Source organism: Mesorhizobium sp. B2-8-5, assembly GCF_006440675.2.
In the GTDB taxonomy this organism is placed as follows: Bacteria; Pseudomonadota; Alphaproteobacteria; order Rhizobiales; family Rhizobiaceae; genus Mesorhizobium.
The window spans coordinates 6,318,651-6,433,993 of the sequence record NZ_CP083951.1 but is presented as its reverse complement, the minus strand read 5'-3'; the positions used below and the strand labels follow the sequence as shown (position 1 = coordinate 6,433,993).

The 115,343-nt window shown below is 64.4% G+C and carries 100 protein-coding genes, 1 tRNA gene, 2 pseudogenes and 1 riboswitch (2 of these 104 cut by a window edge); of the genes and pseudogenes, 52 read left to right on the top strand and 51 right to left on the bottom strand.

Translation table 11 applies throughout. The features are described 5' to 3' along the window. Positions 1–634, top strand: partial view of a LysR family transcriptional regulator gene (locus tag FJ430_RS31420; protein ID WP_140702829.1) — the 3' portion only. 254 nt of this gene lie to the left of the window's left edge; the window shows 634 of its 888 coding nt (coding positions 255–888); the start codon falls outside the window, past its left edge; the stop codon is at positions 632–634. Positions 635–846: 212 nt separating this feature from the next. Here FJ430_RS31420 and FJ430_RS31415 read toward each other — a convergent pair whose 3' ends face one another. From FJ430_RS31415 to FJ430_RS31395, 5 genes are all read right to left on the bottom strand, one after another. Continuing rightward, positions 847–1,773, bottom strand: coding sequence for an IS110 family transposase (locus FJ430_RS31415; protein ID WP_226892266.1), 927 nt, complete (start codon positions 1,771–1,773; stop codon positions 847–849). A 255-nt stretch (positions 1,774–2,028) separates the two neighbouring features. Next, positions 2,029–3,285: an Hsp70 family protein gene (locus FJ430_RS31410; RefSeq protein ID WP_140706370.1), complete on the bottom strand. Its 1,257-nt coding sequence runs from the start codon at positions 3,283–3,285 to the stop codon at positions 2,029–2,031. 200 nt (positions 3,286–3,485) lie between these two features. Further along, positions 3,486–4,277, bottom strand: coding sequence for a TIGR02186 family protein (locus FJ430_RS31405; protein WP_140706368.1), 792 nt, complete (start codon positions 4,275–4,277; stop codon positions 3,486–3,488). Further along, positions 4,277–5,200, bottom strand: a complete 924-nt coding sequence (locus FJ430_RS31400) for a sulfite exporter TauE/SafE family protein (RefSeq protein ID WP_140659420.1) — start codon at positions 5,198–5,200, stop codon at positions 4,277–4,279. Before FJ430_RS31400 ends, FJ430_RS31405 begins: the two co-directional genes overlap by 1 nt. A 191-nt stretch (positions 5,201–5,391) precedes the next feature. After that, positions 5,392–9,468 (bottom strand): SEL1-like repeat protein, encoded by a 4,077-nt coding sequence (locus FJ430_RS31395; RefSeq protein WP_140706366.1) that lies wholly within the window; start codon positions 9,466–9,468, stop codon positions 5,392–5,394. Positions 9,469–9,920: 452 nt separating this feature from the next. Between FJ430_RS31395 and FJ430_RS31390 the strand changes: the two genes are divergently transcribed. The 9 genes and pseudogenes from FJ430_RS31390 to FJ430_RS31350 all read left to right on the top strand — a co-directional run bounded on the left by FJ430_RS31390 (position 9,921) and on the right by FJ430_RS31350 (position 19,750). Continuing rightward, entirely contained in the window at positions 9,921–10,385 is a 465-nt protein-coding gene (locus FJ430_RS31390) for a MerR family transcriptional regulator (protein ID WP_140659424.1), read from the top strand. 235 nt (positions 10,386–10,620) lie between these two features. Next, the gene (locus tag FJ430_RS31385; RefSeq protein ID WP_140706364.1) at positions 10,621–12,417 is read left to right on the top strand and encodes an acyl-CoA dehydrogenase; all 1,797 of its coding nucleotides are present in this window, start codon (positions 10,621–10,623) and stop codon (positions 12,415–12,417) included. A 52-nt stretch (positions 12,418–12,469) separates the two neighbouring features. Further along, entirely contained in the window at positions 12,470–13,642 is a 1,173-nt protein-coding gene (locus tag FJ430_RS31380; RefSeq protein WP_140706362.1) for an acyl-CoA dehydrogenase family protein, read from the top strand. A gap of 33 nt (positions 13,643–13,675) precedes the next feature. Next, positions 13,676–14,884 (top strand): acetyl-CoA C-acetyltransferase, encoded by a 1,209-nt coding sequence (locus tag FJ430_RS31375; RefSeq protein ID WP_140706360.1) that lies wholly within the window; start codon positions 13,676–13,678, stop codon positions 14,882–14,884. A 15-nt stretch (positions 14,885–14,899) separates the two neighbouring features. After that, positions 14,900–17,119 carry a 3-hydroxyacyl-CoA dehydrogenase NAD-binding domain-containing protein gene (locus FJ430_RS31370; RefSeq protein ID WP_140706358.1) on the top strand — a complete coding sequence of 740 codons (2,220 nt, stop codon included), beginning with the start codon at positions 14,900–14,902 and terminating at the stop codon, positions 17,117–17,119. Positions 17,120–17,132: 13 nt separating this feature from the next. Then, a pseudogene (locus FJ430_RS31365) lies at positions 17,133–17,664 on the top strand (thioesterase family protein). A 148-nt stretch (positions 17,665–17,812) separates the two neighbouring features. Continuing rightward, entirely contained in the window at positions 17,813–18,115 is a 303-nt protein-coding gene (locus FJ430_RS31360) for a hypothetical protein (RefSeq protein ID WP_140659413.1), read from the top strand. Between the two features lie 124 nt (positions 18,116–18,239). Continuing rightward, complete coding sequence (locus tag FJ430_RS31355; RefSeq protein ID WP_140706356.1) at positions 18,240–18,881, top strand: helix-turn-helix transcriptional regulator; 642 nt, start codon at positions 18,240–18,242, stop codon at positions 18,879–18,881. 11 nt (positions 18,882–18,892) lie between these two features. Beyond that, positions 18,893–19,750, top strand: a complete 858-nt coding sequence (locus tag FJ430_RS31350; protein ID WP_413467817.1) for a thermonuclease family protein — start codon at positions 18,893–18,895, stop codon at positions 19,748–19,750. Here FJ430_RS31350 and FJ430_RS31345 read toward each other — a convergent pair. Then, the gene (locus FJ430_RS31345; RefSeq protein ID WP_140706350.1) at positions 19,713–21,362 is read right to left on the bottom strand and encodes a lysine--tRNA ligase; all 1,650 of its coding nucleotides are present in this window, start codon (positions 21,360–21,362) and stop codon (positions 19,713–19,715) included. The two genes, FJ430_RS31350 and FJ430_RS31345, sit on opposite strands and share 38 nt — an antisense overlap. Positions 21,363–21,517: 155 nt before the next feature. On the opposite strand from FJ430_RS31345, the gene FJ430_RS31340 reads away from it, so the two are divergent. Then, complete coding sequence (locus tag FJ430_RS31340; protein WP_140645278.1) at positions 21,518–21,931, top strand: tellurite resistance TerB family protein; 414 nt, start codon at positions 21,518–21,520, stop codon at positions 21,929–21,931. 11 nt (positions 21,932–21,942) lie between these two features. Here the strand turns inward: FJ430_RS31340 and FJ430_RS31335 are convergent, their stop codons facing one another. Continuing rightward, positions 21,943–22,794, bottom strand: a complete 852-nt coding sequence (locus tag FJ430_RS31335; protein WP_413467816.1) for a transporter substrate-binding domain-containing protein — start codon at positions 22,792–22,794, stop codon at positions 21,943–21,945. Positions 22,795–23,043: 249 nt separating this feature from the next. Here FJ430_RS31335 and FJ430_RS31330 point away from each other — a divergent pair, with 249 nt between their 5' ends. From FJ430_RS31330 to FJ430_RS31320, 3 genes are all read left to right on the top strand, one after another. Continuing rightward, entirely contained in the window at positions 23,044–23,775 is a 732-nt protein-coding gene (locus tag FJ430_RS31330) for a LuxR family transcriptional regulator (protein ID WP_140706347.1), read from the top strand. A gap of 98 nt (positions 23,776–23,873) precedes the next feature. Then, entirely contained in the window at positions 23,874–24,512 is a 639-nt protein-coding gene (locus FJ430_RS31325; RefSeq protein ID WP_140706345.1) for an acyl-homoserine-lactone synthase, read from the top strand. Positions 24,513–24,523: 11 nt separating this feature from the next. Beyond that, positions 24,524–25,273: an enoyl-CoA hydratase-related protein gene (locus FJ430_RS31320; RefSeq protein ID WP_140706343.1), complete on the top strand. Its 750-nt coding sequence runs from the start codon at positions 24,524–24,526 to the stop codon at positions 25,271–25,273. A gap of 123 nt (positions 25,274–25,396) precedes the next feature. Here the strand turns inward: FJ430_RS31320 and ppk2 are convergent, their stop codons facing one another. Then, positions 25,397–26,302 carry a polyphosphate kinase 2 gene (gene ppk2 / locus FJ430_RS31315; protein WP_140706341.1) on the bottom strand — a complete coding sequence of 302 codons (906 nt, stop codon included), beginning with the start codon at positions 26,300–26,302 and terminating at the stop codon, positions 25,397–25,399. A gap of 201 nt (positions 26,303–26,503) precedes the next feature. Here ppk2 and FJ430_RS31310 point away from each other — a divergent pair, with 201 nt between their 5' ends. The 3 genes from FJ430_RS31310 (at position 26,504) to FJ430_RS31300 (ending at position 29,692) form a co-directional block, all read left to right on the top strand. After that, a complete protein-coding gene (locus FJ430_RS31310; protein WP_140706339.1) occupies positions 26,504–27,769 on the top strand; it encodes a sensor histidine kinase in 1,266 nt (421 codons plus the stop codon). 108 nt (positions 27,770–27,877) lie between these two features. Further along, complete coding sequence (phoU, locus tag FJ430_RS31305; protein ID WP_140647368.1) at positions 27,878–28,600, top strand: phosphate signaling complex protein PhoU; 723 nt, start codon at positions 27,878–27,880, stop codon at positions 28,598–28,600. Between the two features lie 87 nt (positions 28,601–28,687). Then, positions 28,688–29,692 carry a magnesium and cobalt transport protein CorA gene (locus FJ430_RS31300; protein WP_140659403.1) on the top strand — a complete coding sequence of 335 codons (1,005 nt, stop codon included), beginning with the start codon at positions 28,688–28,690 and terminating at the stop codon, positions 29,690–29,692. Between the two features lie 120 nt (positions 29,693–29,812). Here the strand turns inward: FJ430_RS31300 and FJ430_RS31295 are convergent, their stop codons facing one another. Beyond that, positions 29,813–30,331 carry a GcrA family cell cycle regulator gene (locus FJ430_RS31295; protein ID WP_140659402.1) on the bottom strand — a complete coding sequence of 173 codons (519 nt, stop codon included), beginning with the start codon at positions 30,329–30,331 and terminating at the stop codon, positions 29,813–29,815. A gap of 356 nt (positions 30,332–30,687) precedes the next feature. Here FJ430_RS31295 and FJ430_RS31290 point away from each other — a divergent pair, with 356 nt between their 5' ends. The 3 genes from FJ430_RS31290 to FJ430_RS31280 all read left to right on the top strand — a co-directional run bounded on the left by FJ430_RS31290 (position 30,688) and on the right by FJ430_RS31280 (position 33,967). After that, positions 30,688–31,887 carry an aspartate aminotransferase family protein gene (locus FJ430_RS31290; protein ID WP_140706337.1) on the top strand — a complete coding sequence of 400 codons (1,200 nt, stop codon included), beginning with the start codon at positions 30,688–30,690 and terminating at the stop codon, positions 31,885–31,887. Positions 31,888–31,903: 16 nt separating this feature from the next. After that, a complete protein-coding gene (gene argF, locus FJ430_RS31285) occupies positions 31,904–32,815 on the top strand; it encodes an ornithine carbamoyltransferase (protein WP_140647372.1) in 912 nt (303 codons plus the stop codon). A gap of 123 nt (positions 32,816–32,938) precedes the next feature. Next, positions 32,939–33,967, top strand: coding sequence for an Hsp33 family molecular chaperone (locus FJ430_RS31280; protein ID WP_140706334.1), 1,029 nt, complete (start codon positions 32,939–32,941; stop codon positions 33,965–33,967). 201 nt (positions 33,968–34,168) lie between these two features. Here the strand turns inward: FJ430_RS31280 and apaG are convergent, their stop codons facing one another. Next, a complete protein-coding gene (gene apaG, locus FJ430_RS31275) occupies positions 34,169–34,561 on the bottom strand; it encodes a Co2+/Mg2+ efflux protein ApaG (protein ID WP_140647374.1) in 393 nt (130 codons plus the stop codon). Positions 34,562–34,838: 277 nt separating this feature from the next. Here apaG and FJ430_RS31270 point away from each other — a divergent pair, with 277 nt between their 5' ends. Further along, entirely contained in the window at positions 34,839–35,981 is a 1,143-nt protein-coding gene (locus tag FJ430_RS31270) for a ceramide glucosyltransferase (protein ID WP_140706332.1), read from the top strand. Between the two features lie 137 nt (positions 35,982–36,118). On the opposite strand, the gene FJ430_RS31265 is transcribed toward FJ430_RS31270, so the two are convergent. Then, positions 36,119–37,309, bottom strand: a complete 1,191-nt coding sequence (locus FJ430_RS31265) for an O-succinylhomoserine sulfhydrylase (protein ID WP_140706330.1) — start codon at positions 37,307–37,309, stop codon at positions 36,119–36,121. 56 nt (positions 37,310–37,365) lie between these two features. Next, positions 37,366–37,443: riboswitch (SAM riboswitch) on the bottom strand. Positions 37,444–37,520: 77 nt separating this feature from the next. Here FJ430_RS31265 and FJ430_RS31260 point away from each other — a divergent pair. Beyond that, positions 37,521–38,615: a 2'-deoxycytidine 5'-triphosphate deaminase gene (locus FJ430_RS31260; protein WP_140706328.1), complete on the top strand. Its 1,095-nt coding sequence runs from the start codon at positions 37,521–37,523 to the stop codon at positions 38,613–38,615. Positions 38,616–38,656: 41 nt separating this feature from the next. Here the strand turns inward: FJ430_RS31260 and araD1 are convergent, their stop codons facing one another. From araD1 to chvE, 4 genes are all read right to left on the bottom strand, one after another. After that, on the bottom strand, positions 38,657–39,652 hold the full coding sequence (gene araD1 / locus FJ430_RS31255; protein WP_140706326.1) for an AraD1 family protein: 996 nt from the start codon (positions 39,650–39,652) through the stop codon (positions 38,657–38,659). Between the two features lie 201 nt (positions 39,653–39,853). After that, positions 39,854–41,146, bottom strand: a complete 1,293-nt coding sequence (gene mmsB / locus FJ430_RS31250) for a multiple monosaccharide ABC transporter permease (protein WP_140706323.1) — start codon at positions 41,144–41,146, stop codon at positions 39,854–39,856. Beyond that, positions 41,143–42,675, bottom strand: coding sequence for a multiple monosaccharide ABC transporter ATP-binding protein (mmsA, locus tag FJ430_RS31245; protein WP_140706321.1), 1,533 nt, complete (start codon positions 42,673–42,675; stop codon positions 41,143–41,145). Before mmsA ends, mmsB begins: the two co-directional genes overlap by 4 nt. A 197-nt stretch (positions 42,676–42,872) precedes the next feature. Then, positions 42,873–43,943 carry a multiple monosaccharide ABC transporter substrate-binding protein gene (chvE, locus tag FJ430_RS31240; RefSeq protein WP_140647381.1) on the bottom strand — a complete coding sequence of 357 codons (1,071 nt, stop codon included), beginning with the start codon at positions 43,941–43,943 and terminating at the stop codon, positions 42,873–42,875. 292 nt (positions 43,944–44,235) lie between these two features. Between chvE and FJ430_RS31235 the strand changes: the two genes are divergently transcribed. Next, the gene (locus tag FJ430_RS31235; protein ID WP_140706319.1) at positions 44,236–45,225 is read left to right on the top strand and encodes a LysR family transcriptional regulator; all 990 of its coding nucleotides are present in this window, start codon (positions 44,236–44,238) and stop codon (positions 45,223–45,225) included. A 103-nt stretch (positions 45,226–45,328) separates the two neighbouring features. Beyond that, positions 45,329–45,664 carry a protamine-2 (modular protein) gene (locus FJ430_RS31230; protein WP_140647383.1) on the top strand — a complete coding sequence of 112 codons (336 nt, stop codon included), beginning with the start codon at positions 45,329–45,331 and terminating at the stop codon, positions 45,662–45,664. 235 nt (positions 45,665–45,899) lie between these two features. Here the strand turns inward: FJ430_RS31230 and FJ430_RS31225 are convergent. Beyond that, positions 45,900–45,973, bottom strand: a tRNA-Gly gene (locus tag FJ430_RS31225). A gap of 161 nt (positions 45,974–46,134) precedes the next feature. Between FJ430_RS31225 and FJ430_RS31220 the strand changes: the two genes are divergently transcribed. After that, positions 46,135–46,404, top strand: a complete 270-nt coding sequence (locus FJ430_RS31220; protein WP_181166832.1) for a DUF6460 domain-containing protein — start codon at positions 46,135–46,137, stop codon at positions 46,402–46,404. A gap of 12 nt (positions 46,405–46,416) precedes the next feature. Here the strand turns inward: FJ430_RS31220 and FJ430_RS31215 are convergent, their stop codons facing one another. Beyond that, entirely contained in the window at positions 46,417–47,319 is a 903-nt protein-coding gene (locus FJ430_RS31215) for a histone deacetylase (protein ID WP_140706317.1), read from the bottom strand. Between the two features lie 180 nt (positions 47,320–47,499). Between FJ430_RS31215 and FJ430_RS31210 the strand changes: the two are divergent. After that, positions 47,500–48,832 (top strand): annotated as a pseudogene (locus tag FJ430_RS31210) (MATE family efflux transporter). A 37-nt stretch (positions 48,833–48,869) separates the two neighbouring features. Here FJ430_RS31210 and FJ430_RS31205 read toward each other — a convergent pair. Genes FJ430_RS31205 through FJ430_RS31195 form a run of 3 tightly spaced genes read right to left on the bottom strand, consistent with a single transcriptional unit; the run spans position 48,870 to position 51,278 of the window. Next, positions 48,870–49,832: a PLP-dependent cysteine synthase family protein gene (locus tag FJ430_RS31205; RefSeq protein ID WP_140706315.1), complete on the bottom strand. Its 963-nt coding sequence runs from the start codon at positions 49,830–49,832 to the stop codon at positions 48,870–48,872. Positions 49,833–49,860: 28 nt separating this feature from the next. Continuing rightward, complete coding sequence (locus FJ430_RS31200) at positions 49,861–50,934, bottom strand: quinone-dependent dihydroorotate dehydrogenase (protein WP_140706312.1); 1,074 nt, start codon at positions 50,932–50,934, stop codon at positions 49,861–49,863. Continuing rightward, positions 50,931–51,278 (bottom strand): DUF952 domain-containing protein, encoded by a 348-nt coding sequence (locus FJ430_RS31195; protein ID WP_140706310.1) that lies wholly within the window; start codon positions 51,276–51,278, stop codon positions 50,931–50,933. Before FJ430_RS31195 ends, FJ430_RS31200 begins: the two co-directional genes overlap by 4 nt. A 111-nt stretch (positions 51,279–51,389) precedes the next feature. On the opposite strand from FJ430_RS31195, the gene FJ430_RS31190 reads away from it, so the two are divergent. Both FJ430_RS31190 and FJ430_RS31185 read left to right on the top strand, forming a co-directional pair. After that, positions 51,390–51,824, top strand: coding sequence for a hypothetical protein (locus FJ430_RS31190; protein WP_140647389.1), 435 nt, complete (start codon positions 51,390–51,392; stop codon positions 51,822–51,824). A gap of 136 nt (positions 51,825–51,960) precedes the next feature. Continuing rightward, complete coding sequence (locus FJ430_RS31185) at positions 51,961–52,620, top strand: response regulator transcription factor (RefSeq protein WP_140647413.1); 660 nt, start codon at positions 51,961–51,963, stop codon at positions 52,618–52,620. Here the strand turns inward: FJ430_RS31185 and FJ430_RS31180 are convergent, their stop codons facing one another. Then, the gene (locus FJ430_RS31180; protein WP_181175434.1) at positions 52,621–56,106 is read right to left on the bottom strand and encodes a PAS-domain containing protein; all 3,486 of its coding nucleotides are present in this window, start codon (positions 56,104–56,106) and stop codon (positions 52,621–52,623) included. It lies immediately after the preceding gene. Between the two features lie 234 nt (positions 56,107–56,340). On the opposite strand from FJ430_RS31180, the gene mscL reads away from it, so the two are divergent. Beyond that, positions 56,341–56,763 (top strand): large conductance mechanosensitive channel protein MscL, encoded by a 423-nt coding sequence (gene mscL / locus FJ430_RS31175; protein WP_140659383.1) that lies wholly within the window; start codon positions 56,341–56,343, stop codon positions 56,761–56,763. Positions 56,764–56,874: 111 nt separating this feature from the next. Then, positions 56,875–58,041, top strand: a complete 1,167-nt coding sequence (locus FJ430_RS31170) for a pyridoxal phosphate-dependent aminotransferase (RefSeq protein WP_140706305.1) — start codon at positions 56,875–56,877, stop codon at positions 58,039–58,041. A gap of 73 nt (positions 58,042–58,114) precedes the next feature. On the opposite strand, the gene hemA is transcribed toward FJ430_RS31170, so the two are convergent. Then, a complete protein-coding gene (gene hemA, locus FJ430_RS31165) occupies positions 58,115–59,392 on the bottom strand; it encodes a 5-aminolevulinate synthase (RefSeq protein WP_140706303.1) in 1,278 nt (425 codons plus the stop codon). 331 nt (positions 59,393–59,723) lie between these two features. Between hemA and galE the strand changes: the two genes are divergently transcribed. After that, on the top strand, positions 59,724–60,719 hold the full coding sequence (gene galE / locus FJ430_RS31160) for a UDP-glucose 4-epimerase GalE (protein WP_140706301.1): 996 nt from the start codon (positions 59,724–59,726) through the stop codon (positions 60,717–60,719). Positions 60,720–60,902: 183 nt separating this feature from the next. Further along, complete coding sequence (locus FJ430_RS31155) at positions 60,903–62,159, top strand: D-amino acid dehydrogenase (protein ID WP_140706299.1); 1,257 nt, start codon at positions 60,903–60,905, stop codon at positions 62,157–62,159. A 14-nt stretch (positions 62,160–62,173) separates the two neighbouring features. On the opposite strand, the gene FJ430_RS31150 is transcribed toward FJ430_RS31155, so the two are convergent. The 7 genes from FJ430_RS31150 to FJ430_RS31120 form a co-directional block, all read right to left on the bottom strand. Further along, positions 62,174–63,523 carry an FGGY-family carbohydrate kinase gene (locus FJ430_RS31150; protein ID WP_140706297.1) on the bottom strand — a complete coding sequence of 450 codons (1,350 nt, stop codon included), beginning with the start codon at positions 63,521–63,523 and terminating at the stop codon, positions 62,174–62,176. After that, positions 63,520–63,834 carry an L-rhamnose mutarotase gene (gene rhaM / locus FJ430_RS31145; RefSeq protein ID WP_181175432.1) on the bottom strand — a complete coding sequence of 105 codons (315 nt, stop codon included), beginning with the start codon at positions 63,832–63,834 and terminating at the stop codon, positions 63,520–63,522. The genes FJ430_RS31150 and rhaM overlap by 4 nt, the downstream gene beginning before the upstream one ends. Beyond that, on the bottom strand, positions 63,834–64,835 hold the full coding sequence (locus FJ430_RS31140; protein WP_140706293.1) for an ABC transporter permease: 1,002 nt from the start codon (positions 64,833–64,835) through the stop codon (positions 63,834–63,836). Before FJ430_RS31140 ends, rhaM begins: the two co-directional genes overlap by 1 nt. Continuing rightward, complete coding sequence (locus tag FJ430_RS31135; RefSeq protein ID WP_140706291.1) at positions 64,832–65,809, bottom strand: ABC transporter permease; 978 nt, start codon at positions 65,807–65,809, stop codon at positions 64,832–64,834. The genes FJ430_RS31140 and FJ430_RS31135 overlap by 4 nt, the downstream gene beginning before the upstream one ends. Next, positions 65,806–67,365 (bottom strand): sugar ABC transporter ATP-binding protein, encoded by a 1,560-nt coding sequence (locus FJ430_RS31130; protein WP_140706289.1) that lies wholly within the window; start codon positions 67,363–67,365, stop codon positions 65,806–65,808. Before FJ430_RS31130 ends, FJ430_RS31135 begins: the two co-directional genes overlap by 4 nt. Positions 67,366–67,449: 84 nt before the next feature. Further along, entirely contained in the window at positions 67,450–68,445 is a 996-nt protein-coding gene (gene rhaS, locus FJ430_RS31125; protein WP_140706287.1) for a rhamnose ABC transporter substrate-binding protein, read from the bottom strand. Positions 68,446–68,500: 55 nt separating this feature from the next. Further along, positions 68,501–69,310, bottom strand: coding sequence for a DeoR/GlpR family DNA-binding transcription regulator (locus tag FJ430_RS31120; protein ID WP_140706285.1), 810 nt, complete (start codon positions 69,308–69,310; stop codon positions 68,501–68,503). Positions 69,311–69,498: 188 nt separating this feature from the next. Here FJ430_RS31120 and FJ430_RS31115 point away from each other — a divergent pair, with 188 nt between their 5' ends. From FJ430_RS31115 to ggt, 3 genes are all read left to right on the top strand, one after another. Next, positions 69,499–71,601, top strand: coding sequence for a bifunctional rhamnulose-1-phosphate aldolase/short-chain dehydrogenase (locus tag FJ430_RS31115; RefSeq protein WP_140706282.1), 2,103 nt, complete (start codon positions 69,499–69,501; stop codon positions 71,599–71,601). A gap of 87 nt (positions 71,602–71,688) precedes the next feature. Beyond that, the gene (rhaI, locus tag FJ430_RS31110; RefSeq protein ID WP_140706280.1) at positions 71,689–72,981 is read left to right on the top strand and encodes an L-rhamnose catabolism isomerase; all 1,293 of its coding nucleotides are present in this window, start codon (positions 71,689–71,691) and stop codon (positions 72,979–72,981) included. Between the two features lie 98 nt (positions 72,982–73,079). Then, positions 73,080–74,819, top strand: coding sequence for a gamma-glutamyltransferase (gene ggt, locus FJ430_RS31105; protein WP_140706278.1), 1,740 nt, complete (start codon positions 73,080–73,082; stop codon positions 74,817–74,819). Between the two features lie 4 nt (positions 74,820–74,823). On the opposite strand, the gene FJ430_RS31100 is transcribed toward ggt, so the two are convergent. From FJ430_RS31100 to FJ430_RS31090, 3 genes are all read right to left on the bottom strand, one after another. Continuing rightward, positions 74,824–75,171: a hypothetical protein gene (locus FJ430_RS31100; protein ID WP_224608676.1), complete on the bottom strand. Its 348-nt coding sequence runs from the start codon at positions 75,169–75,171 to the stop codon at positions 74,824–74,826. A 262-nt stretch (positions 75,172–75,433) separates the two neighbouring features. Next, on the bottom strand, positions 75,434–76,780 hold the full coding sequence (locus FJ430_RS31095) for a sigma-54-dependent transcriptional regulator (protein WP_140706276.1): 1,347 nt from the start codon (positions 76,778–76,780) through the stop codon (positions 75,434–75,436). Further along, positions 76,777–78,642 carry a sensor histidine kinase gene (locus tag FJ430_RS31090; RefSeq protein ID WP_140706273.1) on the bottom strand — a complete coding sequence of 622 codons (1,866 nt, stop codon included), beginning with the start codon at positions 78,640–78,642 and terminating at the stop codon, positions 76,777–76,779. The genes FJ430_RS31095 and FJ430_RS31090 overlap by 4 nt, the downstream gene beginning before the upstream one ends. 237 nt (positions 78,643–78,879) lie before the next feature. Here FJ430_RS31090 and FJ430_RS31085 point away from each other — a divergent pair, with 237 nt between their 5' ends. Then, on the top strand, positions 78,880–80,214 hold the full coding sequence (locus tag FJ430_RS31085) for a dicarboxylate/amino acid:cation symporter (RefSeq protein ID WP_140706271.1): 1,335 nt from the start codon (positions 78,880–78,882) through the stop codon (positions 80,212–80,214). A 125-nt stretch (positions 80,215–80,339) separates the two neighbouring features. After that, positions 80,340–80,921 (top strand): histidine phosphatase family protein, encoded by a 582-nt coding sequence (locus FJ430_RS31080; protein ID WP_140706269.1) that lies wholly within the window; start codon positions 80,340–80,342, stop codon positions 80,919–80,921. 264 nt (positions 80,922–81,185) lie between these two features. On the opposite strand, the gene FJ430_RS31075 is transcribed toward FJ430_RS31080, so the two are convergent. The 3 genes from FJ430_RS31075 to FJ430_RS31065 all read right to left on the bottom strand — a co-directional run bounded on the left by FJ430_RS31075 (position 81,186) and on the right by FJ430_RS31065 (position 84,368). Then, entirely contained in the window at positions 81,186–81,929 is a 744-nt protein-coding gene (locus tag FJ430_RS31075) for a pseudouridine synthase (protein ID WP_140706267.1), read from the bottom strand. 97 nt (positions 81,930–82,026) lie between these two features. Then, positions 82,027–82,626 carry a hypothetical protein gene (locus FJ430_RS31070; protein WP_226892022.1) on the bottom strand — a complete coding sequence of 200 codons (600 nt, stop codon included), beginning with the start codon at positions 82,624–82,626 and terminating at the stop codon, positions 82,027–82,029. A 38-nt stretch (positions 82,627–82,664) separates the two neighbouring features. Then, complete coding sequence (locus FJ430_RS31065) at positions 82,665–84,368, bottom strand: BTAD domain-containing putative transcriptional regulator (RefSeq protein WP_140647409.1); 1,704 nt, start codon at positions 84,366–84,368, stop codon at positions 82,665–82,667. A gap of 132 nt (positions 84,369–84,500) precedes the next feature. Here FJ430_RS31065 and FJ430_RS31060 point away from each other — a divergent pair, with 132 nt between their 5' ends. Next, positions 84,501–85,166 carry a peroxiredoxin gene (locus FJ430_RS31060; RefSeq protein ID WP_140647410.1) on the top strand — a complete coding sequence of 222 codons (666 nt, stop codon included), beginning with the start codon at positions 84,501–84,503 and terminating at the stop codon, positions 85,164–85,166. A gap of 132 nt (positions 85,167–85,298) precedes the next feature. Then, positions 85,299–86,441: an NAD(P)/FAD-dependent oxidoreductase gene (locus tag FJ430_RS31055; protein ID WP_140706265.1), complete on the top strand. Its 1,143-nt coding sequence runs from the start codon at positions 85,299–85,301 to the stop codon at positions 86,439–86,441. A gap of 41 nt (positions 86,442–86,482) precedes the next feature. Here FJ430_RS31055 and FJ430_RS31050 read toward each other — a convergent pair whose 3' ends face one another. Further along, complete coding sequence (locus FJ430_RS31050) at positions 86,483–86,923, bottom strand: hypothetical protein (protein ID WP_140706263.1); 441 nt, start codon at positions 86,921–86,923, stop codon at positions 86,483–86,485. A gap of 377 nt (positions 86,924–87,300) precedes the next feature. Here FJ430_RS31050 and FJ430_RS31045 point away from each other — a divergent pair, with 377 nt between their 5' ends. Together FJ430_RS31045 and FJ430_RS31040 are read left to right on the top strand one after the other, a co-directional pair. Further along, a complete protein-coding gene (locus tag FJ430_RS31045; RefSeq protein ID WP_181166829.1) occupies positions 87,301–87,453 on the top strand; it encodes a hypothetical protein in 153 nt (50 codons plus the stop codon). Positions 87,454–87,659: 206 nt separating this feature from the next. After that, positions 87,660–88,679: an NAD-dependent epimerase gene (locus FJ430_RS31040; RefSeq protein WP_181175428.1), complete on the top strand. Its 1,020-nt coding sequence runs from the start codon at positions 87,660–87,662 to the stop codon at positions 88,677–88,679. 133 nt (positions 88,680–88,812) lie between these two features. Here the strand turns inward: FJ430_RS31040 and FJ430_RS31035 are convergent, their stop codons facing one another. Further along, positions 88,813–90,126, bottom strand: coding sequence for an MFS transporter (locus FJ430_RS31035; protein WP_140643290.1), 1,314 nt, complete (start codon positions 90,124–90,126; stop codon positions 88,813–88,815). Between the two features lie 245 nt (positions 90,127–90,371). Between FJ430_RS31035 and cyoA the strand changes: the two genes are divergently transcribed. Genes cyoA through FJ430_RS31000 form a run of 7 tightly spaced genes read left to right on the top strand, consistent with a single transcriptional unit; the run spans position 90,372 to position 97,260 of the window. Next, complete coding sequence (gene cyoA, locus FJ430_RS31030; protein ID WP_140706261.1) at positions 90,372–91,553, top strand: ubiquinol oxidase subunit II; 1,182 nt, start codon at positions 90,372–90,374, stop codon at positions 91,551–91,553. A 9-nt stretch (positions 91,554–91,562) separates the two neighbouring features. Beyond that, complete coding sequence (cyoB, locus tag FJ430_RS31025; RefSeq protein ID WP_140706259.1) at positions 91,563–93,560, top strand: cytochrome o ubiquinol oxidase subunit I; 1,998 nt, start codon at positions 91,563–91,565, stop codon at positions 93,558–93,560. A gap of 9 nt (positions 93,561–93,569) precedes the next feature. Next, complete coding sequence (gene cyoC / locus FJ430_RS31020) at positions 93,570–94,196, top strand: cytochrome o ubiquinol oxidase subunit III (protein ID WP_140643283.1); 627 nt, start codon at positions 93,570–93,572, stop codon at positions 94,194–94,196. Next, positions 94,193–94,567 (top strand): cytochrome o ubiquinol oxidase subunit IV, encoded by a 375-nt coding sequence (cyoD, locus tag FJ430_RS31015; RefSeq protein ID WP_140643280.1) that lies wholly within the window; start codon positions 94,193–94,195, stop codon positions 94,565–94,567. Before cyoC ends, cyoD begins: the two co-directional genes overlap by 4 nt. Next, positions 94,564–95,388 carry an SURF1 family protein gene (locus FJ430_RS31010; RefSeq protein ID WP_413467815.1) on the top strand — a complete coding sequence of 275 codons (825 nt, stop codon included), beginning with the start codon at positions 94,564–94,566 and terminating at the stop codon, positions 95,386–95,388. The genes cyoD and FJ430_RS31010 overlap by 4 nt, the downstream gene beginning before the upstream one ends. Continuing rightward, a complete protein-coding gene (locus FJ430_RS31005) occupies positions 95,385–96,737 on the top strand; it encodes an ATP-binding protein (protein WP_140706257.1) in 1,353 nt (450 codons plus the stop codon). Before FJ430_RS31010 ends, FJ430_RS31005 begins: the two co-directional genes overlap by 4 nt. After that, a complete protein-coding gene (locus FJ430_RS31000) occupies positions 96,727–97,260 on the top strand; it encodes a response regulator transcription factor (RefSeq protein ID WP_181166827.1) in 534 nt (177 codons plus the stop codon). Before FJ430_RS31005 ends, FJ430_RS31000 begins: the two co-directional genes overlap by 11 nt. A 21-nt stretch (positions 97,261–97,281) precedes the next feature. Here the strand turns inward: FJ430_RS31000 and FJ430_RS30995 are convergent, their stop codons facing one another. From FJ430_RS30995 to FJ430_RS30980, 4 genes are all read right to left on the bottom strand, one after another. After that, the gene (locus FJ430_RS30995; RefSeq protein WP_140654656.1) at positions 97,282–98,028 is read right to left on the bottom strand and encodes an SDR family NAD(P)-dependent oxidoreductase; all 747 of its coding nucleotides are present in this window, start codon (positions 98,026–98,028) and stop codon (positions 97,282–97,284) included. Between the two features lie 95 nt (positions 98,029–98,123). Next, positions 98,124–99,635: a UxaA family hydrolase gene (locus tag FJ430_RS30990; RefSeq protein WP_140706253.1), complete on the bottom strand. Its 1,512-nt coding sequence runs from the start codon at positions 99,633–99,635 to the stop codon at positions 98,124–98,126. Between the two features lie 189 nt (positions 99,636–99,824). Continuing rightward, complete coding sequence (locus tag FJ430_RS30985) at positions 99,825–100,154, bottom strand: L-rhamnose mutarotase (RefSeq protein ID WP_140643269.1); 330 nt, start codon at positions 100,152–100,154, stop codon at positions 99,825–99,827. Between the two features lie 184 nt (positions 100,155–100,338). After that, entirely contained in the window at positions 100,339–101,013 is a 675-nt protein-coding gene (locus FJ430_RS30980; RefSeq protein ID WP_140643267.1) for a GntR family transcriptional regulator, read from the bottom strand. A 342-nt stretch (positions 101,014–101,355) separates the two neighbouring features. On the opposite strand from FJ430_RS30980, the gene FJ430_RS30975 reads away from it, so the two are divergent. Genes FJ430_RS30975 through FJ430_RS30960 form a run of 4 tightly spaced genes read left to right on the top strand, consistent with a single transcriptional unit; the run spans position 101,356 to position 105,786 of the window. Then, positions 101,356–102,828 (top strand): sugar ABC transporter ATP-binding protein, encoded by a 1,473-nt coding sequence (locus FJ430_RS30975; RefSeq protein WP_226892020.1) that lies wholly within the window; start codon positions 101,356–101,358, stop codon positions 102,826–102,828. Next, positions 102,825–103,823 (top strand): ABC transporter permease, encoded by a 999-nt coding sequence (locus FJ430_RS30970; protein ID WP_226892018.1) that lies wholly within the window; start codon positions 102,825–102,827, stop codon positions 103,821–103,823. The genes FJ430_RS30975 and FJ430_RS30970 overlap by 4 nt, the downstream gene beginning before the upstream one ends. Beyond that, positions 103,820–104,818 carry an ABC transporter permease gene (locus tag FJ430_RS30965; RefSeq protein WP_226892016.1) on the top strand — a complete coding sequence of 333 codons (999 nt, stop codon included), beginning with the start codon at positions 103,820–103,822 and terminating at the stop codon, positions 104,816–104,818. Before FJ430_RS30970 ends, FJ430_RS30965 begins: the two co-directional genes overlap by 4 nt. Positions 104,819–104,850: 32 nt before the next feature. After that, entirely contained in the window at positions 104,851–105,786 is a 936-nt protein-coding gene (locus tag FJ430_RS30960) for a sugar ABC transporter substrate-binding protein (protein ID WP_140706248.1), read from the top strand. Between the two features lie 71 nt (positions 105,787–105,857). Here FJ430_RS30960 and doeB read toward each other — a convergent pair whose 3' ends face one another. The 10 genes from doeB to FJ430_RS30910 form a co-directional block, all read right to left on the bottom strand. Further along, on the bottom strand, positions 105,858–106,862 hold the full coding sequence (doeB, locus tag FJ430_RS30955) for a N(2)-acetyl-L-2,4-diaminobutanoate deacetylase DoeB (protein ID WP_140706246.1): 1,005 nt from the start codon (positions 106,860–106,862) through the stop codon (positions 105,858–105,860). Between the two features lie 4 nt (positions 106,863–106,866). Then, positions 106,867–108,045 carry an ectoine hydrolase DoeA gene (doeA, locus tag FJ430_RS30950; RefSeq protein ID WP_140706244.1) on the bottom strand — a complete coding sequence of 393 codons (1,179 nt, stop codon included), beginning with the start codon at positions 108,043–108,045 and terminating at the stop codon, positions 106,867–106,869. A gap of 36 nt (positions 108,046–108,081) precedes the next feature. Continuing rightward, positions 108,082–109,074: a cyclodeaminase gene (locus FJ430_RS30945; protein ID WP_140706242.1), complete on the bottom strand. Its 993-nt coding sequence runs from the start codon at positions 109,072–109,074 to the stop codon at positions 108,082–108,084. Then, positions 109,071–110,057 carry a hydroxyectoine utilization dehydratase EutB gene (eutB, locus tag FJ430_RS30940; protein ID WP_181175427.1) on the bottom strand — a complete coding sequence of 329 codons (987 nt, stop codon included), beginning with the start codon at positions 110,055–110,057 and terminating at the stop codon, positions 109,071–109,073. The genes FJ430_RS30945 and eutB overlap by 4 nt, the downstream gene beginning before the upstream one ends. A 5-nt stretch (positions 110,058–110,062) precedes the next feature. Further along, a complete protein-coding gene (gene eutA / locus FJ430_RS30935; protein ID WP_140643321.1) occupies positions 110,063–110,839 on the bottom strand; it encodes an ectoine utilization protein EutA in 777 nt (258 codons plus the stop codon). Positions 110,840–110,844: 5 nt separating this feature from the next. After that, entirely contained in the window at positions 110,845–111,504 is a 660-nt protein-coding gene (gene ehuD / locus FJ430_RS30930) for an ectoine/hydroxyectoine ABC transporter permease subunit EhuD (protein ID WP_140706240.1), read from the bottom strand. Then, complete coding sequence (gene ehuC / locus FJ430_RS30925) at positions 111,504–112,163, bottom strand: ectoine/hydroxyectoine ABC transporter permease subunit EhuC (RefSeq protein ID WP_140706238.1); 660 nt, start codon at positions 112,161–112,163, stop codon at positions 111,504–111,506. Before ehuC ends, ehuD begins: the two co-directional genes overlap by 1 nt. Before the next feature lie 200 nt (positions 112,164–112,363). Next, a complete protein-coding gene (ehuB, locus tag FJ430_RS30920) occupies positions 112,364–113,164 on the bottom strand; it encodes an ectoine/hydroxyectoine ABC transporter substrate-binding protein EhuB (RefSeq protein WP_413467887.1) in 801 nt (266 codons plus the stop codon). A gap of 145 nt (positions 113,165–113,309) precedes the next feature. Next, a complete protein-coding gene (ehuA, locus tag FJ430_RS30915; protein WP_140643246.1) occupies positions 113,310–114,095 on the bottom strand; it encodes an ectoine/hydroxyectoine ABC transporter ATP-binding protein EhuA in 786 nt (261 codons plus the stop codon). A gap of 135 nt (positions 114,096–114,230) precedes the next feature. Next, on the bottom strand, positions 114,231–115,343 hold the 3' portion of the coding sequence (locus FJ430_RS30910; RefSeq protein ID WP_140643244.1) for a PLP-dependent aminotransferase family protein. 273 nt of this gene lie beyond the right edge of the window; the window shows 1,113 of its 1,386 coding nt (coding positions 274–1,386); the start codon falls outside the window, past its right edge; it ends in the stop codon at positions 114,231–114,233.

Below are 115,343 nucleotides of genomic sequence, written 5' to 3'. Positions count from 1 at the left end.
CTCGCAGACCGTCGCCGGCAGCCTGTCGATCGCGGCGAGCCAGACCATCGCCAGCTACTGGCTGCCGCGTCGCCTGGCTACCTTCCACGAAGCCTATCCGGCCGTGAAGCTGAGCGTGACGATCGGCAACACCAGGCAGGTCGAGACCAATGTGCTGGACGGCCGCGCCGATTTCGGCCTGGTTGAGGGCCGCACCGAGTCCGACATCTTGCGCCGCGCCACGGTCGATGAGGATCGCCCGATGCTGGTTGTGGCGCGCTCGCATCCCGAGATTCCGATGACCCGGGCGGGAAACCTCGACATCAGGGCGTTGCGCTGGATCATCCGGGAAGGCGGGTCGGGCACGCGCGAGGCGCTGGAGGATTTCGCGCTCAGTCAGGGGGTTCCGCCGGCGGAATTGCAGATTTTCCTCGTCCTGCCCAGCAACGAGGCCGTGCGTCAGGCCGTGGAGGCCGGCGCGGGGGCGACGATCATCTCGGAACTCGTCGTCGCGCGCTCCCTGGCGGAGGGCAGCCTCAGGGCCGTGCCGGTCGAATTGCCGAAGCGCGACTTCGCCATGATCACGCATCGCGACCGCCAGGCGAGCCTCGCCCAGATGGCGCTGAAGGCGCATCTGGGCGGAAAGGTCGGCTGAGCCCAGGCGGCACCCGGACTATGTTCTTGGGATGCTGATCATCGCGAACGTTCGCGATTGTCCGAGGCCTCCGAACGTCGTCATCCACGGGCGGAGCGACGCGAAGCGGAGCGTAGACCCGAGGATCCATTCCGTGACCTTCGACGTGGAGTGCACCGGAGCAGAATTCTGCATCGCAGCGGCGCTTATACGTCACGGAAAGGCAACTGTGTTCATGCGAATGCGGTTTTATCGCGCATGATGGCGTTGAGGACGACCAGGAGCTTCCTTGCGACGGCGATGATGGCGAGCTTCTTGGAGCCGGAGCGGGCAGCAAGTGCGCTGTAGAAGGACTTGAAGCGCTCACAGGTTCGAATGGCGGTGAGGGCTGCCATGTAGAGAGCGCGGCGCACGCGTGATCGCCCGCCCTGGATCTGGCTCCTGCGGTTGAGCTTGCCGCTCTTGTTGTCGAACGGGGCAAGGCCGACCAGTGCCGCGATCGCCTTGGGTGAGCGCTGGCCGAGCTCGGGCAGGAGCGCCAGCAGCGAGAATGCGCCGACCTTGGAGACACCGGGCACGGAGACCATCAGCGTGTAATCGCGGGCGGTGTCCTCGGCTTGACGAATGACTTCGGCAATCTGGCTCTCGATCGCCTTGATGCGCGTGTCGAGGTAGGCGATCGTTTCTTCCAGATCGGCAATGACGATCTCATTGAAGGCCTCGGCGAGGTGCTTCTTCGCCGTTGCCCGCATCTCGACCAGTTGATCGCGGTAGCGGGCAAGCGATTGAAGCCGCTCGACTTCTTCGCGCGGCGCCGGCTCGGCCTCAGGATTATAGCGACGGCCGTAGTCGCTCAGCATCCTGGCGTCGAGAGGATCGGTCTTGGCCCGCCGTCTCGTCGACTTCGCATAGTGGTGGGTATGCGCCGGGTTGTGCCGCGAGAACGGCACGCCGGCCTTGGCCAGCGCATGGCGCAGAAGCCGGTCATGGACGCCCGTCGCCTCCATGACGACGAAGTCCCGACTGGGATCAAGGCCCGCCACATACGCCGCGATCGCGTCGGCCTGGTTGTCGATGCGCCGAAGACGGCCACTTGTCTCATCAAAAAAATCGAGCCACTGCTTTGAGATGTCGCAGCCGACATAGTTCTGGGCTATCATGTCCACGCCTCTTCCTGTGGTGCGGGGTCTGGCTTGAAACAGCCCCGTGCAACTGTTCAGGTTGATGGTTCACCGGTGGGAAGGGACCGGGCCATGCCACGGCCTGTCCGAAAGGACGACCAGGATTCATTCGGTCTCCTTCCCACTTCAAACCATACACCAGAACCAACACACAGGATCCTCGGGTCTGCGCGCGTCGCTTCGCTCCTTGCTCCGCCCGTGGAAGCGACCGGCGTCTTAGTCAACCTCCAGCCCTCACGCGTATTTCCGCTGCGCATCCAGCGCGAGGCCGAGGCCGACCGAGCCGAACATGTCGCCTTCGATGACGGAGGCCTGCGGCACCAGGGAAAGAATCTGCCGCTTCGCCAGCGGGATGGCGGTCGAACCGCCGGTGAGGAACACGGCGGTGATGGCCGAGGCGGCAACGCCGGCGTCGGCGATCGTTTGTCTCACCGTCGCGGCCACGCGTTCGATGTCGCCGGCAATGGTCTCCTCGAGGTCGGCGCGCGTGATCTCGGCCGCGAAGCGCGCGCCGGGCAGCGACACCTTCACTTCGGCCGAAGACTGGTCGGTCAGCGCGATCTTCGCCCTTTCGACAAGGCCCGCCATCGCATGGCCGTAGCGATGCTCGACGACGCGGATGAAGCGGTCGACAAGGTCGGCCCGCTCGGCCTCGTAGCGGATTTGCCGCAGGTCATTCATCGCCTTGGCGGTGTAGACGAGGTTGATGCGCTGCCAGGTCGCCAGGTCGATGAAATAGGCAGCGGGCAGGTTGCGCTTGTGGTCCTTGGTCCGTGTCAGATAGCCGAGCTCGGGCATGACATGGGCGATGCTGAGCAGCCGGTCGAAATCGGTGCCGCCGATATGGACGCCGCGATTGGCCAGGATGTCCGCCTTGCGGTCGGTCGAGCGGGCGCGCTCCGGCGAGACCCGCACGATCGAAAAGTCGGATGTGCCGCCGCCCATGTCGACGATCAACGCCAGCTCCTCGCGGGCGACCTTCTGCTCGTAATCGAGCGCCGCCGCGATCGGCTCGAACTGGAAGGCGATGTGCCTGAAGCCCTGCGCGCGCGCTGCCTTCTCTAGTTCGCCCTGCGCCTTCATATCGGCGGCCGCGTCGTCATCGACGAACTGCACGGGCCTGCCCAGCACGACGTTGTCGACCGGACCGCCTGCGTCTTCTTCCAGCCGCTTCTTGAGATGATCGATAAACAGGCCGACGATGTCGATGAAGCCGATCTGGCGCGCCTTGATGCGCGTCTTCTCATTGGCGAGCGTGCTGCCGAGAACGCTCTTCAGCGAGCGCATCAGACGCCCTTCGATGCTGTCGGTGTAGTCGCTGATCGCACGGCGGCCGAAATAGGTGTGGCCGTCCTCGAAGTTGAAGAACACGGCGCTTGGCAAGGTCGGTTGCTCGCCTTCCAGTGCCACCAGTCGCGCCCGGCCGTCGCGGATCACGCCCACGGTGGAATTGGACGTGCCGAAATCGATGCCGCCGAATGCCGATCGCATCGCAGCCTCCTGTCGTTGCCTGGGGCAGGGTTGCCGACGACGCAAAGCGCGTCGTCGTCCGGAAAGCCGGACCGCTCTGCCGAAAATCGAAATGTGTGTGCTTGTCCCTAGGGCTGGGAGGCGGCGATGTATCGCAAAACCGGGAAAAGGGAAACCCTCTTTTCACGGGAAAATGGGTCTTCCCAATTTTCCCGCGGGTATCAATCCTTGCGGAAGATGAGCCGGCCCAGCCAGCCGGTCAGCATGGCGAGCGATATGGCGAACACGCCATAGAGGAAGGAATAGTCGTGCGCGACGCGGAAGATCGATTGCTCGAAACCGGACTTGCGGATTTCGAGCTGGGCCGAGCTTTCCTTGACGAACATGCCGCTCTTGAACAGGAACGCGCGGGCTTTATGGGTCCCGACCGGAACATTGGGCGCCAGCCGCACGGTGGCGCGAAACAGGTTCTGCGACAGGAACTGCACGCCGCCGACATTTTCGCTGTAGAGGCCCGTCGCCGCCTTGCGGTCGCGTAGCGCGGCCGTGAATTCCTCGATGGTTGCCGGGCTGTCGGTCTCGTCGGCGGGCTTCATGTAGAGGTTCTGCGCGCCGAGCGAGAGCTGCTTGTATTTGGCAGGCTCGGCGATGTCCTGCAGCGGGCGCGTCGTCGCGACGGAATAGGAGACCGGCACGTTCTCGAACGTCTCCGAGTCCAGGTTGACCCAGACGCCGAGCACCCGGTCCTTGCGCCGGACGACAACAGGGCGTGGCGGGCCTTCGAGCACGACGATCACGTCATAGCGCCCCTGGCGCGCGACCAGCGGATCGGGATTTTCCAGCGATCCGAAGATGGTGAGATCGGCGCCGGAGAAACCCGCCGTGATCGAAACGGCGTCGGTCGACAGGCCGATCTGGATGCTTTCGGCAGGCGGCGTTTGCGCGGTTGCCGGGGAAAGGGCAAAGAGCATCGACAACGAGGCGGCGGCTGCAAATGCTCGTCGTGCCGGCATCAGTTCAGGCCCGCGGCGGAAAGCGAATAAAGATTGGGCGGCGTCACGAAGAGATCGACGGCAAGGCGGATGGCGACGGCCAGCACCAGCATCGCCAGCAGCGCCCGCAACTGCTCGCCGCGCAGTCTCTGGCCAGCCTTGGCGCCATATTGCGCGCCGGCGACGCCGCCGGCCATCAGCAGGAAGGCCAGGATCACGTCGACCGTCTGGTTGGTCGTGGCATGCACCAGCGTCGTATAGGCCGAGGTGAAAATGATCTGGAACAGCGAGGTGCCGATGACGACATTGGTCGGCACCTTGAGCAGGTAGATCAGCGCCGGCACCATGATGAAGCCGCCGCCGACGCCCATGATCGACGAGAGGAAGCCGATCCCGGCGCCGAGCCCGAGCACCGGGATGACGCTGACGAAGAGCTTCGAGGCGCGGAAGCGCACCTTGAACGGCAGCCGGTGGATCCAGTTGTGCTGTCCGGATTTCTTGAGCACCGGCGCCGCGCCGCTGCGGCTGGCGCGCAGCGCGTTGACGCTCTCGACCAGCATCAGTCCGCCGACGGTGCCGAGCAGCACGACGTAGAGCAGCGAGATGAACAGGTCCAACTGGCCGAGGCGGCGCAACAGCGCAAAGACGAAGATGCCGGCCGTCGAGCCGACGATGCCGCCGGCCAGTAGCACGCCCCCCAGCTTGAAATCGAGCGTGCCGCGCTTGAAATGCGAAAGCGCGCCGGAGAAAGAGGAGGCGATGACCTGGTTTGCGCCGGTGGCGACGGCGATCGCCGGCGGGATGTTGTAGAAGATCAGGAGCGGGGTGATCAGGAAGCCGCCGCCGACCCCGAACATGCCCGACAGGAATCCCACCGCCGCGCCCATCGCCAGCAGCACGAAGACGTTGACGGAAATTTCCGCGATCGGGAGATAGATGCCCACCCGTCTGTCTCGATCAGTTTGTCTGTCGGCCCAAAGTGCCGTCCCCGGACAATAAAGCACCGAAAAGCCAATTTTTTCTTGCGACGGCGCGGCGGCGGGTTCAACCCCGCCGCCGCGCCGAAACAAAAACCATCTCAATCAGTTAACAGGCAAATGTGTGGCAAGGCGTCGTGTATGCGACGCGGCTGCCGTTATTTCTTCGCCAGGAGCGCCTTGACGAGCGGCGCGTCGATCTCGCCGGTCGGCTTCATCTTGTTGTCGGTCTGGAAGGCCATGATGGCGGTCTTGGTCTTGCCGCCCATCACGCCGTCGGCGCCTCCGGCGTCATAGCCGTTCTTGTTGAGGATCAGCTGGATGTTCTTCACCGCCTTCTTCATGTCGATGCTGGCGGTGGTCTGCGGCGCGCTGTCCTGCCAGGACTCCGGAACGTCGGCCGAGTTGGCGGCCGCGTTGAGCGGCTTGGCCTTCCACAATTCCGTGGCCGCGCGCGCCCGCTCGAGCTGCTCGGGCCGCAAAGCGTTGGCGATCTCGTCGCGCTTGGCGGCAGCGTCCTTGTCGCCGGTCTTGGCGACCAGGGCGAACCATTTGTAGGATTCTTCCAGGTCCTGCTTCATGCCGACGCCCTTGGCGGCCAGGATGCCGAGGTTGAACTGGCTGTCCTTGACGCCGAGGTCGGCGGCTTCCTGGAACCAGTGCGTCGCCGATTCATTGTCGGTCACGCCGTCCGCCGCCATGGCGAACAGCACCGCCAGATTGTGCATTGCGCTGGCGTTGCCCTGTTCGGCGGCGAGTTGATAGTAGGTCTTGGCCTTCTTGATGTCGCGCGCGACGCCGATGCCTTTTTCGTAGAAATTGCCGATACGGTATTCGGCCGGCGCGAAGCCGAGCTCGGCCGACTGCTCATACCATTTGGCGGCTGCCTTCATGTCTTCCTTCACGCCGCGCGATTCCGCGTAGCGCGAGCCGATCTCGAACAGCGCCTTGGCGTCGCCGCCGGCGGCCGCGTCGCGCAGCGCCACCGGACCGATTTCGGAGGGAATGTCGAATTTGGCCGCGGCCGTCTGGCTTGCCGCGGGCGGCACGGCGCCTGTCGTGTCGGCGGAGGTGGCAGCCGGCGCGCCGGCGGGGGGGCTCCCGGCTGCGGGGCTGGCCGTCTCTGGGGCCTTGGCCATCGGCTGCGTGTCGCCATCCGTGTCCGTCGCGGTGGCGGCTGCGGCAGGTTCGGACGGCGTCGCCGACGCCATCGGGGCCGGCGCCGGCGCGGCAGGCGCGGCAAGCGCCACTGGCGCGGGCGTCGGTTCGGCCGGCATGGCGGTGGCAGCTTCAGGACTTGCGGGGAAGGAAGCGGCCGGCGCCGCGTCCTTGACGGGCTCTGCCTGCCTGACGGGGCGGGCCGGGGTGCTTTCGGCCTGCGCGGTGTCCGTGTCGGCCTTCGGTGCGGCTGTGGCATCGAGCGAAGCCGTATCGACCGTCTGCGTGGAGACGATCGGGGCGGGCTGGTTGTTGGCCGTTTCGACGGGATCGGCCAAGAAGGCCTTGCCCAGCTGCAGGCCCGCCAGCGCCATCATGATCGCCGCCGCTGCCATCAGGATCGGCTTGCGCCGCGCCTTGAGCAGGTCGCCTATCCTCAGCGCCTTCACCGGGCCGGTCATGGTCGATTGCCGCTTCAGCGTGTCGGCTTCCGCGGCGGCGGCCTGGGCCGCGCGGCGGGCCGCGGCGATGAAATCGGACTTGGCGGCGTCGCCCTCGGCGCGCCGGGCCGGCTGGCCGCCACGCTCGTCGCGCACACGCTTCATGATGGCGTTGAGGTCCGGCGCGCCAGAACCTGGTTCCAAGGGCCGGTTGGCGGCCTTGGGGTCGAGCGGCTCATCGATGTCGACGCTTGGCACGTCGCCCACCGGCGCCGAGCCGGCAAGCGGCTGCGTATCCGCATCCTTCTTGCCCTTGAAGGCGCGCGCCAGGCCGCTGAACATCGATTTCCTGCGGCCGGCCGTCTCGCTCTTATCGCCGATCACGTCCGGTCCGAGCGCTGCCATGGCCGCTGCGGCCGCGGCTTCCGCGGGCGTGCGCGGCGCATCTGGCTCATCGCGCATGATCGCCGCCGCGCGGCCTTCCAGGCTGGCCATGTCTCCCGTGAGCGGCAGCGGCTGGTCGATGTCCATCGAAGGCGCGTCCTGCACCGCTATCTTGCCGCCGCGGCCGCCGCGCTTGCCGGCCGGTTGCGGATCGACCAACTCGCTGACCGCTTCGCTGGCCTCGCTCGTTTCCAGCGAGCCCAGCCGGTCGACGATCTTCAGCAGCGTGTCGTGGATCGCCTCGAATGTCCGCGAGTTGCGCTCGTCGGAGCGCCGGGTGAGCGCCTCGAGCGTCTTCAGGTCCTGGGCGAGGCCGGCAACGGCGGTCGCGTTGGTCTGGGCCGTGCTGGACGTCGAGTCGGAAAGCGATTTGACGGCGCTCTCGGCCGCCTCGCGCGCCACGCTCAGGATGGAATCGCGCGTGCCGGCCAGCGACTTCTCGATCTGGTTGAGGCGCGGGCTGATGTCTTCGAACTCGGGCAGCGGCGTGCCGGGCTTGGAAAGATGCGCAGAGAGGCCGGCGACCTGCGCTTCCAGGCTGCGGATCAGTGCCGGATCGATGCCCGCGACCTGCTGCGCGGACGATTCCAGCCGGCTGGAAATGTCCTCGAGCCGGCTTTCCAGCCCGCGGATCGCCATCTCGTTGGCGGGATCGGGCGTGCGCGTCTCGATGCGCTTGGCCAAAGCGGTGAAGCGGGCGTCGATCGCCTCCATGATGCCGGCGCTCTCGTCCCGGCGCATGCGCTGGTCAAGCCTGTCCGCGACCTCGTCCAGCCGACGCTCGAGATCGCGGAACAGCATATTGCCCTGTTCGATCGCATCGCCCTGGCGGCGCTCAAGCAATATTGACAGCGCGTCGAAGCGCTGCTCGAGGCCCTGGAAGATCTGGTCGGCATCTGGCAGGGCCGGCGCGCGGTCCATCTTGTCGGTGATCAAGGCGATCTGCTTGCCGAGCCGCTCCATGGCCTGCTCGGGCAGGTCCGCCCTGCCCGCCAGCTGATCCACACGGCTGGACAGGAGACTGAGGCGATCCAGAACTTCCGCTCCAGGCCGCGACTGTGCGACCTCTTCGATCTGAACCGCCAGGGAGGCCATGCGCTTCTCGATCCGACCGAAGCTTTCGGGATCGAAGGCATTGGCCTGCGCGGCCACCGTCGACGCGACGATGGCGCGCGAAATCTCATCCAGCCGCTCGTCGATCATGGCGAGCGTCTCGCCACCGCGCGCGGTCTGCTGGCCGGCGAAACGGTCGACCGCGCCGGCAAGCGTGCGCACCTTCTCCTCCAGCGAGCGCAGCGAAAGCGATTCCGGCAGGTTGCTGACGGCGCTGCTGATCTGTTCGAGCCGATCGGTCAGCACCGAAAGGCTCGGGCCTTCGGCGCGCTTGCGCTGGTCGGCGTCGACGCGGTCCTCGAAGGCGCTCCAGCGGCGATCGAAGTCGTCCCAACGGCGGTCGACCTTCTGCAGGCTTTCCTCGCGCGCCAGCGTGTCCAGCGCGCCCTTCACCTGTTCCAGTTCCAGCCGCAGCAGGTTGACGCTGCGGTCGTCGCTTTTTTCGGCGAGCGTCTGGATGGCTCCCGAAAGCCGCTCGAATTCGAGGCCGAGCTCGGCGCTGCTCTTGTCGGGCATGCCGCTCGACGGAGCGCCGCCCTGGCTGTTGGCCTGCATGGCGCGATCGATGTCCTGGCGGAACGCTTCGAATTCGCGCTGCAGGCCGACGGTCATCTGGTGGCGCAGTTCCTCGCGCAGGCCGCGCAGTTCGACGGCGATCTTGCCGACCATGGCGACGCTGTCTTCCTGGCCGCGCACCCGGTCGATGTCACGCGCGATCGCCTGGTAGCTCTGGCCGAAGGCGGGCGCGGCGGGCGTCGGATTTTGCGGGGCGCGATTTTGCGGCCATTGGTTCTGCGGGCCGGGATTTTGCGGTGCCGGATTCTGCTGCGGCCGGTCCAGCGGCCTTTGCGCGGAATAGGTATCCTCGTACCAGCGCGGCTGGCCGTAAGGCTGCGTGCTTGGATAACGCGGCTGCTCGACCGGCCGCCGCAGGTCGGGGCGATCGGGCATGTCGGCTCGCGTCCGGTCCAGCCGCTGCTCCAGCGTTTCGAGCGAGCGGTTCAGTTCTTCGAGCGAGGGCTGCGGCCGGCGTTGCCTGCCGGCGTTGAGTGTATCGAGATAGGACCGCTTGCTGTTCATCGATGCGCCCGTGTTCAGAATGGCCGGCCAAAGGCCGGTTTCCCAAAGTCCTGTCGGGAACGAAGCGAGCCGGGCGGTTTTGCCGCGGAGGAAGACGGGCTTCCCGGGTTTTCACCCGCGCTTCGAAAAACCGTGAAAAATTCGCTACAGGATAACCACGGGTGACCGACATGCGCACATTTCGCCCAACGTGGTAAACAAGGCGTTAACCAAGCTTAAGAAGACGCGCATAAATCATGCGCCGCCTTACGGGTGCGGCATAAAGGTCCGTTTTGACAACGCCCTTGCGTCACCCCGTGGCTGTCGATATAGAATTGACGTAAACGTAAAAGGTGCGAAGCCGTGCCTCTTGCGATTGACTTGTTGCAACCACGATTGGAAGCACGCCCCCGCTTCCATTCAGGCGACGCTTGGTCCGAGACCGCGACGCCACCAGGGGAAAGCCAGTGACCATGAAACTTGTTTCGCCCGGCGAAGCCGCGGCCAATACCAATGACATACCGCTCGAAGCCGGCGAGGAATTCGTCCGCATCGGCGAGATGGCCAAGAAATACGGTGTGACGCTGCGCACGCTGCGTTTCTATGAAGACAAGGGCCTGCTCAATCCGCATCGCGACGGCTCGACCCGTCTCTACACGCGCCGCGACAAGGCCCGCCTGAAGCTGATCCTGCTCGGCCGCAAGGTCGGGTTCTCGCTGCGCGACGTCAAGCAGATGATGGATCTCTACGATCCGACCGGCACCAACACCAAGCAGTTGCGGCTGGCCCTCGACAAGTCGGAGAAGCAACTCGCCCGCCTGCAGAAGCAGCGCGCGCTGATCGACGACGCCATCAACGAGTTGAGCACGTCGATGACGGCGGTGCGCCAGATGCTCGTCGAGCGCACAGCGGCGCCGCAGGCCAGCGCCGCTGGCTGAACGCTGGCCCTCAACAGGGAAGATCCCGGAAATGGAGAGCCGCGCGGCTGTAGCCGCGCGGCTTTTTTGTCGCCACAATGCCGAACCGCTCACATAAATTTTTGGCTGCGACGAAGTTGACGTTTACGCAAACGTCAATATTTGCTATCGGGGCATCGACATTGGCCCGGCCTCCTGTCCAGGACGTGGATAAGGAACTTGCTGGCCGGCCGGCACTATAAGGGTGGAGGAAGGCATGACGATCTACAGGGCGCCGGTCCAGGACACGCTGTTCGTTTTCAACGACGTGCTGGGCTATCAGCGCTATTCCAACCTTCCGGGCTTCTCGGATGCGACGCCCGACGTGCTCGAGGCGATCCTCGCCGAGGGCGCCAAGCTTGCCGAAAACGTCATGCATCCGTTGAACCGCGTCGGCGACATGGAAGGCTGCGTACGCCATGACGACGGCTCGGTGACGACGCCCAAGGGTTTCAAGAACGCTTACGACCAGTATCGCGAAGGCGGCTGGATGGGGCTTGCAGCGCCTGCCGAGTTCGGTGGCCAGGGCCTCCCTTACGCCGTCCACACCGCCGTCTCCGAATATATGATCTCCGCCAACATGGCGCTGATGATGTATCCCGGCCTGACGCAAGGCGCGATCGCGGCCATCGTCACCCACGGCACGGACGAGCAGAAGGCGACATGGCTGCCCAGGCTGATCGAGGGCGCCTGGACCGGCACCATGAACCTGACCGAGCCGCATTGCGGCACCGACCTCGGCCTGCTGCGCACCAAGGCCGTTCCCAATGGCGATGGCACCTACAGGATTTCCGGCCAGAAGATCTTCATCTCCGCCGGCGAGCACGACATGTCGGACAACATCGTCCATCTGGTGCTTGCCCGCGCCGAGGGCGCGCCGGAAGGCGTGAAGGGCATCTCGCTGTTCATCGTGCCGAAGCTCAAGCTCGATGCCTCGGGCAATCCCGGCCAGCGCAACACGCTCTCCTGCGGCTCGATCGAGGAGAAGATGGGCATCCACGGCAACTCGACCTGCGTCATGAATTATGACGAGGCGGAGGGCACGCTGCTCGGCGAATTGAACGGCGGCCTGAAGGCCATGTTCACGATGATGAACGAGGCCCGCCTCGGTGTCGGCCTGCAGGGGCTTTCGGTCTCCGAGATCGCCTATCAGAACGCTGTTTCCTATGCCAAGGACCGCTTGCAGGGCCGTTCGCTGTCGGGCGCCAAGGCGCCGGACAAGAAGGCCGACCCGATCATCGTCCATCCCGACATCCGCCGTTCGCTGATGACCATGAAGGCCTTCAACGAGGCCGGTCGCGCGCTGGCGTTGTGGACGGCGATCAAGTCCGACGTCGCGCATCGCTCGGGCGACGACAAGGACCGCCAGGCGGCCGACGACTACACCGGCCTGATGACGCCGGTGGTCAAGGGCGTGCTCACCGATAAGGGTTTCGATCATGCGGTGATGGCGCAGCAGGTGTTCGGCGGCCACGGCTACATCGAAGAGCACGGCATGAGCCAGTTCGTGCGCGACGCCCGCATCGCCATGATCTATGAAGGCGCCAACGGCATCCAGGCGCTCGACCTCGTCGGCCGCAAGCTGGCGCAAAATGGTGGCCGCGCGGTGCAGGCCTTCTTCAAGGAAGTCGGCGAATTCTGCGAGGAAAACCGCGCCGACGAGAAGATGGCGTCCTTCACCAAGACGCTGAAGAAGGGTCTCAACGATTTGCAGGCGGCCACCATGTGGCTGGTGCAGAACGCCGTGGCCAAACCCGACAATGCCGGTGCCGCCTCGACCGACTATATGCATCTCTTCGGCTTGGTGGCGCTGGGCTACATGTGGGCGCAGATGGCGAAATCCGCGCAGGCGAAGCTCGCGCAAGGCGCCAACGGCGCTGCGGTGTTCTACGACACCAAGCTGGTGACCGCGCGCTTCTTCATGGATCGCGTCATGCCGGAAACGGCGACGCGTCTTGCCCGCATCTCGAGTGGCGCGGACACGCTAATGGCGCTGCCGGCGGAAGCGTTCTAGGTTCGGCGGACCGGCACCGCCGGCCTACAATTGTCGGAACGCGGAGGAAATCGTGGCGACAAATCCAGCCGAAATTCTTGGCCTGCCGAAGCCCGCCTGGGCGGCGGACGAAGTCGGCATGCTCTACGACATGGCGTCCCGCTTCATGTCGGAAGAAATCGCGCCGCGCTATGACGAGTTCGAGAAGAACGAGATGTTCGACCGCGAGAGCTGGCTGAAGGCCGGGGCCGCCGGCCTGCTCTGCGCTTCCATGCCGGAGAAATACGGTGGCTCGGGCGGCACCTTCGCCCATGAGAGCGCCATCATCGAGGCGATCGGCCATGTCGGCGTCGACGGCTTCGGCATCGGCCTGCACAATTCGATCGTAGCACCCTACATCCTGCATTACGCTTCCGAGGAGCAGAAACAGAAATGGCTGCCCAAGCTCGCAACCGGCGAGCTGATCGGCGCCATCGCCATGACGGAGCCCGGCGCCGGCTCCGACCTGCAAGGCGTCAAGACCCGCGCCGAGAAGGACGGCAATCACTACAAGATCAGCGGCTCGAAGACCTTCATCACCAATGGCCAGCTCGCCAACCTGGTCATCGTCGTCACCAAGACCGACCCGGACAAAGGCGCCAAGGGCACCTCGCTGATCGTCGTCGAGACCGACGAGGTCGAGGGTTTTCAGCGCGGCCGCAATCTCGACAAGATCGGGCTGAAGTCGAACGACACCTCCGAGCTGTTCTTCAACGACGTGCGCGTGCCGACCTCGAACCTGCTTGGCCACGAGGAGGGCAAAGGCTTCGTCCAGCTGATGCAGCAATTGCCGCAGGAGCGGCTGCAGATCGGCACCGGGGCGATCGCCATGATCGAGCGGGCGCTGGCGCTGACCATCGACTACGTCAAGGAACGCAAGGCCTTCGGCAAGGCGGTCATCGAGTTCCAGAACACCCAGTTCAAGCTGGCCGAATTGAAGACCGAGGCCACGATCGGCCGCGTCTTCTACAATGACTGCGTCGCCCGCCATATCGACGGCGGCCTCGATCCGGTGACCGCCTCGATGGCCAAATACTGGCTCAGCGATCTGCAGGGCAAAGTCGTCGACGAATGCCTTCAACTGCACGGCGGCTATGGCTACATGAATGAATATCCGATCGCCCGCATGTACCGCGACGCCCGCGTCCAGCGCATCTACGGCGGCACCAACGAAATCATGAAATTGCTGATCGGGCGCTCTCTGTGAGCGCGGCGGCCGGCAAAGCCAAGGAGCACGAAAATGACTGAGGCTTACGTCTATGACGCCGTGCGCACGCCGCGTGGCAAGGGCAAGAAGGATGGCTCGCTGCACGAGGTGCCGGCGGTGCGGCTCGCCGCGAGGACGCTTGAGGCGCTGCGCGACCGCAACGGGCTCGACACCGGCAATGTCGACGACATCATCTTCGGCTGTGTCGATCCGGTCGGCGAGGCGGGCTCCGTCATTCCGCGTGCAGCCGCGTTCGAGGCCGGCTACGCGACCTCGGCGCCCGGCATGCAGATATCGCGCTTCTGCGCCTCGGGTCTCGACGCCATCAATTTCGGCGCCGCCAAGATCGCGCAAGGGGCGGACGAGATCGTCATTGCCGGCGGCGTCGAATCCATGTCGCGCGTTGGCATGGGCATGTCCGGCGGCGCCTGGTTCATGGACCCTTCCGTCGGCCTGCCCGGCTGGTTCGTGCCGCAGGGCATCTCGGCCGACCTGATCGCCACCAAATACGGGTTTTCCCGCGACGACGTCGACGCCTATGCGGTCGAGAGCCAGAAGCGAGCCGCCAAGGCCTGGGGCGAGGGCCGTTTCAAGAATTCGGTGATCCCGATCAAGGACCAGAACGGTCTCACTATCCTCGACCATGACGAGCACATACGGCCCTCGACCGACATGCAGTCGCTGGCCTCGCTCAACCCGTCCTTCGTCATGCCGGGAGAGATGGGCGGCTTCGACGCGGTCGCCCTCCAGAAGCATCCGGAAGTGGAGGAGGTCAACCACGTCCACCATGCCGGCAATTCTTCCGGCATCGTCGACGGCGCCGCCGCCGTGCTGCTCGGCTCAAAGAAAGCCGGCAAGGCGATGGGCCTCAAGCCGCGCGCGCGCATCCGCGCCTTCGCCAATATCGGCTCGGAACCGGTGCTGATGCTGACCGGTCCGGTCGATGTCACCGAGAAGCTCCTGAAGCGCGCCAAGATGAAGCAGTCGGACATCGACCTGTTCGAGCTCAACGAGGCCTTCGCTTCGGTCGTGCTGCGCTACATGCAGGCTTTCGACATCCCGCATGACCAGATCAACGTCAATGGCGGGGCGATCGCCATGGGCCATCCGCTCGGCGCCACCGGCGCCATGATCCTGGGCACGGTGCTTGACGAGCTGGAGCGTCGCGACCTCAACACCGCGCTGGTCACGCTCTGCATCGGCGCCGGCATGGGCACCGCCACCATCATCGAACGCGTCTGACGGGGAGAGAAGAAGATGACCTATACCAATTTCACCCTCGACACCGACGCCGACGGCATTGCGCTGATCACCTGGAACATGCCGGACCGCTCGATGAACGTGTTCACCGAAGAGGTGATGCGCGAGCTCAACGACATCGTCGATAAGGTGGCCGGCGATGCCGCCATCAAGGGCGCCGTCATCACCTCCGGCAAGGACAGCTTCTCCGGCGGTGCCGACATCAGCATGCTGCAGAAGATGCTCGCCACCTTCGCCGCCGACAAGGAGAAGGATCTCGACAAGGCGACCAAGGCGCTGTTCGAGAATGCCGGCTACATGACCGGCCTTTTCCGCAAGATCGAGACCTGCGGCAAGCCGTTTGTGTCGGCGATCAACGGCACCTGCATGGGTGGCGCCTTCGAGATGTCGCTCGCCTGCCACGGCCGCGTCGCCACCGATTCCGACAAGGTGAAGATGGCGCTTCCCGAGGTGAAGATCGGTATCTTCCCCGGTGCAGGCGGCACCCAGCGCGTGCCGCGGCTGACCGACCAGCAGCAGGCGCTGCAGATGCTGACCACCGGCCAGAACCTGACGCCGCAGAAGGCGAAGGCGATGGGCCTGATCCACGAGATCGCCGAGCCTTCGAAACTCGTCGAGACCGCCAAGGCGATGATCAAGAACGGGCTGAAGCCGGTGGCGCCCTGGGACGAGAAGGGTTTCAAGCTGCCCGGCGGTCCGATCTATTCGGCCGCCGGCGCCAATCTCTGGCCGCCGGCGATCGCCATCCTGCGCCGCGAAACCTACGGCAATTATCCGGCTGCGGCCGCTATCCTGAAATGCGTCTATGAAGGCCTGCTGGTGCCCTTCGACACGGCGCTCAGGATCGAGCAGCGCTATTTCACCGAGATCATGCAGTCGAAGGAAGCGGCGGCGATGATCCGCTCGCTGTTCCTGTCGCTGCAGGAATTGAACAAGGGCGCGCGCCGGCCGGCCGACGTGCCGGAGACCAAGTTCAAGAAGATCGGCATCCTCGGCGCCGGCTTCATGGGCGCCGGCATCGCCTATGTCACCGCGCGCGCCGGTATTCCGGTGGTGCTGCTCGACCGCGACCTGCCGTCGGCCGAGAAGGGCAAGGCGCATTCCGACAGCCTGATGGCCGATCAGGTCAAGAAGGGCCGCGCCAAGCCGGAAGACAAGGACAAGCTCCTGTCGCTGATCACGCCGACGGCGGATTATGCCGACCTTGCCGGCTGCGATCTCGTCGTCGAGGCGGTCTTCGAGGATTCGAGCGTCAAGAAGGAAGCCACCGAGAAGGCGGAAGCGGTGCTGAAGTCGTCGGCGATCTTCGCTTCGAACACGTCGACGATCCCAATCACCGCTCTGGCGAAGAACTCGGCGCGGCCGAAGAATTTCATCGGCATCCACTTCTTCTCGCCGGTCGACAAGATGATGCTGGTCGAGATCATCCTCGGCAAGAAGACAGGCGACAAGGCCTTGGCCGTCGCCTTCGACTTCGTGCGCGCCATCAAGAAGACGCCGATCGTCGTCAACGATACGCGCGGCTTCTACGTCAACCGCTGCGTGCTGCGCTACATGTCGGAAGCCTACAAGATGCTGATCGAAGGCGTGCCCGCGGCGATGATCGAGAACGCCGCCAAGGCTGCCGGCATGCCGGTCGGCCCGCTGGCGCTGACCGACGAGACGGCCGTCGACCTTGCCCAGAAGATCATGAAGCAGACCATCCGGGATCTCGGCGAGAAGGCCGTCGATCCCAGGCAGATGGCGTTGATCAACACCATGGTCGACATGCATGGCCGCTTCGGCCGCAAGAACGGCAAGGGTTTCTACGACTATCCGGCCAAGCCGGCGAAGAAGAAGCTGTGGCCGGGCCTCAAGGACCTCTATCCGCAGCTTAACCCCGACAAGGTCGACTATGAGGAGCTGAAGCAGCGCCTGCTGGTCGCCATCGCGCTGGAAGCGGCGCGGGTGATGGAAGAGGGCATCGTCACCGATCCGCGCGAGGCGGATGTCGGCTCGATCCTCGCCTTCGGCTTTGCGCCCTTCACCGGCGGCGCGCTGTCCTACATCGACGGCATCGGGGCCAAGCGTTTCGTCAAGATCGCCAAGGGCCTGCAGAAGAGATACGGCGCCGAGTTCAAGGCGCCGAAGCTGTTGCTCGACATGGCCGAGAAGGGCGAGACCTTCTACCAGCGCTTCGACCCCTACCAGAAGGGTGAGGTCAGAGAGGCGGCCTGACAACGAAGCCGGGATGTATGTCTGGGCGCGAATGGCCCGCACCATGGCCACGGCGTCGAGCCGTGGCCCCTACAGGGTCGGCGACGAAAGCCGGCTGGCCTTCCGCTGCCTGCCGATCGACATCGATTTCAACCTGCATCTGAACAATGCCCGCTATATGATGCTGGCCGATCTCGGTCGCATCGATATCTTCCTGCGCGTCGGCCTTATCGCGCTTGCACGCAAGAATGGCTGGGCGCCGATGATCGGCGGGCTGCAGGTGTCCTATGTACGCGAGATCAAGCTGTGGCGCCGCTTCGAGGTGGTCTCGTCGATCGAGACCTGGGAAGGCACCTCCGTCATCGGCAGGCATCGTTTCGTCCTCGACGGCGGCTCTGATCCTGACCACCGGCGGCGTCTATGACCGCGGCGGCCGCCGCTTCCTCGACATCGACGAGGTCGTCGCGGCGCTCGGCCACGCCGCCAGTCCACGCCCGCCGACCGAAGCCGAGCGGGCCTTCATGCTTTCGCACCGGAATTTGCGCGAACAGGCCAAGGCCGCCTGATCGCGCTGAAGTGGTCAGTCCGACTTGCCGGGTCAACAACGGCTTGGATCACATTTTAGAGGCGCGGGCGTCGTCGGCTTTTTGGCGAAGGATTTGGATGATATATTAGTTTTATCTAATAAAACTGTTGACCACGGGAGCGATCATCATGCGCATGATGTTGAGAATTTCCGTTCCGACCGTCGAAGGCAACAAGGCACTCAAGGACGGCAGCATGGCGAAGTTCATCGAACATACCCTGTCGGACCTTAAGCCGGAGGCCGCCTATTTCACCGCCGAAAAAGGTCAACGAACGGCTTACCTGTTCGTCGATATAAAGGACAGTTCCGACATGCCTCATTTCGGCGAGCGGTTCTTCCTGGCTTTCAATGCCGCCGTGGATTTCGTGCCGGTCATGAATGCGGAGGAACTCAAGAAGGGCCTGCCCAAGGCTTTGGCCGGGATCGGATAGGTCGCGTAAGGACGCGAAAGCCACGCAGATTTCTCGATGTCCATCGGCCACGCCGATGGACAATGGTGTGGTCGCGCGCTAGACAGGCTTGAGGCATTTTTTCCTGTTCTGAAGGAGAGCGCGCGTGCTCTCACACGACCGCGTATGGGCCGCAATCGACGCTCTCGCCGAGCGCTATTCGCTTTCGGCTTCCGGCCTTGCCCGGCGTGCGGGCCTCGATTCGACGGCCTTCAACAAGTCGAAGCGTCTGTCCTCCGACGGCCGGCCGCGCTGGCCCTCGACCGAATCGCTGGCCAAGATCATCGAGGCCACCGGCGCTTCGCTGGAGGAATTCACCGGACTGGTCGAAGGACGCGGCGGGGCTTCCGTCGCCCAACATCGCAGCGCGGTTCCGTTGCTCGGCTTCGCCCAGGCCGGCGCGGGGGGCTTCTTCGACGATGCCGGCTATCCGGCGGGGCAGGGCTGGGATCTGGTCGAGCTTCCGGCGCGGGCGACCGAGACGTCCTACGCGCTGCAGGTGCAGGGCGATTCCATGCTGCCGCTCTACCGCAACGGCGACGTGCTGATCGTCGAACCGGGCGCGCCGACGCGCAAGGGCGATCGTGTCGTGGTCAAGACCACCGCCGGCGAGGTGATGGCCAAGGTGCTCGATCGGCAAACGGTGAAATCGATCGTGCTGGTTTCGCTGAACCCCGCCCACCCGGACCGTGACATCCCGGCGCGCGATATCGAATGGGTGGCGCGCATCATTTGGGCGAGCCAGTAGGTCCCGGACCGGTGCGGCTTCTTCAAACAGCCCTGGCGGTTCTGGCGCTTCCGGTCATGGCGGCGCTCGTCGTGACCGGCGGGCGCGCAATCAAAGGCCATGAGAGCACGATCGCGGTGGATCAGATCGATCCGGACGCGCTTGCAGATCCAGGCACTGAGACGCCGCCGGACGAGCCGGCGACCTCGGCCATTCCCGCGCCTGCCACTCCGCAGCCACCGGTTCATTCGAGGGCCATCGATCCCGAAGTGGTGGCGCCGCCCGCTCTTTCGGACAACGAACTCGAACGGGTGGAACCGCGCGCGCCGCTCAGCGATCTGGCGCTGGCCGGGCCGCCCAAGCCGCCCAAAACGAAGATGCCAGGCGACTGGAACGGCACGAAATTGTTCCAGCCGGTCGCCATCGCCGCCGGGCTGATCGAGTCGAAGGGCTATGCGGTCGCAGTGTCCGGCGTGGATGTCGTCAAGGCGGACGAAACCTGCGCCGACGAGGGCAAGAGCTGGGCCTGCGGCGCGCGCGCCAGGACAGCCTTCCGCGCTTTCCTGCGTGGCCGGGCGGTCGCCTGCACCGTGCCGCCCGAGGGCGGCCGCGACACCATTTCCGCCGAATGCCATATCGGCAATCAGGACGTCGGCCAGTGGCTGGTCGAGAATGGCTGGGCACGCGCCGCGCAAGGCGGTCCCTATGTCGAGGCCGAGAACAAGGCCCGCACGGCCAGGAAGGGTATTTTCGGCTCGGTGCCTAAGCTTGACGGTCTGCCGGCGCTGCCGGCCGCGTCAGATCCGGCGCCGGTTGCGCCGGATTCGATCCTGCCGGCCGATGGCGGCGACGTTACGCCGCCAACTGACCAGCCAGCGCCCGCTCAATGAGCGCGCGTGTCTCGGCGATGCCGTAAAGCGCCGCGAACGAACCGAAGCGCGGCCCGCGCTCCTGGCCGATCAGCACCTGGTAGATCATCTGGAAGAAGGCGACCGACACGCCTGGTCCGCCCTCAGGGCTCTGCTTGGAATGGTCCTGGTAGCGGTCGATCTTGCGCGCGACGTTGAGCGCCGCGTTCTGGATCGCCTCGCCGTCGGCGCCCTGCGGCAGCGCGCCGAGCGCGTCGGAAAGCTTGGCCAGCGCCTCGCGCTCCATCTCGTCGGCGGCACGGTAGACCTTGGTCGGCTTCACGAAGTCGTCGAAATAGCGGATCGCGTAGCCGGTCAGCCGGTCGAGTTCCGGATGCGTCTTCGGCGTCACGCCCGGCGCGTGCCGCGAGATGAAGCCCCACAGCACAGCCTTGTCATGCGCGTTGGAGGCGCTCACCAGGTTGAGCAGCAGCGCGAACGGTACCGGCAGGTCGATTGCCGGCGGGTTGCCGTCATGCATGTGCCATACAGGATTGCCGAGCCGCTCCTTCCAGTCCTGGCGCGGATACGCGCCAAGGAAAGCGTAATACTCGTCCACCGCCTTCGGGATGACGTCGAAATAGAGCTTCTTCGCCTGCCGCGGCCGCTGGTACATATAGAGGCCGAGGCTCTCGGTCGGCGCGTAGGTCAGCCATTCGTCGATGGTGAGCCCATTGCCCTTCGACTTCGAGATCTTCTGGCCTTCCTCGTCGAGGAACAGCTCGTAGACGAAATGCTCCGGCGCGCGGCCCCCGAGGATGTTGCAGATGCGGTCGTAGATCCCGGCGTTGGTCTGGTGGTCCTTGCCGAACATCTCGAAGTCGACGCCGAGCGCCGCCCAGCGCATGCCGAAATCCGGCTTCCACTGCAGCTTCACATGGCCGCCGGTGACCGGCAGCGTCGTCTCCGTGCCTTCGTCGTCGAAGGTGACGGTGCCGGCCTTGGCGTCGACATTTATCATCGGCACGTAGAGCACGCGGCCGCTCTTCGGCGAGATCGGCAGGAACGGGCTGTAGGTCGCCTGGCGCTCCGGCCCGAGCGTCGGCAGCATCACGCCCATGATCTCGTCATAGCGCTCCGCGGCGCGCAGCAGCACCTCGTCGAAGCGGCCGGCCTTGTAATACTGCGTCGCGCTGGCGAATTCGTAATCGAAGCCGAAGGTATCGAGGAAACGGCACAGCATCGCGTTGTTGTGGTCGGCGAAGCTCGCATAGTCGCCGCCGAACGGATTGGGCACCGAGGTCAGCGGCATATGCAGGTAGGGTTCCAGCGCCGCGCGGTCCGGCACGTTCTCCGGGATCTTGCGCATGCCGTCCATGTCGTCGGAGAAGCATAGAAGCTTGGTCTTGACCTTGTCCTGCGTCAGCACGCGGAAGGCGTGGCGCACCATGGTCGTGCGCGCCACCTCGCCGAAGGTGCCGATATGCGGCAGGCCGGACGGGCCGTAGCCGGTCTCGAACAGCACGGTTTCGGGAAAATCCTTGCCCTTGTAGCGGGCGATGATCTTCTTGGCTTCCTCGAACGGCCAGGCCTTGCTCTCGGCCGCCGCGGCAAGCATCTCGGGATTGAGATCGATGATGTTTGATCCCGTCATGTCAAAGTTCCAGTCATGGCCGTCTGTGCGGCGGATAAGGTTTGTCGACCGGTCTCTAGGCGCGCGAGATCGGAGCGTCAACGATTTGCGGCGGTTTTCCTTGCGGCGCCACAATCGCGCTCCTACGTTCGAGCCTCACCTTCAAGGAGTTTTGAATGCCTTTGCTGACGCCGCACGAAGCCCTGATCCACCTGATGGTCATCACGTCGGCTTCCGATCGCGACATGACGGATGTCGAGCTGGCGCGGATCGGCGATGTCGTCCGCTCCTGGCCGGTCTTCGTCGATTTCAACCAGGACAGGCTAATTGCGGTGGCGCAGGCCTGCCAGAAGGCGCTGCACGACAAGGACGGGCTGGAAGGCGTGCTGGCGCGCGTCTCCGAAGCGCTACCCGAGCGGCTGCGCGACACTGCTTATGCCGCTGCCTTTGAAGTAGCCGCCGTCGATCTCGAAATGCGTATGGAGGAAGTCAGGGTGCTGCAGCTCATCCGCCTCAAGCTCGACCTCGACACGCTGACCGTCGCCGCGATCGCGCGTGCGGCGAAAGCCCGCCTGCGCACGCTCACCTGAAGGCTGCAGACCTAAAAGAAGCTGACAGGAAAATAGCGCAGGTAGAACTCGGCGAAGCTGCCTTTGATCGAGATCTCCTGCAACGCATAGTCGAAGGCGGCGGCAAGCGCGGTGTCGCTCTTGCGGGTGGCGATCGCCATGCCCGAGCCCAGATATTCCGGCGCCAGATACGGACCGCCGGCGAAGCGGCAGCAGCCGGCGGCGTCCGAACCGCCCAGCCAGAAGGCGAAGCGCATGCCGTCACCGAAGGCGGCGTCGATCTTGCCGGCCTTGAGGTCGGTATAAAGGTCTTCCGGCGTGTCGAAGGTCACCACCTGGACGGTGTTGAAGTAATCGCGCAGCATCTTCTCATGCGCCGAGCCGGCGACGACGCCGACCCGCTTGCTGCGCAATTTGTCGAGGATCGGCTCGGCGAAGGCCTTTGCCTTCGGCATGATGAAGCGGGCCGGGAACTGCATGTAGGAGCGCGAGAAGGCGTATTTCTCACGGCTCTCCGGCGTCGCGGCGATGCCGGCGATGATCGCCTCGCCTTCGCCTTTCTGGAGAGCGCCCTCCAGTTCGTTCCACGGCAAGGCCTGGACCTGGCATTTCTCGACGACGTCCAGTTCCGCGCAGATCGCCCGCGCCAGATCGATGTGGAAACCCGACAGCCGGCCAGCGCCATCGAGGAAGTTGAAGGGCGGAAAATCGGTGGTGGTGAGGAATCTGAGCCGCGGCAGCGCGGAGAGGTCGGGTTTCGGCAGCCGCTCCTTGGCGTCCCACAGCACCGGCACCTGCGGCTCCGCCGCCTGAGTCGCATCGGCGAGAGGCAACGCGCCGCCCACCAGCGACATCAGGGCCAGAAATATCCACCGCAAGATCACGATATGGCTCCGCGCCTGTCCCCGTTCCTCGGCTTTTCGTATGAAAATGGGGCAGGCACAACGGTTTTTGATTTCAGGCGGCCGAATTAAGCGTATGATTCGGCGTGTTTGCAAGTGACCTGCGTGCCGGAAGGGGGAAGCTACCGGCTTTGCTGAGGCAATTGCGACCCGAGGTTGATGGCGAAGGGGTGTTCGGGCATCTACCGTCGGCAATGAGAAAAATAGAAGCAACATGGGGTAGATGTTGCGATGGGCCTGTTTGACAGAACTCTGGAATACATAGACCAGTTGCAGCATGCTGGCACCGCGGCCGCGGTCTGCGAGAGGCTGCTCGGCGTCACCTCGAACTTCGGCCTGACCGCATTGATGGCGGGAACCGTGCCGCAGCCGGGCACGCCGCGTGGCCGGCAGAAACAGCATGTGATGCTTTGCGATTGGCCCGGCGATTGGCTGAAGCGCTATGTGGCGCGCAACTATGTCGACCACGATCCGGTCGTCAGTCACATGAAGCAGCTTCAGGCGCCGTTCCAATGGCGGGACGCTTCAAAAAACGCCCTGATCGACAAGAGCAGCGACGAAGTCATGGGCGACGCCCGCGAGTTCAAGCTGCGCGACGGCTTGGCGTTTCCGCTGGTCACGCTCGACGGCCAGATCGTCATGGTCTCGCTGGGTGGCGAATCCGTTGACTTGTCGGATGCGGAATTCGGAATGGTGTCGCTCGCATCGACCTATGCGATCGGCCGCGCCATGCAACTGCACACCAAGGCCGAGAGCGTCATCGATCACATAGAATTGACGGCGCGTGAGCGGGAATGCCTGCAATGGGCCGCAGTCGGCAAGTCTGAATGGGAGATATCTCAAATTTTAGGCATCTCGGAACACACATCCGAGAAACATCTTCTTAACGCCAAGAGCAAACTGGGCGCAGCCAACCGGGTGCAGGCAGTCGCGGAGGCGATTAGACGTGGCTATATTAGCTAGGTCGGCCGTGCCGACCTAGAAATTCTTGCCTGCGCATTCGCGCAATATTTTAAGGGACATCACGGCCGTATCTTCCTCTTAAGCCTAGGAGACGGCTAATGCTTTTTGCCCTTACCACTCAGGAATTGATGGAACGTCCCGACCTCTGGGAGGCGGTCTATCGCTTGCGCTACAAGATCTTCGTCGAGGAGATGGGATGGACCGATCTTGATCGTCCGGACCAGCTCGAGATCGACCAGTTCGATCATGACGAGGCCGAGCATCACCTCGTCATCCGCAACGGCGAGCTGGCTGGCTACCAGCGGATGCTGCCGACCACACGGCCGCATCTGCTCACGGACGTGCTGTCGGATCTCTGTGAGGGACCGTCTCCCTCGGGGCCGAATGTCTGGGAACTGACCCGCTACGCGGTGGCTCCGGGTTTTCGCGACGGCAAACGCGGCGTCTCGACGGTCGGCACCGAACTGATCGCTGGCTTCGTCGAATGGGGCCTCAAGCGCTCCGTCAATCAGGTCATCATCGAGTTCGAGCCGATGTGGGTGCTGCGAGCGCTGCAACTGCACTTCCTGGCAAAGCCGCTCGGCTACCAGCGCACCTATGGCAACCAGCAGGTCGTGGCGACGCTGCTCACCTTCACCGAGCATACGCTCGATGTCGTGCGGGCCCGCCGCAACCACCACCTGCCGGTGCTGAACCGGGGTTATCCCGGTCTGCTCGGCCTCAAGCAGGCTTCGTGATGGAGGCGGTCATGAGTTTCCATCCCGAACCGGAATTGCGCGGCCATACGCTGGTCGTCACCGTGTCCTCGCATGATGGCCGGCCGGTGCTCGACAGGCATGCCTATGCGAGCCTTGCCAGGACCTTGCACGAGGCAGCCGTCAATGACGAGGTCCGCGTCGTCATGCTGCGCGGCCTTGCCGGATGCTTCTGCCTTGGCGGCGACTTCTCGGAGTTCCTCGACGCCACCAAGCACCAAGAGCTGATCGCCGCCGTCACCGACATGTTCCGCATGTTGGCGACCTTCCCCAAGCCGGTCCTTGCCTGCGTCGACGGCGACGCCGTCGGTGTCGGCTGCACCATCCTGTTCCATTGCGACATGGTGATCGCTTCCCGGGGCAGCACCTTCAGGGTGCCGTTCGTCGATTTCGGCCTGGTGCCGGACGCGGCGACCAGCATCCTGGCACCCCAGAAGCTCGGCTATGCCGGCGCCTTCCGCTTCTTTTGCCTGGGCGACACGCTGGGCGTCGAAGACGCCAAGGCGCTCGGCCTGGTCGGCGAGATCGTGATGCAAGGCAGCGCCGAGGAAGCGACGCTGGCGAGGGCGAAACAGCTGGCCAAGAAGCCCGTGGCGGCCCTGCTGCAGACGCGCAGCCTGCTCAAGGGCGACACGGACGTCTTGTGCGACCGCATCGACCACGAGATCACGCTGTTCCAGCAGGCGCTTCAGGATGACGCCACGCTGAAGCGGCTGCAGCGGATCGCCCGCCTGGCTGCCTGAGCGCCTGGCTTAAAAACCTCAGCGCCGCGCGAGCCGAAAGGCGCGCGGCGCTGTAATTCGTCCGGAACTGCGTAAAAACAAAGAGATAGGCGTTTCGCCGTTTCCATGAAACGGGGAAAAGCACTAGTCCTTCAGGAATTCCGGTCCCTCGCCGATGATCTTCTTGTCGGGCTTGCCGATGGCATCGAGGTCGCGACCGTCATAGGGCAGGGAAAGCAGGATACGTTGCATCACCGCGAGCCGGGCGCGGCGCTTGTCGTTGGCCCGCACGGCGATCCAGGGCGAGAACTCCTTGTGCGTGCGCTCGATCATCTGGTCGCGCGCCCTGGTGTAGTCGTCCCACTTGCCGACGCCGGCGATGTCGATCGGCGAGAACTTCCAGTTCTTCAGCGGCGACCAACGGCGGTCATGGAACCGTTCGAGCTGGGTCTCGCGGCCGATGTTCAGCCAGAATTTGAAGAAATGGATGCCCTCGTTGGAGATCATCCGCTCGAAGTGCGGCGTCTCGTCGAGGAATTTCTCGTGCTGCTCCGGCGTGCAGAACCCCATGACCGGCTCGACGCCGGCGCGGTTGTACCAGGAGCGGTCGAAGGTGACGAACTCGCCCGAAGTCGGGAAATGGTCGACATAGCGCTGGTAATACCATTGCCCCGCCTCGGTCGGCGTCGGCTTGGTCAGGGCGACGTTGCGCGCCGTGCGCGGGTTCAAATATTGCCGCAGCACGAAGATCGTGCCGCCCTTGCCGGCCGCGTCGCGCCCTTCGAAAAGCGCCATCACCCGCTTGCCGGTGGCCTGCAGCCAGGCCTGGGCCTTGACCAGTTCGATCTGCAGAGTCTCGAGTTCCTTTTCGTACTCCTCGCCTTTCATCTTCTTGTCGTAAGGATAGCCGCCGGCGGTGAGCTTGTTGTCCTCGATCCAGTCCGGGAGCACCGGATTGTCGATGTCGAACTCGCGCTCCTTGCCGCCGATCTTGATCTTGATCGGTGCGGTGGCCGGCACCGCTTCAGCCGTTTCCTTGGCCTTTTTCATCCAGACGAACCTTTCCAGTTTGCGGACTCATGCTATGGAGCCTGTGCAGCGCAGCGCGCTTTCGGGCGCAAAAACGCTGTAGCATTTTGATTTTGCGCATGAACCTTCGCGAAAATCGATCCTGATTTTCAGGGTCCCATGCGTCAGGCCGATCCAGCGAGCCGCTGGCCGGTCGAACGGGATGCGGGGTGGCGCGGGCCTATGGCAGAGACGGGCGCGGGACAAAACAACAGGGGGCAAGCCTTGGCGGCGCGGCTGTCACGCAACCGCTGGCTGCTTGGCGCGGGTGTTCTCGCGGTCCTTGCCGTTTATTTTTTCGCCGGCGTCTCCGTCTATGTGCTGATGCTGGCCCTGGCCGCGCTGGCGGCCGCCGCGATGCTGCCGGCAAATACCGAACGCCAGCCAGCCGATACGGGAGCAGCGATCGAGGCAAGCGGGCTGCAGCGGCTCTCCGGCGAGTATCTGGCGGCCGCGGTCGCCGATCCGCTCATCATATTCGATCGCTCCGCCGCCATGGTTCACGCCAACGCCGCCGCCTTCGCCGCCTTCGGCGGGCTGGCTCCGGGGATGTCGCTGGCATTGAAGTTTCGCGCGCCGGAAATGCAGGCGCTGCTCGACGGCATTCTGTCGGGTCAGGTCGCCGCCGATGCGGTCGACTACACCGAGAAGCTGCCGGTGGAGCGGACATATCGGGTCAGCGCGTCCACGGTCGGCCATGCCACCGGCCTTTACGTGCTGGTGTTCAAGGATCAGAGCGAGACGCGTCGCATCGATCGCATGCGAGCCGATTTCATCGCCAATGCCAGCCATGAGCTGCGCACGCCGCTCGCCTCGATCGCCGGCTTCATCGAGACGCTGCGTGGGCCGGCCCGAAACGATCCGGCGGCGCGCGACCAGTTCCTGCAGATCATGCAGAACCAGACCGGCCGCATGGCCCGCCTGATCGACGATCTGCTCTCGCTGTCGCGGTTGGAGATGAAACCCTATCTGAGGCCGGGCACGGAGGTCGATCTTCGCCAGACGATCGATAGCGTCATCGATTCGCTCGGGCCGCTGGCCGGTGAGAACGGCGTCGTCATCAAGCGGGAGTTCGCCAACGGGCCGCTCGTCGTCCCCGGCGATCGCGACGAACTGTTCCAGGTCTTTGAGAATCTCCTAGAGAACGCCTGCAAATACGGCCAGTCAGGTGGGCACGTCACCGTATCGATCGCCGGCGGCGAGGATAGCCAACAGCCGAGCTTCGACGTCACGATAAGGGACTATGGTCCGGGCATTGCCGAAGAACACATCCCGCGCATCACCGAGCGCTTCTACCGCGTCGATGTCGAAAACAGCCGCACCCAGAAAGGCACCGGGCTTGGCCTTTCGATCGTCAAGCATATATTGACCCGTCATAACGCAAGATTGTCGATCAAGTCGGAAGTCGGCAAGGGCGCGGCGTTCACGGTTCATTTGCCGGCTCGCTGATCGTGTATCGGTTGCCAACCGGGATTTTCTTCTTTCTGTCATGCGGTTCGCGTATCAGCGACGGATTGAGGGAACGCACCAGCCGGCACAAACCGGGAAGGCATATCCATGCAGTCCGTCCATATCGCCAGTGCCTATGATGAAGAGCTGAAGTTCCTGTCGAAGCGCATCGCTGCGATGGGCGGCCATGCCGAGCGCATGGTCGAACAGGCGGTCGCGGCCCTGGTGAACGTCGACCATGGCCTCGCGCAGAAGGTCATCCAGGACGATCTCGTCCTCGACGAAGGACAGCGCGAGATCGACGACAAGGCTATCATCATCATCGCCAGGCGCCAGCCGATGGCGACGGACCTGCGCGAGATCGTCGGCGCGATCCGCATCTCGGCCGATATCGAGCGCGTCGGCGACCTGGGCAAGAACGTCGCCAAGCGCGTGGCCTCGGTCGACGGCCGCCAGCCGAATAGCCTTTTCCGCGGCCTGGAGGCCCTTGCCAATCTGGCGCTGACGCAGCTCAAGGAAGTGCTCGACGTCTATGCCTCGCGCTCGGTAGAGAGGATCGGCCTCGTGCGCGACCGGGACGACCAGATCGACGCCATGTACACCTCGCTGTTCCGCGAGCTTTTAACCTACATGATGGAAGATCCGCGCAACATCACGCCCTGCACGCATCTTCTGTTTTGCGCCAAGAACATCGAGCGCATCGGCGACCACGCGACCAACATCGCCGAGACGATCTATTACATCGTCACCGGCGACCAGATGCCGGCCGATCGGCCGAAAGGCGACAAGACCGACAAGGTCGTGCTTCCCGCCACGGTGCCGGCTAAGTGAACCGGCGCCTCTCGAACGGCTTCCTGATTTAGGGTAAGCTCCTCCAGACACAGCGATTTTGTCAGTCGCAGTCTCGGGAGGTTTGCGATGGAACAAGTTCGGAACCTGACCCCGGCCCCAACGTCGGGCATCATTGCATCCAGCGTCTATTCGGGCGGCAAGCGCGTCGCCGACATCGCCGTCGAACAAGCCGGCGAATGGGCGGCAAAACCTGGCCATGTCGTCTGGATCGGCCTGCTCGAGCCCGATCGCAACCTGCTGCTCCGGGTGCAGGCGCAATTCCACCTGCATGATTTGGCGATCGAGGATGCCGAGCATCCGCATGCACGCCCGAAGATCGAGCAATATGGCGACGCCCTCTTCATCGTCGCCCGCACCGCGCAATTGATCGACGGCCGCGTCACGTTCGGCGAGACGCATCTGTTCGTCGGCACCGGCTACATCGTCAGCGTCCGGCACGGCCCGTCGACCTCCTACGCCGCCGTGCGCCAGCACTGGGAGAGCTGCCCGCATTCGCTCGCCAAGGGCGAGGACTTCGTCCTCTACGCCATCCTCGATTTCATCGTCGACAATTACATGCCGGTGCTGGAGCAGATCGAGGACGAGGTCGAGGCGATCGAGGACAAGGTGCTTTTGAAGCCGATGACCGGTTCCGATATCGAGCGGCTTTACATGCTGCGCCGCGATCTGCTGCGCCTGCGCAATGCGGCGCTGCCGCTGGTCGAGGTCTGCCGTCGGCTGACCAGTGCCGAGCTGCCGCAGATCCATGCCGCCATGCATCCGCTGTTTCGCGACGTGACCGACCACATCCGCACCGTGCAGGAAAAGATCGACTCACTGCGCGAGGTTCTGGCCTTCGCCTTCGAAGCCAGTCTGCTGGTCGGGCAGAGCCAGGAAACCGCAATATCCAAGAAGCTCGCCTCATGGGCCGCCATTCTGGCGGTGCCCACGGCCTTCGCAGGCATCTACGGCATGAACTTCTCCGACATGCCGGAACTGAAGATGGAATACGGCTATCCAATCATCCTGCTGGTGATGGCCGCGATCTGCTCGTTCCTGTACTGGCGGTTCAAGAAGAATGGGTGGCTGTGAAATATGGGAGCAAGGGAGTAGGGCAGTAAGGGAGTAGGTAATAGGGAGCGACTGACTGCGAAACGTAGCGCATGAAGCGCTCTTTCCCCTACTCCCCTACTGCCTTACTCCCCTATTCCCCTATCTTGCCCGCCGCCGCTCCCCCGCCGGCTGGAACGCCACCCGGGAATGATACTTGCAATAGGGTCCCGTTTCGGCGGCGTCGTTGCCGCAGAAGTTGAAGTCTTCCGACAGCGGATCGCCGTTCGGCCATTTGCAGGTGCGTTCGGTCAGCTCGACGAGCTGCAGATGCCGCGAGATCGGCACGACCACGTTCTCGACCGGTCGGATATAGTGGCGCGCGACCGGCTCGGCGTCGAACTGCACCTGCAGCGCGGTGGCGCCGATGGTGGCCGTCACGTGACGCGTAGCACTTGCGGCGCGGGTCACCGATTTCTGCATCGTGGCGCCTTGCGTCGCCTTTTTCTGGCGCGCCGGGGCGGCCGTCGCCCGACCGCGGCCCGAAAGCTTCAGGCGGTGCACCTTGCCGATGACAGCGTTGCGGCTCACTCCGCCAAGCTGTGCGGCAATCTGGCTGGCGCTCAGGCCCTCCGACCACAGTTTCCTGAGAAGTTCTACCCGCTCGTCAGTCCAGTTCATGGGGCCGCGCTCCTGCTGAGGCGTGCGGTAGTCAGAATCCATTCCCGACCCGGCTCTCGCCGGGCAAACGACACCACATATACCGGGTGATTAGGTCCGCCGCACGAAATCTAGTTATTTCTCGACTACAAATACCTTATACGCTGACTCGGTGACAAGAGTCCCCAGGGCAACACGATTCGGTTTTTTCGGTTTTCCCCAACTTGCCGGTCTACTTATGAGCCGGCGTGGCGTCGGAGGTTCGCCACGCGCTTCTGCGTGACGTTTTCGTTGACTTCATGGCCGAAAAACATGATAAGCCGCAAAGGCCGCCGCATTGGCGGCTTTTTTGATTTCCGGTTCCGGAGACGCATATAATGAGCGGTTCGGCGCTTTACGAGACCTTTGCTCGCGCCCCCCTGGCTTTCGACCGCGGGGAGGGGACCTGGCTGGTCACCGACAAGGGCGAGCGATATCTCGACTTCGCGGGCGGCATCGCGGTGAATTCGTTGGGCCACAGCCACCCGCATCTGGTGGCGGCGCTCACCGAGCAGGCTGCCAAGCTGTGGCACGTCTCCAACCTCTATGAGATCCCGGAACAGCGCCGGCTGGGCGAGCGGCTGGCCGAAGCGACCTTCGCAGACAAGGTGTTCTTCACCAATTCCGGTGCCGAGGCGCTGGAATGCGCCATCAAGACGGCCAGGCGCTATCAATTCGTCAAGGGCCATCCCGAGCGTTTCCGCATCATCACGTTCGAGGGTGCCTTTCACGGCCGCACGCTGGCGACGATCGCCGCCGGCGGCCAGTACAAATATCTCGAAGGCTTCGGCCCGAAGGTCGAGGGGTTCGACCAGGTGGCTTTCGACGACATCGACGCCGCGGAAAAGGCGATTACGCCGGAGACCGCGGCGATCCTGATCGAGCCGGTGCAAGGCGAGGGCGGCATACGGCCGGTGCCGACGCAGTCCTTGAAGCGGCTGCGGCAACTCTGCGACAAGCATGGCCTGCTTTTGATCTTCGACGAGGTCCAGTGCGGCATCGGCCGCACCGGCAAGCTGTTCGCGCATGAATGGACAGGCGTCACGCCCGACCTGATGGCGATCGCCAAGGGCATAGGCGGCGGCTTTCCGATGGGCGCCTGCCTTGCCACCGACGAGGCGGCGACCGGCATGACGGCCGGCGTGCACGGCACCACCTTCGGCGGCAATCCGTTGGCGATGGCCGTCGGCAACGCCGTGCTCGACATTGTCCTGGCCGACGGCTTCCTCGAGGACGTGCAGCGCAAGGCGCTGCTTCTGAAGCAGGGCCTTGCGGCGGTGGCCGATGAATTCCCCGACGTCATCGAGGGCATCAGGGGAACCGGCCTTATGCTCGGCCTGAAATGCGCCATGCCCAACACCAAGGTGAACATGGCGCTGCGCGACCAGCACCTGCTTGCCGTGCCGGCGGGCGACAACGTCATCCGCCTCCTGCCGCCGCTCACCGTCACCGACGAGGAGATCGGCGAGGCGCTGGAGCGCATTCGCGGCGGCGCCAAGAGCCTGACCGACGCGATTGCGGCCGAAGCCGCCAAATAATTTCTGGAACCTGCCGATGAGTGTTCGCCACTTCACCGATCTATCCGCCGTTTCCGCAGGCGACCTGCGCATCATGCTGGACGACGCGGTGGCGCGAAAGACCAGGCTCAAGGCGGGCGAGCGTTCAAAACCGCTCGATGGCAAGGTGCTGGCCATGATCTTCGACAAGCCGTCGACGCGCACGCGCGTTTCCTTCGATGTCGGCATGCGCCAGCTCGGCGGCGAGACCATCATGCTGACCGGCACCGAGATGCAGCTCGGCCGGTCGGAGACGATCGCCGACACGGCAAAGGTGCTGTCGCGTTACGTCGACGCCATCATGATCCGCACCACCTCGCATGACCGGCTGCTGGAGCTCACCGAGAGCGCCACCGTTCCGGTGATCAACGGGCTGACCGACGACACGCACCCCTGCCAGCTCATGGCCGACATCATGACCTTTGAGGAACATCGCGGGCCGGTGGCCGGCAAGACCTTCGCCTGGACCGGCGACGGCAACAATGTGCTGCATTCGCTCCTGGAAGCCTCGGCTCGGTTCCGCTTCAATCTCAATGTCGCGGTGCCGGAAGGCAGCGAGCCGTTCGAGAAATATGTCGACTGGTCGAAAGCCAATGGCGGCAAGGTCCGGTTTTCCAGGTCCGCCGAGGAGGCCGTCGACAAGGCCGACTGCGTCGTCACCGACAGCTGGGTCTCGATGGGCCAAGAGCATCGCGCCCGCGGCCACAACGTCTTCCTGCCCTATCAGGTCAATGCGGCGCTGATGGCAAAGGCCAAGGCCGATGCTTTGTTCATGCACTGCCTGCCGGCGCATCGCGGCGAGGAGGTCACCGACGAGGTGATCGACGGGCCGCATTCGGTGGTCTTCGACGAGGCCGAGAACCGGTTGCACGCCCAGAAGGCGGTGCTGGCCTGGTGCCTGGGCGCTTGAGAAGGGCCGACCTGACCGCTTCCGGCCCGATCGGGCTCAACTTGATCTGGGGATATGTGATGCCTATTTGCGGGCCATCACGTAAATTGAACGCGCTTCGACGCATGCGGCTCATCGGGTTGCATGGCTGCGCCCCGGAGTTTTGTCATGTTGGAAACCCAGACCTTGGCTGAGCATAAACCCCAACTCGGTGAATTTGGCTTCGCCGGCGACGATCACGTCGTGCCTTACGAGGTCGCGCCGCTCGATGTGCGCGGCCGTACCGTGCAGCTCGGGCCGATGCTCGACGCTATTTTGAGCCGCCACAATTACCCAGAGCCGGTCGCCCGCCTGCTGGCGGAAGCCTGCGTGCTCACCGTGCTGCTCGGCACCTCGCTGAAGTTCGAAGGCAAGTTCATCCTGCAGACCCGCACCGACGGTCCGGTCGACATGCTGGTGGCCGATTTCACCACGCCGCATGCGCTGCGCGCCTATGCGCGTTTCGATGCCGACCGGCTGCAGGCGCTGACCGCCGCCGGCGAGACCTCGCAGCAGACGCTGCTCGGCAACGGCGTCCTGGCTCTAACCATCGACCAGGGCACGCATACGCAGCGCTACCAGGGCATCGTCCAGCTCGACGGCACCTCGCTGGAGGATGCCGCGCGTACCTATTTCCGGCAGTCGGAGCAGATCCCGACCGAGATCAAGATGTCGGTCGCCAAGCTGGTCACGCCCGGCCCGGCGGGCGCACGCGAGCAGTGGCGCGCCGGCGGCATCCTGGCGCAATTCCTGCCGCAATCGCCGGAGCGCATGCGCGTTCCCGATATTTCCGGTGGCGACGGCGATCCGCGTGACGTTGCGGACCACCCGGCCGACAATTCCTGGCAGGAGTTGCTGGCGCTGCTCGGCACGATCGAGCCGACCGAGTTGATCGACCCGACGGTGGGCGCCGAGCGGCTGCTTTACCGGCTGTTCCACGAACATGGCGTGCGCGTCTTCCGCGGCGTGCCGGTCGCCGACCAGTGCTCCTGCTCGCGCGACAAGATCCGCGGCATTCTCGAAGGCTTTTCGGCCCAGGAGATCAAGGACTCGACCGAGGACGGCGGCATCCACGTCGCCTGCGAGTTCTGCTCGACGCAATACGACTTCGACCCGGCCGAGTTCGCGAAGTAGCGTCTTTACCTTCTCCCCGTTCCACGGGGAGAAGGTGCCCGAAGGGCGGATGAGGGGCAACGCCTTGGTTGGTGGTGATAGCGACACGCTGGCGACGCGGTCGTCTGCCTCAAAAAATCTCAGAAATTTGGCGCTGCCCCTCATTGCCCTGCCGGGCATTTCTCCCCGTGGAACGGGGAGAAAGACGCTAATCGCCGACGCCTAATTCACCGTGCGCCTTGTCCCCGGCATATCGAGCGAGAAAGCCGGAATGGCGATATCGAACGTCTCGCCGCGGCCGTTGCGCATCGTGTAATGGCCGACCATGATGCCCGACGGCGTCGAGAGCGGGCAGCCCGAGGTGTACTGGTAGCTGTCGCCAGGATTGAGTTCCGGCTGGTCGCCGACGACGCCGGCGCCGCGCACCTCCTCGACCCGGCCTCGACCATCGGTGATGTGCCAGTAGCGCGACACAAGCTGCACGAACTCGTCGGAGCGGTTGTCGATCGTCACCTGATAGCCCCAGACATAGCGGTTCTCGGACGGATCGGAGCGGTCCTCCAGATAGAAGGGCCTGACTAGCACTTCGATGTTGCGCGTCACTGCGCGATACATGGGCCACTCCGGTTGCCGCTGCAGAACATTCGTTGCGCTTCGCTGTTGGGCGCGCAACGCCGACCATCCTGCCAGCCTTGTAGCGCACGTGCCGAAAAACAATGTCATTTAAGTGACACATGACAATGTTGGTGTGCACAAACCGTGCCGGGCGACTCGGGCGCTCTGTAACTAATGAAATGGGCGCATGCGGCCGAGAGCAATTCCAGGAAAAGTGTGAGCAGTTTTCCGTCCGGAATTGCGTGAAAACAAAGAGATAGAGAGTGACCAGATCTCGATGGAACTGACTATCGCAGCCGGCCTGGCTTCGTCAGCCCTTCTTCTGTCCAATCTCACCAGCATCCTGCTCGCCGCGTCGCGGCTGAAATGGCGGCATGTCATTGCGCCGCCCGTCGGCGCACAGCCGGTCTCGATCATCGTGCCGTCGCGCGGCGTCGAGCCGTTCACACAGGAGACCCTGCAGCGCGCCTTCTCGCTCGATTGGCCGCTCTACGAGCTGATCTTCTGCGTTGCGCATGCCGAAGACCCGGTGGTCAAGCTGATCGATGCGGCGATCGCGCGCTATCCGAAGGTGCCTGCGCGACTCCTGATCGGCGACGATCGCGTCAGCGCCAACCCCAAGCTCAACAACTGCATCAAGGGCTGGCAGGCTGCGCGGCACGATTGGGTGGTCCTCGCCGATTCCAATGTTCTGATGCCGAAGGACTATATTCAGCACCTGATGGCGGCATGGCGCCCGGATACCGGCCTCGTCTGCTCGACGCCGATCGGCTCGCGGCCGGATGGGTTTTGGGCCGAAGTCGAATGCGCCTTCCTCAACACGCTGCAGGCGCGCTGGCAGTATGCCGGCGAGGCGCTTGGGCTCGGCTTCGCCCAAGGCAAGAGCATGCTGTGGAACAAGCCGATGCTCGATGCCAATGGCGGTATCCAGGCTTTGGCCGCCGAGATCGCCGAGGACGCGGCCGCCACCAAGCTGGTCAACAGCCTGGGCCTGCGCGTCAATCTCGTCGCTTCGCCTTTCGAGCAGCCGCTCGGCCAGCGCCGGCTCGCCGAGATCTGGTCGCGCCAGGCGCGCTGGGCGCGGCTACGCCGCGTCACCTTCCCGCTGTTCTTCGCGCCGGAGATCCTGACCGGCGCTGCGGTGCCGCTGCTGCTGGCGCTGATTGCGGCGGCAAGCGCCGGCGTCAGCCTGCCCACGACGGCCTTGGGCGTGCTGGCGATCGCCTACCTGCCGGAATGCCTCCTGGCCTTTGCGAAGGGCTGGTACCTGTCGCCGCGCAGCGTCACCGCGATGCTCGTGCGCGATGCCCTGCTGCCCGCCATCTGGGCGCGCGCCTGGTTCGGCGGCGCCGTCGAATGGCGCGGCAACGCCATGACCATCCGCACCAAGGCGATGACCGAACTGGAAGAGCTTGCCTAATGCATGTCGCGCAAAAGTGTGCAGCGGTTTTGCGATAACGACATGCATGAAAACAAAGCCTTAAAGCGCGTCGCCTGAATCCGCTTCAGCGCGACGCGCTTTAAAGTCCTGTGTAGTGACGGTCGCCGCTACAGGTCTTATTTGGCCGCCTTCAGCGCCTGCTCGATGTCCTCCAGCAGGTCGTCGGCGTCCTCCAGGCCGACGGAGAGCCTGAGCGTGCCCGGCCCGATGCCGAGCTCGGCCCGCGCGTCGTCGCTCAGATTCTTGTGCGTGGTCGTCGCCGGATGGGTGATCAGGCTCTTGGCGTCGCCGAGATTGTTCGAGATCAGCACGATGTCGAGCGCGTTCTGAAAGGCGAAGGCCGCCTGCTTGCCGCCCTTGACGTCGAGGCAGATCAGCGTCGAGCCACCCGACATCTGCTTCTTGACGACATCCGCCTGCGGATGATCGGCCCGGCCCGGATAGATGACGCGGGCTATCTCCGATCGGCCGGCGAGGAAATCCGCGATCTTGCCGGCGCTCTCGGTCTGCTGGCGCACGCGCAGCGGCAGCGTCTCCAGGCCTTTCAACAGCGTCCAGGCGTTGAACGGCGACAGGCTGGGACCGGTGTGGCGGAAGTAGTCGTGCAGGTTTTCGTCGATCCATTTCTTGTCGGACAGGATGACGCCGCCGAGGCAGCGGCCCTGGCCGTCTATGTGCTTGGTCGCCGAATAGACGACAATATGGGCGCCGAGCTGCAGCGGCTTCTGCTGCAGCGGCGTGGCGAAGACATTGTCGACGATCACGCGCGCGCCGATGGAATTGGCGAGCTTGGCAACCGCGGCGATGTCGACCACTTCCAGCGTCGGATTGGTTGGGCTTTCGAGGAAGAACAGCTTGGTGTTCGGCCTTATCGCCTTTTCCCAATTGGCGATGTCGGTGCCGTCGACCAGCGTCGCCTGGATGCCGTAGCGCGGCGCCAGCGTCTCGACCACCCAGCGACAGGAGCCGAACAGGGCGCGCGCCGCAACGATATGGTCGCCGGCCTTGGCGCTGCAGAGCAACGCGGCCGAGACGGCCGCCATGCCGGAAGCGGTGGCGCGGGCATCCTCGGCGCCTTCGAGCGCGCACATGCGCTTTTCGAACATGTCGACCGTCGGGTTGGCGTAGCGCGAATAGATGAAACCGGGCTCCTCGCCCTTGAAGCGGGCTTCCGCGGCTTGCGCGGTCTCATAGACATAGCCCTGGGTGAGGTACATCGCCTCGGATGTCTCGCCGAAGCCGGAACGCAGCGTTCCGCCATGCACGAGTGCCGTCTGAGGTTTCCAGTTGCGCTTCTTGGTGCTCATAGCCCTGCTTCCAGACACAAAAAAACCGGCCGCGAAGTCGCAACCGGTCCATATAGCCTTGCGGCTCGACGGTCCTTTAGCGACTTGTTTAACGTGGCTGCAAGCCGACCGGCCAAATCACCACGGGATAACGACGCTTTAAACCCGCGCCGCGCTTGCGTCAATTGCCGGCTTCATTAAGAGGTTTGTACCAGCAGAGCGGAGTAAGACTTTGCGGCAGACAGGCATTCTTCCCGACCAGGATATTTCCGCGCTGTTCCAGTCCAGTGCGCTGAAGTCGCCGCGCGCGCTGGACACCAACCAGATCCAGCCGGCCAGCCTTGACCTGAGGCTCGGCGACACGGCCTTCCGCGTGCGAGCCTCCTTCCTGCCCGGCCCCGATCATCGGGTAGCCGACAAGCTCGAGCGGCTGAAGTTGCATGAATTCAGCCTCGCCGAGGGCGCCGTGCTGGAGACGGGTTGCGTCTACATCGTGCCGCTGCTCGAAAGCCTGGCGCTGCCCTCGAATGTGTCCGCTTCCGCCAATCCCAAGAGCTCGACCGGGCGGCTCGACATCTTCACCCGGGTGATGACCGATCGCGGCCACGAGTTCGACAAGATCGCCGCCGGCTATCACGGGCCGCTCTATCTCGAAGTCAGCCCGCGCACCTTCCCGATCGTCGTGCGGGCCGGCTCGCGGCTGTCGCAGATCCGTTTCCGCACCGGCAACGCGGTGCTTTCGGAGAGCGAGTTGCGCGACCTTCACCGCGCCGAGATGCTGGTCGCCACCGAGCCGCCCAATATTTCAGGCGGCGGCATCGCGCTCTCCATCGACCTCGACGGCGACAAGGACGGCCTTGTCGGCTATCGCGGCAAGCACCACACCGGCCTGGTCGATGTCGACAAGCGCGCCGCGCAGGATGTCGTCGATTTCTGGGAGCCGATCTACAAGAGCGGCGCCGGCGAACTCGTGCTCGACCCCGACGAATTCTACATCCTGGTCTCGCGCGAAGCGGTGCACGTGCCGCCGCTCTACGCCGCCGAGATGACGCCTTTCGATCCGTTGGTCGGCGAGTTCCGCGTCCACTATGCCGGCTTCTTCGACCCAGGCTTCGGCCACTCCGCCGCCGGCGGCAGCGGCAGCCGCGCTGTGCTCGAAGTGCGCAGCCACGAGGTGCCGTTCATCCTCGACCACGGCCAGATCGTCGGCCGTCTCGTCTACGAGCACATGCTGCAGCGCCCGCAGGCTCTTTACGGCACCGACCTGGGATCGAACTACCAGGCGCAGGGCCTGAAGCTCTCCAAGCATTTTCGCGCCGCGCGCTAAGGTCTGAGCTGCTGATCTCCCCCTTGGGGGAGATCACGCTCTCACAGCGCCTTCACCGCCACCTTGACCGGCTTTTCGATCTCCAGCGGGTTGCGCAGCGGCAGGCCGAAATCCTGCGCTTCGATCTCGAACGTGTCGCCGGCCTCGGTCCTGATGCCATCGGCGAAGGACAGCGTCGCGGTGCCGAACATGTGCACATGCACGTCGCCCGGCTGGCGGAAGGCCGAATATTTGAAATGATGGTGCTCGAGATTGGCGATGGTGTGCGACATGTTCGCTTCGCCGGACAGGAACGGCTTTTCCCACAAAAGCTTGCCGTGGCGCCAGATGCGCGATCCGCCGCGGATGTCGGCCGGCAGGTCGCCGATCAGGATCTCCGGACCGAACGAAGCGTTGCGCAGCTTGGAGTGGGCGAGGAACAGATAGTTCACCCGCTCCGTCACGTGGTCGGAGAATTCGTTCGATAGCGTGAAGCCGACGCGGAACGGCGCGCCGTCATCGCCGATGACATAGATGCCGGCGATCTCCGGCTCCTCGCCGCCGTCCTGCGCAAAGGCCGGCGACATCAGGGGCGCGCCGGGGGCCACCGCCATCGTGCCGTTGCCTTTGTAGAACCATTCCGGCTGCACGCCGACCTGTCCCTTGGCGGGCTTGCCGCCTTCCAGCCCCATGCGGAACATCTTCATGGAATCGGTGAGCTCCTCCTCGCCGCCCTCGCTGAGCTTCTTGTGCATGGAATCGCGCGTCGCCGCGGAGCCGAGATGCGTCAGGCCGGTGCCGGTGAGATGCAGATGCGCGGGATCGGGGTGGTTGATCGGCGACACCAGCCTGCCCCTCTTGTAGGCGGCATCGAGATCGACTGTCTCGCCATAGCCCTTGCGCTCGATCAGCGCTTCGAGCCCGGTGCCGGTGCGCGCGGCCTCCATCGCCAGCGAATAGACGCTGCGCGCGCCGTTGATGATCCTTGTCTTGCCGCCGCCGTTGCGGGCGACGACGCGGATCGTCTCGGCGTCGTCGAGGATCTGGGAGATCAGCATGTTGAAATCCTCTCTCATTTTGCCGGCCGCCCGCGGGCAAGCCTTGACTGGCGCGGCGCGGAGCAATCCCCGCCACGGTTGAAACGCTTCGTCCGGATTGCGTTCGCGAGCCTGGGTCCTTGCTGGACTCTCGGCGCCGACGGGTTGCCGGCAGCTTCGCGATCTGAAACCCGTATGCCTCCTTAAATCCGCTTCCGGCCTTCAGGCCTTGTTCTTGTTGTAGACGTCGAAGATCACGGCGCCGAGCAGCACCAGGCCCTTGACCACCTGTTGCCAGTCGACATTGACGCCCATGATCGACATGCCGTTGTTCATCACGCCCATGATGAAGCCGCCGACCACGGCGCCGATCACCTGTCCGACGCCGCCCATCGCCGAGGCGCCGCCGATGAAGACGGCCGCGATGACGTCGAGCTCGCTGCCGAGACCCGCTGCCGGCACCGCTTGGCCGAGGCGCGCCGCGATGATCAGGCCGCCCAGCGCCGAAAGCACGCCCATGTTGATGAAGACCAGCAGCGTCAGCCTCTCGGTATTGATGCCCGAGAGCTGCGCGGCCTTGGCGTTGCCGCCCATGGCGTAGATGCGGCGGCCAATGGTCATGCGCTTGGTGACGAAGACGAACAGCGAGATCAGCACGCCCATCACCAGGAGCACGACCGGCAGGCCCCTGTAGCTCGCGAACTGGAAGACCAGGAACAGCGCCAGCGCGCTGCCGACCAGCGTCTTGACGACGAACAGCGGGAAGGGCTCCGCCTCATAGCCATGCCGCTCGCGCTTGCGCCGCGTCCTGAAGCCGAAATAGGCATAGGCGAGCACCGCGACCAGACCCAGCACGATCGTCGTCATATGCAGCGTCAAGCCGCTGCCGACGATGGTCTTGCCGGCGGCATTCACCGTCGGCGGGATCAGCATCAGCGGGCCGATTACGTCCGGGATGAAGCCGGAGCTCAGCGCCTTGAAGTCGGGCGGAAGCGGGCCGACCGAAGAGCCGCCGCCGAGCAGCGCCTGGCAGATGCCGCGGAAGATCAGCATGCCCGCCAGCGTCACGATGAAGCTCGGTATCTTGTGATAGGCGATCCAGTAGCCTTGCGCGGCGCCGATGAGGCCGCCGACGATCAAGCAGATGATCGAAACCACCAGCGGATTCGAGAATATCCCGAGCGGCCAGATCACCATCATCATCGCGGCGAGCGCGCCGATGAAACCGGCGACCGATCCCACGCTGAGATCGATATAGCCGGAGACGATGACCAGCAGCATGCCCAGCGCCATCACGATGATGAACGAGTTCTGCTGCACCAGATTGCTCAGGTTGACCGGTTTGAACAGCGTTCCCGACGTCGTGTACTGGAAGAACAGCATGATGACGATCAGCGCGATGATCAGGCCGTATTCGCGCAGATTCGTCGTCAGCGCCGAGACGGCGACGCGCTGTCCCTGCTTGACGTCCTCGGCGACGCCGCTTTGCGGCGCGGGAGCGCTGTCTGTGCTCATGATGCTTTTCCTTCTCCGCGAACGATGGCGCGCATGATTTTTTCCTGGCTTGCGTCGCTTGCCGCCATTTCGCCGACGATACGCCCTTCATTCATGACATAGATGCGGTCGGAGATACCGAGCAGTTCAGGCATTTCCGACGAGATGACGATGATCGCTTTGCCCTCGGCGGCGAGGCGCGCGATGATCGTATAGATTTCGTACTTCGCGCCGACGTCAATGCCGCGGGTCGGCTCGTCCATGATCAAAACCTCCGGATCGGCGAACAGCCATTTGGACAGCACGACCTTCTGCTGGTTGCCGCCCGAGAGGTTGCCGGTGAGCTGGTAGACGCTGGAGGCGCGGATATTGGTCTTCTTGCGATAGTCGTTGGCGACGCTCATCTCGCGCATGTCGTCGATGACGCCGCGGCTCGAAACGCCGCCCAGATTGGCCAAAGTCACATTGTGCTTGATGTGGTCGATGAGGTTGAGGCCGTAGGTCTTGCGGTCCTCGGTGACATAGGCGATGCGGTTCTCCACCGCCTTGCTCACTGTCGAAAGATCGAGCGGCTTGCCCCTGAGCAGCACCTCGCCGCTGATGCGCCGACCGTAGGTGCGGCCGAACAGGCTCATAGCGAATTCGGTACGGCCGGCGCCCATCAGCCCGGCGATGCCGACAACCTCGCCCTTGCGCACATTGATATTGATGTTCTTGATCACCTGCCGCTCGGCATGGATCGGGTGGTAGACCGACCAGTCCTTGACCTCGAAGATGACCTCGCCGATCTTCGGCTCGCGCGGCGGGTAGCGGTCGTCGAGCGAGCGGCCGACCATCGAGGTGATGATGCGGTCTTCCGAGATGTCCTTCCTCGGCAGGGTCTCGATGGTGCGCCCGTCGCGGATCACCGTCACCTTGTCGGCGACGCGGTTCACCTCGTTGAGCTTGTGCGAGATCAGGATCGAGGTCATGCCCTGGCGCTTGAACTCGAGCAGGAGGTCGAGCAGCGCCTGGCTGTCCTTTTCGCTGAGCGACGCCGTCGGCTCGTCGAGGATCAGAAGCTTCACTTCCTTGCTCAGCGCCTTGGCGATCTCGACCAGCTGCTGCTTGCCGACGCCGATGTCGGTGATCAGCGTCTTGGGGTCTTCCTTGAGGCCGACCTTTTTGAGCAGGGCGCTGGTGCGCGTCTCGTTGGCGTCCCAGTCGATGACGCCGTAGCTGGCGTGCTCGTTGCCGAGGAAGATGTTTTCTGCGATCGACAGCATCGGCACCAGGGCAAGCTCCTGGTGGATGATGACGATGCCGATATGCTCGCTGTCGTGAATGCCTTTGAAATTGCATTCCTGGCCGCGGAAGATGATCTGGCCGTCATAGGTGCCGGACGGATAGACGCCCGACAGCACCTTCATCAGCGTCGACTTGCCGGCGCCGTTCTCGCCGACGATGGCATGGATCTCACCTTCCTCGACGCTGAGATTGACGTTCGACAACGCCTTCACGCCGGGAAACGTCTTGGTGATGTCGCGCATCTCCAAAATCGTCGAGGCCATCAGGATCTGCTCCCTGGCGCACGGCTCCCAATCGGCATCGATCGTGGAAAGGCCTGTGCGCAAAATCAACATGCTGCGGCGGCTTCGCGTTGCGGATCGGCGCGTGACGCTGCGGAAGCCGGCAAAAACAATACCGGGGTCGGCTCTGAACGAAAAGGGGCCCTGCGTTGCGCAGGACCCCTCCCTTCGAGGCTGGATTACTTCAGCTCGTCGGCCTTGATGTAGCCGGAGTCGACGACCTGCGCCTGATAGTTCGACTTGTCGACCTCATGCGGCGTCAACAGGATCGAGGGAACGACCTTGACGTCGTTGTTGTAGGTCTTTTCGTCGAGGCCGTCCGGCTTGCCGCCGGAGAGCACCTTGTCGACCAGCTGCACGGTGGCCTTGGCCAGTTCGCGGGTGTCCTTGAACACGGTCGAATACTGCTCGCCCGAGATGATCAGCTTGACCGAGGCGGTTTCGGCGTCCTGGCCGGTCACGATCGGCCAGGGCTGCGCTTCGGTGCCGTAGCCGACGGCGCGCAGCGAGGCGGTGATGCCGCGCGACAGGCCGTCATACGGCGACAGAACGCCATCGACGCGGCTGCCGTCCGAATAGTTGGCCGAAAGCAGGTTGTCCATGCGCGCCTGGGCGGTGGCGGCGAGCCAGCGCAGCGTGCCGACCTTGTCCATGCCCGTCTGGCCGGATTTGATCTTGATCGAGCCGTCATCGATCAGCGGCTGCAGGACCGACATGGCGCCGTTGTAGAAGAAGAAGGCGTTGTTGTCGTCCGGCGAGCCGCCGAACAGCTCGACGTTCCACGGCTTGGTGTTCGGGAAACGCTCCTTGAGGCCCTTGACCAGCGAGTTCGCCTGGATGACGCCGACGCCGAAATTGTCGAAGGTGGTGTAGTAGTCGACATTGCCCGTCTTCTTGATCAGGCGGTCGTAGGCGACGACGACGACGCCTGCGTCATTGGCCTTCTGCAGCGCGTCGGCCATGGTGGTGCCGTCGATCGAAGCGATGATCAGCGCCTTCGGGCCCTTGGTGATTTCGTTTTCCAGCTGGCTGAGCTGGTTCGGGATATCGTCCTGCGCATACTGCAGGTCGACGGTGTAGCCGAGCGCTTCGAGCTGGGACTTGACGGCGTCGCCGTCGTTGATCCAGCGCTGCGAGGTCTTGGTCGGCATCAGCACGCCGACGAGACCCTTGTCGGCGGCATGCGCCGAATAGGTCATGGCGGCGATGCCAAGGGCCGCGACGGCGGCCAGCGTCTTGATGATCTTCACGATTACTCTCCCTGGTTGATGGACGCGACACCTCGGGGCTTCGCGGGCCGCGCAACCGAACAGGTGCGCTGGCGCGCCACTGTCGGCTTTATCGATCTCCGGTATCCTCCCAATCGGCCCCGCGGCGCAGTTTAAATCGATACGAATTTGCTCGTTGCCGACCGTTGCGCCTCGGAACGCGCGAAGGGTGGGTCCCTTTGACATAACTGTCAAATGCGATCTTTGCTGGTTGCTATATCGAAACTGATATAGCTTAAGGAGCTGATAGAACCCGGACAAGAGACCGAAAACCATGGCGGCATTGCGCGATCCCGATGCGATTTCAGGGAGTTACGAGAAGTTGCCGGGAGATGGCGAGACGCTGCTGCGCAGCGGCCTCAGTCTTCGCCATATGCGCATGATCACCGCCCTGGACGATCACGGACGGGTGAGCGCCGCCGCCCAGGTCATGAACATCTCCCAGCCGGCCGCCTCGCGCATGATCGCCGAGATGGAGGCGGTGCTCGACGTGAAGTTGTGCGAACGGCTGCCGCGCGGCGTGACGCTGACCCCTTTTGGCCAGGCGCTCGCCCGCCGTGCCCGCTCCATTTTGCTCGAGATGCGGGAGGCCGACCGAGAGATTTCCGAGCTCAAGGCCGGCAAGGGCGGCTCGGTCTTCCTCGGCGCGGTGACGGCGCCGGCGATCGAATTGGCCGTGCCGGCGATCCGTGAGATCCGCCGCATCTATCCGCGCATCGAGATCACCATGCAGGTCGAGACCTCGAACGTGCTTGCCCGCGAGCTGATCGCGTCGCGTCACGACTTCATCATCGCCCGCATCCCCGACGACCTCAATCCGCGGCTCTTCGAATCGCGCGTCATCGGCGTCGAGAAGGCCTGCCTCATCGTGCGCCGCGGCCACCCCTTGGCGAGCGGCCGGTTGGTGCGGCTGGAGGAGACGGCGGGCTATGACTGGGTGTTCCAGTCCGGCGGCTCGCCGCTTCGCCAGGCCATGGAAAGCAACTTCTTGAACCGCGACATTCCGCTGCCCGACCGCATCCTCAACACCTCTTCGCTGTTGCTCACCTTGGTGATGGTGGCGCAGTCCGACGCCATCGCGCCGGTCTCGATCCAGGTCGCCAAGTTCATCCAGGGCGGCGACGGGCTGGCCGGCGCCATCGATGTCGTGCAGACCGAGTTCGACATCGAGGTCCGGCCCTACAGCCTGATCACGGTCAAGAATCGCGTGCTCTCGCCCGCCGCCAAAATGCTGCACGACTTCATCCTGCGCGAAGTGGGGTAATGGAACGAGAATGCTACTTGTGCGTTCAAACCGATCGGCCGCTCGCTGGAGCCCGTTGCGGGTGAGGGAAGGCTGCCGATGCTCAACAGCTCGGGAGGTTTCGATGGAACGTCGGTTGTTTCTGACTGGAATGCTTGGGGTTGCGGGGGCGGCAGCGCTTGCAAGCCTGGCCGGACCAGCCAAGGCGGTTGCCGGCATCCCCAAAGGCAACGGGATTCTCGATGAATTGGACAAGCCGGATCCGGCCATCTACGAGGAGGATGACCAGGCCGATCTGCTGCAGCCAGCTCAGTATTACCGCCGGCGGTATTACCGTGACCGGTACTACCGCCGCCGCCGTCGGCGCGTTTGGAGACGAGTCTGCCGCCGCTACTGGCGCTATGGCCGGCGTCATGTCCGCTGCTGGCGCCGCCGCGTCTGGATCGGCTTCCGGCTCTAGGCCGATAGCAACTACCTGCCCCGGGGCCTACCGGGTGAATCGCTGACTGGGTCTTGCATGGGTGTGCAAGGCCCAAACGTTCGCTTACAAACAGCCGAATTCACCATCGCGCAAACTGCTCGGCCTGAGGGTCGACCCAATGCAATTGCGCCCCGCGATCCCCGGCAGGCGATCCGAATTGGTCGCGCAATTTGGTCCCTTGGTGAGGTCTGACTCAAATCCTTGCGCCGCAAGGTGGAGCGGGTAGCGGGAATCGAACCCGCGCGTTCAGCTTGGGAAGCTGACAAGCTACCATTACATCATACCCGCGTCGGCCACCTCGTTAACATGAGGCCCGGGCTGCAAGCAATCGGCAAAGCAGTGCTGCCAATGAAGGCACCCCCTTGACCTCCAGCAGCGCCGCTTGATGGCGGACAAGCGAATGCGTATTTCTGGGCCACGCTGCCGAATCGGGCGGCTCGAACCGGAGAATGGCCTTGTCCGCACTGACGCGCTTTCTTGGCGACACGCCGCTCAGGGTGTTCCTGAAGCTGCTGGTGGTCTCCTTCCTCGTCGGCCTCGTCATGCATGCCTTCGGCTGGTCGCCGATGGACGTCTTCTATGGCATCCGCCAGTTCTTCGTCGATCTGTGGAATCTCGGCTTCCACGCCATCGACCGCTTCCTGGGCTATATCCTGCTCGGCGCGGCGATCGTGGTGCCCGTGTTCATCCTGCTCAGGATCGCCAGCTACAGGAAATAGCTGGGCGTAGCATCACGCATATCGGGAGGCGACCTCGAACAGGATGGCGTGCCGCGCGGCCAGCGCCGGCACGTCGGTCGAGTAGCCGCCGCCGATGACGCCGCAAAACGGCACGCCCTGCTCACGGAAATGGCCGATGACCATGTCTTCGCGGGCCCTGAGGCCATTGTCGGTGAGCGCCAGCCGGCCGAGCCTGTCCTCAGCATGGACATCCACGCCGGCATTGTAGAAGACGAGGTCCCAGCGCCTTTGCCGGGATAGGTCCGGCAGGATGGCGGCGAGCCCCTCGAGATAGGCGCCGTCGCCGGTGCCGTCCGGCAAGGCGACGTCGAGGTCTGAGGCGATCTTGCGCACAGGGTAATTGCGCTCGCCATGCATGGAAAAGGTGAAGGCGCGAGGCTCGTCCTTCAGGATGTCGGCGGTGCCGTCGCCCTGATGCACGTCGAGGTCGACAACCAGCACATTTTCGACGGCGCCTTCGGCCAGCAGCGCCAGCGAGGCGACGGCGACATCGTTGAAGGTGCAGAAGCCGGCGCCTTGCGCGCGCCTGGCATGATGGCTGCCGCCGGCCGCGTTGCAGGCGATGCCGTGTCTCAGCGCCAGCCTGGCGGCCAGCACCGTGCCCGCGGTGGCAAGCTGCGCCCTCAGCGACACGCGCGGACCGACCGGAAAGCCGATCTCGCGCTCTATTGTCTCCGGCACCTGGCAGGCGATTACCTGATCGACATACTCGGCGGCGTGCGCGAGCTTCAGCCGTGCGGCCGGCGCCGGTTCCGGCATCGAGAGCGCGCCCGGTGCGGCCAGCCCGCGCATATGCAAGGCTTCCATCAAAAGCGGATATTTGCTCATCGGAAAGCGGTGGTTGACGGCGAAGCCGGCGTCATAGTCGGGGTGATGGACGATCTGCAGCGGCATGGATCGGGAGGCCTGCGCCAGCTCTGAGCAATTCCAGGAAAAGTGTGAGACGGTTTTCCGTCCGGAATTGCGTAAGGCCAGCGGAAAATTCGGTTGGCAGTTCGGCGGATGGTGGTTGCGTGGTGCCGGCAAACTGAGGCACATCGGGTTCACGATCAAGCCGCAATCAGCCAGGCAGCAATGGACGCAACCCAAGCCAGCGCCAGATCCTTCGCGGTCACCAATCGCTCGGTGCTCGCGATCGCCGTGCCGATGACGCTTGCCTATCTGACGACGCCTCTGCTCGGCATCGTCGACACGGCGGTGGTCGGCCAGTTCGGCGACGCGGCCTTGCTTGGCGGCCTGGCGGCGGGATCGCTGGTCTTCGACGTCGTCTTCACCACGTTCAATTTCCTGCGCTCCGGCACCACCGGCCTCGTCGCCCAGGCGTTCGGGCGCGGCGATCCGCTGGAGGAACAGGCGGTGCTGTGGCGCGCCGTGCTGATCGCGGTCGTCGCGGGCGTCATACTTGCCGCCCTTTCACCGCTCTTTGCCGTCGCCGGCCAATGGTTCATGGGCGCCGAGCCGCGCGTCAGCGCGGCGATGTCGGTCTATATTCGCATCAGGCTGCTGGCAGCGCCTTTCTCGCTCATCAACTACGCCATACTGGGCTACGTGCTGGGGCGCGGCGAGGGCGGGCTCGGGCTGATGCTGCAGGCCGTGCTCAACGGCATCAACATCGCGCTCTGCTTCCTGCTCGGCCTCGAGCTTGGCTGGGGCGTTGCCGGCGTCGCCTGGGCGACCGTCACCGGCGAGTTCCTGGCCATGCTGCTTGGCCTTGCCATCGTGCTCAACCGTTTCCGCAAGCTAGAGCGGCCGTCACGCCGCCGCATCCTCGACCTCCCGGCCTACCGGCGCATGCTGTCGCTCAACCGCGACATCATGATCCGCTCCTTCTCGCTGCTTGCCGCCTTCGCGCTGTTCACCAGGCAGGGCGCGCAATTCGGCACCGTGACGCTCGCCGCCAACGCCGTGCTGATGAACTTCTTCCTCATCGCCGGCTATTTCCTCGACGGTTTCGCCACCGCCGCGGAGCAACTGGCCGGTCGCGCCATCGGCGCGCGTGCGCCTGCCCCGTTCCGGCAGGCCGTCCGGCTGACGCTGATCTGGGGCTTTTGTCTCGCCGGCATCGCCACGCTCATCCTGTTGACCGCCGGCACCAGTCTGGTGGCAACTAGTGACGACGTCTCCAGAAGTCCGCGCGGTCGCCGACACCTATCTGCCCTGGGCGGCCTTCACGGCGCTGAGTGGCGTGCTGGCCTTCCAGATGGACGGCGTCTTCATCGGCGCTACCTGGTCGCGCGACATGCGTAACATGATGCTGTTGTCGTTCCTCGTCTTCAGCGCCGCGCTCATCACCCTGGCGCCGGCCTTCGGCAACAACGGCCTATGGGCATCGCTGCATGTCTTCCTGCTGGTGCGGGGAGTGAGTTTGCTTGCGGTGCTGAGGCTCAGGGTGCGCACGGCATTTTAGGGCCGATTGTTCAGCTTCGGCTGGGCGCCGGCGTTTCTCAGCCCCAGAGATCGGTCGAGAGGTACTTCAGGCCGGAATCGCAAATCACGACAGCGATCGCCTTGCCTGATTGATCGCCGCGCAGGAGACGCAGCGCGGCGGCCACATTCGCTCCCGAGGAGAAGCCGCCGAAGATACCTTCGCTGCGCGCGAGCAGGCGCGTGGCCTCGCGTGCTTCATCGCCGGAAATCTGAAGATAACCATCAACGGGCGCGTTGTTCAGGAATGCCAGGTCCGGCATGGCGTAGCCGCCGCCTTGAATGGGGTGCTCGGGCTGGGTGACCGTCTCGCCCGCGGCGGCCGCGGCGCCCTCCGGCTCGACGATGAAGCACTTGATCAGAGGGTTGCGTTCCTTCAGCGCCCTTGCCACCCCGGCATATGTGCCGCCCGAGCCGATGAAGTCGACGAATGCATCGATGGCGCCATGGCTGGCGTCCCAGATTTCCGGTCCGGTTCCGTGATAATGCGCAAGCCAGTTCCCGTCGCGATGGAACTGGTCGGCGCGGTACGCGCCACGTTCCGCCGCAACCGCTTTGGCGGCCTGCTCGACGAGCGCCAGGTCGCCACCCGAGACCTGCCCCGGCACCGACCCCGGCAGCTGGTCCACGAGGATGACTTCCGCGCCGAGCGCCGTCATCATGCGTGCACGCTCTTCGGAGTTGCCCTTCGACATCACCGCGACGAAGGGGTAACCCCTGACGGCGCAGATGATGGCGAGCCCCGTGCCCATGTTTCCGGAGGTAAGCTCGACCACCGTTTGACCCGGCTTGATGGCGCCGGATCTCTCGGCCTCCTCGATTATTCCAAGTGCCGCACGGTCCTTCTTGGAAAAGCCCGGATTGAGATATTCCAGCTTGGCGAGGATTGCGCCGTCGACGCCCGCCTGCGCCGTCAGCCTGTCGAGCCGGACCAATGGCGTTCCACCGATCGAGTCCACGACGGAGTCCAGAATTTCGGCCATCGTTTGCCCTCCTGATTGGTGGGAATTCTCAGAGTCGTTCGGACCAGCTTGCGCAGCCGGTGTCGCGCAGCTCTCCGATGGATTTGAGGTGTTCCCTCTCCGCAAAGCGCGCCATGCCGGCAACGATGCGCCCCGGCAGCGCCGGGCCGGCATAGATCATGCCGGTGTAGAGCTGGACGAGGTCGGCGCCGGCGCGGATCTTTTCCAATGCGGCCTCGGTGGAATCGACGCCGCCGACACCGATAATGGCCATGTCGGGTCCGAGCAGCTTGCGCATGCGGGCCAACACAGCGGTGGAACGCCCGAACAGCGGCTTGCCCGAAAGGCCGCCGGCTTCACCGGCCACGGTCGCGCTCCGCAACCCGGTCCGCGCCAGCGTCGTGTTGGAGACGATGACGCCGTCGATTTTCTTCTCGGCGACCTCGGCGGCGATGTCTTCGAGTTCCGACTCGACGAGATCCGGCGCGATCTTGAGGAAAACCGGCGGTTGCGCCGACGCGGCCGCACGCGCGGCCATCACCCGCGACAGCAATTCGCCGAGCTGCTCGCGCGCCTGCATGTTGCGCAGGCCTGGCGTGTTGGGCGAGGAGATGTTGACCGTCAGATAGCTCGCATAGGGCGCGAAGCGGGCGACGCCGCGCTCGTAGTCGGCGACGCGGTCGGCGCTGTCCTTGTTGGCGCCGATGTTGACGCCGACGATCCCCGGTCGCCCCTTGCGCGCGGCAAGCCGTTTTTCGGCGGCCGCGTGGCCTTCATTGTTGAAGCCCAGCCGGTTGATCACCGCCTCGTCAGCCGTCAGCCGGAAGATGCGCGGCTTCGGGTTGCCGGGTTGCGGCAGCGGCGTGACGGTGCCGACCTCGGCGAAGCCGAAGCCAAGCCCCAGCAGCGCGTCCGGCACTTCGGCGTTCTTGTCGTAGCCGGCGGCCATGCCGAGCGGGTTCGGGAAATCGAGGCCGCAAAGGCTCAGCTTGAGCCGCGCGTCGCGCGGCGTCGTCGCGCCGACTGGAAGCCCGCAGCGCAGCGCCGCGATCGACAGGCCGTGAGCGGTTTCCGGATCGAAGGAGAAAAGCAGTTTCTGGCCGATCCGGTCGAGCACGCTCATTCGCCCTCCAGCGCCGGGAATTCGTGGCCACCGGCGCCGTGCGGCAGCGGCTTCACCCAGAGAACGGCATCGAGAGCGAGCGCGGCGTAGAGATGCGGGAACAAGGCACCGCCGCGCGACACCTCGTATTTCAGCGCCTCGCCCAGTTTGGTCCCGTCGATGGCGATCAGCAGCAGGTCCGTCTGGCCGGCGAAATGCTTGGCCGCCGTCTCGCGCACCTGGCCGGCGGTGGAGAAATGGATGAAGCCGTCGGCGATGTCGATCGGCGCGCCGATGAAGCGCCCGTTCTTCTCGGCTTCGCGCCAAAGCGCCTCGGGGGCAATCTTGTAGATAATCTGAGACATTCTCGCGCTATAATCCGAACCGAAGGTAGGAGGAAGGCTCAAGCTCGACTCTTCCCCATTTCCGGCGCAAACCTGTGATATGGCGCCTTCACTGGCTCATGGAGGAACAACATGCGTCTGCAGCACATCCTGATCCCCGCGGCGCTTTGCTCGCTGGTTGCCGCTTCCGCCTATTCCGAGGAGACCGACCACTACCGCTTGGAGAAGTCCGCCGACGGTTATGTCCGCATGGACACCCGAACCGGCGCCATGTCGATCTGCGAGGAGCGCTCCGGCCAACTCGTCTGCAAGATGGCCGCCGACGAGCGCGCCGCCTACCAGGACGAGATCGACCGGCTGGACAATTCGGTCAAGGCGCTCGACGCGCGCGTCGCCAAGCTCGAGAATTCGCTCTCCGCCCGGCTGGAATCCAACCTGCCCAGTCAGGAGGATTTCAACAAGTCGCTCGGCTACATGGAGCAGTTCTTCCGGACCTTCAAGGACATCGTCAAGGACATGGACAAGGACGATGGCGACGGCGGCACCAAGCTGAATCAGAAGACCTGAACGGGGCGCGCGGCCGAGCCGTCCTGGGAAAAACCCGCGCGCGGCCTTTGCCGCTTGAAAACGCGCCGCGTCGCCGCATAATCGGTCCGGTCCCCGCAAGAAGCACACAATGATGATGGGATCGGGGGAGGAATATTTGCCGTCGGGCCACACTTTCGTCATTGCCGACGACCATCCGCTTTTTCGCGGCGCGCTGAAGGAGGCGCTGGCCGGCATCGGCGACGTTGCCGCCATCCATGAGGCCGGCGATTTCGAAAGCGCCAAGGCGCTGGTGCTCGCCAACGAGGATGTCGACATGGTGCTGCTCGACCTGTCGATGCCGGGCGCCAGCGGTCTCTCCGGCCTGATCGCGCTGCGCGGCATCCATCCGGCGGTGCCGCTGGTGGTGGTATCGGCGCATGACGATCCCGTCACCATCCGCCGCGCGCTCGATCTCGGCGCTTCCGGCTTCATCTCCAAATCGGCGAGCATGGAAGAGATACGCGGCGCCGTGCAGGCGGTGCTTGCCGGCGATATCGCCGCGCCCACCGGCGTCGAGCTGGGCGTCGAGCGCGATCCGGAAATCTCCGACCTGATCAAGCGGCTGCAGGCGCTGACGCCACAGCAGACGCGGGTGCTCGGCATGCTGGCGGAGGGCCTGCTCAACAAGCAGATCGCCTATGAGCTCGGCGTTTCCGAAGCCACCATCAAGGCGCATGTCTCGGCCATCCTGCAGAAGCTCGGCGTCGATAGCCGCACCCAGGCCGTCATCCAGCTTTCGAAGATCGGCGGCGACCCGCTGCAGCCGGTTGGCTGATCATTCCGCCGCCGGCGCCAGCGGCCTGACGCGCGCCATCATCGAGCGCAGCACCGCCGGCTTCAGCGGCTTGTTGACGAGCGGAATGTCGAGCCGGCCGGCAGCCGCGCGCACCTCGCTGGAGCGGTCGGCGGTGACCAGCACGCAGGCAAGGTCCCGTCCGTAGGCGGCGCGCAGTGTGGCGATCGCATCGAGGCCGGTGCCGCCGTCGAGATGGTAATCTGCCAGCACGAGGTCCGGCTTCGGCGCGCCGGGCTTCAGCAGATCGCCTGATCCCGAAGCCGTCTCGACATGGCATCCCCAGCCTTCGAGCAGCAGCCGCATGCCGTCGAGGATGCGCGCGTCATTGTCGATGCACAACACATTGAGCCCGGCAAGCGTCGAGGCGGAGCGGGCCGGCGCCTTGCCGGCCTCGCGCGGCGGCGCGGCGACCGCCGCGACCGGCAGGATGACGGAAAAACGCGTGCCCCTGCCGGGGTTGGAGTAGATGCGGATCTCGAGCCTCAGCACCCTGGCGATACGGTCGACGATGGAGAGCCCCAGGCCAAGGCCTTCGGCCTCGCGCACGCCCTCGTCGAGGCGCGTGAACTCGTGGAAGACCGTGTTGAGCTTGTCGCCGGCAATGCCGATGCCGGTGTCGATCACCTGGATCTCGGCCAGTTCGCCGCGTCGCCGCACTCCAACCAGGATGCGGCCCTGGCGCGTGTATTTGATGGCGTTGGAAACGAGGTTCTGGATCAGCCGGCGCAGCAGGTTGCGGTCGGTCATGACGCCGAGCGAGGATGGGATGATCGTGAGTTCGAGCTTCTTCTCAGCGGCAAGCGGGCGGAAATCATTGCCGATCTGGCCGAGCAGTCCGCCGAGATTGAAGGCGGCGTTGTCGGGCTTCATGGCGCCAGCGTCGAGCCGCGAGATGTCGAGCACCGCGCCGAGGATGGTCTCGACCGATTCCAGCGAGGATTCGATGTTGATCGCCGCCTTGCCGGCCGGTCCCTTGCCGGCCTTCTCGATCAGCGACGAGCAATAGAGCCGGGCGGCATTGAGCGGCTGCAGGATGTCGTGGCCGGCGGCGGCGAGGAAGCGCGTCTTGCCGAGGTTTGCCTCCTCGGCCAGCATCTGCGCCTGCGCCAGCTCCTCGTTGACGCGGGTGAGTTCGATGGTGCGGGTCTTGACCCGCTGCTCCAGCGATTCATTGGCCCGCTTCAGCGCCAGGTCCTGTTCGACGCGGCCGGAAATGTCGGCATAGGTGGCGACGATGCCACCATCGGGCATGGGGTTGGAGCGCAGCTCAAGGATGCGGCCGCTGGTCCTCAGCTCCATCTGCCACGGGCCGGCGAAGCTGGTCAGCCGGTTGAGCATCGTCACACGCTGGTCGCCGGGAATGTCGCCGCGCTCGGCGAGATGGCGCAGGATCCGGTCGAGCGAGACGCCGACCTGGCCCATCTCGTCCGGCAGGTCGAACAGCAGCCGGTATTGCCGGTTCCAGCAGATCAACCGGAAATCGCGATCGAAGACGGTGATGCCTTGCTCCATCTGGTCGAGCGCGATCTGAAGCAAGTCGCGATTGTGCTGCAGCGCCTCGGTGGCGTCGTCGAGCAGCTTGAAGGCATCCTTGGAGTCGCGGTCGTTGCGGCGGAAGAGCAGCGACAGGATCAGCCGCGCCGAGGAAGAGCCGACGGCGCTTGCCAGCAGTTGCTCCGAGAAGCGGATGGCATCCATGCTGGCCTGTTCGGTACCGTGCAGGGAGACTTTCGCGTCCCTTTCGAAGGACTGGAACGAGCGCTCCGTGCGCTCGACGCCGAGATAGCGCGAGATCGTATCTTTCAGGTCGTTGACGGTGACGGCAGTGCGGAAGCGCCTGAGGCTCGGCATCGGGCCGGCCTCGCGCGGCACGAAGATCGCCGCCTGGATGCGCTCCAGCGGCACGGATGCGCGGGACAGGGAGCCGAGGACAAAAAACAGCGCGTTGACCGAGAGGCTCCACAGCACGCCATGGTTCAGCGGCTCGCCGACGGTGCCGAACAGCGCCTGCGGCCTCAGCGCCTCGAAGCCGAACAGGCCGTGGACGACGATGTCGGTAGAGGGACCGACGAGCGAGGGGAGCAGCAGCGTGTAACCCCAGACGGCGATGCCAGCGACCATGCCGAGCGCGGCGCCCCGGCCATTGGCGCGGCGCCAGATCAGGCCGCCGATCAGCGCGGGCGAGAATTGCGCGATCGCCGCAAACGACATCAGGCCGATCGACGACAGCCGCGCGCTGTTGGTGCTCTCGCGATAATAGAGGAAGGCGATGAACAGCATGATGAAGATCGAGGCGCGGCGCACATTGAGGATGAGCGTCGACCAGTCCTCGTTCTCCGAGGAACTGGTCTTGAGCACGCGCCGCACGAACAGCGGGATGACGAGATCGTTGGAGATCATGATCGACAGCGCGACGCTCTCGACGATCACCATGGCGGTCGCCGCCGACAGGCCGCCGACAAAAGCGGTCATCGCCAGCAGGTCATGCCCGCTGAGCAGCGGCAGCGACAGCACGTAAAGGTCGCTGCTGGTCCTGGCGCCGACCAGCGACAGGCCGGCAAAGGCGATCGGCAGCACGAAGAGGTTGATCGCCACCAGATAAAGCGGGAACACCCAGGTCGCCGTGCGCAACTCCGCCTCGCTGCGGTTCTCGACGATGGTGACGTAGAACTGTCGCGGCAGCATCAGCACGGCAAAGCCGCTCAGGCCGGTCAGCACCAGCCAGGTGGCCAAAGAGGTGCTGTAGCTCATGGCCTGGCGCACCTGGCCGTTTCCGGCGAGCTTGGCGAACATGTCGCCGGGCCCGCCGAAGATCAGGAACGTCACCATCAGGCCGATGGCGAGAAAGGCGGCGAGCTTGACCACGGTCTCGACCGCCACCGCGAGCACCAGGCCGTCCTGATGTTCCGTGGCGTCGGCATGGCGGGTGCCGAACAGCACCGCGAACAGCGCCAAAAGCATCGCCACCACGAGCGAGATATCGCTGACGAACGGATCGAAGGAGGGCGGCGAGCCGGTATAGTGCTCGACCATCAGGCTGACGGAGCCCGAGATCGCCTTCAGCTGCAGCGCGATATAGGGCACCGCGCCGATGGTCGCGATCAGTGTCGCGATCGCCGCGACGGTGAAGCTCTTGCCGTAGCGGGCGCCGAGGAAGTCGGCGATCGAGGTGATCTTCTCGCTTTTTGCCAGCCGGATCATGCGGCTGAGCAGCGGGAAGCCGAACACGAACACCAGCACCGGGCCGGTATAGATGCCGAGGAATTCGAGGCCGCGCTCGGAGGACAGGCCGACCGAGCCGAAGAAGGTCCAGGACGTGCAGTAGATGGCAAGGCTGAGCGCATAGATGAAAGGCCGTGCCCGGCCCAGGCCGATAGTAGCCGCACGCCGGTCGCCGACGCTGGCGATGGCGAAAAGCAGCGTCACATAGGCGATCGCGATGATGACGACGAACCAGCCTAACACGGTCCGCACTTCCTCCCTGGCCGTTTGCCTCCTCCGGCAATCACGCAACCACAGCCTGGCGCCTGAGTCCATCGCGGCTTTCGGCGCATATGTGCTTGATGACGCTGCGTAAACACAAAGCGGTGCTTTGGCCTATTTTCCGGTTTTGCAACTGGGGGTTTTTGTTATGGTGGCCTGGGGCCGGCGCCGAAGGACATTGGTGAGGCGGCAGCGCGGTCCGTCACGGAGGGTCGAATGCTGAAAGAATTCCAGGAATTCATTTCCAAGGGCAATGTGATGGACTTGGCCGTGGGCGTCATCATCGGCGCCGCCTTCGGCAAGATCGTCGATTCCTTGGTCAACGATATCATCATGCCGATCGTCGGCGCGATCTTCGGCGGGCTGGACTTCAACAATTACTTCTTCGGACTGTCCTCGAACGTTCATTCGACCGCGCTGGCCGATGCCAAGAAAGAGGGCGCGGTCTTCGCCTATGGCAGCTTCATCACCGTGGTGCTGAACTTCCTGATCCTTGCCTTTATTATCTTCCTGATGGTCAAGGCCGTGAACAATATGCGCAAGCGTCTGGAGCGCGAAAAGCCCGCGCCTGCCGCTGCGCCACCGCCGGCCGACGTGCAGTTGCTGACCGAAATCCGCGACCTGCTCGCGAAACGGTAACTCCGCAACGAGCGCCCTGGACCAAAACCCCGGCCGCCTGCGGCCGGGGTTTTCTGTTTGCGGCTGCCGTAAAAGAGGCTAGCAGTCATGAAAAACCGGACGGATTCTTGCATGACCCTGATCCAGACCTTGCGCACCGAAGCCCGAGCCGCACCCGAAAGCGGCATAGTCGCCGTCGTCAATCACGGCCGGTTGCGTGAAGGCCTGATCCCGCTCTGGGCCGGTGAGGGCGATCTGCCGACGCCTTCCTTCATCAGCGATGCCGCCGCCAAAGGGCTGGCCGACGGCGAGACGTTCTACACCTGGCAGAAGGGCATTCCCGCGCTCAGGCAGGCGCTCGCCCGCTACTACGCCAGGCACTTCGGCGGGACCTTCGCCGAGGAAGAGTTCATCGTCACCGGATCCGGCATGCATGCCATCCAACTGGCCATCGACGCGATCGCCGGCAGCGGCGACGAGGTGATCTACCTCTCGCCCGCCTGGCCGAACTTCGCCGCGGCCGCCGGCGTGGCGGGCGCCGTGCCGGTGCCGGTCACCCTCGACCAGTCCGGCAATGGCTGGTCCTGCGACGTCGACAAGATCGCCTCCGCGATCACGCCGCGCACAAAGCTGTTGTTCATCAACACGCCGTCCAACCCGACCGGCTGGACGGCCGACAAGGAGACGCTCCAGGCGATCCTCGATCTCGCCCGCCAAAAGGGCCTGTGGATCATTGCCGACGAGATCTATTCGTTGTTCCACTACGGCCACGGCCGCGCGCCCTCCTTCCTCGACGTCGCCACGCCCGAGGACTGCATCCTGTTCGTCAACAGTTTTTCCAAGAACTGGGCGATGACCGGCTGGCGCGTCGGCTGGATCAAGACCCATCCCGCCTTGCAGCAGGTGTTCGAAAACCTGATCCAGTACTCGACCTCGGGCGTCGCCCAGTTCATGCAACGCGGCGCGGTCGCCGCCCTTGACGAGGGCGACGGCTTCATCGCCGAACAGGTGGCGCGCGCGCGGGCCGCCCGCGATCTCGTCTGCGGCATTCTGGGCGAAACCGGCAAGGCGCGTTTCACCGTGCCGCAAGGCGCCTTCTACCTGTTCTTCAGGGTCGACGGCCTCACCGATGCCCGAAAAGCCGCCTTCGACATCGTCGACAACGCCAATGTCGGCCTGGCGCCCGGCACCGCCTTCGGCCCCGGCGGCGAAGCCTTCCTCAGACTATGCTTCCACCGTCGCCTCGATCAGCTCGAGGAAGCGGCGCATCGTTTGGCGAAATGGATGAAGACGGTGTGAGGTCGCAATCGGTCGGGAAGTGTTTGTTTACGAACCCTTTTCCGCACCGCTTCGTTCTTAGGCAGACGTAACGTCAGCCGCCTGATTTCGGCACCAGGAGCGGAATGATCCGATCGGTCTTGGCGACAGCGGGACGGCCGGAGCTGGCATAGGGAATGCCCAGGGCATCCCAGGTCTCGACCAGCGCGTCCTGCAATTCGGCGATCAGCGCGTCCGAATGGAACGGCGTCGGCGTGATGCGCAGCCGCTCGGTGCCGCGCGGCACCGTCGGATAGTTGATCGGCTGGATGTAGATGCCGTGCACGCCGAGCAGGCGGTCGCTGGCCATCTTGCAAAGCTCGGGGTCGCCGACCAGCACCGGCACGATATGGGTGGCCGATTCCATCACCGGCAAGCCGGCCGCCGCAAGCACCTGCTTGGTGCGCGCCGCCTGGCGTCGCTGTGCGTCGCGCTCGACCTGCGAGCGTTTGAGGTGGCGGATAGAGGCGGTGGTGGCGGCGGCGATGGCCGGCGGCAGCGCAGTGGTGAAGATGAAGCCCGGCGCATAGGAACGCACGGCGTCGATCACCGCGCTGGTGCCGGTGATGTAGCCGCCCAGCGTGCCGAAGGCCTTGGCCAGCGTGCCCTGGATGATGTCGATGCGGTCGGCCAGGCCTTCGCGCTCGGTGATGCCGCCGCCGCGCGGTCCGTACATGCCGACGGCATGGACCTCATCGATATAGGTCATGGCGTTGTAGCGTTCGGCGAGCTCGACGATCTGCTTGATCGGCGCGATGTCGCCGTCCATCGAATAGACGCTTTCGAAGACGATCAGCTTGGCGCGTTCGCGCCCGGCCGCCTGCAGCAGGCTTTCCAGATGCGCGACGTCGTTGTGGCGGAAGATCTTCTTTTCCGCGCCCGAGCGCCGAACGCCTTCGATCATCGAGGCATGGTTCAGCTCGTCCGAGATGATCAGGCAGTTGGGGAGCAGCCGCGCGATGGTCGAGATCGAGGCCTCGTTGGAGACGAAGCCCGAGGTGAAGACAAGGGCTGCTTCCTTGTCGTGCAGGTCGGCGAGCTCATGCTCCAGTTCGACCAGCGGGTTGGACGTGCCGGAGATGTTGCGGGTGCCGCCGGCGCCCGAACCCATCCGGCCGGCCGCGTTCTGGAAGGCGGCGATGACATCTTCGTTCTGGCCCATGCCGAGATAGTCGTTGGAGCACCAAACGGTGATTTCCTGGGCACGGCCGTTGGAACGCCAGATGGCGCGCGGGAACTTGCCCACCATGCGCTCGAGGTCGGCGAAAACGCGATAGCGACGCTCGGCGTGGAGCTGATCGATCGCATCTTCGAAGAACCGCTGGTAATTCATGTCGGCTTCCCAATTTTGCGGCGGATCATAGTCACTGCCCCATGCCACGTCCACCGGACCCAACCGGTCAAAATGCCACGCCTTTACCCTGTTCCTAACGATGCCGGATCGTGGCCTATTCCCGGCTGTTTGAAGCAGCTTTGTTTCAGTACGATGCCTCGGGCGGGAGGAACTGTTACGGATTTAACACTGTAGGGAGGCCAATGCATATCGCCCAAAAGTGCACAGCGGTTTGGGCGAACGACATAGGCTTTAACGGGCTTGCGGCGGGGTTTCCAGCACGGTGGCTGTTGAGACAGTTTCCGATAAATCTTGATCAGCGAGGTAGATGATGACGGTTTTGGTGACGGGCGGTGCCGGCTATATCGGCAGCCACATGGTCTGGGAGCTGCTGGACGCCGGCGAGAGCGTCGTGGTGCTCGACCGGCTTTCCACCGGCTTCGAATGGGCGGTGGCCCCGGAAGCAAGGTTGGTCGTCGGCGATGTCGCCGATCGTGACCTGGTCGGCCGGATCATCCGCGACAACAAGGTCGATGCCATCATCCACTTCGCCGGTTCGATCGTCGTGCCGGAATCGGTCGCCGACCCGCTCGGTTACTACGAGAACAACACCTGCAAGACCCGCACGCTGATCGAAACCGCGGTGCGCGAAGGCGTGCCGCATTTCATCTTCTCCTCCACCGCCGCCGTCTATGGCGGCGCCGGGCTGGAGCCGGTGCGCGAGGATGCCCGCCTTGCGCCGGAATCGCCCTATGGCCTTTCCAAGTTGATGAGCGAGTGGATGCTGCGCGATGCCGCCCTGGCGCACGACATCCGCTACACGGCGCTGCGCTATTTCAACGTCGCCGGCGCCGATCCAAAGGGCCGCACCGGACAGTCGACGCCCGGCGCCACGCATCTGATCAAGGTCGCCTGCGAGACCGCGCTCGGCAAGCGCCCCTTCATGCAGGTCTTCGGCAATGACTATCCGACGCCGGACGGCACCTGCATGCGCGATTACATCCATGTCAGCGATCTCGCCGCCGCGCACCGGCTGGCGCTGCAGCGGCTGCGCGCCGGTGGCGAGAGCCTCGTCGCCAATTGCGGCTACAGCCACGGCTATTCCGTGCTCGAGGTGATAGACAGCGTGCGCCGCGCCTTCGGCCATGACTTCGATGTGCGCATGGGGGACCGCCGGCCGGGCGACGCCGCCGCCGTGGTCGCCAATTCCGAGCTTGCCCGCAACGAACTCGGCTGGACGCCGCAGCGTGACGATCTCGACTTGATCGTCAACGATGCGCTGGCCTGGGAACGCATCCTGACGACCAAGAACTCCGTTCGAACCTGAGCAATTCCGGGAAAAGTGTGTAGCGGTTGGGTTCGGCGACTTCGCCGTAGCCTTCCCTCCGGAATTGCGTAATGAAACTGAGCTGTTGGGCCAAGGGCTCGTCCGGCGTCTTTAGACGCGGTATTGAGCCTCATGCAGCGGTGCGTCGAGGCGCGCTGCCCTGTTCGATCCTGAGGGGACAGCATGAAGGTCTTGGTTCTCGGCGCCGGGGTGGTTGGCACGGCGGCCGCCTATTATTTGGCAAAGGACGGTCATGAGGTGACGGTGATCGAGCGCCACGAAGCGGCGGCGCGCGGCACCAGCCAGTCGAATGCCGGCCTGGTCTCGCCGGGCGACGCAACCGCCTGGGCCTCGCCGGCCGCGCTGAAGACCTTCCTGCGCGCGCTCTGGAACCACGACCTCGGCATCAAGGTCAGGCTGCGCCTCGATCCCTATTTCTATGCCTGGAGCCTGCGTTTCCTGCGCGAATGCACGGTGAAGCGCCTGCGCGCCAACACCGATATCAAGCTCAGGCTGGCACTCCACTCCCGCGATTGCATCAACGCGCTCTCGGAGGAAACCGGCATCCATTACGACGAGCGCAGGAAGGGCATTCTCTACTTCTTCCGATCGCAAAAGAGCGTCGACACCGGCACCGACAATTACCGCTATCTCGGCGAGCACGGCCTGCCGATCGAGATCGTCGGCCGCGAGCGCCTGGTCGAGCTGGAACCGGGCCTTGCCGGCGTGAAGGAAAAGATCGCCGGCGGCATCTATTCGCCGATCGACCAGACCGGCGATTCCAAGCAGTTCACCGACAGGCTCGCGGCCTATGCCGCCGAGAAGCTCGGCGTCAAATTCCTGTTCGGCACGACGGTCCAGGGCCTCGACATCGAGGGCGACCGGGTGCGCGCCGTCATGACTTCGGCCGGCCCGCTCGCCGGCGACGCCATCGTCATCTCCATGGGGCCGGAAAGCGGCCTGCTCGGCCGCCGCTACGGCATCGACCTGCCGGTCTATCCGGTGAAAGGCTACACCGCGACGATTCCCCTAGAAGACGAAAGCAAGGGGCCGACCATGGGCGGCGCCGACGAGGACCGGCTGATCGGCTATTCGAGGCTCGGCAACCGCCTGCGCATGTCCTCGACGGCCGAATTCACCGGCTTCGACCGCAGCTTCAAGCCCGGCGATTTCAGAACCATCCTGGAAACCGGAAAGGACCTTTTCCCGGGCGCCTTCGACGAGAAGAAGGCCGTGCTGTGGGCAGGCCTGCGGCCGATGATGCCGAACTCGGTGCCGGTTATCGGCCAGGCGAAATACCGCAATCTCTATCTCGATACCGGCCACGGCCATGTCGGCTGGACTATGGCCTGCGGCTCGGGACAGTTCCTCGCCGACGTCGTTGCCGGCCGCAAGCCGCAGATCGATCCGCAGGGATTGCTCTACGGGACGGCGCGCTGAGCCGGCTTAGAGCTTCACGCCTGCTGCCAGGCCAACGCGTATTCGCGCCAAGCGCGCTCGATTGGCGGTGCGGTGCGTTCGCCTTTGCTCGTGACCGTAGCGCCATCCGACGCCAGCAGCGCGGCGCCGATGCTGGTGCCGGTCGAGGCCTCCGATGCAATGACGGGCCTTCCCGTCGCTGCCGCCAGCATGCGGATGAAAAGCGGGTTCTGCGCGAACGGTCCCTCGACGGTTGTCGGCCCGTCGCCGCCAATCAGCTCCAGGCAGGTCACGGTCATCAGCGCCAGGTAGAATGAGATGGCGGCGAAGCGCTGGCCGGAGCTCAGGTCGTCGGCGTTACACCATTGCGCGGCGCGCTGCGGAAACGGTCCGGAGCCCTGCTGAGTGGACGGCAGCAGCAGAGCTTTCTGCGCCAGCACGGCGGCAACGTCGTCTTCACTCCATTCCTGTGGCTGGCCGTCGGTCAACAGCGAAAACTCGCGTCCGCCCATGAACCGCGCCGACGGCACAGGATCGCCGAGCGCATTGACGTTGACCAGCGTGTCGCGCGCCGCGTCCAACTCGACCTTCCGGCCGCCCACCGCCATCGACACCACCCATGTGCCGGTCGAAACGACCGAGAAGGGCGGTGCGTCGGACAACAGATGCGGCAGCAGCGAGGCGTTGGAATCGTGCAGTCCGCAGAATACGGGCGTCTGCGGGTCGAGCCCTGTGCGTTGCGCCAGCTCCGGCAGGATCGGGCCAAGCCGATCCTTTGCTGGCCGCACCGGCGCCATCAACCGGCGCCAGCCCATCCTGTCGGCCAGCGAGGAGTAATCGGACGTCCAGGGGTTCCACAGATCGGTGTGGCAGCCGAGCGACGTGCCTTCATTGGCAGCGACACCGGTCAGCCGCAGCGCCCAGTACTGCGGATACATCAGCATCGCGGCGGCCTTGGCGAATTCCGCCGGGAATTGTCTCTGCTGCCAGAAGAATTGCGCGCCGAGATTGAGGCCGATCGGCAACCGCGGCGTACCGGTTTCGGCGAAGGGCGGACGCACGGCGTCGTAGTCGGCCGCAAGCTGGTCGGGGCCGTCGAATTCATAGTCGAGCACCGGCAGTACCAGTTCGCCGGAGCGGTCGACCAGCGCGCCGGTCGCGCCATGCGTGGTGATCGATATCGCATCGATCCGCTGTTCGCGGTTGAGATCGGCCAGGCTGTCGAGGATGAACGTCCACAGCGCCTCGACATCGTGATGCGGGTAGGGCGCCTGCCGCACAGGAGCATTGGCGATACGGCGCAGTGCAATCTCGCTCAGCGTCGCGAGATCGACCAGCGCTACCTTGGCGTTGGTCTTGCCGATATCGATGACGGCGACGATCATGCCATATGGAACACGGTTTCCAGCGGCACCGCCACCGGCTCGTTGTCGGTTTTGGTTTCCATGAGGTCGGCCATATGCGCCCACCAGCGCTGCATCACGGGGTGCTTCGGAAGGTCCGCCATGCCGTGGTCGTCACGCCGCCGCAGCACCCCGAACAGGATGTTGGTTTCCTCGTCGAGATGGATCGAATAATCGGAGACGCCGGCCAGCTTCAGCAGATCAACTAGCTCGGGCCAGATCTCGTCATGGCGCCGCTGGTACTCGGCCTTCATGCCGGGATTGAGCTTCATCTTGAAGGCGTATTTCTCCATCAGGCGAAGCGTCCCACGCGCAGGCGGCGCCAGATAATGGGCAGCGCGATGACGATGATCAGCAACAGGCCGATGAAGATCGACATGACGATGCCGGGCACGTTGAGCAGTCCGAGGCCGAACGTCACCAGCCCCATGATGAAGGCGGCGAGCACGACGCCCAGAATGCTGCCGGCGCCGCCGAGAATCGAGACGCCGCCCAGCACCACCATGGTGATCGCCTCAAGCTCGTAGCCCTGCGCGATAGACGGCCGCGTCGAGCCGAGCCGCGAGGTGATCAGCACGGAGGCGATGCCCGACATCAGCCCGGTCAGGCAGAACAGGATGAACTTGATGCGGTTGACGCGCACGCCGGAGAATTGGCAGGCCACCGGGTTGTTGCCGATGGCGAAGACCCGGCGGCCGAAGCTCGTGCGGTGCAGGACGAACCAGTAGATCAGCGCCGCGATCAGGAACAGCGCCAGCTCGAACGAGAAGACCCACCAGACATAGCCTTGGCCGAAGAAGGCGAAGCTTTCCGGATAGCCTTTGTAGGCCTGGTCGCCGAGGATGATGAAGGCGATGCCGCGGAACAGGCTCATCGTGCCGATGGTGACGACGATGGAAGGCAGGCCGAGGCGGGTGACCAGCAACCCATTGAAGGAGCCGCAGCCAAGGCCGACGACGATGCCGATCGCCACCAGCACTGGGGTGCCCGCACCGGCTTGCACCGCCACGCCCATCATCGTCGAGGCTAAAGCCACGATCGCGGCAACCGAGAGATCGATCTCGCCGGAGATGATCAGCAGCGCCATGGCTAGAGCGATCAGCCCCTTTTCGGTGAAGTTGAAGGTCAGGTCCGACAGCGACCACGGATCGAGGAAATAGGGCGAAGCGAAGCTGTTGACCGCAAAGATGGCGACCGCGATGACGACCAGCAGCGCTTCCCAGGAGAAGATCGCCGAGGACAGCGGCTTGTCGAGCCGGTCGGGGATATGGCGCGGGGCAGGGGTGTCGGTCATGCCGCTTCCGCCTTTCTCAGGATGATGCGGCCCTGCCGGCGCTCGCCGCGCGCGTTGAGCACCACGGCCAGGATGATGGCGCTGCCCGAGATCGCCATCTGCCAGAAGGGCGAGATGTTGATGACCGGCAGCGCGTTGGAGATGATGCCGAGGAACAGCGCCCCCAGCACCGCGCCGCCGACCGAGCCGATGCCGCCGGCGATCGAGATGCCGCCGATGACGCAGGCGGCGATGATGTTGAGCTCATAGCCGTTGGCGACCTCGACCGAGGCGATCACATAGCGCGAGATCCACAGATAGCCGGCAAGCCCGCCGATCATGCCGGAAATGCAAAAGACGATGAATTTGGTGCGGCCGACATCGATGCCGGCATAGACCGAGGCGGTCGGATTGACGCCAATGGCGTAGATCGAGCGGCCGATCGCGGTCCGCGTCATCACCAGGAAGAACAGCGCGATCACGACGATCGCGATCCAGGACAGCACCGGCAGGCCGAGGAAGGCAACGCGCTGGAAGTTGATGAAGTCCGGGCTCATCTGGTCGGCATTGACCCAAGCGCCGCCGGAGACGACGAAGGTGGCGCCCCGATAGATGGTGAGCGTGCCCAACGTCACCACGATCGACGGGATGTTCAGCCGCCACACCAGAAGGCCGTTGATGGCGCCGAGCACCAGGCCGACGAGAAGCGCGATCACGATCAGCATCGGGATCGGGATCGCCGGATGCGCGGCGTTCAGCATGGCCACCACCATGCCGGTGAAGCAGAGGTTGGAGGCCATCGACAGATCGATCGAGCGCGTCAGGATCACCACCATCTGCCCCAGCGCCAGGATCATCAGGATCGAGGTGTCGTTGAACACCTGGCGCAGATTGGCGGGGTCGGCGAAGCCGGGGAAGCGCGTCGAGATCAGGCCGATCAGCACGACGATGCCGGCAAGCAGCCAGATCTCGCGATATTTGAGGAAGCTCTTCATGCCGCGATCCCCGCTGCCGTCCGAACCAGCGTTTCGGCGTCGAGACTCTTGTTGTCGTAGGTCGCCGCGATACGGCCTTCGCGCATGACCACGACGCGGTCCGACATGCCGAGGATTTCGGGCAGCTCGGACGACACCATGATCACCGACAGGCCTTGCGCGACCAGCTCGGCCATGAAGCCGTGCACGGCGGCCTTGGAGCCGATGTCGATGCCCTTGGTCGGCTCGTCGAGGATGATCACCTTGGGCGCTGTGGCCAGCCATTTGGCGATAACGACTTTCTGCTGGTTGCCGCCGGAAAGCGTGCCGACATCCTGGCTCAGCGATGAGGCGCGCAGGTCGAGCCGCTCGGTATAGGAGCGGGCGAGCGAGAACTCTTCCGCCAGCCTCAGCACGCCGGATTTCGAGGTGCGCGCCAGTGAAGGGAGAGAAACATTCTGGAAGATTGGCAGGCCGATCACCACGCCTTGCTTGCCGCGTTCTTCGGGCACATAGACGATGCCGGCCTCGATCGAATCCGCAGCCGATTTCGGTGCGATCGTCCGGCCGTCGAGTGAAATCGCGCCCCGGCTCGTGCGGGTGATGCCGGCGATCGCCTGCATCACCTCGCTGCGCCCGGCGCCGACCAGCCCGTAGAAGCCGAGGATCTCGCCCTTGCGCAATTCGAAGCCGATATCGTCGAACTCGGTCGGATGCGACAGGCCGGAGACGGACAGCACCGGCGCGCCGATCTTCGGCTCGCGCTGCGGAAAGATGTGGTCGACATTGCGGCCGACCATCATGCGTACGATCTCGTTCTGGCCGGCGTCCTTGAGCAGGCCTTCGCCGACCATCTCGCCGTCGCGAAACACCGTATAGCGATCGGCGATGCGGTAGATCTCATCGAATTTGTGGCTGATGAACAGCACCGCCTTGCCATCGCTTTTCAGGAATTCGATCAGCAGGAAAAGCTCCTCGATCTCCTTCATCGAAAGCGCTGCGGTCGGTTCGTCCATGATGACGATGCGCGCATCGATCGACATGGCGCGGGCGACTGCCACCAGGTGCTTGTTGGCGATGCCGAGATCTCTCAGTCGTGCATCGGCGTCGATATGGCCGGCGCGCATCGTCTCCAGCACCTCGCGCGCGTTCTTGCGCATGGTGCGCCAGTCGATGGTGCCGAAACGGGTGCGCGGCGCGTGGCCAAGGAAGATGTTCTCGGCGACCGACAGATCGTCGAACAGCACGGTTTCCTGATGGATGGCGGTGATGCCGTGGCCGAAGGCGGCATGCGCGCTCGGCAGCGTCGTGGCCTGGCCGTCGATGCCGATCTCGCCGGAGTCGGCCTGGTAGATGCCGGTCATGATCTTGACCAATGTCGACTTGCCGGCGCCGTTCTCGCCGATCAGCGCCGTCACCTGTCCAGGATAGAGCGACAGGCTGACATTATGCAGGGCACGCACGCCCGGGAAGCTTTTCGAGATGCCTGAGAGCGTCAGGCGAGGAGAGGCGCTTTGGGCCGGGCCTGAAGGCCCGGGCCGCTCCGTCTCTATTTTGCGCTGGGCTGTCGTGTCCATATCCGTATCAGGCCCCGAGAGAAGGTCCGTTTGAAGATGCGGCGGGACAATTGTCCCGCCGCAGGAACTTGAAGTCGACCGGAATCAGTAGATCTTGGAGAACTTGTCGATGTTGGTCTTGTCGAACTGGAAGGGCGGAGCCATCGCGGCCGAGTTGGTGTCGTCGAGCGTCACCTTGCCGACGCGGCCGATCGACAGCGTAGCGCCGGGCTTGGCTTCTTCCTTCTTCACCGCCAGGTCATGGGCGAGGTAGATCGCCGAGTAGCCGAGATCGATGGGGTTCCACAGCGCGACAGCCTGCGAAGCGCCGTTGTCGATGAACTTCTTGAACTCGGACGGCAGCGCCAGGCCGGTGACGTTGACCTTGCCGATCAGGTTCTCGTCGGTGACGACCTGCGCGGCGGCGACGACGCCGACGGTGGTCGGCGCGATGATCGCCTTGAGGTTCGGATGGGATTTCAGCAGGCCCTTGGCTTCATCGGTGCTCTTGGCCGAGTCGTCATCGCCATAGACGGTGGCGACCAGCTTGATCTTCGGGAACTTCTCCGGCAGCACCTTCTTGGCCGCCTCGATCCAGGCATTCTGGTTGGTCGCCGTCGAGGACGCCGAGAGGATCGCGACGTCGCCGCCTTCCGGCAGGTAGTCGGCGGCAAGCTTGATGATCGTCTCGCCGATCAGGCCGGTGTCGGACGGGTTGAGGTGAAGCTGGCGGCCTTCCTTGGCGACGCCGGAATCCCATGAAATGACGGTGATGCCGCGCTCCATCGCCTTCTTCAGCACAGGCACTAGGGCGTCGGCGTCATTGGCCGAAACGGCGATCGCGTTGACCTTCTGCGCGATCAGCGAATTGATCACTTCGATCTGCGCTTCGGCGGTCGCCTTGGTCGGGCCGGTGTAGATGACATCGACATCGCCCAGTTCCTTGGCCGCTTCCTCGGCGCCCTTGTTGGCGGCGTCGAAGAAGCCGTTGCCGAGCGACTTCACCACCAGCGCGATCTTGACGTTCTCGGCATAGGCGGCATTCACGAACATGGCGGTGGAAAAGGCCGCCGTAACCAGCAGTTTCTTCAAAAAGCTCATCGAATATCCTCCCTTGAGCGTTGCATTCCATCGCCGCTGCGGGCGTGAGTTTCCCTCAGGCCTGCAGTGAAGATTCTCCCTTGTCGCTTGACTGTCTGCGGGCGACGATCAGCGCCACGCCCGCCGTTTCCAGCATTTTGGCCTCGCGGTCCTCGATGCCGTCGTCGGTGATCACGGTCGCGATGCGCGACAGCCCGCACAGGATCAGGCTGGAGCGCATGCGGAATTTCGAGGAATCGACCAGCACCACCAGCTCGTCGGCCTGGTCGATCAGCTTCTGTTCCGCCTGGATCAGCAGCGGATCGCCTTCCATCAGTCCGAGCGGCCCCAGCCCCTGCGCACCCATGAACATGCGCCGCGCATAGAAGTTGCGCGTCACGTCATTGTCGAAGGGCGACAGGATGATGTTCTGCTCGCGGTAGATCGTGCCGCCCGACAGCATCACCGTGTTCTTCGAGTGCTTGAGCAGATGCTCGGCGATCGGGAAGGAATTGGTGAAGATCGGCATCCGGCGGCCGGTCAGGAAATGCACCATCTGGAAGGTTGTGGTGCCGCCATTGATGATGATCGGCTCGCCGTCCGTGCACAGGTTCACCGCTTCCCGCGCGATCGCCCGCTTTTGCGCGGCGTTCAGCGTTTCGTTGACCGAGAAGGGCCGGCCGGCAAGGCCGATGAACTGCGGCGGCGAGATCGCCTCGGCGCCGCCGCGCACCCGGCGCAAGCGTTTCTGGACATGGAGGGCCGCGATGTCGCGCCGGATCGTCGCCTCGGAGGAGTCCGTCAGCTCGACCATTTCCTGCACCGTCACCACAGGCTTTTCCTGGACGGCGGACAGAATGATCCTGTGGCGCTCTTTCTCGTGCATGGTTCCTCCCTGCCCAAGCATCAGGCCTTAGAAAACGCGCAGTGTCAATCATTTCCGATCAAATATTTTCATTGTGCAGTGCAATATGAGCGATATTGATCGTTTGTGATTGACAAGCGAGGCGCTTGCGTAGACATTCCCGGCGAGAAATGAGGGATGCGGCGTTCGCGCTCCAAGGGAGGATACCTATGCTCGACAAGCGCTCCGGCTCGCGCCTCGCCAATCTTTGGGACGATGCAAAAGCCGAAGGGATGAGCGGTCCCGAGCTCCTGGTCTATCGCTCGAATACGCTGGGGTCCGACAAGCGCGTCACCAATTACGGTGGCGGCAACACCTCGTCCAAGGTCCGGCAGAAGGATCCGCTCACCGGCGAGGAGGTGGAAGTCCTCTGGGTCAAGGGCTCCGGTGGCGACAGCGCCTCGATCAAGCTTGACGGTTTCGCCACGCTTTACATGGACAAGCTGCGTGCCATCAAAGGTCTTTATCGCGGCGTCGAGCACGAGGACGAGATGGTGGGCTACCTGCCCCACTGCACCTTCAACCTCAATCCGCGCGCGGCCTCGATCGACACGCCGCTGCACGCTTACGTGCCGAAGGCTTGCGTCGACCACATGCATCCCGACGCCATCATCGCGGTTGCCGCGGCCAAGGATTCCAAGGCGATCACCAAGGAGATCTTCGGCGACGCCATCGGCTGGCTGCCCTGGAAGCGGCCGGGCTTCGAGCTTGGCCTGTGGCTGGAGAAATTCTGCCTCGAAAACCCCGAGGCCAAGGGCGTCGTGCTGGAAAGCCACGGCCTCTTCACCTGGGGCGACACGCCGAAGGAGTGCTACGAGACGACGATCTCGGTGATCAACCAGGCGATCGACTGGTTCGAGCGGAAATCCGAGGGCAAGGCGATCTTCGGCGGCGAGGCCGTCCAGTCGCTCGAAGCACCGGCACGCCGCGCCATCGCCGCCAAGCTGATGCCGAGGATCCGCGGCCTGATCTCCGAAACAAGCCACAAGCTCGGCCATTTCGACGACCAGCCGGCCGTGCTCGAATTCGTTAACTCCAAGGACTTGCGGCCGCTGGCGGCGCTCGGCACATCATGTCCCGATCACTTCCTGCGCACCAAGATCCGACCGCTGGTCATCGAGTTCGATCCGGCAAAGCCCGAAGTCGACGCCGTCATCGCGCGGCTCGCCGAAGACATTGCCGCCTATCGTGTCGGCTACCAGGCCTATTATGACAGCTGCAAGCATCCGGACTCGCCGGCCATCCGCGATCCCAATGCCGTGGTCTATCTGATGCCCGGCGTCGGCATGTTCACCTTCGCCGGCGACAAGGCGACCGCGCGCATATCCGGCGAGTTCTACGTCAACGCCATCAACGTCATGCGCGGCGCCTCGACGGTCTCGTCCTATGTCGGCCTGCCGGCGCAGGAAGCCTTCGACATCGAATACTGGCAACTCGAGGAAGCCAAGCTCCAGCGCCTGCCGAAGCCGAAGGCGCTGGCCGGCCAGATCGCGCTGGTCACCGGCGGCGCCGGCGGCATCGGCCGCGCCACCGCCAACCGGCTGCTGCGCGAAGGCGCTTGCGTTGTGCTTGCCGATATAGACGAAGCGGCTTTGGCCAGCGCCAATGACGAACTCTCGAAGGCCTACGGAAAAGACGTCGTCCGTCCGGTGCGCATCGATGTCACCTTCGAGGATCAAGTGCTTTCCGGCTTCGCCGAAACTGCGGTCGAATTCGGCGGCGTCGACATCCTGGTCTCGAATGCCGGCCTGGCCTCTTCGGCACCGATCGAGGAGACGACGCTGGCGTTGTGGAACAAGAATATGGACATCCTGTCCACCGGCTATTTCCTCGTCTCGCGCGAGGCTTTCCGCCTGTTCCGCGCCCAGAAGATCGGCGGCAACGTCGTCTTCGTCGCCTCCAAGAACGGCCTCGCCGCATCGCCGAATGCGTCCGCCTATTGCACGGCCAAGGCGGCTGAGATCCATCTTGCCCGCTGCCTGGCGCTGGAGGGCGCGGAAGCCCAGATCAGGGTCAACGTGGTCAATCCGGACGCCGTGCTGCGCGGCTCCAAGATCTGGACCGGCGAGTGGAAGGAACAGCGCGCCGCCGCCTACAAGATGTCGACCGACGATCTCGAGGAGCATTACCGCTCGCGCTCGATGCTGAAGCGCTCGGTCTTCCCGGAAGACATTGCCGAGGCGATCTACTTCTTCGCCTCCGACATGTCGGCCAAATCGACCGGCAATATCGTCAACGTCGACGCCGGCAACGCGCAAAGTTTTACGCGATAAGCTTCCTTCTCCCCGTTCAACGGGGAGAAGGTGCCGGCAGGCGGATGAGGGGCAGCGCCGGCCGAACACGTTTTGGGAGGAAGTGCAGTGTCCGAAACGATAATCTCGACTGATGTCGTCGAAAAAAGCAACGCCGCGCGCAAACCCGACCTCGAGCGCGATTACGCCTCGCTCGGCGAGCGCCTCGACCGGCGCGGCATCGCCATCGACGCGATCCGCGACAAGGTCGAGAAATTCGGCGTGGCTATCCCGTCCTGGGGCGTCGGCACCGGCGGCACGCGCTTCGCCCGCTTTCCGGGTGCCGGCGAGCCGCGCGACATCTTCGACAAGATCGAGGACTGCGCCGTCATCAGCCAGCTGACGCAGGCGACGCCGACCGTCTCGCTGCACATTCCGTGGGACAAAGCCGATGCGAACCGGCTGAAGCAGGCGGCGTCCCGCTTCGGCCTCGGCTTCGACGCGATGAATTCCAACACCTTCTCCGACGCGAAGGACCAGAAGCTTTCCTACAAATTCGGCTCGCTCTCGCATGCCGATGCCGGCACGCGCCGCCAGGCGGTCGAGCACAATCTCGAATGCATCGAGATCGGCAGGACGCTCGGCTCCAAGGCGCTGACGGTATGGATCGGCGACGGCTCGAATTTCCCCGGCCAGGTCAATTTCGCCAAGGCGTTCGAGCGCTATCTCGACGCCATGCGCGAGATTTATGCCGGCCTGCCGGACGACTGGCGGCTGTTCACCGAGCACAAAATGTATGAGCCGGCCTTCTATTCGACGGTCGTGCAGGACTGGGGCACCAACTACATCATCGCCAAGGAGCTCGGCGACAAGGCCTTCTGCCTGGTCGATCTCGGCCACCATGCGCCCAACGTCAACATTGAGATGATCGTGTCGCGGCTGATCCAGTTCGGCAAGCTGGGCGGCTTCCACTTCAACGATTCCAAATATGGCGACGACGATCTCGACGCCGGCTCGATCGACCCCTACCGCCTGTTCCTTGTCTTCAACGAACTGGTCGATGCGGAGCTCGCCGGTGCCAAGGGCTTCGATCCCGCGCATATGCTCGACCAGAGCCACAACGTCACCGATCCGATCGAGAGTCTGATGCTGTCGGCGGTCGAGGTGCAGCGCGCCTATGCGCAGGCGCTGCTGGTCGACCGCAAGGCGCTGGATGGCTTCCAGGAGGAGAACGACGCGCTGATGGCGACGCAGACACTTAAAAGCGCCTACCGCACCGATGTCGAGCCGATCTTGGCGATGGCCAGACTGCGCATTGGCGGCGCGATCGATCCGGTCGCGGCCTATCGCGAGGCCGGCTACCGGGCCAAAGTCGCGGCCGAGCGGCCGACAGTCGCCGGCGGTGGCGGCGGCATCGTCTGACAGGCAGATATCGGATTGATCTGGTCCAGCGCCATTGGCGGTGGACAGGTCCGCCGGCAGGGTCTTTCCTAGGCGTCCCCAACGCCAGGAGCACCGCCATGCCCTTGACCCGTCGGACGCTGATCGGCGTCACCCTTTCGCTCGCAATTGCCCTCGCGCCGCCGACCATCGTCCTTGCCGCCTCGCCGCAACCGGCCAAGGGCGAGCACGGCATGGTGGTGACGGCCCAGCATCTGGCGACCGAGATCGGCGTCGACGTGCTGAAAAAGGGCGGCAATGCGGTCGATGCCGCTGTTGCCGTCGGCTATGCGCTCGCCGTCGTCTATCCCAATGCCGGCAACATCGGCGGCGGCGGGTTTATGACCGTGCGCATGAAGGACGGCCGCACGACCTTCCTCGATTTCCGCGAGCGCGCGCCGCTCGCCGCGACCAAGACCATGTATCTCGACAAGGACGGCAATCCGGTGAAAGGCGCCAGCCTCGACGGCTACCTGGCGGTCGGCGTGCCGGGCTCGGTCGCCGGCTTCGAGATGGCGCGCGAGAAATACGGCACGCTCACCAGGCAGGATCTGATGGCGCCGGCCATTGCCTACGCCAAGGACGGCTTCGTGCTCAACCAGGGCGATGCCGCGTCGTTCGCAGACGGCGCCGATCGTCTGGCAAAGGACCCCGCGGCCGCCGCGGTCTTCCTGAAACCGGATGGCAAGCCTTATGGCATCGGCGAGAGGCTCGTTCAGCCGGACCTCGCCGCCTCGCTGTCGGCGATCTCGGAAAAGGGGCCGGACGCCTTCTACAAGGGCGCTATTGCGGACGCCATCGTCAAGGCGAGCGGCGCCAAGGGCGGCATCCTCGCCAAGGGCGATTTCGAGCAATATGCCGTGCGCGAGCTGAAGCCGGTGACCTGCTCCTATCGCGGCTACGAGATCATCTCCTCGCCGCCGCCGAGTTCGGGCGGCGTCATTATTTGCGAAATCCTCAACGTGCTCGAATTCTACCCGCTCTCCTATCTCGGCCCGGGCTCCGCCGAGACGGTCCATGTCATGGTCGAGGCCATGCGCCATGCCTATGTCGACCGCAACTCGGCGCTGGGCGATCCTGATTTCGTCGACAATCCGGTCTCGAAGCTGCTCGACAAGAACTATGCAAAAGACATCCGCGACAAGATCGATCCGTTCCGCGCCGGCGTGTCGAAGGGCCTGATGCCCAAGGGTTTCGGCGAGTCGAAGGAAACCACTCACTATTCGATCATCGACAATGACGGCAATGCGGTCGCCGTCACCTATACGCTGAACGGCTCCTTCGGCGCCGGGGTCGTCGCCGACGGCACCGGCATCCTGCTCAACAACGAGATGGATGATTTCACGCAGAAGCCCGGCGTGCCGAACCTCTACGGCCTGGTCCAGGGCGAGGCGAATGCCATCCAACCGAAGAAGACGCCTTTATCCTCGATGAGCCCGACCATCGTGACCAAAGACGGCAAGCCGTTCATGGTCATCGGCAGTCCGGGCGGTTCGCGCATCATCACCATCACGCTCGAGGCGATCGTCAACGTCATCGACCACGGCATGGACATCCAGCAGGCGATCGACGCGCCGCGCATCCATCATCAATGGCTGCCGGACACCATCTATGTCGAACCGTTCGGGCTTTCGCCGGACACGGAGAAGCTGCTTGCCGGCATGGGCTACCATCTGGACTTGAGCGACGAGACCTGGGGACAAGCCGCCGGCATTCTGGTCGGCGGCAAGAGCCTCAGCGAGATCGAGAAGGGCGGCGGCGCGCGCTACAACGGCGCCATCGACAGCCGCGCTGCCGCCGGTGAGGCGCTGGGATATTAATTGATCAGGTGACCAGCGTGATGGTCGAGGCGATCAGCATCACGGCGGCGATAGCGACGAAGAGGGCATAGATGCGCGGCCGGTCGAGCAGCAGCGCATTGCCCGAGATCCAGGCCGCCGTGGCGCCGCCAAGCGCGAACAGGAAGCCGTTGCGGTGGCCGAAGGACATGGAGGCGGCCATCAGGCCGCCGATGATCAGCGCGCCGAAGACGATTATGACGGCGACCGCGTATTTCTCGAAATCATTGCCGCCACCCATCGCCGGCCCCATCGCATTGAGATTGGGCAGGTCGTCAGGGTCGAAGGGGCTGGTCGAGCCATATTCGTCTTGACCGAGGGATTCGCGCATCATTCGTTCTCCGCTGAGCGGCAACAAACCATCAACGCCTGCCGAGTGCAACCCGGCAAAGCCGGCACGGCGATGCGTCGCCGCCCCGCTGATGCCCGAGCGCCACGGTTTCCCGGTCGGTTTCAACGAGGTAGCGGCGTTGCGGTTCCACCTAAAGCGCGTCGCGCTGAAGCGGATTCAGGCGACGCGCTTTTAAGGCTTTGTTTTCATGCATGTCGTTATCGCAAAACCGCTGCACACTTTTGCGCGACATGCATTAATTGATCTACCTGGAAAAATCGCTGCGCACGATGCCGTGCCGCTGCAGCTTGTCGTAGAAGGTCTTGCGCGGAATGCCGAGCGCCTCGATGGTGCGGCGGACGTCGCCGTCATTGCGACCAAGTGTCTCGCGGATAATTTCGGCTTCGTAACGATCGAGCCGTTCCGGCAAGGTGCCGATCTCCGTTGCCGCCGGGGAAGACGCTGCGGCAACGTCGTCCAGCCCGAGCACGAAGCGTTCGGCGAAGTGGGCGAGTTCGCGCACATTGCCGGGCCAGTCATGTTCGCCGAGATGGCGCTGAACCGCGGCGGAGATCGCCGGCACGGCGCGCCGGAAACGGGCGGCGGCGCGATCGGCGAAGTAGCCGAACAACAGCGGCACGTCGTCCCGCCTTTCGCGCAGCGGCGGGATCGAAAGCGTCACCACATTGAGCCGGTAGTAGAGATCCTCGCGGAAATTGCCGCGCTGGCCGGCGTCGCCGAGATCGACCTTGGCGGCGGCAACGACGCGCAGGTCGACCGGGCGCACCTCATTGGTACCGAGCGGCGTCACCTCGCGCATTTCCAAGACGCGCAGCATCTGCACCTGCGTCGAGGCCGGCATGCTCTCGATCTCGTCGAGGAACAGCGTGCCGCCGCTCGAATGCTCGATGCGGCCAACGCGCTTCTTCTGCGCGCCGGTGAAGGCGCCGGCCTCGTGTCCGAACAACTCGCTTTCGATGACCGTCTCCGGCAGCGTGCCGCAGTTCAACGCGACGAAATTGCCCTTGGCGCGGCGGCTCCAGCGATGCAGCAGGCTCGCCACCACCTCCTTGCCCGAACCGGTCTCGCCGGTCACCAGAACGTCGACATCGGTGTCGGCGATCTGCCGCAATGTCCGGCGCAGCCGCTCCATGGCCGGCGTCTGGCCGATCAGCGGCAATCCTTCCTGCGCCTGCTCGGCCGCCTGGCGCAAGGCGCGGTTTTCCATCACCAGGCGGCGTTTTTCAGCGGCCCGGGCAACGCTCTGCGCCAGCCTGTCGGCGGCGAAAGGCTTAGTGATGAAGTCGTAGGCGCCGTCCTTGATCGCCTTCACGGCCATCGCGATATCGCCATGGCCGGTGACCAGGATGACGGGGATATCGGGGTCGAGTAGCAGCACGCGATCGAAAAGCTGCAGCCCGTCGATCTCCGGCATGCGGATATCCGACACCACCACGCCGGCGAAATTCCTGTCGAGCGTCGCCAGCGCTTCGCTTGCCACCGAATGGGCCGACACCGCAAAGCCGGCAAGCTCCAGCGTCTGTCTTGTCGCCTTGAGCAGATCGCTGTCGTCATCGATCAGGATCACCGGGGCTGGATCGTGCTTCGTCATGCAGCGCCGGCTTTCGACAGATGGATGGTGAAGCGTGTTCCCTGGCCGCTGCTCGAGACCTCGATGCGCCCGCCATAGTCGGTGACGATGTCCTTGGAAATGACGAGCCCGAGCCCCAGGCCTTTTTCCTTGGAGGTGTTGAAGGGCGTGAACAGCGACTTCAGGATCGCGGGCGGAATGCCCGGGCCGTTGTCCGAGACCATGAGCGCGACGTCATCGCCGATCTCGGCCGCCGAAACCTCGACTTTCGCGTCGTCGCGGCCATCGAGTGCCTCCAGCGCGTTCTGGAAAAGGTTGATCAGCACCTGCTCCAGCCGCAGCCGGTTGCCCATAACCTTCAGCGCCGGCGGCGGCAGCGTGATCGCCAGCGCATCCAGCCGGCCGGCGAAGCGGCTCCTGAGCAGCACGACGGCGCCTTCGATCACGCCGCGCAGTTCCACCGGCTCGGCGGCGGTGCGGCCCTTGCGGGCGAAAGCTTTCAGCTCTTCGGTGATGGAACCGATCCGCTCGGTCAGCGCGGCGATGGCACCAAGGTTCTCCTCGGCTGAGGTGCTCTGCTTGCGTTCGAGGAAGACGCGCGCATTGTCGGCATAGGCGCGGATCGTCGCCACCGGCTGGTTGATCTCATGCGCGACCCCGGCGGCGACCTGGCCAAGCGTGGCAAGCCGGTTGGCCTGCACCAGTTCCTGCTGCATCACCTGCAGCCTGGCTTCTGTGCTGCGATGGTCCGCGATCTCGGCTTGCAGCCGGTCGCGCGCCAGACTCAGATCCTGCGTGCGCTCGACGACCCGGCGCTCGAGCTCGGCGCGCGCGGCCTGTTCGGCGGCAATCCGCATCTGGCCGGATTGCCGGCGCCACAACAGATAGGCGGCAAAGGCAATGAGCGGCACGAGGACACCGAGCGCCAGGAGCCGCATCTCGCGCTGCGCCGCCGCGACCGCTGCTTCGGCAGGAAGGAGATAGTCGAGGCGCCAGGGTGTCGACGGCACGGCGGTGGAAAGCCGCAGATATTCCGCATCGCTGCCGCCGGGCGTGATGGCCTGGACGAGCGCGACATCGGGGCTGAGCGGTTGCGGTTTCGTGATCGGCAAGGGCACCAGCGGCGCATCGCCGAATTGCTGGCTGGCGCGGATGTCGGCCGTAACCGGAGCGGCCAGCGGCGCCGTCGTCATGAAACGCCAGGAGGGCACGCTCGTGATCAGCACCACGCCATGCGCATCGCTGACATAGGCCGGGCGGTTCGCCTCGCGCCAGTCGGACTCGAGCTGGTCGAACTCCATCTTGACCACGACGACGCCGAGCGGCCCCGCAGCGCCGTCGACGCGGCGCGAGATGTAGAGGCCCGGACGTTTGCTGACATTGCCGAGCGCGAAATATTCGGCCGTGCCGGTTTCCATCGCGCCCGAGAAATAGGCGCGAAAACCATAGTCGTTTCCGACGAAGCTCACCGGCTCGCGCCAATTGCTGGAGGCGATCGCCAGGCCGTCCGTGCCGGTGACATAGAGCACCGAGGCCTTGGTGCCCGAGACCAGCCCTTCGAGCTTGCGGTTGAGCACGTCGATCGATGCGGGGTTGCGCTCGGCCAGCGCATCATGCACCTGCTGGTCTTCCGACAGGAGCAGCGGCAGCGCGCGCGGATTTTCCAGCACCGCGCGCAGCAGCGCGACTTTGAGGTTGGCGTCCGTGCGCCCTTGCGCGGTCAGAGCCTCGATCTCGGCCGAGCGACCATAAAGCCCGGCGCCGTAGAGCGCCGCGAGCACGATCAGCAGCGCCACCGCCGTAAACAGCAGCCAGGTGCGCCGTGCCCGCCCGGCAAGCAGTTCGGGCGTTGAGGCGAGGGCAGCGGCCGGGCGTTGCAGCATGCCGCATCTGTGCATGATTTCGCACAAAGCGCAATTCAACCTATGCGGATAGCCGCACTAGTGTTCTCCAACACGCTTGTCGCCGGATCGAAAAATCCAACAAAATCAACAGAGCGAGATTCCGGACATCATCTGGCACGCGGGTTGCAAATGCATCCGCAGCAGCCGCGAGGCTGTGGAGGTCAACAGCCCCCTGGGAGGTCGAACGTCTCGATCGGGGGCCGAACGGAGGACATCATGCAGACAGCAATCGCTGCCGCCGAACCGCGCGGCAAGGTTCCCTTTTACCGGCATCTCTATGTGCAGGTCCTGGTGGCGATTGCCGCCGGTATCCTGCTTGGCCATTTCTACCCCGACCTGGGCGCATCGCTGAAACCGCTTGGCGACGCCTTCATCAAGCTGGTCAAGATGGTGATCGCGCCGGTGATCTTCCTCACCGTGGCGACCGGCATTGCCGGTGTCTCCGACCTGCACAAGGTCGGCCGCGTCGCCGGCAAGGCGATGATCTATTTCCTCGTCTTCTCGACATTGGCGCTCGTCGTCGGCCTGGTCGTGTCGAACGTCATCCAGCCCGGCGCCGGCATGCACATCAATCCCGCGACCCTCGACCCTTCGAAGGTGGCGACCTTCACCGAGAAGGCGCATGACTCTTCCATCGTCGGCTTCCTGATGAACATCATCCCCGACACCATCACCGGCGCCTTCGCGCAGGGCGACATCCTGCAGGTCCTGTTCTTCTCGGTGCTGTTCGGCATAGCGCTGGCGCTGGTCGGCGAGCGCGGCCGCCCCGTGGTCGATTTCCTGCAGGCGCTGACCTCGCCGGTCTTCCGCCTCGTCGCCATCCTGATGAAGGCGGCGCCCATCGGCGCCTTCGGCGCCATGGCCTTCACCGTCGGCAAATACGGCATCGGCGCGATCGCCAACCTCGCCATGCTGATCGGCACCTTCTATCTGACATCGCTGCTCTTCGTGCTCGTCGTGCTCGGCACTGTGGCATGGTACAACGGCTTCTCCATCCTGGCGCTGATCCGATACATCAAGGAAGAATTGCTCCTGGTGCTCGGCACATCGTCGTCGGAAGCAGCACTTCCCGGTCTGATGGCCAAGATGGAGCGCGCCGGCTGCAACCGCTCGGTGGTCGGCCTGGTCATCCCGACCGGCTATTCCTTCAACCTCGACGGCACCAACATCTACATGACGCTGGCAGCACTTTTCATCGCCCAGGCGACCGACACGCCGCTCACCTTCGGCGACCAGATCCTGCTCTTGCTCGTCGCCATGCTGAGCTCGAAGGGTGCCGCCGGCATCACCGGCGCCGGCTTCATCACACTGGCCGCGACGCTCTCGGTAGTGCCCTCCGTGCCGGTCGCCGGCATGGCGCTGATCCTCGGCGTCGACCGCTTCATGTCGGAATGCCGCGCGCTCACCAACTTCGTCGGCAACGCGGTCGCGACCATCGTCGTGGCGCGCTGGGAAGGTGAGCTCGACCAGACCAGGTTCGCCGCCGCCATGGCCGGCCAGTTGTCGGAAGAAGCCGACCTCGCGTTGTCGGGCGGCCTGCAGCCTGCCTAGCCAACCAGCATCCTCCCGATGCCGAACAGGTCGCGGCAATCGCCGCGGCCTGTTCTTTTTGTCGGCCGCCGCATAGGCTGCGCGAGCCGGATTCCCGGCGAAACATTCAGCCGAGAGGGCGGTCGATGAGCAGTGCGTATCCCGAGATCTATCTTGTCCGTCATGGCGAGACCGAGTGGAGTCTCTCGGGCAGGCATACCGGCCGCACCGACATCCCCCTGACCGCGAAAGGCGAGGAGGCCGCGCGCGGCGTCGCCGACCGGCTCAAGGGCCTGACTTTCCAGGCCGTCTGGTCGAGCCCGTCGCAGCGCGCTTTCGACACCTGCCGCCTCGCTGGCTTCGGCGAGCGCGCGGTCAAGAAGCCGGACCTGCAGGAATGGGATTACGGCGCCTATGAAGGCGTGACTACCAAGGAGATATTGTCCAAGCGGCCCGGCTGGCAGTTGTTTCGCGACGGCTGCCCGGGCGGCGAGACGGCGGCCGATGTCGGCGCCCGCGCCGATACCATCATCGCCGGGATGCGCGCAGTTGCCGGTAATGTGCTCATCTTCTCCAGCTCGCATTTCCTGCGTGTGTTCGCGGCGCGCTGGGTCGGCCTGCCGCCGGCAGGCGGCGAGCACTTCGTGCTCGATACCGCCAGCCTCAGCATCCTGGGCTACGAGCACGACCTGAAAGAGCCCGTCATCCGGAGGTGGAACCAGAAGTAGTCCGGTTGGGCAGCAGCCCAGGTGCCTCTTGCGACTGGTCGAAACCCCTCGGCTTCGTCATTCCAGGGCGAAGCAAGGAGCGAAGCGACGCGGCGCAGACCCTGGAATCCATGCCGTTACCTACAAGCGTTGCGGCGGTCCAAAACGACCTCTGTCTTGCGCCGCTTTTGCCCTTCGGGCGAGGTCACGGAATGGATCCTCGGGTCTACGCGTCCGCTTCACCCGTGGATGACGAAGTTCGGGCGCAGCCATTGGGGTCGAGGCCTACGCTGAAAGCATCGCCAACTCTTCGGCCGTGAGGTGCCGCGCCTTGCCCTTGGCGAGCTCGCCGAGCTGCAATCCGCCGATCGCCACCCTGATCAGCCGCAGCACCTCGATGTCGAAAGCGCCGAGCAGCCTGCGGATCTGCCGGTTGCGTCCCTCGTCGAGCACGATCTCCAGCCACGCCGTCCGCCCGCCGCTGCGCAACAGCATGATCGAGCTTGCGGTGAGCAACGCGCCGTCGACGACCGCCCCTTGGCGAAAGCGCTCCAGCATCGCTTCCTCGGGCACGGCCGCGATCTGCACGTGATAGGTCTTGGCGACATGCGAGGCGGGGTCGAGCAGACCGTTCGCCCAGCGCGTGTCGTTGCTCATCAAAAGCAGCCCTTCGCTCGCCTTGTCGAGGCGGCCAACGGGTGACACGAAGGGCAGGTCGAGCCCTTCCAGGCAGTCATAGACGGTGCCGCGGCCTTCGGGGTCGTCGCGGGTCGTGACCAGCCCGCGCGGCTTGTTGAGCATCAGATAGACCTTGCGCTCGGCAACGACGCGCTCGCCGTCGACGGTGATGCGGTCGCGGTCGGGATCGATGCGCAGCAAGGCATCGCGCACCGTCTTGCCGCCGACCTGTACCCGCCCCTCGGCGACGAAACGCTCGGCCTGCGTGCGCGAGCAGAAGCCAAGCTTGGAAAGCGCTCGGGCGAGGCTGACCTTTGGGGTTGCTGATCGTCGGTCGGGTCGGCGTGCCACTGTCTCTGTCTTCGGACTTGCTCAAAACGCTGCAATCGATGCCACGCCTGCCGAGATGGGCGCAAGCGGCTCCATTACCCGGTTCGGGTCGCCGATTTCACTCCTGCGGCGCGCTCAACCGCCGGTAGGAGATGCCGTCGAATGTTGCCGTCACGAAGCTTTTGACCGACATTTTGCGCTTGTGCCCGTCGCTGCAGGCATAAAGCGGCCAGCCGGCCTCGCTGCATTCGCTGGCCATGCAGATGCGGGTCACGCAGTTGCCTGCGGTCAGCCGGAAGCCACCCTTGCCGGCAAAGCCCTGCAGCAGACTGCCATCCGAGGAACGCCATGTCCGTTGTTGGAATTCAGGCCGCAGCAGCCGAGGCTCGAGCGGGGCGGCCAAACCGGCCTGGTCCGTATGGCCCGAATATTGAAGCCGATAGCGCGCCATGCCGGTCGTGTACGCGGTGACGAGATCGGATTGGCCCGAATATGCCGCCGACAGCTCGGGACGATCGAAAAGATGGGAGGCGCGTGTCTCCGCCCCTGACGGTCTCGTCAGGGCAGCGATGGCGACAAGGGCCAGGCAGACGCGCAGCATCCCGATTTCCAGCAGCCATACCGATCCGGCATGCCGGTTTGCCCCGGCTGCGTTTACTACAATTCCGCCAAACAATGCTCTGTGCAAGTCGCCGTTGCCGGGGAAGACGCCTTTCATGCGGAGCCCTGAGCTACGCGCGAGCCAAAATCGGGCAATCAGCCGGCGGGGTTCATTCGTGCGAGGCAGCGGGCCTGGTCGCGTGGCCGCCCGAGTTCCTCGTAGCGGCCTGCCGCCTCCTCGAAGGCCGCCAGCGCGCGCATTTCCTTGTTCTGCGCCCGCCGCTGCACGCCGCGCGCCTCCCAGAGCGCCGCGGCCCAGGGGCCGCCTTGCCACATGCCGGCGATGCGCTCGGCATCGTTCAGGCGGCGATCGACCTGTTCCAGGTCGCCGGCTTCTGCAAGGGCTATCGCCGACGCGGTGCGCAGCGCCATCGAACAGGGCTGGCAGGCGCCGGGGATCAGCAGCCGGTCGCCGGCGAGGATTTCCTCGGCTACCATCTTGGGCGTGGAGGCGGCGCGTACGGCCAATGCCTGCATGCGCATGATCAGGTGTGGGGAAAGCCAGGATCGTTCCGCATCCGCCAGGCCGCGGCGGATGAGACGGCCGGCTCGCCACCTTTGGCCGCGTTCCAGCGCGATCTCGGCCAGCCGCTCGATTGCAAGCACGCGGCCTGCCACGGCATCCGCTTCCTGAAGCAATTGTTCCGCCGCAGCAAGGAAGCCTTCGGCGCCGTCGAGATCGCCCGAGAAAAGCGAGGCCTCTCCAAGCAGGAGGCAAGCGAGACCGCGGCCCGCGCTCGATCCGGCCTCTTCGGCCACGGTTAGCAATTCCCGCGCAAGTCCGGCGACCTCGGCATGGCCCTTCGCGCTGCACAGACAGAATTCGGAAAGGCACAGATGACCGTCGAACACATGCTGAACGAAGGCGGGTTTGGCGCGGACCCATTCGATGAATTCGGACCGGAACAGTTGCGGCCACCGGGCTTGCATCATCGATGCGATGCCCAGCAAGGCGCTGGACTCGCCGACCTCGCGCGGCAGGTCGGCGCCGAGTGCAAGGTCACGCGTGCGCCGGGCGATTTCGCTTGCCTTGTCGAATTCGCCGCTTTGCAGATGCACCAGCCCCCAGGCGAGCGACGTGCGTATCTGCTCCACCGGGCTGACGGTCTCCGTGCCGGACAGCGCCAGGGCCTTCTCGTAGAGCGCGATGGTGGCGGCGCTCGGCCCGACGCCGAGTTCGGCATGCAGATTGTCGCGAAGCTGATTGAATTGGCGGATCGCTTCCACGCGGTTGCCCGCATCGAGTGCTACCTGCATCAGCGCGCATTGCGCCTGCTCGTCGGCCGGGTCGAGCGCGATCAGTCGCTGCCAGAGATTGCCGGCGCGCAGGAGGTCGCTATAGCGCTGCTGCAGTTGCGCGCGCGGGGCGTCCAGCCATTCGACGAACAGATCGTCGGGCAGGAGCCTGCCTCCGTAGAGGTCGGCGGCGTGTGCGAAGGCCTTGCTGTCGTCGCCTCGCAGGGCGGCCTTCGCGGCGGTCTCGAAGCTCTCCGTGTCGATCGCCAGTTCGACATCCGGGGCGAGCGCCACGATATCGTTGCTCACGTCGATCAGGTCGCGGCTGCCCAGCGCGCGGCGTGCGAAATGGACCGCCTTGCGCAGGCTGGCGCCGGCGGCGTCGGGGTCCGCGTCTGGCCAGAAGGTCTCCATGATCTGCTCGCGGTGGGCGCGATGTCCAGGCCGCAAGGCAAGCAGCTTGACCAAAGCCGCGGCGCGGTCGCGCCGCCACTCGGCCGCCGGGACCACCCGGTCATCGACGCTGACGGCGAACCGGCCGAGGAGGTGGATCGAAACGCGCATGCATTCACCGTCCGGAAGAAGGGCACCGCCGCCGAAGCCGTCACCGGGCGGCCGTCGTCGGGGAACGCTGGCGGAACATAGATTTCCTAATTTAGCGCCGCAATCGAATTCCAACCGGAAAGGAACACAACCATGTCACTCCGTATCGCAGACATCGCCCCCGACTTCATGGCCGACACCACCGAGGGTCCGATTTCCTTCCATGAATGGCTGGGCAAGGATTGGGGCATCCTCTTCTCGCATCCGAAGGACTACACGCCGGTCTGCACGACCGAGCTCGGCTACATGGCGCGTCTGAAGCCCGAGTTCGACAAGCGCGGCGTGAAAATCATCGGCCTCTCCGTCGACCCCGTCGAGAAGCATGCAGGCTGGGCAAAGGACATCGCCGAAACGCAGGGGACGGCCCCCAACTTCCCGATGATCGGCGATCCGACGCTGGCCGTCTCCCAGCTTTACGACATGCTGCCGGCCTCGGCCGGCAACACGGCCGACGGCCGCACCGCAGCCGACAACCAGACGGTGCGCAATGTCTACGTCATCGGCCCCGACAAGAAGATCAAGCTGGTCATTTCCTATCCGATGACGACTGGCCGCAACTTCGATGAGGTGCTGCGCGTCATCGACTCCCTGCAGCTGACGGCCAAGCACCGCCTGGCGACCCCCGTCAACTGGAAGCCCGGCGACGACGTCATCATCGCTGGCTCGGTGTCGAACGACGAGGCCAGGCAGCTCTATCCGCAGGGCTGGAAGGAACCTAAGCCCTACATTCGCATCGTGCCGCAGCCCGTCCTCACCTGACGAGTGCAAGCGGCAAGCCCGCTAGGCCTTGGCGGTAAGGGCATCGGCGGCGAGGAGATGGAGTCCTCGCCGCCACTTCAGGAAATGAAGATCAACCGGCGCTTGGCGCCAGAGACAGGGTGGGGAACTGAGATGAACACGGCAAACAAACCGCGCATCGTCGTCCTTGGGGCAGGCTTCGGCGGCCTTGAACTCACGACGCTGCTTTCCGAAGCGATGGGCGACGCCATCGACGTGACCCTGATCGACAAGAGCGATAACTTCATTTTCGGCTTCTCCAAGCTCGACGTCATGTTCGGCCTGAAGCAGCCGGAAGCGGTTCGCCTGCCTTATGCCAGCTTCGCCAAGCCCGGCGTGCGCATGCTGAAGCGCACCATCACAGCGATCGATCCGCAAAGCCGCCGTGTCGTCACCGATGACGGCGTGTTCGACGCCGACCATCTGATCGTGGCACTTGGCGCCGAATATGATTTCGACGCAACGCCTGGTCTTTCCGGAACCAACGAGTTCTATTCGGTGCCCGGCGCGGAACGGCTGCGCCACATGCTGCCAGGTTTCAAGAAGGGCAGGGCGATGGTGGGGGTCTGCGGCGCGCCCTACAAATGCCCGCCGGCACCCAGCGAATGCGTGCTGATGCTGCATGACTATCTGGTGCGGCAAGGCGTGCGCGAGGCTTGCGAGATATCGCTGGTGCTGCCGTTGGGCAGCCCGGTGCCGCCTTCGCCCGACACCTCGCTCGCCTTGCTTGCCGCCTTCGCCGAGCGCGGCATCAAATTCATCCCGGGGCGCCGTGTCGCCTCCGTCGACAACACGCGAAACGTGGCCGTCCTCGACGACGGCTCGGAAATGCCTTTCGAGCTTTTCCTTGGCGTGCCCAAGCACCGGGTGCCGCCGGTCGTGCTCGAAAGCGGCATGTCTGAAAACGGCTGGATTCCGGTCAATCCGCGTACGCTCGAAACGAAATACGAGAATGTCTACGCCGTCGGCGACGGCGCTAACACCGGCACGCCCAAGGCCGGCGTCTTCGCCGAGGGCGCCGCGCGGGCGGTGGCCAGCGCCCTCGTCGCAAAGTTGCGCCACAGAGGCGGTGGGACCCTCTATGATGGGTTCGGGACCTGCTATATCGAGTTTGGCGGCGGGCGCATCGGCAAGGTCGAGGTCGACTTCTTCTCGGGGCCCTCGCCGACCGGCAACTACTATGAGCCCTCGGTCACACTCCGTGCCGACAAGGAGATGTTCGGCGCGAGCAGGAGGTCGCGCTGGTTCGGCCTCTGACGAGAGGGACCGCGGCGGGCGCAGGCATCGTTCGCGGCCTTTCAGCTATTGGCGGCCGGCGGCAGCTCGAACAGGGTGGCGCCGTTCTCGCGCCCGCGGTCGACATAGCCGATCACGCGGAACCATTTCGCTACGTCGGGCCTGTCCAGCCAGCTGCGCGAATGTATGGGAAGGTTGCCGGCGAGCGCCTGGACATGGCGGATGTGGCGCTTGCAGAAGCGGACCGTCGAGGCGTTGAAGAAATCCTCCTGCGCGGCAAAGAGCGTATCGGCGGCGTCCGCATGCTCGTGCCAGGCGATGATCGCCACCGTCCTGTCGTCCTGGACGAGCGCATGCGCCCGGCCTTCCTTCAGGTTCATCATCAGATTGTCATAGGCACTTTTGCTGTCCTTGCCGGCCGCCACATACTCGTCCGACATTCGCTTGGACAGGCCGTGGAAGACATCTTCCAGGTCTCCGACCGTCGCCGCGCGTGCTCTCATTTCTCCTCCTGACAGCCCGCTGGCAGTTTGCCCCAGTGAAGGGGGATCACCAAGAAAAGCAAATCCCCAATCGGGGCCGTGTGCGCAATCTCATTCCACGCGGGCGGGTCCGACCCATGTCCACGTCCCTATATAAGCGTTGGCTTGAGATTGAGCTTCCTGTGTCGGATACTGATGGTTTCTGGCCCGTCCGGCCCGCATCGTTCCCATGGCGGCCATGATCGATCTGATCGAAACCATATGCAAGGCGGCCTTCGTCCCGGAGCGATGGAACTCGGTGCTCCAGAAGGCGAGCGGCCTGTCGAACTCGGCCAGCGCTCAGGTCTTCGACGCCGGCGGAGGCACGGCTGGCAGCCGATCTTGCCGCCGGACTCACTTTGGCGGAAACGGCCGCGCGGGGCGGCATCACCGTCAAATCCGCCCGCACCTATCTCGAGCGCGTCTTCCAGAAAACCGGCACCCATCAGCAGAGCCAGCTGCTCGCCATGTTGAAGACTCTGCAGCCGCTGGCTCTACCGCCGGCGCGATGACAGGGAGCTGCCTGGGAAATGGCAGAAGACAGCGTATCGTTGAATTCGACGCCGGCCTGCCATAAAAGGCGCAAGTCTCGACCAGCCTGAGGAATTCAAGGCGTGCCCGAACCTGTCGCCAAGATCGGCCTGGGCTGCGTTGATCCGCAGACTGTCCGCGGGCGATTGGTCGGTAAATGGTCTGGCTACAGCGTTAGGGGTATGCATTGACGTCGAGCAGGCCGATCCTGATCACCGGCGCAGCCGGCTTCATAGGTTTTCACCTTTGCCAGAGGCTGCTTGCCGAAGGCCGGCAGGTTGTCGGCCTCGACTCCATGAACGAGTATTACGACGTCGCGCTGAAGCAGGCGCGGCTCGAGCGGCTGAAGGCGTTCTCGAATTTTCGTTTCGAGCATGTCGATCTCGCCGACCGCGATGGCATCTCGAGGGTCTTTGCGTCGGTCGCGCCGGAGATCGTCGTCAACCTCGCCGCACAGGCGGGCGTCCGCTATTCGCTGGTCAATCCGCACGTCTATGCGCAAAGCAATCTCAACGGCTTCCTCAACATCCTGGAAGGGTGCCGGCAGGCATCGGTCGGCCATCTCGTCTACGCTTCGTCGAGCTCGATCTACGGCGGTAGCACGCGCATGCCGTTCTCGGTGCATGATTCCGCCGACCATCCCCTCAGCCTCTATGCCGCCAGCAAAAAGGCGAACGAGCTGATGGCCCACACCTACAGCCATCTGTTCGGGCTGCCGACGACGGGCTTGCGTTTCTTCACCGTCTACGGTCCATGGGGACGGCCCGACATGGCCTTGTTCATCTTCACCAAGGCCATCCTCGCCGGCCAGCCGATCGACGTTTTCAACCATGGCAACATGCAGCGGGATTTCACCTATATCGACGACATCGTCGAGGGGGTGGTCCGCGTCATGCGGCATCCCGCGACACCCAACCCCGATTGGAAAAGCGCTGCGCCGGACCCGGCGACGAGCACCGCGCCGTTCAGGATCCACAACATCGGCGACAGTTCACCCGTCGAGCTCAGCCGGCTCATCGACGTGCTGGAAGACGCGCTTGGGCGCAAGGCGATCCGCAACATGATGCCGCTCCAGCCGGGCGACGTTCTGGCGACCTTCGCCGATGTCACCTCGCTCGAAGAGGTGACCGGCTTCAAGCCCAGGATCCCGATCGAGATCGGCGTCCCGCGCTTCGTGGAATGGTACCGGGATTTCTACCAGGTCTGATTCGGCGCCTGCCCGCCGCGACAATGTACTAATGCGTGTCGCGCAAAAGTGTGCAGCGGTTTTGCGATAACGACCTGCATGAAAACAAAGCCTTAAAAGCGCGTCGCCTGAATCCGCTTCAGCGCGACGCGCTTTAGCGGTCGGTCGTGGACGCTTGCCTGTCGATCCAGAGCGCGATCAGCGTGCAGGCGGCGCCCGAAAGCAGGTAGGCGCCGGCGGCGATAAGGCCGAAATTGCCGGCCAGGAGCAGCGCGGCAAGCGGCGCGAAGCCGGCGCCGAACATCCAGGCCAGATCCGATGTCACCGCCGAGCCGGTATAGCGGTGCTGGCGCGAGAAGCTCGATGCCACGACGCCCGAGGACTGCCCGAAGCTCAAGCCCAGCAGGATGAAGCCGAGCACCATGAACACCGTCTCGCCGACGGTGCCGCCGTTGAGAAGCTGTGGGGCAAAGCCGCTGAAAGCGGCGATGGCGACGGCGCCGCCGCCGAGCAAGGCACGACGTCCGACACGGTCGGCCAGCGGCCCCGATGCGACGATGGCCGCGATGCCGAACAGCGCGCTCACCGCCTCGATGACCAGGAAACGTTCCGGGCCCTCATTGGTGAACAGGAACACCCACGATAGCGGGAACACCGTCACCATATGGAACAGGGCAAAGCTCGCCAGCGGCGCGAAGGCGCCGACCACGACGTTGCGTCCTTCAGTCCGAACCATCTCTCTGATGCGCGTCGGCTGCAGGTCGCCGCTCTCGTAGAGTTTCGAGAATTCGGGCGTGACCACGATGCGCAGCCTGGCAAACAGCGCCACGACGTTGATGGCGAAGGCGACGAAGAAGGGATAGCGCCAGCCCCAGGCAAAGAAGTCGTCGGCCGAGAGGTTTGCGACGAAGAAGGCAAACAGCGAGCTTGCCACGATGAGCCCGATCGGCGCGCCGAGCTGCGGGATCATCGCATAGATGCCGCGCCGGTTCTGCGGCGCATTCAGAGCCAGGAGGGAGGGCAGTCCGTCCCATGTCCCGCCGAGCGCCAGGCCCTGCAGGAAGCGGGTGAGCGCCAGCAGCCATGCGGCGACCGCGCCGACATCCTCATAGGAGGGCAGGAACGCCATGGCGACCGTCGAGGTGCCGAGCAGGAACAGCGCGATCGTCAGCTTGGCGCCGCGGCCATAGGCGCGGTCGATCGCCATGAACAGCACGGTGCCGAACGGGCGCGCGATGAAGGCCAGCGCGAAGATGGCGAAGGAGTAGAGCGTTCCGACCAGCGGGTCGTGCGTCGGGAACACAAGCTTGGGAAACACGATCACGGAAGCGATCGCATAGACGAAGAAATCGAAGAATTCCGACGTCCTGCCGATGATCACGCCGACCGCGATATCGCCCGCGCTGACCTGGCCGTGATGCGAGCCGATCAGCCTGCTGTCCGTTTCGGAAGTCGAAGTTTCAGCCATCGTTTCCGTCGCCACCGAGCTCAAGTTCGGAACGCGATTGTCGTCGTCCCGATGCGATGTTGTCGTCATCCAGATGCGATGTTGTCGTCATCCCATTATGCGTGCACACTTTCGCGAAAGCCATACCGACTGGGCATTGGACAAATTGTCCAATGTTGTCGCCGTGCCTGCGGCAGTAGCCGTTGGTCCATATCGCATCGCAACCTGCAGAGATCCTGCTGCAGTGCCATCGAGGGCAGCGTTTGATGAGACGATCCGGAGCCTTGCTTCTTTTTCCGCTCGCGGTGCTGCTAAGCGGCTGCGATCTGGTCGTGCTGGTGCCCGCGGGCGACGTGGCAGTGCAGCAGCGCGATCTGCTCGTCGTCTCGACACTGCTGATGCTGCTCATCATCGTGCCCGTCATGGCGCTGACCGTGCTGTTTGCCTGGCGCTACCGGCAATCCAGCACCACGGCGACCTATACGCCGGACTGGGACCATTCGACCAAGCTGGAACTGGTGATCTGGGCGGCGCCCCTGCTCGTCATCATCTGCCTGGGCGCGCTCACCTGGCTCGGCACGCATCTGCTCGATCCCTACCGGCGCATCGACCGGATCGAACCAGGACAGCCGGTCACCCAGAACCACAAGCCGCTCAAGGTCGAGGTCGTCGCGCTGGATTGGAAATGGCTCTTCATCTATCCCGATTACGGCATTGCCTCCGTCAACGAGCTGGCGGCGCCGGTCAACCAGCCGATCGACTTCCGCATTACCTCCTCGACGGTGATGAACTCCTTCTACATTCCAGCTCTTGCCGGGCAGATCTACGCCATGCCCGCCATGGAGACGAAGCTGCACGCCGTCATCAACCGTCCGGGCACCTATACCGGCTTTTCGGCCAATTACAGCGGCGCCGGCTTCTCCGGCATGCGCTTTGCGTTCCACGGGCTCTCCGATCAGGCCTTCGGTGAGTGGGTGACGCAGACCAAAGGTGCGCAGGCTACGCTCAGCCGCGAGACCTATCTCGAGCTCGAGCGTCCGAGCGAGAACGAGCCGGTCCGCCACTATGCCTCCGTCGATCCCGACCTCTATGGCGCGATCCTCAATTTGTGCGTCGAGCGCGGCAAGATGTGCATGAACGAGATGATGTCGATCGACGCCAAGGGCGGCCTTGGCCTGGCCGGCGTGCGCAACACCTTGCCGCTGCAATATGACAAGCTTGCCCGGCGTGGCGCGGTGTTCGGCAACGATCCGTCCTATGTCGCAAGCATCTGCACGGCGGAGGAAGCGGCCGCCGCCTCGCGCGCGGCCCGCGATGCCGACGCGAAATACTGGCCGGTGCGCGATCTTTCGCCATTGCGCGGGGCGGGGCTGCTCAGTCCAGGGGCAGGCAGCCGCCGCGCCGACGCCGAGACGCCGTCGCTCGGCCTGCTGCGCTTCGAATTGTGAGGATGGCGGATGCCTGAGACGCTGACCAAATTCATCTTCGGCCGCCTCACTCTGGAGTCGCTGCCGCTGCACGAGCCGATCGTCGTCGGCACCTTCATCGTGGTGGCGCTCGGCGGTGTCGCTGTTCTTGGCGCCATCACGTATTTCAAGCTCTGGGGCTATTTGTGGCGCGAGTGGTTCACCAGCGTGGACCACAAGAAGATCGGCGTCATGTACATGGCGCTCGGCCTCGTCATGCTGCTGCGCGGCTTTTCCGACGCCATCATGATGCGCCTGCAGCAGGCCATCGCCTTCAACGGTTCCGAGGGCTATCTCAACGCCCATCATTACGACCAAATCTTCACCGCCCATGGCGTGATCATGATCTTCTTCGTGGCGATGCCTTTCGTCACCGGGCTGATGAACTTCGTCGTGCCGCTGCAGATCGGCGCGCGCGACGTCTCCTTCCCCTTCCTCAACAATTTCAGCTTCTGGATGACGGTCGGCGGCGCCATCCTGGTCATGGCCTCGCTGTTCGTCGGCGAATTCGCCCGCACCGGCTGGCTGGCCTATCCGCCGCTCTCGGGCATCAACTACAGTCCCGACGTCGGCGTCGATTACTACATCTGGGCGCTGCAGGTCGCCGGCGTCGGCACGACGTTGTCGGGCATCAACCTGATCTGCACCATCATCAAGATGCGCGCCCCCGGCATGACGATGATGCGCATGCCCGTCTTCACCTGGACCTCGCTCTGCACCAACGTGCTGATCGTGGCGTCCTTCCCGGTGCTGACGGCGGTGCTGACGCTGCTCGCGCTCGACCGCTATGTCGGCACCAACTTCTTCACCAACGACTTCGGCGGCAACCCGATGATGTATGTGAACCTCATCTGGATATGGGGTCACCCGGAGGTCTACATCCTCATCCTGCCGTTGTTCGGCGTCTTCTCCGAGGTCACCTCGACCTTCTCCGGCAAGCGCCTGTTCGGTTACACCTCCATGGTCTACGCCACGGTGGTCATCACCATCCTGTCGTATCTCGTCTGGCTGCACCACTTCTTCACCATGGGTTCCGGCGCCAGCGTCAATTCCTTCTTCGGCATCACCACGATGATCATCTCGATCCCGACCGGGGCGAAGATATTCAATTGGCTGTTCACCATGTATCGCGGCCGCATCCGCTTCGAACTGCCGATGATGTGGACGGTAGCCTTCATGCTCACCTTCACCGTCGGCGGCATGACCGGCGTGCTGCTTGCCGTGCCACCGGCCGACTTCGTGCTGCACAACAGCCTGTTCCTGATCGCGCATTTCCACAACGTCATCATCGGCGGCGTGCTGTTCGGCCTGTTCGCCGGCATCGCCTATTGGTGGCCGAAGGCCTTCGGCTTCAAGCTCGATCCGTTCTGGGGCAAGGTCTCGTTCTGGTGCTGGGTGCTCGGCTTCTGGTTCGCCTTCATGCCGCTCTATATCCTCGGCCTGATGGGCGTGACGCGCCGCATGCGCGTGTTCGACGATCCCTCGCTGCAGATATGGTTCGTCATCGCCGCCTTCGGCGCCGTGCTGATCGCCTGCGGCATCGCCGCCTTCCTGGTCCAGATCTTCGTTTCCATCCGCAAGCGCGAAGCGCTGGCCGATCACACCGGCGATCCCTGGGATGGCCGCACCCTCGAATGGTCGACCTCCTCGCCGCCGCCCGCCTACAACTTCGCCTTCACGCCGGTCATTCGCGACAACGACGCCTGGTTCGACATGAAGAAGGCCGGCTACCGGCGCCCGCTGTCCGGTTTCAAGCCGATCCACATGCCGAAGAACACCGGCACCGGCCTCATCCTCGCCGTCTTCAGCGTCGCGCTCGGCTTCGGCCTGATCTGGTACATGTGGTGGCTGGCGGCGCTGAGCTTCGTCTGCCTCATCGCCACCGCGATCGGCCACACCTTCAACTACCACCGCGACTTCGACATCCCGGCTGCCGAGGTCGCGCAAACGGAAGAGACGAGGACGACGCTCCTCGCCGCCCAGGGCTAGGGTTCGAGCATGGCATCGACGGCGATCACGGCCGATACCGCACCGGTCTTCCACCTGGAAGAGGAGCATGCTCACGCCGAAGGCGGCAGCACCATGCTCGGCTTCTGGCTCTATCTGATGAGCGACTGCCTGATCTTCGCCATGCTGTTCGCGGCCTATGGCGTGCTCGGCGGCAATTACGCGGCCGGTCCGGCGCCGAAGGATCTGTTCGACCTCGGCCTGGTGGCGGTCAACACCACCATGCTGCTCTTGTCCTCGATCACCTACGGCTTTGCCATGCTGACCATGGACAAGGGCCGCGTCGGCGCGACGCAAGCCTGGCTCGTGGTGACCATGCTGTTCGGCATGGCGTTCCTCTCCATCGAGCTATCCGAATTCGCGCACATGATCCATGAAGGCGCGACGCCGCAGCGCAGCGCCTTCCTGTCGTCCTTCTTCACCTTGGTCGGCACGCACGGCCTGCACGTGACCTTCGGCATCGTGTGGATGGCGACGCTGATGGTGCAGGTCGCCAGATACGGCCTCATCGAGGCCAACCGCCGCCGGCTGATGTGCCTCTCGATGTTCTGGCACTTCCTCGACGTCGTCTGGATCGGCGTCTTCACCTTCGTCTATCTGATGGGGATGCTCAGATGAGCGCGCATGATCATGCCGATCACGACCACACGCATGGCGGCGCCGCGCACGGGTCGCTGAAGGGCTACCTGATCGGCTTCGTCCTGTCGGTGATCCTCACCGCCATCCCGTTCTGGATGGTCATGAGCGGAGCCATCGACAACAAGCAGGCCACGGCCATCATCGTCATGGCCTTCGCGGTGGTGCAGATCGTGGTGCACATGGTCTTCTTCCTGCATATGAACCCCGCCTCGGAAGGCGGATGGTCGATGCTGGCGCTCATTTTCACGGTGATCCTCGTCGTCATCGTGCTCAGCGGCTCGCTCTGGGTGATGTACCACCTCAATGCCAACATGATGCCCGGGCTCCACGAGATGCGGGAGATGCCATGAGCCCCGTTTCGGGCGTGAGTGTGTCGGGTGTGGAGAGGGCCAAAGTCGAGGCAAAGGACATGATCGGCCGGACAAGTACTGGCTCTCATGCCACCTCGAAGGGCTCCGCGTCGCGATTCTTGCTTGCGCTGGCTGGGCTTCTCGGCGTCCTGGTGTTTCTCGGGCTCGGGATTTGGCAATTGGAAAGGCGGGTCTGGAAGCTCGACCTGATCGCCCGCGTCGACCAACGCATCCATGCTCCCGTCGTCGATGCGCCTGGTCCGCGGGACTGGAGCAGGTTGAGCGCGCGTGACTACGAATATCGCCATGTGCGGTTGACCGGGCGCTTTGAGGGCGGTGCCAACACGCTGGTGCAGGCGGTGACCGAGCTTGGCGGCGGCTATTGGGTGCTGTCGCCGATGCGCGGCGACCGCGGTTTCACGGTCCTCGTCAACCGCGGCTTCATCCCGCAGGAACGCAAGGCCGAGTTCGAGCGGGAGGGTGGCGGTTTCGCCGCGACGGCGACGGTCGACGGGCTGCTGCGCATCAGCGAACCGCGCGGCGGTTTCCTGCGCAGCAACGATCCGGCGGCCAATCGCTGGTATTCGCGCGACGTCGACGCCATCGCAAAGGCGCGCGGCCTGGCGGATGCCGCGCCGTATTTCATCGATGCCGGAGCGTCCAAGCCGGCTGGCTGGCCGCGCGGCGGGCTCACCGTCGTCACCTTCCGCAACAGCCATCTGGTCTATGCTTTGACCTGGTTTGCCCTGGCAGCGATGCTGGCGATCGCCCTCGCCAGGCCGATCTTCGTCGGACGTCGGAAGCGAGACGCGGCAAGATGAACATCTCGATCGCGCGCTTTCATCGCGACAAACCGATCCTGACGGTTCCGGTCGCCGGGCAGGGAGGCGCCGCCTCGAACGCCGACGTCACGAACAGGAAGAACCTGCTTCTGCTCATCCAGCTGCGCTGGCTGGCGGTGGCGGGGCAGGTGCTGACCATCCTGGTGACGCAATACTGGTTCGCCATCCCTTTGCCGCTCACCGAGATGGCCGGCGTGGTGCTTTTCCTCGTCGGGCTCAACATCTTCAGCCTGGTCGCCCTGCGCGGCAATCGCCGCATCTCCAACGCGCAGCTCTTCGTCGCGCTGATCTTCGACATGGCGGCGCTGACGACGCAGCTTTACCTGAGCGGCGGCGCCTCGAACCCGTTCGTGTCGCTCTATCTGCTGCAGATCACGCTCGGTGCCGCACTGCTGGCGCCATGGTCGACCTGGATCCTGGTGGTGGCCGCCTCGGCCTGTTTCGTCTTCCTCATTTTCGTTTTCCAACCGATCGCGATCCCGCATCATGGCGGCAGCGACCTCCTGGCGCTGCATCTGCGCGGTATGTTCATCTGCTTCGTGCTCGCGGCCGGCCTGATCGTGATCTTCATGACGCGCATCAACCGCAACCTGCGCGAACGCGATGCCTACCTCGCCGACCTGCGCCAGCGTTCGGCCGAGGAAGACCACATCGTGCGCATGGGCCTGCTGGCCTCAGGTGCCGCGCACGAACTCGGTACGCCGCTCTCGACCATATCGGTCATCCTGTCCGACTGGCGCCAGATGCAGGGCGTCAAGCGCAACCGCGAGCTTTCCGAGGACGTGGCCGAGATGCAGGCGCAGATCGAGCGCTGCAAAAGCATCGTCACGGGCATCCTCATGTCCTCCGGCCAGGCGCGGGGCGAGGGCACGATCCGCACCACGATCCGCCGCTTCCTCGACGATCTCGTGCAGGAGTGGCGTTCCAGCCGCCAGCCTTTCAAGCTGGATTACAGCAACGGTTTCGAGCCGGACGAGCAGATCGTATCCGACACGGCGCTGAAGCAAGTGATCTTCAATGTGCTCGACAATGCGCTGGAAGCATCGCACGATTGGGTCGGCATCACTGCCGAGCGGCAGGATGGGAAGCTGGTGCTCTCCGTCGAGGATCGCGGACCGGGTTTCGACAAGGATATTCTGGCCGCGCTCGGCCAGCCCTATATGTCGAGCAAGGGGCGGCCAGGCGGCGGCCTGGGGCTCTTCCTGGTGTTCAATGTGGTGCGCAAGCTCGGCGGCGACGTTTCGGCGCGCAACATGGCCGAGGGCGCCCGCGTTACCCTTTCGCTGCCGCTGGCGGCGCTGACCGATGGAGACGATCGTGACATCTGATCGATCCTTGTTTGTCGTGGAGGACGACGCAACCTTCGCGCGGACGCTCAAGCGTTCCTTCGAAAAGCGCGATTACGATGTCGTGGTCTGCCACGACCGCGAGGCGCTGCTCGTCGCGCTGGAAACGGCCGTTCCGGTCTACGCCGTCGTCGATCTCAAGCTCGGAGCGGGATCGGGTCTCGAATGCGTCAAACTGCTCAGCGCCCGCAATCCGTCGATGCGGATCGTCGTGCTGACGGGATTTGCCAGCATCGCCACGGCTGTCGAGGCGATCAAGCTCGGCGCCTGCCATTATCTGGCCAAGCCCGCCAACACCGATGACATCGAAGCCGCCTTCGGCCGCGCCGAGGGCGACGTTTCGGTGCCGCTCACCAGCCGCCCCACCTCGATCAAGAACCTCGAATGGGAGCGCATCCACGAAACGCTGGTTGAGACCGGCTTCAACATCTCCGAAACCGCGCGCCGGCTCGGCCTGCACCGGCGCACGCTCGCCCGCAAGCTCGAGAAGCGCGTGGTGCAGTAGCGCAACTTTTCCTGGAATTGCTCAGTAGGTGGTGCGCCCGCCCGACAGGTCGAATGTCGAGGCGGTGGTGAAGCTGTTTTCCTTCGAGACCAGCCACGCGACCATCGCGGCGGCTTCGTCGACTTCGAGCAGGCGGCCGCGCGGAATGCGCGAGCGCATGTATTCGATATGCTCGGGCGTCAGTTGGTCGAGGATGCGTGTCTGCGCGGTTGCCGGCGAAATGCAGTTCACGGCGATGTCGTATTGCGCCAGCTCCTTGCCGAGCGACTTCGTCAGGCCGATGACAGCTGCCTTCGAGGCCGAATAGGCGGCGGCATTCGGGTTGCCTTCCTTGCCGGCCACCGAAGCGATGTTGACGATGCGGCCGTAATTGCGCTCCTTCATGCCGGGCACGACGGCGCGGTTGACGTAGAATGTGCCGTTGACGTTAATGTCGATGATCTTCTTCCAGACGTCGACGTCATAGACATCGAGCGGCGCCGCCGGGCCGGCGATGCCGGCGGAGTTCACCACGATGGAGATCTTGTCGGCGATCTCCTCGGTCCTGGCGCGGGCTGCATCGACCGCGTCCCAGTCGGCGATATCGACCACCAGCGTCGTGGCGGCCTTGCCGAGCTCCTGTCTGGCGGCATCGAGGCGCGCCTCGTCGAGATCCCAAAGCGTGACCGTGGCGCCCGAGGCGACGAAGCGCTTGGCCATGGCGAAGCCGAGGCCCTGGGCGCCGCCGGTCACCACCGCGTGCTGACCGTCCAGATCGATCCTGTTCATATCGGGCGTTTCCTCCAGTCTGATTTATCGGGGATATTTCGGAAGTCGGTCGCAACAAGCCGGAATGCCTGAACCTCCGATCCGGCGTCGCGACGTTACATGGTGGCGCCGAGGCTCCACGGCACGAATTCATTGTCGCCATAGCCAAGCGCCTCGGACCTGGTGCGTCCGCCGGAAGCCACCCGCAGGATCTCCGCGAAGATTTCCTCGCCCTTCCGTGCCAGCGTCACGCCGTCCAGTATGTCGCCGCAGTTGATGTCCATGTCGTCGCGCATCTGTTCGAAGATGAACGAGTTGGAGGCGAGCTTGATCGAAGGTGTCGGCTTGCAGCCGAAGGCCGAGCCGCGCCCGGTGGTGAAGCACAATATGTTGGCGCCGCCGGCGACCTGGCCGGTGGCCGAGACCGGGTCGTAGCCTGGCGTGTCCATGAAGACGAGGCCGCGCTCGTTGATCGGGTCGGCATATTCCAGCACCGCGCGCAGGTTGGTGGTGCCGCCCTTGGCCGACGCGCCGAGCGACTTCTCCAGGATGGTCGTCAATCCCCCCAGCTTGTTGCCGGGCGAGGGATTGTTGTTCATCTCCATGTCGTGCCTGGCGGTGTAATCCTCCCACCAGCGGATGCGCTCGATCAGCTTTTCACCGACCGCCCGGCTTTCGGCGCGGCGGGTCAGAAGATGTTCCGCGCCGTAGATCTCGGGTGTCTCCGAAAGGACGGCGGTCCCGCCCTGCGCGACGAGCAGGTCCACCGCCGCGCCGAGCGCCGGATTGGCGCTGATGCCGGAATAGCCGTCCGAGCCGCCGCATTGCAGCGCCAGCACCAGTTCGGAGGCCGGTTGCGGCGTGCGCCGCGCGGCGTTGACGATCGGCAGCATCTCGACGATCGCCTTCACGCCGGCATCGACCGTCTTGCGCGTGCCGCCGGTTTCCTGGATCGTCATTGTGCGGAAGGTGGCGCTCTCCTCGATGTCGTAGGACTGCATCCAGCGCGGGATCTGGAAGGCCTCGCAGCCCAACCCGACCATCAGCACGCCGCCGACATTGGGATTGGTGGCGAACCCCCATTGCGTACGCTTCAGGAGATCGTAAGCCGGGCCCTTGGTGTCGATGCCGCAGCCGGTGCCATGGACGAGCGAGATGATGCCGTCGACATTGGGATAGTCGCGCAAGATACCGGAGCGGTTGACCTCCTCGGCGATGAAGCGCGCGACGCTGGCCGAGCAGTTCACCGAGGTCAGCGTGGCGATATAGTTGCGCGTGCCGACTTTGCCGTTCGGCCTGCGATACCCCATGAAGGTCGCCCGTTCGCCGTCGGGAAGCATCGCCGTTTGGCTGGCGTCCGCGCCATAGCTGTAGTCCCGCTCGAAATCGCGCAGGTAGACATTGTGCTCGTGCACCCAGTCCCCGGCCGCGATCGCTCCGCGCGCGAAGCCGATGGTCTGGCCGTACTTCACGATTGGCTCGTCCGCGGCGATGTCGCGTATGGCCATCTTATGTCCGCGCGGGATTCGGGCCCGCGCCGCGACGTCGCCGGCCTTCTCGCCGGTCGCTAGCGGATCGACCGTGAGCAGGATGTTGTCCGCATGCGAAAGCTTGATGAAGCGTGCCATTGCCCAAGACTCTGAAGAAAATTCTCGCCGGCGCCGGCCACGAGATCATCGACTAGGAATACTAATATAATAGAATGACGGCGGTCAAGGCTGCGACCCACTGGGCTCAGTCGGAACCGCTGTCGTGGGGCATCATTCACATGCCCGCGCCGTCCCCGCACCCGCGACCCGGTTGGCGTCGCGAGCGGTTCAGTCCAGGTGGAAGACTTCCTCCATCGCCGCCCACCACTCGCCTTGCGCGCGGGTGGCCAAGGGTTGCTGCATGGGGTCGCACAATTCCCACCATTTGCGCATCGCGGCCGATTCCCCCATCCGCGCGGCATCGGAGGCGAAATCGTCGCCGTGATATTCCCAACAGGCGAACAGCAGGTTCTCCGGCTCGCGCAGGAAGATGGAGTAGTTCCTTATGTTGGCGCGGCTGACGACTTCGAGCACGTCGGGCCACACCGCGGCATGGACGCGCTTGTATTCCTCGATCGCCTCGGCCTTCAGGCCGATGCAAAGCCCCATTCTCTTCATCAACTGGTCTCGCTTTGTTTGGCCGCGTCTTTTGTCGTCACGCAATTCCGGACGGAAAACCGCGTCACACCTTTCCTGGGATTGCAGAGCATGATCCCGAAAAGTGGGAATCGGTTTTCGGATAAGATCATGCTCCAACAAAGAGCTGGATCAGGATGGCGATTGAACGAAACGTCACCCTGATCTAGCCGAGGAGCTCGGCGGCGACTTCTAGCGTGTTGCGGAAGGATGTCTCCAAGTGGCTCTCCATCGCCTGCGCGGCGCCCTCGGCGTCCTGACGCTTGAGCGCGTCGAGAATGGCCTCGTGCTGCTCGATCGTCTGCTCGCCATAGCCGGGCTTGGGGATCGCGAGATAGCGGCCGCGATCCATCTGCGCCTTGGAGATGTCGACCACCCGCCAGATCGCCGGTAGGCCGCAGATCTCGGCTATGGTGCGGTGGAAGACGTCGTCGAGCTGGATCGCGACGGCATAGCGTCCACGCGAAATGGCGAGCTTGTGAGCGGCCATGTTGTCTTCAAGGAGTTCGGCTGCCTGCGGCGTCATCTTGGCCGCGGCACGCCTGGCGCTTTCCATCTCCAGCGCCCGGCGGATGACATAGGCTTCCTCGAGATCGGCGCGGCTGATCGGCGCCACATAGGTGCCGCTCTGCGCCAGGATCTTGACCAGCCCTTCGTCGCTGATGCGCTTGACCGCCTCGCGCACCGGCGTGCGCGATACGCCGAGCGCCTCGGCAATCGCAACTTCATTGATGATCTCGCCCGGCTTCAGCTGTCCGACGACGATCAGGTTACGGATCTTGTTGTAGATCTGGTCGCGCAGCGGCAGGGCCCGATTGAGGGTCGAAGGGTCTAGATCCATGGAAAATCCCATCGCTCGTCCACGCCAATGGATAAATTATATTAGAATGCCAACCGGAATGCACGTATGCGCGAAGCCGGTTGCCTCCCTGCAAAAAGCGCTCTGAAAACCAGCTTGCCAGAACTGTTATATTAGTGCAATAGTGCCGCCGTCGCGATTATCGGCGTCGTGGCGAAAGCGTTTCAGGGTGCCCAAGCGTGGTTGCGCGAAGGCCTTCTTGGTCGGTTTGAGGGACCGGCCATGCGCTTGATACGGTCGATGATCCCGTGCCGTGGAGCGCCGGCCGTCTTGCCAGGGAGGACCAAGCCAGAAATGACTGCCGTGGCGGATTGTGCCCTGGACATGCGAGGCATCAGCAAGACCTTTCCGGGCGTGAAGGCGCTGTCGAACGTCAATTTCGCCGTGAAATTCGGCACCGTCCACGCGGTCGTCGGCGAGAATGGCGCCGGCAAGTCGACCCTCATGAAAGTGCTCAACGGCTCATACGCGCCGACCAGCGGCACGATCAAGGTCGGCGGCAATGAGGTGCGCATGCGCAAGCCGGCGGACGCGCAGGCGCTCGGCATCCGCATGGTTCACCAGGAGATCAATCTGGTCCCCGACCTGACTGTAGCAGAGAACGTCTATCTCGGCCGCATGCCCGGCAAATGGACCTGGCTGCGCAAGGGCGAGATGGTCAGGAAGGCCGCGGCGGTTCTCAAGGAACTGGGCGCAGCGATCAATCCGCGCGAACGGCTGGGCAACCTCTCGATCAGCCAGCAGCAACTGGTCGAGATCGCCAAGGCCTATGCCGCCCAGCCTCGCATCATCGTCCTCGACGAGCCGACGTCGTCGCTAAGCGAGCATGAGACGGCGGCGCTCTTCCGCATCCTGCGCAAGATGCGCGGCGAAGGCATCGCCATCGTCTACATCAGCCACCGGCTGAAGGAGGTGCTCGAGATCGCCGACGAGGTCACCGTGCTGCGTGACGGCTCGATGATCGAGACGCGTCCCATCGAGGGGATCACCGCGGCCGAGATGATCCGGCTGATGGTCGGCCGCGAGGTGAGCAACGTCTTTCCCAAGAGCCCGGCCAAGATCGGCACATCGGTGCTGCGTGTCGAACGCATCGGCGACGGCGCGAGCTTCCGCGATATCAGCTTCGACGTGCGGGCAGGCGAGATCCTCGGCTTGACCGGCCTCGTCGGCGCCGGCCGCAGCGAAGTCGCGCGCGCCATCTTCGGCCTGTCGCGTCTGGCCGAGGGAAGCGTCAGCGTCAATGGCCGCAAGGTCGTCATCAGCTCGCCGTCCGAGGCGGTGCGGGCCGGCATCGCCTACGTTCCGGAGGACCGCAAGGGCGACGGCATCGTGCCCGGCATGTCGGTGCGCGAGAACATAAGCCTGCCTATCCTGCGCCGCCTGACCAGCTTCGGGCGCATCAGGGGCAGCGCCGACCGTTCCTTGTCGGCCCTTTACGTCAAGCAATTCTCCATCTCGCCGCCGGATGGCGAGCGGCGCATCAATCTTCTGTCGGGCGGCAACCAGCAGAAGGCGGTCATCGCCAAATGGCTCGCGGCAAAGCCCGCCGTGCTGATCCTCGACGAGCCGACGCGCGGCGTCGACGTCGGCGCCAAGGCGGAGATACATCACATCATCGGCCAGCTCGTCGCCGACGGCATGGCGGTGGTGATGATCTCTTCGGAACTGCCTGAAATCCTCGGCGTGTGCGATCGCGTGGTGGTGATGCGGGACGGCCGCGCATCGTCGCCGCTGACCCGCGCCGAGCTCAGCGAGGAGCGCATCATGGCGCTCGCGACCGGCGAGGAAGCGGCGTGACGGACGCGGCCATGGAGATCAGCGGCGTGAACCGCAACGACCGTTTTACGCGCGGCAGCAGGCTCGTCGATCTGCTGTCGAAGGCCGGCCTTGTGCTGGCCATCCTCGCGGTCATCCTCTACGGCTCGTTCGCCAGCCCGGCCTTCTTCACCGCCGGCAATATGCTCAACGTGCTGACGTCGATGTCGATCGTCGGCATCGTCGTGGTCGGCATGACCTTCGTGCTGGTGGTCGGCGGCCTGGCGGACCTGTCGGTGCCCGCCACCATCGCTTGCGGCGCGATCCTTTCGCTGGGGCTGCAGCCGCTGATCGGCCCCGTGCCGGCCTTCGTCCTTGCCGTGGCGCTGGCCGGGCTGATCGGCCTGCTCAACGGCGTTCTCGTCGGCTATGTCGGCATCAATCCGATCATCGCCACGCTTGGCGTGGGAACCATCGGCCTCGGCATCGTCCAGGCCGCGGTCGGCGGCGTCATCGTCTACGGCTCGAACACCGCCTCCGCCGAATTCGCCAAGGGCCGGCTGCTCGGCATCCCGGTCGTGGTGCTGATCTTCCTGGCCGTCGCGCTGATCGGCCATTTCGCGCTTTCCAGGTCCTTCTGGGGACGCTGGACGCTGGCGACCGGCGGCAATTACAGCGCCGCCGAGGCCAGCGCCGTGCCCGTCAAGGCGGTTAAGGCCGGCGCCTTCGTGATCACCGCGCTCGCGTCCGGCATCAGCGGCGGCCTGCTTGGCCTGACCCTGCAGAGCGCGCGGCCGCTGATCGGCTCCGGCTACGAATTCAGCGCCATCACGGCGGTTGTCGTCGGCGGCGTCTCGATCATCGGCGGCTTCGGCTCGGTGCCGAGGGCCATCGCCGGGCTCGTCTTCGTGCAACTCCTCACCAATGTCATGGTGCTGCAGGGCGTGCGCACGCCGATCCAGGGTTTTGTGCTGGGCACCCTGATCGTCGGCGCGGTCGGCATGGACGCCGCGCTGCGCAAGCGGGGAGTGGCATGATGCGCCTCCTGGTCCTTGCCTCGCAATATCGCGTTCTCATCATCCTCGGTCTGACGCTTGTCGTCTCGGCGCTGGTCGTGCCGGGTTATCTGGCGCCTTCGACGCTCGGCCTCGGCCTCGACCGGGCCGCGACCATCGGCCTGATCGCCATCGGCCTGACCTTGCTTCTGATCGCGGGTCAGATCGATCTCTCCGGCGGCGCGGTGTTCGCGCTGGCCGGCATCGTCTCGGTCATCCTGCAGCGCGAGATCGGCATTCTGCCCGCGGCGCTCGTCGGCATCCTTGTCGGCGCCGTCGCCGGCGCGATCAACGGCGCCTTGGTCGTCGGGCTGAAGGTCAATTCGCTGGTGCTGACCCTGGCCACGATGCTGATCTTCCGCTCGCTCGCGCATTGGGTCACCAACAGCCAGCCGGTGACCGGCACCGACATCATGCTGTCGCTGGCGCTGGCCAAGATCTATCTTGAGATATTCACCATCCGCAGCGCGCTGTTCATCGTCCTGATCGTGTTGCTGCATGTCTGGCTGACGCGCACCATCCCGGGCCGCAACGTCTTTGCCGTCGGCTCCAATCCTGCGGCCGCCAAGGAAAGCGGCATCGCCTCGGACCGCATCGTCTTTCTCGGCTTCGTCTTCGCCGGCACGCTGGCCGGCCTCGCGGGCGTCCTCCAGAGCCTCGTCACCAACACCGGTTCGCCCGTCTTCGGCTCGGAACTGACGGTCGCCGTTATTGCCGCCGTCGTCGTCGGCGGAACCCGCCTCGAAGGCGGCAGGGGATCCGCGCTCGGCACGCTGGGCGGCGTGCTGACGATCGGCTCGCTGACCATCGCGATGGAGTTCCAGTCCATACCCGCATACGTCCAGCAGGTCGTGTCCGGGCTGATTCTGATCCTGCTCGTCGTGCTCGATCGGGCCGTTACCACCAAGGGCAGGGCTCCGGGCACGCGCCCTGCGCTCGTTCGCGACAAACCAATCACTCAAGGAGGAAACGTATGATCGGGAGGAAACGTATGATTGGGAGGAAACCTATGATTGGCAAGAAAAGCATGCTCAAGATCGCCGCCGTGGCGCTCTTGTCCTCGACCGGATGGGCCAGCGCCAAGACCGTCTGCTACGTCACGGCGGCGGATTCGCATGCCTACGCGACGCCGGCCAACAAGGCGCTCGAGGCCCGCGCCAAGGAGCTTGGCGTCGAGATCCTCAGCCTCAGCCAGGACTTCGACGTACAGAAGGGCACCGAGCAGCTCAACACCTGCGTGGCGCGCAAGGTCGACGGCATCATCCTGTGGCCGCTCGACCCGCAGGCCTACATCCCGGGCCTTGCCCGCGCGCAGCAGGCGAACATCCCGGCGATCCTCATCAACTCGCCGATGAGCGACGATGCCAAGCCGTTCATCAAGTCCTTCACCGGACCGGACGTCTATGAGGAAGGCAAGCTGGCGGCGGATTCGCTGAGCAAGGCGCTGGGCGGCAAGGGCTCGGTGGTCATCATCGCCGGCCAGGCCGGCAACGGCACCACCATCGGCCGCGTCAACGGTTTCACCGACCGCCTCAAGGAAACCAACGCCGACATCAAGGTGCTCGATACGGTCAACGCCGACTTCGACCAGCAGAAGGCGCTGGTCGTCAGCCGCGACCTGATCACCCGCTTCGGCGACCAGATCACCGGCGTCTACGCCAATGACGACACCATGGCGCGCGGCTTCATCGACGCCTGGAAGGAAGCCAATCCGTCCAAGCCGACGCCGCCGATCGTCGGCATCAACGGTCAGAAGGATGCGTTCGAGTCGATCAAGAGCGGCGAGATGTACTCGACCATCGTGCAGTCGCCGGTCGAGGACGGCCGCCTCGCGATCAACACCATGGCCGAGATCATCGACGGCAAGGAGGTCAAGGACCGGCTGCCGATCCCGCTGACGGTCGTCACCAAGGACAATGTCGGCTCGGTCGAACCGGCATTCTGATCACGCGGCCGGCCCGGTTAAACCGGGCCGGCCTATCCGCTGCACGGCGCCCGTCCGACGCCGCGCCAAGATTATCCCCGAACGGCCGCGCCCAGCACCGAGACGCAGTCGCCCGCCTTGACCAGGCCCGGGAAGTGACGCGCGGCGAGCAGCCCCGACATCCTGGCCCTGATCTCCCGCGGCGCCTGTCCGGTGCGCCCGACTGGATGGATGCGCGCCACAACCTGGCCGTCCTCCACGGGCTCGCCGAGATCGACCATCGTCTCGATCATGCCGTCCTCCTCGGCGAAGGCGAAGCAATCGCCGGAAGGCATGTCCAACCACTGGGTTCTGCTCTTCTCGACCGCACCATCGACGATGCCGGCATGGCGCAGCACGTTGAGGATGCCGCGCCTGGCAATCCGCACCGTCTCGGCGCGAGACGTTCCGCCGCCGCCGAGCTCGGTGGTGACGAAGACCTTGCCCATCTCCTCGGCGGCCGTGTCGTACATGCCGACCGCGTCGATCTCGGTCATGCGCATCGAGAATGGCGCCGAGAAAGCCTCGACCGCGGCGAAGGCCTTCTTCTCCTGCGCCTTGTCCGGTAGCGTGTGTGCGGCGCAGAAGGGCACGAAATCCAGCGTCTTGCCGCCGGAATGGAAGTCGAAGACGATGTCCGCGCGCGGCAACAGCTCGCGCTGGAAATAGTCGGCGATCTTCTCCGTCACCGTGCCGTCCGGGCGGCCGGGGAAGGAGCGGTTCATATTGCCCTTGTCGATCGGCGAGGTGCGCGTGCCGGCGCGGAACGCCGGATAGTTCATCGCCGGCACGATGATGACCGTGCCTGAGACATTTTTCGGGTCGAGGGTACGCGCGAGTTCGTAGAGCGCCAACGGCCCCTCGTATTCGTCGCCGTGATTGCCGCCGGTCAGTAGCGCCGTCGAGCCCTTGCCGTTGCGCAGGACACAGACCGGGATCATCACCGAGCCCCAGGCGGAATCGTCGCGGCTGTAGGGCAGGCGCAGGAAGCCATGCTGGACGCCGTCGCGCTCGAAGTCGACGGTCGGTGTGATCGGCGACGGACGCAAAGCGGACATCGGCTCAGTCCTTCACGAAGAGCTTGCGCGGCACATTGGCCAGGCACTCGACGCCGGTGTCGGTGATCAGGATCGACTCGGTGATCTCCAGCCCCATCGTCTCCAGCCAGAGACCCGTCATGAAGTGGAAGGTCATGCCAGGCCTGAGCTCAGTCCGGTCGCCGGGGCGCAGGCTCATGGTGCGCTCGCCCCAGTCCGGGGGATAGGACAGACCGATCGAGTAACCGGTGCGGTTGTCCTTGACGATGCCGTACTTCTTCAGCACCGCGAAGAAGGCGTTGGCGATGTCTTCGCAAGCGTTCCCCGGCTTTGCCGCGGCAAGGCCTGCCTCCATGCCTTCCAGCGTCGCCTTCTCGGCATCGAGGAAGGCCTGCGTCGGCTTGCCGAGGAAGACGGTGCGCGACAGCGGACAATGGTAGCGGTTGTAGCAGCCGGCGATCTCGAAGAACGTGCCTTCGTTCACTTTCATCGGCTTGTCGTCCCAGGTGAGATGCGGCGCCGAGGCATCGGCGCCCGACGGTAAGAGCGGCACGATCGCCGGATAGTCGCCGCCGATGCCGGCGACGCCGCGCGTGCCAGCATCGTATATCTCGGCGACCAGATCGCATTTGCGCATGCCGACTTCTACTTTTTCGACGATGCGCTGGTGCATCGCCTCGACGATCCGGGCGGCGTTGCGCATGTACTCGATCTCGGTCGGGCTCTTCACCGCCCGCTGCCAGTTGACCAGCGCGGTGGCGTCGGCGAAACGAGCATTGGGCAAATGCTTCTGCAGCGCCGCGAAAGCGGCGGCCGAGAACCAGTAATTGTCCATCTCGACGCCGATCGTGAGCTTGTCCCAGCCACGCTTGGCCAGCACGCTGGCGAGGTAGTCCATCGGGTGCCGCTCAGTCGACTGCACGTAGTGGTCGGCGTAGCCGACGATGTTGTCATGGGCGAGATAGGCGGTGCGCTTTGCGCCGTTGGCGTCCTGGCCGCGGCCGTACCAGACCGGCTCGCCCGAAGGCGGCACCACCACCGCCTGATGCACATAGAATGACCAGCCGTCATAGCCTGTCAGCCAGGCCATGTTGGACGGATCGCTGACGATCAGCAGATCAACGCCTTTAGCCTCCATGGCTTTTCGCGTCTTGGCGAGGCGATCGGCAAATTCGCTCCGCGAGAATTTCAGGTTTGGCTGCATTTTGTTGTCCTCGTTTGTTGGGCCTGGCGGCCAGCATCAACTTTCGAAATTGAGCCCGGCATTGGTGGCGCGCGCACGGTCGCGAGCCAAAGTGGCGATCGCGGTGTCCTGCACGCCGGTGCCGGTGAGGTCGGCGATGGTGATGTCGCTTGCCGAGCGCCGGCCGGCTTTCTCGCCGGCAATGATCTGGCCGAGTTCGGTGACCTCGGCGTCGGCTGTCATCACGCCCGCCTCGATAGCGTGGTGAAGCTCGCCCAGGCGTCGCGTCTGCTTGGCGCTGTCGGCGACATAGAGGTCGGCCATGCGCAGGATCGCCGGCGCGATCTCGTTCTTGTGCTCGGCGTCCGAACCCATGGCGGTGATGTGCTGGCCGGCGGAGACGAAGCCGGGCTTGATCAGCGGTTCGGTCGCAGGCGTCGTGGTGATGATGATGTCGGCTTCGGCTGCCGCGTTCGCTGCATCCGGTTCGGCCCGAACGGCAATGCCCAGTTTCTTGCGCAAGCGCGCGGCGGTCGCCTCCGCCTTGGCGGCGTCGCGCGCCCAGATGCGCGCTTCCTCGATCGGCCGCACGAGCCGCAGCGCTTCCAATTGCAGGCCGGCTTGCAAACCGGCGCCGAAGATCGCCGCGACCTTGGAGTCTTCGCGCGACAGATGCTTGGCCGCGACCGCACCAGCGGCGGCGGTGCGGATATCGGTCAGATAGCCATTGTCGAGCAGCAGCGCCTCGACCACACCGGTCTTGGCCGAAAGCAGCACCATCATGCCGCCGCCGCTCGGCAGGCCCAGCGTCGGATTGTCGAAGAAGCCGGAGCTTATCTTGACGGCGAAACCGTCTATGCCGGGCACATAGGCGGACTTCACGTCGACCTCGCCGCGATGCTCATGAATGTCGAGCCGCAGAATCGGCGGCATCGCCACCGGCAGCGTAGCCAGGGCGCGAAAGGCGTTCTCGATACAGGCGACCGCTTCGAGATCGAGTGTCACGATCTTGCGCAATTCCGCCTCGGTGAGGATGGTCATGCGGCTCATGCAACGCGCTCCGTCAGTGCAGGGTCGCCGCAGACAATGCGTCGATGCAGGCCCATATCGATATTGCGACCGGAGAGGATCAGAACAGTTGGGCCGCTCACTTTGGCCTTGCCGGCAAGCAGCGCGCCCATGCCGACGGCGCCCGCGCCCTCGACGATCTCGCGCTCCTGCTCATAGGCATGGCGGATGCCAGCGGCGATCTCGTCCTCGGCAAGCAGGACGACGTCGTCGAGCAGGTCCCGGCACATGGCGAAGGTCAGCCGATTGTCGAGGCCGATGCCGCCACCGAGCGAATCCGCCAATGTCGGCAGTTCCTCGACCTGCACCGGGCGGCCGGCATCGAGGCTGGCTTTCATCGCGGCACCCAGCGCCATCGAGATGCCGATGACTTTGGTGCCTGGGCTCACCCCCTTGACCGCCGCCGCGACGCCGGACGCCAGCCCGCCGCCGGAGAGCGGCACCAGCACCGCCGCGGTATCTGGAACCTGCTCCATGATCTCCAGGCCAAGCGTGCCTTGGCCGGCTATGATGCCGGGATGGTCGAAGGGCGGCAGCATGACCAGCCCTTCCTCGGCCACCAAGCGGTCGACCTCCTGCTGGGCATCGTCCTGGCTGTTGCCAACGATGCGGACATCCGCGCCGAGGCGGCGGATGGCGTCGAGCTTGTTTTGCGGCACCAGCTTCGACATGCAGATCACCGCGCGGATGCCTTCAAGCTTCGCCGCATGCGCCAGCGCGCGGCCGTGATTGCCGGTCGAGGCGGCGACGACGCCGCGCGATCTTTCTTTTGCGCTCAACGCGGCGATGGCGTTGGAGGCGCCGCGCAGCTTGAACGCGCCGGTGGTCTGGTGGTGTTCCAGCTTGAGATGAACCGGGCTGCCGGTGCGCTCCGACAGGCTTTGCGACAGCACGCAGGGTGTCCGCTCGACCTTGCCGGCAATGCGTTCGCGCGCTGCGCGAATATGCTGAAGCGTAACTGGCATTTCGATCACTGCGCCAGAGGCTTGGTCCACAGCCGGCCGAACTCCGGTCGCGGCTTGTCGTCGCCGCACAGCCGCAGGCAGTTCCAGGCGCTGGCCTGGTTGCTGGTGACGACCGGACGCCCGATCGCCTCTTCCATGCCGGGAACGGCGAGCGCGGCGCGCAGCGCGGTGCAGGAGACGAACAGCGCATCGGCCTGGGGGTGCATGATTTTGCGCGCCATCTCGACGAGGGACACCGGCGTGATCCGCGCCATCTCGCGGTCGTCCTCGAAGCCGAGGCAAGAGAAGCTCTGGATGTCGAAGCCGTGTGACGCGAAATAGGCTGCCATCGGCCGGCTGGTCTCGACGGTGTAGGGCGTGAGGATGCTGATGCGCTTCACGCCGAAGGCGTTCAGGCCGCGTATGCCGGCCATCGGCGGGGTGACGACGGGAACGCCTGGCTTGGCCGCCTGGATGGCAGCTTCGATCTCGGCATCGCCGATCACCACGGAGGCGGAGGTGCAGGAGTAGCAGATCGCATCGAGCGGCTCGTCCGGCAGGATGAGTGCCGCGCCCGCCGAAAGCGACGGCTGCATCTTGCGCAGATTTTCCGGCGTGGTCGGGTTGGCATAGGGGATGCGCGCGACATAGACGCCGACGCGCTCGCTCGCCACCATGCGGCGGAAATCCACCTCGCTGGTGTGATCGGTGGCCAGGGCGATCAGCCCGACGCGCTTTTGCAGCGGACGCGCGTCCAGCGCGGGGTGCGCCGTTTCGAGGCGGATGTCGGGCAATGCGTTCATGACTTTCATCTTTCGATCCTGCCGTAGCGATGCTCCAGCCAGCGCAAGAGCACGACGGAGCAGAGGCTGATGACGAGGAAGAAGGCGCCGACCAGCGTCATCGGTTCGATGTAGCGGTAATAGGTGTTGGCGACGCTCTTGGCCTGGTTCATCAGCTCCAGCACCGTGATCGCCGAAAGCAGCGGCGTCTCCTTGAACATGGCGATAAAATAGTTGGCCAAGGCGGGGATCATCGGCGGGATCGCCTGCGGCAGAATGATATGCGTCCAGGTGTGGCGGCCATTGAGATTGCAGGCCTTGGCCGCTTCCCACTGGCCGCGCGGCACATTGTCGATGCCGGCGCGATAGACTTCGGCCGTGTAGGTGCCGTAATGCAGGCCAAGGCCGATGACGCCCGCCACCAGCGGCGGCAACAGGATGCCGATATCGGGCAGCACGTAGAAGATGAAATAGAGCTGCACTAGGAGCGGCGTGCCGCGGATGAACTCGGCGAACCAGCCGACGCCGCGTGCGACGATCCGGTTCTCCGAGCGTCGCGCCAGCGCGATCCCAAGCCCCACGATCGCGGCCAGGATCGAGCCGAGCACCGTCGCCAGGATGGTGATCTTCACCCCCTGGATCAGGGTAGGCATGATCTCCCAGACGAAGTTCCAATCCCAGTCCATCAGACACGCACCCCATCAAGGCCGCGCGCCATGCGGCGTTCCAGCGTGCGAACGCCCCAGGAGACGATCAGCGCGAGGGCGAAATAGATGACCAGCACGGAGACGAAGGGCATCAGCGTGCTGCCGGTCTGCGAGCGCACCACCTGCGCCTGGAAGGTCAGGTCGGCGAGCGAGATCAGCGAGACGACCGACGTCGCCTTGAGCAGCTCGATCGCGTTGTTGCCGAAGGTCGGCAGCATGACCAGCAGCGCCTGCGGTAGGATTACGTGGCGCATGCCTTGCCAGCGGCCGAGATTGAGCGCCGTGCAGGCCTCATATTGCTCGCGGCCGACCGACAGAATGGCGCCGCGCACCACTTCCGCCGCGTAGGCGCCGACATTCAAGCCCAGCGCCAGCACGCCCGCCTGCAGCGGCGTCAGCGACACGCCGGCGAAAGGCAGCACGAAATAGGCCCAGAACAACTGCACGAAGATCGAGGTGCCGCGGAAGAATTCGATGTAGACCGTGGCGATCGCGCGCACGATGAAGAAGCGCGACACGCGCCCCATGCCGGCAAGGAAGGCCATGATCAGCGCAAGCACCGACCCCATCAGCGTCAGCTCGATGGTGACAAGCGCTCCTTGCAATATCAGGCCGAGATAGCCGGACCACTGGGTCATGGGGTTCCAACGTTTGCGGTTAGCTTCCCTCTCCCCGTTAACGGGGAGAAGATGCCGGTTTACCCTCCGTCTTCAGCGCAGCTGCTGCGTAGGACGGGTAGGCAGATGAGGGGCAGCGCGAACCTTGAAATGCTGCGCCGCCCCTCATCCGGCTCTTCGAGCCACCTTCTCCCGTAGGCGAGGAGAAGGCAAAAGAGCGTTTACTTCGCCGAGCAGAGCTTCTCGCGCGTCGTCGACATCGCGGCCGCGGCCGAGAAGCCGTAAGGCTCGATGATCTTGGCGAACTCGCCGGACTTCTTCATCTTGGCGAGCTCGACGTCATAGGCGTCGCGCAGCGCCTCGTCGCCCTTCTTGAAGGCGGCGCCGTCGCAATAGACCGGCGCGCCGACCACCGGGGCGATGACGTCGAGGTTCGGGTCGTTGGCCTTCTTGACCAGGTCGTTGATCGAGAGCACCGGCAGCGAATAGGCGTCAATGCGGCCGTCCTGCACCATCTTCAGACCGCTCTGGCCGTCCGGCACGACGATGACGCGGTCGCGCGGCACGCCGGCATTCAGCGCCAGCTTCTCCTCGGTGCCGCCGCCAGGCGCGCCGACGGTTGCCGACGTATCCTTGGCGATGTCCTCATAGCTCTTGAAGCCCTTCGGGTTGCCCTTCTTCACCAGGAGCGCCTCGGCATCGCAAAGCACCGGCTCGGAATAGGCGACCGCCGCGCAGCGCTCCGGCTTCATGAACAGGCCCGCGGTGACGACGTCGAAGCGGCCCGCCTGCAGGCCGGGGATCATGGCGCCATATTCGGAGATGGAGGCCACGACATCCGCGACGCCGAGCCGCTTGAAGATCTCGCGCGCAACATCCGGAGCCGCGCCCGAAACCTTGCCATCGGCGGCCACCGCCGTATAGGGCGGCTCGTTGGCGATGGCGAGGCGGGCGAAGCCCTGCGCCTTCAACTGCTCGAGCTTGCTGTCGTCGGCCGAACCCGCGCTGGTGGCGGCGAGCATGGAGGTCAGCGCGAGGCCGGCGACGCCAGCCAGAATGCCAAGTTTCTTCATTGTTCCCAACTCCTTGTTTGTCTTCTTGGTTTGCCTGGTTCGGGACGGCCGTTGGCCGCCCGTGGACGGCTTACGCCGCCCGTTTGCATTGCGGTCAGACGCGATGTCCGGCCGCGATGATCTTCTTCAGGAAGCTTTGCGTTCTTTCCTGTTTGGGATGGCGGAAAATCTCATCGGGCTTGCCTTCCTCGACGATCCTGCCGCGGTCGAAGAACAGCACGCGGTCGGCGAAGTCGTGGGCGAAGCCCATCTCATGGGTGACGAGCAGCATCGTCATGTCGGTCTCGGCGGCGAGCTTGCGCATGACGTTGAGCACTTCCTCGACGAGCTCCGGGTCGAGCGCCGAGGTGATCTCGTCGAACAGCATGATCTTGGGCGACAGCGCCAGCGCCCTTGCGATCGCCACGCGCTGCTTCTGGCCGCCGGAGAGTTGCGCCGGCATCGCCTTCGCCTTGTCGGCGAGTCCGACCATGTCGAGCAGTTCCATCGCCCGCTTCTCGGCGGCGGCGCGCGCGACGCGCTTGGTCAGCATCGGCGCCAGGGTCACATTGTCCATGACGCATTTGTGCGGAAACAGATTGAAGAGCTGGAAGACCATGCCGATCTTCTGACGCATCCTGGCCAGATGCCGCTCGTCGGCCGGCAGCAGCTGGCCGTTGCGCTCCATGTGGTAGAGCTGCTCGCCATCGACCTGGATATGGCCGCCGTCGATCTTCTCCAGCGTCATCAGGATGCGCAGGATCGTCGTCTTGCCTGAGCCGGACGGACCGATCAGCGCCAGCTTCTCGCCCGGCATGACCTGCATCGACAGGCGGTCCAGCACCTTGAAGGCGCCGAAGCTCTTGGAAATCGCATCGACCTTGATGATGGGCGCGGGCAATCCATGTCCTCGTCTGGAGAAGCCTATGCCCTTAACGATGCGAAACGTGCTAAATCATGTCAATTGGGAAAATAATATCATGACAATATTTCCAGCGCGGCACAATTTCAGGGCAATCTGAGCTCCATTTGTGCATCAGATGGCGAGCAGGAGATGCTCCGGATCGCCGAGCAACAGCTTGGCGACAACGCTCAGGCCGGCCCGCAGTTCCCCTTCGGTGGTCGATCCGAGCGAGATACGCACGGCCGGATGCCAGGGCGTGTCGGCGATGCGGAACGAGGTGCCCGGCGCGATCGCCACCCCGCGCAGGCGTGCCTGCGAAACAAAGCTCTCCTCGGCGCGGTCGCCCGGCAGTTCGAGCCACAGATGCAGCCCGTCGCGGTGGACGCGATAGTCGACGCCTGCCAGCATTTCGGCGGCAATCTCCTGGCGCCGCTTCAACGCCTGGCGCTGCCAGTTGACCAGTTCCATCGCCGTGCCATCGCTCACCCAACGCGTCGCGATCTCGGCCACCATCGGCGTCGCCATCCAGTTCGAGACGAGGTGGCGGTTGGCGACGGCGGCGGCATAGCGGTCCGGCACCGCGAGGTAGCCGATGCGCAGGCCGGGCACGACGATCTTGGTGAAGGAGGTGACGTAGAGCGTCCGCTCCGGCGCAAAGGCGGCAACCGCCGGCGGCCGGCCTTCGACCAGCGGGCCGAGCACGTCGTTCTCGATGATGGCGATGTCGTGCTTGCGGGCAACCGCCGCAATCTGCTCGCGACGGGTGGCGTCCATCAAGGTCGCCGTCGGGTTGATCACCGATGGCTGGACGAAGACTGCGCGAATGTCTGACAGGCGGCAGGCCTCGTCGAGCGCTTCGGGGATCAGCCCGTTGCCGTCGATGGGCAGGCCTTCGAGGTTGAAGCCGAGATAGCGGGCGAGCGGGATCAGCGTGTGGTGACCGATCGCCTCCGTGGCGACGGTCGAGCCGGGCGGCGCCACGCTCATCAGCGCCACGGTCATGCCGGCGGTGGCGCCATTGGTGAGGCTGACATTCTGTGGCGATGCCTCCAGCCCGCAGAGCCTCAGCCATTCGACCGCAACGGCGCGGTGGCGCGGAAACACCATGTTCGGCCGGAAAGACAGCGCCGAGCTCGAAGGCAGGTTCTCGGCGAGCCACCCCAGCGCCTGTTTCAATTTCTCCAAATGCATCGGTTCGCAGACCGGCTTCAGGATCGAGAGGTCGATGACTTCGCCCAGCCGTTC

Coding starts and splice junctions, on each gene's coding strand:
- FJ430_RS31415 (WP_226892266.1), bottom strand. CDS start 1,773: ATGATAGCCCAGAACTATGTCGGCTGCGACATCTCAAAGCAGTGGCTC.
- FJ430_RS31410 (WP_140706370.1), bottom strand. CDS start 3,285: ATGCGATCGGCATTCGGCGGCATCGATTTCGGCACGTCCAATTCCACC.
- FJ430_RS31405 (WP_140706368.1), bottom strand. CDS start 4,277: ATGCCGGCACGACGAGCATTTGCAGCCGCCGCCTCGTTGTCGATGCTC.
- FJ430_RS31395 (WP_140706366.1), bottom strand. CDS start 9,468: ATGAACAGCAAGCGGTCCTATCTCGATACACTCAACGCCGGCAGGCAA.
- FJ430_RS31390 (WP_140659424.1), top strand. CDS start 9,921: ATGAAACTTGTTTCGCCCGGCGAAGCCGCGGCCAATACCAATGACATA.
- FJ430_RS31385 (WP_140706364.1), top strand. CDS start 10,621: ATGACGATCTACAGGGCGCCGGTCCAGGACACGCTGTTCGTTTTCAAC.
- FJ430_RS31375 (WP_140706360.1), top strand. CDS start 13,676: ATGACTGAGGCTTACGTCTATGACGCCGTGCGCACGCCGCGTGGCAAG.
- FJ430_RS31370 (WP_140706358.1), top strand. CDS start 14,900: ATGACCTATACCAATTTCACCCTCGACACCGACGCCGACGGCATTGCG.
- FJ430_RS31360 (WP_140659413.1), top strand. CDS start 17,813: ATGCGCATGATGTTGAGAATTTCCGTTCCGACCGTCGAAGGCAACAAG.
- FJ430_RS31345 (WP_140706350.1), bottom strand. CDS start 21,362: ATGACGGGATCAAACATCATCGATCTCAATCCCGAGATGCTTGCCGCG.
- FJ430_RS31340 (WP_140645278.1), top strand. CDS start 21,518: ATGCCTTTGCTGACGCCGCACGAAGCCCTGATCCACCTGATGGTCATC.
- FJ430_RS31330 (WP_140706347.1), top strand. CDS start 23,044: ATGGGCCTGTTTGACAGAACTCTGGAATACATAGACCAGTTGCAGCAT.
- FJ430_RS31325 (WP_140706345.1), top strand. CDS start 23,874: ATGCTTTTTGCCCTTACCACTCAGGAATTGATGGAACGTCCCGACCTC.
- FJ430_RS31320 (WP_140706343.1), top strand. CDS start 24,524: ATGAGTTTCCATCCCGAACCGGAATTGCGCGGCCATACGCTGGTCGTC.
- ppk2 (WP_140706341.1), bottom strand. CDS start 26,302: ATGAAAAAGGCCAAGGAAACGGCTGAAGCGGTGCCGGCCACCGCACCG.
- FJ430_RS31310 (WP_140706339.1), top strand. CDS start 26,504: ATGGCAGAGACGGGCGCGGGACAAAACAACAGGGGGCAAGCCTTGGCG.
- phoU (WP_140647368.1), top strand. CDS start 27,878: ATGCAGTCCGTCCATATCGCCAGTGCCTATGATGAAGAGCTGAAGTTC.
- FJ430_RS31300 (WP_140659403.1), top strand. CDS start 28,688: ATGGAACAAGTTCGGAACCTGACCCCGGCCCCAACGTCGGGCATCATT.
- FJ430_RS31295 (WP_140659402.1), bottom strand. CDS start 30,331: ATGAACTGGACTGACGAGCGGGTAGAACTTCTCAGGAAACTGTGGTCG.
- FJ430_RS31290 (WP_140706337.1), top strand. CDS start 30,688: ATGAGCGGTTCGGCGCTTTACGAGACCTTTGCTCGCGCCCCCCTGGCT.
- argF (WP_140647372.1), top strand. CDS start 31,904: ATGAGTGTTCGCCACTTCACCGATCTATCCGCCGTTTCCGCAGGCGAC.
- FJ430_RS31280 (WP_140706334.1), top strand. CDS start 32,939: ATGGCTGCGCCCCGGAGTTTTGTCATGTTGGAAACCCAGACCTTGGCT.
- apaG (WP_140647374.1), bottom strand. CDS start 34,561: ATGTATCGCGCAGTGACGCGCAACATCGAAGTGCTAGTCAGGCCCTTC.
- FJ430_RS31270 (WP_140706332.1), top strand. CDS start 34,839: ATGGAACTGACTATCGCAGCCGGCCTGGCTTCGTCAGCCCTTCTTCTG.
- FJ430_RS31265 (WP_140706330.1), bottom strand. CDS start 37,309: ATGAGCACCAAGAAGCGCAACTGGAAACCTCAGACGGCACTCGTGCAT.
- araD1 (WP_140706326.1), bottom strand. CDS start 39,652: ATGCTGATCTCCCAGATCCTCGACGACGCCGAGACGATCCGCGTCGTC.
- mmsB (WP_140706323.1), bottom strand. CDS start 41,146: ATGAGCACAGACAGCGCTCCCGCGCCGCAAAGCGGCGTCGCCGAGGAC.
- mmsA (WP_140706321.1), bottom strand. CDS start 42,675: ATGGCCTCGACGATTTTGGAGATGCGCGACATCACCAAGACGTTTCCC.
- FJ430_RS31235 (WP_140706319.1), top strand. CDS start 44,236: ATGGCGGCATTGCGCGATCCCGATGCGATTTCAGGGAGTTACGAGAAG.
- FJ430_RS31230 (WP_140647383.1), top strand. CDS start 45,329: ATGGAACGTCGGTTGTTTCTGACTGGAATGCTTGGGGTTGCGGGGGCG.
- FJ430_RS31220 (WP_181166832.1), top strand. CDS start 46,135: ATGGCCTTGTCCGCACTGACGCGCTTTCTTGGCGACACGCCGCTCAGG.
- FJ430_RS31215 (WP_140706317.1), bottom strand. CDS start 47,319: ATGCCGCTGCAGATCGTCCATCACCCCGACTATGACGCCGGCTTCGCC.
- FJ430_RS31205 (WP_140706315.1), bottom strand. CDS start 49,832: ATGGCCGAAATTCTGGACTCCGTCGTGGACTCGATCGGTGGAACGCCA.
- FJ430_RS31200 (WP_140706312.1), bottom strand. CDS start 50,934: ATGAGCGTGCTCGACCGGATCGGCCAGAAACTGCTTTTCTCCTTCGAT.
- FJ430_RS31195 (WP_140706310.1), bottom strand. CDS start 51,278: ATGTCTCAGATTATCTACAAGATTGCCCCCGAGGCGCTTTGGCGCGAA.
- FJ430_RS31190 (WP_140647389.1), top strand. CDS start 51,390: ATGCGTCTGCAGCACATCCTGATCCCCGCGGCGCTTTGCTCGCTGGTT.
- mscL (WP_140659383.1), top strand. CDS start 56,341: ATGCTGAAAGAATTCCAGGAATTCATTTCCAAGGGCAATGTGATGGAC.
- FJ430_RS31170 (WP_140706305.1), top strand. CDS start 56,875: ATGACCCTGATCCAGACCTTGCGCACCGAAGCCCGAGCCGCACCCGAA.
- hemA (WP_140706303.1), bottom strand. CDS start 59,392: ATGAATTACCAGCGGTTCTTCGAAGATGCGATCGATCAGCTCCACGCC.
- galE (WP_140706301.1), top strand. CDS start 59,724: ATGACGGTTTTGGTGACGGGCGGTGCCGGCTATATCGGCAGCCACATG.
- FJ430_RS31155 (WP_140706299.1), top strand. CDS start 60,903: ATGAAGGTCTTGGTTCTCGGCGCCGGGGTGGTTGGCACGGCGGCCGCC.
- FJ430_RS31150 (WP_140706297.1), bottom strand. CDS start 63,523: ATGATCGTCGCCGTCATCGATATCGGCAAGACCAACGCCAAGGTAGCG.
- rhaM (WP_181175432.1), bottom strand. CDS start 63,834: ATGGAGAAATACGCCTTCAAGATGAAGCTCAATCCCGGCATGAAGGCC.
- FJ430_RS31140 (WP_140706293.1), bottom strand. CDS start 64,835: ATGACCGACACCCCTGCCCCGCGCCATATCCCCGACCGGCTCGACAAG.
- FJ430_RS31135 (WP_140706291.1), bottom strand. CDS start 65,809: ATGAAGAGCTTCCTCAAATATCGCGAGATCTGGCTGCTTGCCGGCATC.
- FJ430_RS31130 (WP_140706289.1), bottom strand. CDS start 67,365: ATGGACACGACAGCCCAGCGCAAAATAGAGACGGAGCGGCCCGGGCCT.
- rhaS (WP_140706287.1), bottom strand. CDS start 68,445: ATGAGCTTTTTGAAGAAACTGCTGGTTACGGCGGCCTTTTCCACCGCC.
- FJ430_RS31120 (WP_140706285.1), bottom strand. CDS start 69,310: ATGCACGAGAAAGAGCGCCACAGGATCATTCTGTCCGCCGTCCAGGAA.
- FJ430_RS31115 (WP_140706282.1), top strand. CDS start 69,499: ATGCTCGACAAGCGCTCCGGCTCGCGCCTCGCCAATCTTTGGGACGAT.
- ggt (WP_140706278.1), top strand. CDS start 73,080: ATGCCCTTGACCCGTCGGACGCTGATCGGCGTCACCCTTTCGCTCGCA.
- FJ430_RS31100 (WP_224608676.1), bottom strand. CDS start 75,171: ATGATGCGCGAATCCCTCGGTCAAGACGAATATGGCTCGACCAGCCCC.
- FJ430_RS31095 (WP_140706276.1), bottom strand. CDS start 76,780: ATGACGAAGCACGATCCAGCCCCGGTGATCCTGATCGATGACGACAGC.
- FJ430_RS31090 (WP_140706273.1), bottom strand. CDS start 78,642: ATGCTGCAACGCCCGGCCGCTGCCCTCGCCTCAACGCCCGAACTGCTT.
- FJ430_RS31085 (WP_140706271.1), top strand. CDS start 78,880: ATGCAGACAGCAATCGCTGCCGCCGAACCGCGCGGCAAGGTTCCCTTT.
- FJ430_RS31080 (WP_140706269.1), top strand. CDS start 80,340: ATGAGCAGTGCGTATCCCGAGATCTATCTTGTCCGTCATGGCGAGACC.
- FJ430_RS31070 (WP_226892022.1), bottom strand. CDS start 82,626: ATGAAAGGCGTCTTCCCCGGCAACGGCGACTTGCACAGAGCATTGTTT.
- FJ430_RS31065 (WP_140647409.1), bottom strand. CDS start 84,368: ATGCGCGTTTCGATCCACCTCCTCGGCCGGTTCGCCGTCAGCGTCGAT.
- FJ430_RS31060 (WP_140647410.1), top strand. CDS start 84,501: ATGTCACTCCGTATCGCAGACATCGCCCCCGACTTCATGGCCGACACC.
- FJ430_RS31055 (WP_140706265.1), top strand. CDS start 85,299: ATGAACACGGCAAACAAACCGCGCATCGTCGTCCTTGGGGCAGGCTTC.
- FJ430_RS31050 (WP_140706263.1), bottom strand. CDS start 86,923: ATGAGAGCACGCGCGGCGACGGTCGGAGACCTGGAAGATGTCTTCCAC.
- FJ430_RS31035 (WP_140643290.1), bottom strand. CDS start 90,126: ATGGCTGAAACTTCGACTTCCGAAACGGACAGCAGGCTGATCGGCTCG.
- cyoA (WP_140706261.1), top strand. CDS start 90,372: ATGAGACGATCCGGAGCCTTGCTTCTTTTTCCGCTCGCGGTGCTGCTA.
- cyoB (WP_140706259.1), top strand. CDS start 91,563: ATGCCTGAGACGCTGACCAAATTCATCTTCGGCCGCCTCACTCTGGAG.
- cyoC (WP_140643283.1), top strand. CDS start 93,570: ATGGCATCGACGGCGATCACGGCCGATACCGCACCGGTCTTCCACCTG.
- cyoD (WP_140643280.1), top strand. CDS start 94,193: ATGAGCGCGCATGATCATGCCGATCACGACCACACGCATGGCGGCGCC.
- FJ430_RS31010 (WP_413467815.1), top strand. CDS start 94,564: ATGAGCCCCGTTTCGGGCGTGAGTGTGTCGGGTGTGGAGAGGGCCAAA.
- FJ430_RS31005 (WP_140706257.1), top strand. CDS start 95,385: ATGAACATCTCGATCGCGCGCTTTCATCGCGACAAACCGATCCTGACG.
- FJ430_RS30995 (WP_140654656.1), bottom strand. CDS start 98,028: ATGAACAGGATCGATCTGGACGGTCAGCACGCGGTGGTGACCGGCGGC.
- FJ430_RS30990 (WP_140706253.1), bottom strand. CDS start 99,635: ATGGCACGCTTCATCAAGCTTTCGCATGCGGACAACATCCTGCTCACG.
- FJ430_RS30985 (WP_140643269.1), bottom strand. CDS start 100,154: ATGAAGAGAATGGGGCTTTGCATCGGCCTGAAGGCCGAGGCGATCGAG.
- FJ430_RS30980 (WP_140643267.1), bottom strand. CDS start 101,013: ATGGATCTAGACCCTTCGACCCTCAATCGGGCCCTGCCGCTGCGCGAC.
- FJ430_RS30975 (WP_226892020.1), top strand. CDS start 101,356: ATGCGAGGCATCAGCAAGACCTTTCCGGGCGTGAAGGCGCTGTCGAAC.
- FJ430_RS30965 (WP_226892016.1), top strand. CDS start 103,820: ATGATGCGCCTCCTGGTCCTTGCCTCGCAATATCGCGTTCTCATCATC.
- FJ430_RS30960 (WP_140706248.1), top strand. CDS start 104,851: ATGATTGGCAAGAAAAGCATGCTCAAGATCGCCGCCGTGGCGCTCTTG.
- doeB (WP_140706246.1), bottom strand. CDS start 106,862: ATGTCCGCTTTGCGTCCGTCGCCGATCACACCGACCGTCGACTTCGAG.
- doeA (WP_140706244.1), bottom strand. CDS start 108,045: ATGCAGCCAAACCTGAAATTCTCGCGGAGCGAATTTGCCGATCGCCTC.
- FJ430_RS30945 (WP_140706242.1), bottom strand. CDS start 109,074: ATGAGCCGCATGACCATCCTCACCGAGGCGGAATTGCGCAAGATCGTG.
- eutB (WP_181175427.1), bottom strand. CDS start 110,057: ATGCCAGTTACGCTTCAGCATATTCGCGCAGCGCGCGAACGCATTGCC.
- eutA (WP_140643321.1), bottom strand. CDS start 110,839: ATGAACGCATTGCCCGACATCCGCCTCGAAACGGCGCACCCCGCGCTG.
- ehuD (WP_140706240.1), bottom strand. CDS start 111,504: ATGGACTGGGATTGGAACTTCGTCTGGGAGATCATGCCTACCCTGATC.
- ehuC (WP_140706238.1), bottom strand. CDS start 112,163: ATGACCCAGTGGTCCGGCTATCTCGGCCTGATATTGCAAGGAGCGCTT.
- ehuB (WP_413467887.1), bottom strand. CDS start 113,164: ATGCTCGCCGCCACCAGCGCGGGTTCGGCCGACGACAGCAAGCTCGAG.